68 protein-coding genes (1 of these 68 only partly in view) are annotated in these 115343 nt (G+C 34.3%); 25 read left to right on the top strand and 43 right to left on the bottom strand.

Going from position 1 to position 115343, the window contains the following annotated elements:
* Nucleotides 1-286 precede the first annotated feature (286 nt).
* Complete coding sequence (locus CHB81_RS02875) at nt 287-1789, top strand: MFS transporter (RefSeq protein WP_089350388.1); 1503 nt, start codon at nt 287-289, stop codon at nt 1787-1789.
* A 401-nt stretch (nt 1790-2190) separates the two neighbouring features.
* On the opposite strand, the gene CHB81_RS02870 is transcribed toward CHB81_RS02875, so the two are convergent.
* The 28 genes from CHB81_RS02870 to CHB81_RS02735 form a co-directional block, all read right to left on the bottom strand.
* Nucleotides 2191-3684 carry a RagB/SusD family nutrient uptake outer membrane protein gene (locus CHB81_RS02870; protein ID WP_089350387.1) on the bottom strand — a complete coding sequence of 498 codons (1494 nt, stop codon included), beginning with the start codon at nt 3682-3684 and terminating at the stop codon, nt 2191-2193.
* Nucleotides 3685-3697: 13 nt separating this feature from the next.
* The gene (locus CHB81_RS02865; RefSeq protein WP_089350386.1) at nt 3698-6706 is read right to left on the bottom strand and encodes a TonB-dependent receptor; all 3009 of its coding nucleotides are present in this window, start codon (nt 6704-6706) and stop codon (nt 3698-3700) included.
* A gap of 647 nt (nt 6707-7353) precedes the next feature.
* Nucleotides 7354-11484, bottom strand: a complete 4131-nt coding sequence (locus tag CHB81_RS02860; protein ID WP_089350385.1) for a two-component regulator propeller domain-containing protein — start codon at nt 11482-11484, stop codon at nt 7354-7356.
* Between the two features lie 161 nt (nt 11485-11645).
* Nucleotides 11646-13589 carry a glycoside hydrolase family 97 protein gene (locus CHB81_RS02855; RefSeq protein WP_089350384.1) on the bottom strand — a complete coding sequence of 648 codons (1944 nt, stop codon included), beginning with the start codon at nt 13587-13589 and terminating at the stop codon, nt 11646-11648.
* 295 nt (nt 13590-13884) lie between these two features.
* Nucleotides 13885-16479 (bottom strand): xylan 1,4-beta-xylosidase, encoded by a 2595-nt coding sequence (gene xyl3A / locus CHB81_RS02850; protein WP_089350383.1) that lies wholly within the window; start codon nt 16477-16479, stop codon nt 13885-13887.
* Between the two features lie 56 nt (nt 16480-16535).
* Nucleotides 16536-18107 carry a glycoside hydrolase 43 family protein gene (locus CHB81_RS02845; RefSeq protein WP_089350531.1) on the bottom strand — a complete coding sequence of 524 codons (1572 nt, stop codon included), beginning with the start codon at nt 18105-18107 and terminating at the stop codon, nt 16536-16538.
* Nucleotides 18108-18123: 16 nt separating this feature from the next.
* Nucleotides 18124-20421, bottom strand: coding sequence for a glycoside hydrolase family 127 protein (locus CHB81_RS02840; RefSeq protein ID WP_217899707.1), 2298 nt, complete (start codon nt 20419-20421; stop codon nt 18124-18126).
* Between the two features lie 4 nt (nt 20422-20425).
* A complete protein-coding gene (locus tag CHB81_RS02835) occupies nt 20426-22888 on the bottom strand; it encodes a glycoside hydrolase N-terminal domain-containing protein (protein ID WP_089350382.1) in 2463 nt (820 codons plus the stop codon).
* A 17-nt stretch (nt 22889-22905) separates the two neighbouring features.
* Nucleotides 22906-25434, bottom strand: coding sequence for a glycosyl hydrolase 115 family protein (locus CHB81_RS02830; protein WP_089350381.1), 2529 nt, complete (start codon nt 25432-25434; stop codon nt 22906-22908).
* Nucleotides 25435-25611: 177 nt separating this feature from the next.
* Nucleotides 25612-27300 carry a sialate O-acetylesterase gene (locus tag CHB81_RS02825; RefSeq protein ID WP_217899706.1) on the bottom strand — a complete coding sequence of 563 codons (1689 nt, stop codon included), beginning with the start codon at nt 27298-27300 and terminating at the stop codon, nt 25612-25614.
* 79 nt (nt 27301-27379) lie between these two features.
* Nucleotides 27380-28612: an SGNH/GDSL hydrolase family protein gene (locus tag CHB81_RS02820; protein ID WP_089350380.1), complete on the bottom strand. Its 1233-nt coding sequence runs from the start codon at nt 28610-28612 to the stop codon at nt 27380-27382.
* 55 nt (nt 28613-28667) lie between these two features.
* The gene (locus tag CHB81_RS02815) at nt 28668-30401 is read right to left on the bottom strand and encodes a glycoside hydrolase family 43 protein (RefSeq protein ID WP_089350379.1); all 1734 of its coding nucleotides are present in this window, start codon (nt 30399-30401) and stop codon (nt 28668-28670) included.
* A 283-nt stretch (nt 30402-30684) separates the two neighbouring features.
* Nucleotides 30685-32628, bottom strand: a complete 1944-nt coding sequence (locus tag CHB81_RS02810) for a RagB/SusD family nutrient uptake outer membrane protein (protein ID WP_089350378.1) — start codon at nt 32626-32628, stop codon at nt 30685-30687.
* Nucleotides 32629-32640: 12 nt separating this feature from the next.
* On the bottom strand, nt 32641-35730 hold the full coding sequence (locus tag CHB81_RS02805; RefSeq protein WP_089350377.1) for a TonB-dependent receptor: 3090 nt from the start codon (nt 35728-35730) through the stop codon (nt 32641-32643).
* Between the two features lie 539 nt (nt 35731-36269).
* Nucleotides 36270-36926 (bottom strand): fructose-6-phosphate aldolase, encoded by a 657-nt coding sequence (gene fsa / locus CHB81_RS02800; protein WP_089350376.1) that lies wholly within the window; start codon nt 36924-36926, stop codon nt 36270-36272.
* 136 nt (nt 36927-37062) lie between these two features.
* Nucleotides 37063-38388, bottom strand: a complete 1326-nt coding sequence (xylA, locus tag CHB81_RS02795) for a xylose isomerase (protein ID WP_089350375.1) — start codon at nt 38386-38388, stop codon at nt 37063-37065.
* A gap of 4 nt (nt 38389-38392) precedes the next feature.
* Nucleotides 38393-39880, bottom strand: coding sequence for a xylulokinase (locus tag CHB81_RS02790; protein ID WP_089350374.1), 1488 nt, complete (start codon nt 39878-39880; stop codon nt 38393-38395).
* 312 nt (nt 39881-40192) lie between these two features.
* A complete protein-coding gene (locus tag CHB81_RS02785; protein WP_089350373.1) occupies nt 40193-40900 on the bottom strand; it encodes an NUDIX domain-containing protein in 708 nt (235 codons plus the stop codon).
* Between the two features lie 45 nt (nt 40901-40945).
* Entirely contained in the window at nt 40946-41980 is a 1035-nt protein-coding gene (locus CHB81_RS02780; protein ID WP_089350372.1) for a glycoside hydrolase family 43 protein, read from the bottom strand.
* A 28-nt stretch (nt 41981-42008) separates the two neighbouring features.
* Nucleotides 42009-43442 carry an MFS transporter gene (locus CHB81_RS02775; RefSeq protein ID WP_089350371.1) on the bottom strand — a complete coding sequence of 478 codons (1434 nt, stop codon included), beginning with the start codon at nt 43440-43442 and terminating at the stop codon, nt 42009-42011.
* 224 nt (nt 43443-43666) lie between these two features.
* Nucleotides 43667-44779 (bottom strand): endo-1,4-beta-xylanase, encoded by a 1113-nt coding sequence (locus tag CHB81_RS02770; protein ID WP_089350370.1) that lies wholly within the window; start codon nt 44777-44779, stop codon nt 43667-43669.
* 339 nt (nt 44780-45118) lie between these two features.
* The gene (gene uxuA / locus CHB81_RS02765) at nt 45119-46288 is read right to left on the bottom strand and encodes a mannonate dehydratase (RefSeq protein ID WP_089350529.1); all 1170 of its coding nucleotides are present in this window, start codon (nt 46286-46288) and stop codon (nt 45119-45121) included.
* Between the two features lie 27 nt (nt 46289-46315).
* Nucleotides 46316-47053 carry an SDR family NAD(P)-dependent oxidoreductase gene (locus CHB81_RS02760; RefSeq protein ID WP_089350369.1) on the bottom strand — a complete coding sequence of 246 codons (738 nt, stop codon included), beginning with the start codon at nt 47051-47053 and terminating at the stop codon, nt 46316-46318.
* Nucleotides 47054-47072: 19 nt separating this feature from the next.
* A complete protein-coding gene (locus CHB81_RS02755; protein ID WP_089350368.1) occupies nt 47073-49235 on the bottom strand; it encodes an alpha-glucuronidase family glycosyl hydrolase in 2163 nt (720 codons plus the stop codon).
* Between the two features lie 306 nt (nt 49236-49541).
* Nucleotides 49542-50576: a LacI family DNA-binding transcriptional regulator gene (locus tag CHB81_RS02750; protein WP_089350367.1), complete on the bottom strand. Its 1035-nt coding sequence runs from the start codon at nt 50574-50576 to the stop codon at nt 49542-49544.
* Between the two features lie 453 nt (nt 50577-51029).
* On the bottom strand, nt 51030-54467 hold the full coding sequence (locus tag CHB81_RS02745) for a pyruvate carboxylase (RefSeq protein ID WP_089350366.1): 3438 nt from the start codon (nt 54465-54467) through the stop codon (nt 51030-51032).
* A gap of 491 nt (nt 54468-54958) precedes the next feature.
* Nucleotides 54959-55387, bottom strand: a complete 429-nt coding sequence (locus tag CHB81_RS02740) for an SRPBCC domain-containing protein (protein ID WP_089350365.1) — start codon at nt 55385-55387, stop codon at nt 54959-54961.
* 42 nt (nt 55388-55429) lie between these two features.
* Nucleotides 55430-55798, bottom strand: a complete 369-nt coding sequence (locus CHB81_RS02735; protein ID WP_254920942.1) for a DUF1772 domain-containing protein — start codon at nt 55796-55798, stop codon at nt 55430-55432.
* 457 nt (nt 55799-56255) lie between these two features.
* Between CHB81_RS02735 and CHB81_RS02730 the strand changes: the two genes are divergently transcribed.
* Complete coding sequence (locus CHB81_RS02730; protein WP_141130353.1) at nt 56256-60365, top strand: HYR domain-containing protein; 4110 nt, start codon at nt 56256-56258, stop codon at nt 60363-60365.
* A gap of 61 nt (nt 60366-60426) precedes the next feature.
* On the opposite strand, the gene CHB81_RS02725 is transcribed toward CHB81_RS02730, so the two are convergent.
* Nucleotides 60427-61125, bottom strand: a complete 699-nt coding sequence (locus CHB81_RS02725) for a DUF1826 domain-containing protein (RefSeq protein WP_089350363.1) — start codon at nt 61123-61125, stop codon at nt 60427-60429.
* Nucleotides 61126-61436: 311 nt separating this feature from the next.
* Between CHB81_RS02725 and CHB81_RS02720 the strand changes: the two genes are divergently transcribed.
* The 3 genes from CHB81_RS02720 (at nt 61437) to CHB81_RS02705 (ending at nt 64159) form a co-directional block, all read left to right on the top strand.
* Nucleotides 61437-62069, top strand: coding sequence for an outer membrane beta-barrel protein (locus CHB81_RS02720; RefSeq protein ID WP_089350362.1), 633 nt, complete (start codon nt 61437-61439; stop codon nt 62067-62069).
* Nucleotides 62070-62347: 278 nt separating this feature from the next.
* On the top strand, nt 62348-63388 hold the full coding sequence (locus CHB81_RS02710) for a sensor histidine kinase (RefSeq protein ID WP_089350360.1): 1041 nt from the start codon (nt 62348-62350) through the stop codon (nt 63386-63388).
* Between the two features lie 9 nt (nt 63389-63397).
* On the top strand, nt 63398-64159 hold the full coding sequence (locus CHB81_RS02705) for a LytTR family DNA-binding domain-containing protein (protein WP_089350359.1): 762 nt from the start codon (nt 63398-63400) through the stop codon (nt 64157-64159).
* 475 nt (nt 64160-64634) lie between these two features.
* Here CHB81_RS02705 and CHB81_RS02700 read toward each other — a convergent pair whose 3' ends face one another.
* From CHB81_RS02700 to CHB81_RS02690, 3 genes are all read right to left on the bottom strand, one after another.
* Nucleotides 64635-65663 carry a rod shape-determining protein gene (locus tag CHB81_RS02700; RefSeq protein WP_089350358.1) on the bottom strand — a complete coding sequence of 343 codons (1029 nt, stop codon included), beginning with the start codon at nt 65661-65663 and terminating at the stop codon, nt 64635-64637.
* Nucleotides 65664-65790: 127 nt separating this feature from the next.
* Nucleotides 65791-66219: a response regulator gene (locus CHB81_RS02695; RefSeq protein WP_089350357.1), complete on the bottom strand. Its 429-nt coding sequence runs from the start codon at nt 66217-66219 to the stop codon at nt 65791-65793.
* A 12-nt stretch (nt 66220-66231) separates the two neighbouring features.
* Nucleotides 66232-67518: a HAMP domain-containing sensor histidine kinase gene (locus CHB81_RS02690; RefSeq protein WP_089350356.1), complete on the bottom strand. Its 1287-nt coding sequence runs from the start codon at nt 67516-67518 to the stop codon at nt 66232-66234.
* 1106 nt (nt 67519-68624) lie between these two features.
* Here CHB81_RS02690 and CHB81_RS02685 point away from each other — a divergent pair.
* From CHB81_RS02685 to CHB81_RS02600, 18 genes are all read left to right on the top strand, one after another.
* Nucleotides 68625-69095 (top strand): hypothetical protein, encoded by a 471-nt coding sequence (locus CHB81_RS02685; protein ID WP_089350355.1) that lies wholly within the window; start codon nt 68625-68627, stop codon nt 69093-69095.
* 389 nt (nt 69096-69484) lie between these two features.
* On the top strand, nt 69485-71794 hold the full coding sequence (gene bglX, locus CHB81_RS02680; RefSeq protein ID WP_089350354.1) for a beta-glucosidase BglX: 2310 nt from the start codon (nt 69485-69487) through the stop codon (nt 71792-71794).
* A 319-nt stretch (nt 71795-72113) separates the two neighbouring features.
* Nucleotides 72114-76268, top strand: a complete 4155-nt coding sequence (locus tag CHB81_RS02675; RefSeq protein WP_089350353.1) for a two-component regulator propeller domain-containing protein — start codon at nt 72114-72116, stop codon at nt 76266-76268.
* 446 nt (nt 76269-76714) lie between these two features.
* Nucleotides 76715-79819 carry a TonB-dependent receptor gene (locus tag CHB81_RS02670; protein ID WP_089350352.1) on the top strand — a complete coding sequence of 1035 codons (3105 nt, stop codon included), beginning with the start codon at nt 76715-76717 and terminating at the stop codon, nt 79817-79819.
* Nucleotides 79820-79879: 60 nt separating this feature from the next.
* Nucleotides 79880-81403, top strand: a complete 1524-nt coding sequence (locus CHB81_RS02665; protein WP_089350351.1) for a RagB/SusD family nutrient uptake outer membrane protein — start codon at nt 79880-79882, stop codon at nt 81401-81403.
* Between the two features lie 8 nt (nt 81404-81411).
* The gene (locus CHB81_RS02660; RefSeq protein ID WP_089350350.1) at nt 81412-82530 is read left to right on the top strand and encodes a hypothetical protein; all 1119 of its coding nucleotides are present in this window, start codon (nt 81412-81414) and stop codon (nt 82528-82530) included.
* A gap of 130 nt (nt 82531-82660) precedes the next feature.
* Nucleotides 82661-84052 (top strand): endo-1,4-beta-xylanase, encoded by a 1392-nt coding sequence (locus tag CHB81_RS02655; protein WP_089350349.1) that lies wholly within the window; start codon nt 82661-82663, stop codon nt 84050-84052.
* Nucleotides 84053-84107: 55 nt separating this feature from the next.
* Entirely contained in the window at nt 84108-85034 is a 927-nt protein-coding gene (locus CHB81_RS02650) for a family 16 glycosylhydrolase (RefSeq protein WP_089350348.1), read from the top strand.
* 1118 nt (nt 85035-86152) lie between these two features.
* Complete coding sequence (locus CHB81_RS02645; protein ID WP_089350347.1) at nt 86153-86971, top strand: alpha/beta fold hydrolase; 819 nt, start codon at nt 86153-86155, stop codon at nt 86969-86971.
* 67 nt (nt 86972-87038) lie between these two features.
* Entirely contained in the window at nt 87039-87356 is a 318-nt protein-coding gene (locus tag CHB81_RS02640; protein ID WP_089350346.1) for a phosphoribosylpyrophosphate synthetase, read from the top strand.
* A gap of 10 nt (nt 87357-87366) precedes the next feature.
* The gene (locus tag CHB81_RS02635; protein WP_089350345.1) at nt 87367-89253 is read left to right on the top strand and encodes an amidohydrolase; all 1887 of its coding nucleotides are present in this window, start codon (nt 87367-87369) and stop codon (nt 89251-89253) included.
* 10 nt (nt 89254-89263) lie between these two features.
* The gene (locus CHB81_RS02630; protein WP_089350344.1) at nt 89264-89692 is read left to right on the top strand and encodes a DoxX family protein; all 429 of its coding nucleotides are present in this window, start codon (nt 89264-89266) and stop codon (nt 89690-89692) included.
* A gap of 32 nt (nt 89693-89724) precedes the next feature.
* Nucleotides 89725-90390, top strand: coding sequence for a YoaK family protein (locus tag CHB81_RS02625; protein WP_089350343.1), 666 nt, complete (start codon nt 89725-89727; stop codon nt 90388-90390).
* A gap of 102 nt (nt 90391-90492) precedes the next feature.
* Nucleotides 90493-90783, top strand: a complete 291-nt coding sequence (locus CHB81_RS02620) for a GNAT family N-acetyltransferase (RefSeq protein WP_089350342.1) — start codon at nt 90493-90495, stop codon at nt 90781-90783.
* A gap of 410 nt (nt 90784-91193) precedes the next feature.
* A complete protein-coding gene (locus CHB81_RS02615; protein ID WP_089350341.1) occupies nt 91194-91814 on the top strand; it encodes an alpha/beta hydrolase in 621 nt (206 codons plus the stop codon).
* Nucleotides 91814-92173 carry a hypothetical protein gene (locus tag CHB81_RS02610; protein ID WP_089350340.1) on the top strand — a complete coding sequence of 120 codons (360 nt, stop codon included), beginning with the start codon at nt 91814-91816 and terminating at the stop codon, nt 92171-92173. The genes CHB81_RS02615 and CHB81_RS02610 overlap by 1 nt, the downstream gene beginning before the upstream one ends.
* 193 nt (nt 92174-92366) lie before the next feature.
* Nucleotides 92367-93305, top strand: a complete 939-nt coding sequence (locus tag CHB81_RS02605; RefSeq protein WP_089350339.1) for a ring-cleaving dioxygenase — start codon at nt 92367-92369, stop codon at nt 93303-93305.
* A gap of 196 nt (nt 93306-93501) precedes the next feature.
* Entirely contained in the window at nt 93502-93831 is a 330-nt protein-coding gene (locus tag CHB81_RS02600) for a DUF1508 domain-containing protein (protein WP_089350338.1), read from the top strand.
* A gap of 207 nt (nt 93832-94038) precedes the next feature.
* Here the strand turns inward: CHB81_RS02600 and CHB81_RS02595 are convergent, their stop codons facing one another.
* A complete protein-coding gene (locus CHB81_RS02595; protein ID WP_089350337.1) occupies nt 94039-94869 on the bottom strand; it encodes a M57 family metalloprotease in 831 nt (276 codons plus the stop codon).
* Between the two features lie 573 nt (nt 94870-95442).
* Here CHB81_RS02595 and CHB81_RS02590 point away from each other — a divergent pair.
* Nucleotides 95443-98157: a S8 family serine peptidase gene (locus CHB81_RS02590; protein ID WP_089350336.1), complete on the top strand. Its 2715-nt coding sequence runs from the start codon at nt 95443-95445 to the stop codon at nt 98155-98157.
* A gap of 83 nt (nt 98158-98240) precedes the next feature.
* Here the strand turns inward: CHB81_RS02590 and CHB81_RS02585 are convergent, their stop codons facing one another.
* Together CHB81_RS02585 and CHB81_RS02580 are read right to left on the bottom strand one after the other, a co-directional pair.
* The gene (locus CHB81_RS02585; RefSeq protein ID WP_089350335.1) at nt 98241-99203 is read right to left on the bottom strand and encodes a CorA family divalent cation transporter; all 963 of its coding nucleotides are present in this window, start codon (nt 99201-99203) and stop codon (nt 98241-98243) included.
* A 638-nt stretch (nt 99204-99841) separates the two neighbouring features.
* On the bottom strand, nt 99842-101389 hold the full coding sequence (locus CHB81_RS02580; protein ID WP_089350334.1) for an alkaline phosphatase family protein: 1548 nt from the start codon (nt 101387-101389) through the stop codon (nt 99842-99844).
* 81 nt (nt 101390-101470) lie between these two features.
* Between CHB81_RS02580 and CHB81_RS26785 the strand changes: the two genes are divergently transcribed.
* Nucleotides 101471-101644 carry a hypothetical protein gene (locus CHB81_RS26785; protein ID WP_176427475.1) on the top strand — a complete coding sequence of 58 codons (174 nt, stop codon included), beginning with the start codon at nt 101471-101473 and terminating at the stop codon, nt 101642-101644.
* Between the two features lie 131 nt (nt 101645-101775).
* Here CHB81_RS26785 and CHB81_RS02575 read toward each other — a convergent pair whose 3' ends face one another.
* From CHB81_RS02575 to CHB81_RS02540, 8 genes are all read right to left on the bottom strand, one after another.
* Nucleotides 101776-102681, bottom strand: a complete 906-nt coding sequence (locus CHB81_RS02575) for a carbohydrate kinase family protein (protein WP_089350333.1) — start codon at nt 102679-102681, stop codon at nt 101776-101778.
* Nucleotides 102682-102704: 23 nt separating this feature from the next.
* Nucleotides 102705-104261 carry a glycoside hydrolase family 32 protein gene (locus CHB81_RS02570; RefSeq protein WP_089350332.1) on the bottom strand — a complete coding sequence of 519 codons (1557 nt, stop codon included), beginning with the start codon at nt 104259-104261 and terminating at the stop codon, nt 102705-102707.
* Nucleotides 104262-104282: 21 nt separating this feature from the next.
* A complete protein-coding gene (locus tag CHB81_RS02565; RefSeq protein WP_089350331.1) occupies nt 104283-105680 on the bottom strand; it encodes a DUF4960 domain-containing protein in 1398 nt (465 codons plus the stop codon).
* A gap of 20 nt (nt 105681-105700) precedes the next feature.
* Nucleotides 105701-107392, bottom strand: coding sequence for a RagB/SusD family nutrient uptake outer membrane protein (locus CHB81_RS02560; RefSeq protein ID WP_089350330.1), 1692 nt, complete (start codon nt 107390-107392; stop codon nt 105701-105703).
* A gap of 22 nt (nt 107393-107414) precedes the next feature.
* Complete coding sequence (locus tag CHB81_RS02555; protein WP_089350329.1) at nt 107415-110519, bottom strand: TonB-dependent receptor; 3105 nt, start codon at nt 110517-110519, stop codon at nt 107415-107417.
* Nucleotides 110520-110537: 18 nt separating this feature from the next.
* Nucleotides 110538-112145 (bottom strand): glycoside hydrolase family 32 protein, encoded by a 1608-nt coding sequence (locus tag CHB81_RS02550; RefSeq protein WP_089350328.1) that lies wholly within the window; start codon nt 112143-112145, stop codon nt 110538-110540.
* Complete coding sequence (locus tag CHB81_RS02545; RefSeq protein WP_089350327.1) at nt 112108-113466, bottom strand: sugar porter family MFS transporter; 1359 nt, start codon at nt 113464-113466, stop codon at nt 112108-112110. The genes CHB81_RS02550 and CHB81_RS02545 overlap by 38 nt, the downstream gene beginning before the upstream one ends.
* Nucleotides 113467-113696: 230 nt before the next feature.
* Nucleotides 113697-115343, bottom strand: partial view of a substrate-binding domain-containing protein gene (locus CHB81_RS02540; RefSeq protein WP_089350326.1) — the 3' portion only. It continues 1092 nt past the right edge of the window; 1647 of the gene's 2739 nt are visible here — the last part of the coding sequence; the start codon falls outside the window, past its right edge; it ends in the stop codon at nt 113697-113699.

Raw genomic sequence — 115343 nt, 5'->3', positions numbered from 1 at the left:
GAAAAAAGAGGGCTAAAAAAACAACTGGTTGCCTAAACATATCTTTTAAAACAAGCAGTAACCAATAAAAAAAAGAAAGTTCCTTTTTAAGACAAGAAAACTTCTTTTGGCAACTACTGAAACAAAAATGATGCTTCAAATATGTTATTAATAGCTTCAAAATTGACAATCTTTATTTCAACTTTCCAACTATTTTTACGTTTAGTATTTTTATTAAAATAGGAAGCCAAAAGAAGTATTCGCTTTTTGATAAAAGATCTCAATAAAATAATTCTCAATAGGCACGATGGTAAAAAGCAAAGAAAAAACAGCAGGTATATTTAGGAGTAATACATCGCAAAAGCTTTCTATAGTAGAAAAAATAGGTTATGGTTTAGGTGATTTTGCTGCGAACCTGATTTTTCAGACTTTGTTGACTTTTCTGGCTTTCTTTTACACTGATGTCTATAAAATTCCTGCCGGCACAGCAAGCGTTATTATCTTTACCGGTGGTTTTATTGGAGCTTTTTTTAATATTATTATGGGCGTAATTGCTGATCGAACCCAAACGCAATGGGGAAAATTCAGACCATGGATATTATGGACGGCCTTGCCTTTTGGAATAGCTGCTGTTCTTTCTTTTTTAACTCCAAATTTTAGCGAAAACGGCAAAATAATCTACACTTTGCTGACTTACTTTTTTTTGGTGCTGATTTATTCCGCAAACAATTTACCGTATGTTGCTTTAAGCGGTGTTTTAACGGGCGACATGAAAGAAAGAAACAGTCTTTCCTCCTATCGTTTTGTAGCGGTAATGATTGCTCAATTTATAATTCAATCGCTTCTATTGCCATTGGTTTTAATATTAGGGCATGGTGATAAAGCAGTTGGATTTCAAAATACAATGCTATTATTTGCCATTACTGGGGTTATTTGTTTACTAATCACTTTTTTTACTACCAAGGAAAGAATTATACCCGCAAAGAATCAGGAATCTTCAGTTAGGCAGGATTTTATTGATTTGTCTAAAAACGGACCCTGGCTGGTTATGTTACTGGTTACCGTTCTGGTATTTATAACCTTGTCTTTAAAAGGAGGAATGTATGTTTTCTATTTTAAATATTATTTAGATCCGGTTGCACAAAGTGTTTTTTTGAATGATATTGGTTTTACTGCATTTATTGATAATCTGAATAGTTCATTGACGGCAATGGGATTTGTCAATTTTCAATGGCCAAGAGATGCTCCCACATCGGCATTTAGTCTTTTTAATGCAGGAGGAATTATTTTTATGATTTTTGGAATTATGTTTTCAAAGCCTCTTGCAGATTCCTTTGGTAAAAGAAATATTTACATCACTTTTATTTTTTTATCGGCGCTTAGTCTTTTGTTATTTAATTTCTATAATAGAACAGCTATTGCAATGGTTTTTTTGACCCAATTAGTACATGGGTTTATTTACGGAATAACAATTCCTTTATTATGGACTATGATTGCTGATGTGGCTGATTACAGTGAATGGATAAACAACCGGAGAGCGACTGCGACTGTTTTTTCAGCAATGATTTTCGGGCTAAAAATAGGAATAAGTATTGGTGGTGCATTAGGTGCGGCTTTTTTATCTAAATATGGTTACGTAGCCGAAGAGGTCAATCAGATACCGGCAGCCGTAGAAGGAATTAAACTTTCGGTAAGTATTTACCCTGGCTTTATATTCATTATAAGTGCAGTCTTGTTGTGTTTTTACAGTATAGATAAAAAAATGGAAATTCAGATTGAAAATGATTTAAAGGAAAGAAGAGAATGTTGATTTTTGATTGTGGACTTTTGATTGTAGACTTTTGATTATAGAGTATAGAGTATAGATTATAGACTTTAGATTATAGCCTTTTGATTGTGGACTTTTGATTGTTGACTTTTGATTGTAGACTTTTGATTTTTCATTATAGACTTTAGATTATAGACTTTTGATTGTAGATTTTTGATTGTGGACTTTTGATTGTTGACTTTAGATTTCTGATTATAGACTTTTGATTATAGACTTTTGATTGTAGACTTTTGATTGTAGATTTTTGATTGTAGATTTTAGAATGTTAGATACTACTTGTGAAAAAGAAAGGATTCTGTATTTACTAAAACAACAAACAGCGCATTAAAAATGCGCTGTTTGCCAAATACTAACTTAACTCAAACTACCAAAATTTAATTTTTTTAGTAACCAGGATTATTATCACTTGGTTTTATATTAGGATTTGAAGATGTTTCTCTGTTTGGTATTGGCCATAACTCGCTTTTACCAGCTTGAAAACCTGTACCTGCCAATTCAGTACTAGCGTTACCCCATCTCATAATGTCATCAAAACGGCTTTGCTCACCAGCAAACTCTACTTTACGTTCATGAACAATTGCTTTAAAAACAGCATCTTTTGTAGCCGTAATGTTAGTTGCTAGATTGGCTCTGTCTCTAACCTCTTTAATATATGCAATTGCTGTAGTTTGTGATCCTCCTGCTCTTTGGTTTTCGCATTCGGCTTTCATAAGCAATACATCTGCGTAACGCATCACTTTGAAGTTAATACTTGAGCGTGTTGCTTCATCTTCTCTTATGTAATAGTTTTGATATTTTTTCCAGCCTGCTCTTCTAATACCTGCAGAAGTAGTAAAATTACTTGCCACCATTACTTTGGTTCCTTTCAAATAAGTTGAACCTGGTACATAAAAAGTATCTCCAAAACGGTCATCGCCTACTTCATACGAATCTAATAAATCGTCTGACGGATACACGTTATACCAGCTTAGGTTACCGTATTCCTGTCCTCTAAGCGTAGACTCCTCAAAACCAGTCCCCTGGCTATCACCAACTGCACCCCATTGATCACCTGTTCCGTTTTTCTCATCAAACTCAATCTCAAAAATCGATTCTTTACCATGTTCTGTTTCTGCCATAAAGTTGTTGTAAAAACTGCCTTTATCTTCAAGGCTGAATCCGGTAACGCTATTAAAAGCAACCAAGGCCTCATCATATTTTTTTTCGTATAACAATACTTTTCCCAAATAGGCAAAAGCTGCTTCTTTATTAGCTCTCCCTGCTGCTTCTGTTGCTCTAGGCAAAAGATTTTTAGATGCAAATACAAGATCCTCTTCAATCAAGGCATAAACTTCTGCCTTAGGGCTTCTTCCTTTGCCAATAATAGTCCCTGTTTTATAAATTGGTAAATCTCCAAATCGTTTCACTAAAAGAAAATAATAATAGGCTCTTAAAAAATGAGCTTCCCCTAAATATTTGTTCTTTTTCTCTTGCGATAAAACAGAATTTGCAAGAGCATTAATTTTCGGCTCATTATCCAGCACAAAATTAGCTCTGGATATCCCTATGTAACAAGCTTCCCAATAATATTGAATTATATCATTTCCTCCATTAAAAGAAAAATCCTGAAATGGCTTTTTGTTTCCTTCTAATTGTGGGTTTCCTAAAGCATCATGAGCCATAAGATCCATCGCAAAAGAAAAATTTCTTCCGTAAAGTCCTCTTGTCTGTAGACCTGCATAGGACGCATTTACAGATGACTGCACCTGTGCTTCGGTTTTAAAGAAGGTTTCAGGTGATAAAGTGTTGGGATTAGTTAATTCTAATTCGCCAGTGTCACATGAAGTTATAGTTAAAACTCCGGACAGCACTATAAGTATATATTTTATTTTTCTCATTATCTTTTATAAATTAAAATGTAACATCAAGTCCAAAAATCACAGATTTTGGTTGTGGATATCTTCCTAAATCAATACCTGCAGAATTTGCATTGGCGTCTGCACGTGCGATCTCAGGGTCTAAACCGTCATATTTTGTAACTGTAATTAAGTTTTGCCCGCTTACATAGAATCTTATTTTTGAAAAATAAGTCTTAAATGCATCTCCGGAAAATGTGTATCCTAAGGCTATATTTTTTAGTCTTGTATACGATCCGTCTTCAATATAACGCTGGTTTGCAGACGACCAGTTGATATCTGCACCTTGTGCTCTTGGTAAAGTGGCAGATGGATTTGTGACAACGCCATTTACAACAACTGCTCTGTCTAATACAGCAGTACTAGCATTAAACAAACGATTCATACCTACCAGGTCAAAAGTATTTGCGTTGTAAATATCGTTTCCTTGAACTCCTGATATAAAGCAGTTAAAATCGAAATTTTTGTAAGCTGCACTAAGATTTAAACCATAAGTGAAATCTGGATATGGATTCCCAATATTTGTTTTATCATTTGAATTAATTATCTTATTACCATCGCGATCAACAATTTTAATATCTCCAGGTTTGATAGTAGTTTGACCTGGTCCGAAAACAGCATCTACTTCTGCTTGGTTTTGATAAATTCCATTGGTTTGATATCCGTAAAAATAAAATAACGGCTGGCCTACTTCCAGTCTCGAAAAGCTTTCAAGACCTGCTCTGGCTGTTGGACCACCTAAAACACTTGTTACTCCCGGTGCTAAACTTGTTACTTCATTTTTACTTGTCCCTAAATTAGCAATGGCAGACCATGTAAAATCTCCTTTTCTATCATTGTAACCTAATGATATTTCGTAACCGGATACTTTTACATCAGCAATATTTTGAATTTGAGTTCCGCCACCGGCAGATCCTACAGAAGCTGCTAATGGAACGGCAAAAAGAATATCACTGCTTTTATTATTGAAATATTCAAAAGATCCTGTAAGTTTTTCGTCAAAAAAACCAAAATCTACACCTATATTTCTGTCTAGTTTTGACTCCCATTTCAAATCTGGGTTAGAAGCAACTCCTAAAGATACACCTGGTGCATTTGCTCCGCCAATTGGATAATTGTAATTTGCAATTAATGTTGCACTATATTGATAGTTATCTATCCTGTCATTTCCTGTTGTTCCTGTACTTGCTCTAAGTTTTAATGTACTGAAAATAGAATTTGCCATAAAATCTTCTTTGGCTATGTTCCAACCTACAGCAACTGAGTAGAAATTACCCCAACGGTTATTGGCTCCAAAACGAGACGACGCGTCTCTACGTCCTGAAACCGCAAGCAGATATTTATCATTATAATCATAATTGATACGGGCAATGTAACCAATATTTTTTTCTTCAAAATTGGCTGAACCTAAGCTACCTTCATTATATCGCAACTGATCTATTTCGTCTGAAATACTGTAACGGCTTCCTGCTGCAAGAGTTTGCGATTTTCCATCAATTTTAGTAATAACTCCTAATACTTCAAGATTATGTTTTCCTGCAATAGTAGTTTTATACGTTAAACTGTTATCAAAGACAATAGTCTGACCTTGTCCATTTGTTTCATTTGTTGTCGAAAATGCTTGTTTATGATAAGAACCATCCTGAAAACTAGGAACAAAAGTGTGATCCTTACTTGTATAATAATCTAAGGAAACTTGTGATCTGAATTTTAAACCTTTGCAAAGTTCCAATTCTGCAAAGATGTTTCCAATTATAGATAATCCATTAATTTTTTGATAACCCAAATTAGCTACACGTACAGGATTTTCGGCATCGTTACCATCAATAGCACTTGGACCTTGGTATCCGCCTAAATTATTTGAATTGTAAATAGGGAAATAAGGCGCCATTTTAATAGCATGCTCTAATAATGTTCTACCTCCTGAACTACGCTCCGGATTAGTAGTGCTAAAAGATACACCTATATTGCTTCCAACTCTTAGTTTTCCAATATCCTGCGTATTATTAGATCTAAAAGAATAACGTTCAAAACCAGTGTTAATAATAGCACCTTCTTGTTTCATATATTCAGCAGAATAACGGCTTGTAGAAGTCTCTGTACCATTTGAAAAACTTAAATTATAATCCTGCATTAGACCGGTTTGAAAAATCTGATCCTGCCAGTTGGTATTTATATTTCCAAATTCAGCAGCCCTTGCTGTTAAATCACTTCCTAAGTCTTTGGCATATTGCAGATATTGCTGTGTATTTAATACATCATATCTTTTTGTAACCGTTTGTCCACCTACATATGTACTAAAATTTAGCTGCCCCGGACCTTTTTTTCCTTTTTTAGTAGTAACCACAATTACCCCATTAAAAGCTTTTGAACCGTATAATGCCGTAGTAGAAGCGTCTTTTAAAACTGAAATACTCTCAATATCATTAGGACTTAAACCTGAAAGATTACCTGTTAAAACCCCATCAATTACGTATAATGGAGCACTGTTACCCATTGTAGATAAACCACGAATACTAACAGTAGGACTTGAACCTGGCGCACCATTTACAACAGTAACACCTGCCGCACGTCCTTGCAAAGCCGATTCTGCATTAGTAATAGGAACCGCAGCAATATCTTTTGAACTTACTGTTGAAATTGCTCCAGTAACCTTGGTTCTTTTTTGAGTACCATAAGCTACTACAACTTCATTTAAGCTTTGTGTAGACAGTGCCAATACAACATCAATTGTTTCTCTGGTACCAACAGTAATTGTTTGCGAAACCAAGCCTACATAAGAGAACGTTATTTTATCTGTAGCGTTAACTCCTTTTAAAGAGTATTTACCATCAAAATCTGTTGATGCGCTGTTTTTTGAACCTTCTACATTAACACTGGCACCAGGCAAAGGAAATCCCGAAGGATCGGTAATTACCCCCTGTACCGTCTTTGATTGTGCAATCAAATTCTGACTGCAGATTATTAGCAATGTGATTATTGCAATTCTAAATTTTAAAATCATTTTTAGTGGTTTTTTGATTAGTTTAAATAGTTGTTTGGTTGTAAAGTTTATTTATTGTTTTGATTATCAAATTAGCTTACAAGCTGTTTTCGATCCTTTCAAATTGAATTAAAAAAGGCTTACAATAAATAATTTTAGTTTTCATTTCATACTGTAATTTTTTAAAAAATGTTAATACTTAATTCTCAGATTATTTGATTTTCTTACAATCCAAAAATATAAGGTTAACATAAATTTCACATATTAAAAATGATGCAAAAACTATCAAATTTGTAGCACGAAACCTTCAATAAACACGTAATCATCTATTTTTCAAATATTTAACAATAAAAACCTAAATAAGGTATTCCTAATATTGCTATCGCTTTTTTGAGTATGAAATAAAAATAAATACGATTTATAGCTTTTTAATAATTATTTAAAAATGATTTTTACTGTTAATTCATTTTATTTTCAATAAACTGATCCAAATTGCATTCTTTTACAAATCTGAAATCGGTTATTTATTAAAGCAAAAAAAAAGAGGCTGTTTCACAAATAGTGAAAACAACCTCTTTTCTGTTTTTTATTCCGATTTCTGTCAAAACCGGAAGTCTAATATTCAATTCTCAAGAACTGAAATCTCTTCTTTTTTTGTTTTAATAGCACTATGCTTTTTTATTATGTGTGGGCAAGTATCCAAATTTTTCTTTATAACATTTTGTAAAATAAGAAGGAGAACTAAAACCAACTTTAATACTAATCTCGGTCATATTATCATTACCAAGCTCTATTAACTCTTTTGCTTTTTCTAAACGAACATTCCGTATAAATTCATTTACGGTTACGCCTGTTAGTGTTTTTATTTTTCGATACAACTGGCTTCTGCTTAAAAACACGTTCGAGGCCAGAACCTCAACACTCAACTCGTATTCACTAATGTTTTGATTAATATAATTCAGAACATTTTTTATAAATTCATTATCCAAAGTGGTTGTTTTTTCTTTTGCTTTTGGAGTAATTCCGTTATAGAATTTATTAAACATAATCTGTCTGCTTTTAATGAGCTGTATTAAGCTGGATCGTAGAATATCCATATCAAAAGGTTTGCTCAAATACATATCTGCACCAGAATCAATCCCTTCTAATCGGTCTTTAATCAATGCTTTTGCAGACAACATCATCAATGGGATATGACTGGTTTTAAGATCTGCTTTGATACTTGCACACAATTCCAGACCATTCATAACAGGCATAATAACATCGGTTAAAATCAAATCAGGCAATTTTTGCATAGCTAATTCTAAACCAACCTGACCATTTTCTGCTGTTATAACTTTGTACTCCTTTTTGAGTTCATTTTTTAAATAATTTCGCAACTCAGCATTATCTTCAACAATCAAAATGGTATAAATCCTATCTGGTTTCTCCTCATCATCTGATGGTTCAATGGCTGCTTTTTCGGTAATTGGTGTGAAACTTATTTTTTTCTCCTTTTTAAATTCCTCCAGCATCACTTCGTTTTCATTAAAAAATTCCTTGCCCAGTGGAAATAGCAGTTTAAAAGTAGTTCCAACTCCCAATTGACTCTCTACTTCGATCTTTCCTTTATGTAACTCTACAAATCCACGAACAACTTCAAGTCCTATTCCGGTACTTCCATAATATGCTTTATTCAAATTATTCACCTGATAGAAACGGTCAAAAATTTTCTTAATATCTTTTTTATCTAATCCCGCACCTGTGTCTTCAACAATAATCTCAAAAGAAGGAGTACTATTGGTTGAATTTATCAAAGGAAAATGAACTAATTCATCGTTGACCACTATTTTTATTGTTATTTTTCCATTATCGGGAGTAACCTTAAAGGCATTTGAAATAACGTTAAAAATAATTTTCTCGAACATTTTAGGGTCTACCCAATCCTTTAATGCTTTTTTGCTTGATTCATAATGCAATTGAATTCCACGGCTTAGCGCTTCTTCCTCAAAATAACTAACAATATCCTTTGTAAAACCTACTACTTCAATTAGTTGTACTTTTAAAGGCATTTTATTAAATTGCAATTGATTGAAATCCATCAACTCATTGATTAATCTTGAAAGTCTGTCCGAACTTTTTTGAATAGTCTGTAATTTACTCAATACCCTTTCCGGTAAATCCAAACTATTGTTCTTGATTATATCTCCTAACGGATTTAAAATTAAAGTAAGCGGTGTTCTAAATTCATGTGAGATATTCGTGAAAAATTGTAATTTTTTATTATTTAATTTTTCAATTTGAATTGCTTTTTTCTGCTCAAATTCTATCATTTGTTTTTGTTTAAAACGATTTTGATAGTATTGATTGGTAAAATAAATTCCCGCTAATAGTAATAGAGAATAAAATAGATAAGCAAAAGGTGTTTTCCACCAGGGCGGCAAAATTTCAATTTTTAATTCTAGGGGATTTTGATTCCAGACTCCGTTTTTTTCAGAGGCTTTCAACTTAAAGACATACTTACCCGGCGCTAAGTTAGTATAGGTCGCCGACCGTTTATTGCCAACATAATTCCATGAATCTTCAAATCCTTCTAAATAATAAGCAAATTCATTTCTGGCAGGAAAAGAATAATTTACAGCAATAAAATCAATTGTAAATACGGACTGATCATGCTTAAGAATTATTTTTTTTGTCTGCGATATTACTTTTATTAATGGCGAGTTTTTTTCAAGTGGACCTACTGACTTATTAAAAAGTTTGAGATCTGTTAAGTAAACCGGCAGCTGTTTGTTACTTTTAACTAAACTCGCAGGATTAAAATAATTTAAACCTTCATAACTCCCAAAATAAAGCAATCCTTTTTCGTCTTTCAGAACAGCATTATTATTAAAATCATTTCCCAACAAGCCGTCATAGATAGAGTAATTAACGGTAGTATTGTTTTTTAAATCAAGTCTTGTAATTCCTTTTTTTCCGCTTAACCAAATACACCCGTCATTCGATTCTACAATAGACGAAATTGACTTTTCGTTCAGCCCCTTGAAATTTATATACCATTTAATGGTTTTTGCTTTTTTATTATAGCTGAATAATCCGGCTCCATCAGTACCAATCCAAATTTCTTTGTTTTTGGCCTCATATAAAGTATTAATAGTATGTGTACTTTTATGATTTTTAAGCTTTTCAGACATTTTATCCCGAAAAGAAGTCACTGAAAAAGAAACAAAATCGCTTGTATTGACCTTGTACAATCCCGTTGTTGAACCAACCCAAACAGCATCATCAGAATCTACCATTATTTTTCTGATGTCTGAATTTATTATCCCACTTACATAAAATGGTTTGGAGTTACAATGATGAAATTGACCATCTGAAGGAGTGTAATAATGCAGTCCTTTTGAAAAAGTCCCTATCCAGATTACACCTCTGGAATCTTCAGCAATACTCATGATATTGTCTGATGCCAAACTAGGAGTGTTTTTTGTGTTGTAGTTAATAAACTTATTGCTTCCTTTTTTTAAAACAAAGATCCCTTCATTCCAGTTGGATAACCAAATATTTTGCTTTTTATCAATAAATACATTCGTTATATTATCATTGGTTAATCCGGAATAAAAACTTCGATCAGATTTGGTAATATGTTTAAAACTTTTAGTTGCCGTATTGTAAACATCGACTCCTCCGCCTTCCATAGAAATCCATAACTGATCTTGATGGTCTTTTGCAATACCGGTAACACAATTGGTTTGTAAAGACTGTACATTTCCGGGCAAACTTTCAATAAGACTTACTTTGCTGTTTATTTTATCAAAAGCGCCTAAACCCTTGTTGTAATACCCCAGCCAGATTCTATTCTCTTTATCGAGAAGTAAAGTCCATACAGAATTTGAAGCCAGACTGCGAATATTAAATTTGTTGCTTATGTATTTTTTTTGAACAATCCCCTGATCATTTACAACGATCAAACCATCATTTTCGGTTGCACAAAGAATGGTTTTGGAGTCTGTTGCCAGTATCGACATAATTCTTTTTCTGGTAATGGGATAGGAAACTCCCTCTTTAACTTTTGAATTTAAATCGACTTTTACCAGTCCTTTATATCCATTGCCAATCCAGAGATTTTGCGTGCTGTCTATAAACATCGAAATAATATTAAGCATATCATTGTTTTTACCAATGTTTACTTTTTTGATCTCATTTTTTACGGGATCAAATACTTTCAAACCAAAGCTCGTGCCTAAATAAATTGTTCCTTTTTTGTCTTTTGCCAGAGAATTGATAAAATAATTTGTAGCATTTGGAATATCCGGCTTAATGTGAATTATTTCTCTTGTCTTAGTATTTAGTTTTAGCAAACCATTATTAAAAGTCCCTAAAAAGAGGTTGCCATTATTGTCCTCGATAATACTCTTGACAGAAATTACGTTTTCTTTACTATTCTTTTTTTTAATATTAATATTTTCGAAAGTGTTTAAATTCCTATTATAAAGGCATAATCCTTCATCAGTGCCAATCCATAGCCGGTTGTGGGTATCGACGAAAGCAACATAAATAAGATTACTATTGATAGAATTACTAACTTTTGAGTTTTGCTCATAAGCTACATAATTGATACCATCATATTTATATAGGCCCGCACCATTTGTTCCAATCCACATAAACCCAAATTTATCTTGTGCAATGGTATAAATGCCGCTTTTTGAATTCTCTTTATCTACTAATCGAAATTGATAATTTTCAAATGTATTTTGAGAAAACAAATCCGTTACTATAAAAAATAAGATGACAATAATTCTAAAATATTTCTTTTTGAACATTATAAAAATGGTTAGTAAATTAAAATAAATATAGGCTCTTTTAAGCGAAACTTATTATTTGCTTTTCAATGAATAAGATATTAACAAACCTATTTGATCTTATTCTTTGTTTATTTCTATAGACGATCCACACAAATCTGGTAACCATAATCAATTTGTCATTAATTCAGTAAAACTATTCCTCCGTTGCACGGAATTTTAATTTCAATCTCCTGAGTCTTTTTAAGCTTTATTGTTTCTGTTTTTCCATTTAATTGTTCATCGTCAGAGTAACATTTTAATACTGTTCCTGAAGCAATCATTGGCAATTTCGTTTTAATTTTTAGTGTTTCTTTCTGAGCATTAACGCCTGCTATATACCACTTTGTTCCTTTTCGGCGGGCAATTACTGCGTATTTACCCGGATAACCTTCAAGAAAACGAACCTCATCCCAGGTAGTCGGAACTTCTTTCATAAAATCGATCGCCCATGCCGGAGCATCGGTTAAATTATTGGGTGCCAATGCAAAATGCTGTACACCGCTTTGAAAAAGTACTGCTGTCGCTAAAGCAAACACATCAGAAGTCATTCGTTTCGAACCTTTATTTGGAATATTATCACTGTTATAAAATTTATTTAAAGCGCTTCCGCCAAAATCCATACTTCCTACCGTATTTCGAATAAAAGTATGTGTTGCAGCATTAGTGGCTTCATTGTCACAGCTTCCTTGTCCAAAATGCAGATTTTCGCTAGCCAAAACAGCTTCGCTAGCGGCAAAATTTGGATACATACGCTCCCATCCTCTTGGTAATGTACAACCGTGAAAAATAACCATTAATCCAAAATCATTGGCATCTGTAAGGATATCTTCATACAACTTCATGGTGACTTGTTTGTCGCCGCCAAAAAAATCTACTTTTATGCCTTTTACGCCAATACTTTTCATCCATGCCATTTCCTGACGACGGATTGTTGAATTGTCCATCATTCCTCTTGGTCCCTGAGGCGCATCATTCCAATAGCCATTAGAATTGTACCACAAATACAAGCCAACGCCTTTTGAAGCGCCATATTCAGCCAGTTCTCCAATTTTATCTTTGCCTATTTGTGTATCCCAAAGGGCATCAACCAAAATGGTTTCATATCCCATTGCAGCACTAAAATCGATGTATTGTTTTTGCACCGGAAAAGTAGTGTTGCTGTCCATTTTTATAATCCAGCTCCACGAACCTTTGGTATATTTATATTCTTTTGAAGCTTTGTATTTTGGTTTAACCAAATCAAACGAAATAGTGGTTGCTACAACTGGAGCCAGCGTTTCGCCTACCGTAATAGTTCGCCATGGTGTTTCGCCGGGAAGTGGTACTCCGGGAGCGGTTGTTCCGTTTCCGTTATTTTCTCCCGCCATTGGAAAACCAATAGTATATAATCCTTTTTCATGACCAATTAGTTTGCTGCCACAGTAGTTACCATCTACACCAGTTTCTGAAATTAAAACCCAGCCATTATTATTTACTTTAAAAAGACACGGAAATGTGTAGCCTTCTCCCATACCGTTTTTGCCCATTTGAGCATCTAATGTATAGGATGTTTCATAGCTTGGGGCAGTTCTGGCAAAACCTGTCATTGGCTTGCTTTGCGGACAAAGAAATGTCGTTGTTCCCTCTGGCAAAACAAAACCGGATGCTTCTTCCTGTACCACACAGGAATGGGTTTCCTTTTGCGGATATATTTTATATTTAAAAGCTACGTTGTTATTGCTTACCCTAAATATCACCTCTATAGCAGGTTTATTTTCTTTAGTAAAAGAAAACACGGCTTCGTTAGCCTCATAATGCACATTGCGCTGTTTGATATTAGGAAGCTCATATTGTTCCTCAATTTTATTTTGAGCCACATCAGGTTTTAAATTTAATCCTGTTGTAAAATCCCCTGCATTGGTTTTTAAACCAAGCGGAGAATTTTCCAGAAACGATTTTTCATTGTATAAAATGCTGTAGAAAGGCATTCCGCCTGAGATCGAAACAGAAACTTTAAGTTTTCCATCGGGACTCTTTACAACTGATTGTGCATTAAGTTTAAAAAAACTAAACAGACATAAACATATTATATATTTAAAATTCATAACAGACTTAGGTTAATTGGTTTGTTTTTATTTGTAAAAGATGAAATAATTATCATGACTATCCGTGACTAATACCAAGCAAAAAACTAGTCAAAGATTTCTTAAATAATATCAATGAAAATCTATGATAAAAAGGTTTGCCACTAATTTCTCGAATTACCACGAATTATTTGATTGTACAGATTAAAAAATCTATGGAAATCTATGGAATAGTTTCAAAATAAAAATTCGCTAAAATTCGTGTAATTTGTACCCAAAAAACATACTTGGTACCCTTAGCGGACTGTCATAAAAATTATTGCACAAATACCTTCGTCATTTTTAAATCTTTTGCATCTGAACTGGTACCGTAATACACTTCATATTCACCCGAAGTTATATTTATTCCTCTTGTACTGGCATCGTAAAATTCAAATGAAGCGGACGGTAAATCAATAGTTACATCCTGCTTTTCGCCCGCTTTTAAATTGATTCGTTTAAAAGCTTTCAATGATTTTAAAGGACCATCTTTATCATTAACTTTTCGAACATATACCTGCACGATCTCTGTTCCTTCTCGTTTGCTGATGTTCTTTATTAGAAAATTTAGTTGTGTATTTTCATTCGATTTTATCTTCGTCTTACTCAGATTTGCTGTACCAATTTGGAATTTAGAATAGCTTAAACCAAAACCAAACGGAAACAAAACATTGGTTGTATATCTATACGTACGCCCTTTCATCGAATAATCTTCAAAATCACCCAAGATGTCTGAGTTTTTATAAAATGAAACCGGCAATTTTCCCCCAGGATTGTAATCTCCAAAAAGAACATCGGCGACAGCCTGACCTCCGGATTCCCCCGGATACCACGCTTGTAAAATGGCGTCACAGCTTGTTGTTTCTGGTGTAAAAGCAATTGCAGAACCGGAGCAGTTTACAAAAACGACTTTTTTGCCGGCAGCTTTAAGCTCCTGCAAACATTTTCTCTGAACAGCAGGAAGTTCAATATTAGTTCTGTCGCCGCCTTTAAAACCGGGAAAAGAAACCGGCATTTCTTCTCCTTCAAGAAGTGTAGAAAGTCCACCCACAAAAATTACAGTATCAATACCTTTTAATTTTTGAATTAAGGCTCCGAAATCTAAATCGTGTTCTTTTCCAAAATCGAATTCAAGATTTGCCTGCCAATTGTTGGATTGGGCATACAGAATTTCGATTTTATATTTTTTACCTGCTTCAACTGCAAAGGCAATTTTTCCCGGAACAGTGCGCCAGTTGTTATATTTTGTTATCGATTTTCCATTAACTAATAATTCAAAAGCTCCCGTAACTCCAGTTTTAAAAACAAGACTATCATTTTCTTTAGCCAGAAATTCTGTTTCATATTTTGCCGAAAATCCTTCCAGTTTCACTCCTGAAGCAAATTCATGCTGACCGGCAGTTGTCATTTTTATCGGATTTAAAATTTGCTGTGATACAACACTATTCCCTTCTCTGTTCGGATTATTCCAATACGTGGCTTTCATTCCTTTTTTACCTTCAAATGAAATCTGGTCAAAATAACTTTGATTTACTTTGTCTTCTACTAAATCGCAGGCTTTATCATAAACCATTTTATTTTGGGTAATTTTTGATTCTATACCGTTTTTAATAGTGATTGTTTTTACAGGAGTTCCATTATAATTTCCCCATAACATTGGTTCGTTGTCAGCATTTGGACCAATAACTGCTACTTTGTTTATGTTTTTATTTAAAGGAAGAATGTTATTTTTATTTTGCAAAAGTGTCATGGATTTTTGCGCCATTTCGAGTGCCAACTGCTGATGTTCTTTACTATTAAGCACAGATGCCGGAATTTGAGCCCACGGCACAATGGCGTCATCGTCCATTTCGCCTAAATCAAAACGACCCGTTAAAACGCGAAGCAGGCTTTTATTAATATCAGCTTCTTTTATTAAGTCTTTCTCAACGGCTTCAGGTAAATTTTTAAAAGGATATTTTTCCCAAACACACTCTACATCAGTTCCTGCAAGTACGGCTTTTGATGCCGCATGTGTTGCATCTGATGAAACTTTATGCGTTGTATAAAAATCTGTAACGGCTCCACAATCTGAAACCACCATATATTTATAACCCCACTCATCACGCAAAATACGCTGTAACAAACGTGTATTACTACAGCAAGGTTCATCATCCAATCGCTGATAAGCACACATTACCTGACGCACATCAGCATCCTGCACTAATGCTTTAAAGGCCGGCAGGTAGGTTTCGTATAATTCACGGGGATCTACATTATTCAAATTCAATTCGTGTCTGCTCCATTCCGGTCCTGAATGAACAGCAAAATGTTTGGCACAGGCCAAAAGTTTGCGGTATTTAGCATCAGCAGGACCTTGAAGTCCTCTAACAACCGATATTCCCATTCGTGAAGTAAGGTAAGGATCTTCTCCATAAGTTTCCTGTCCACGTCCCCAACGCGGATCTCTAAAAATATTGACGTTAGGCGTCCAGACCGAAAGACTCAAAAAACGCTTGTTTTCATTGCCATTTTTAATCCATTGATTGTATTTAGCGCGGGCTTCATCAGAAACAGCATTAAAAACAGTGTATAACAACTGATCGTCAAATGATGCTGCCATGCCTATGGGTTCCGGAAAAACAGTCACATTATCATTGTTGGCATAACCATGCAGAGCTTCACTCCACCAATTGAATTTTTTAATGCCAAGTCTGGGTATCGGGTCACTTTGGTCACACATTAATGCTGCTTTTTCTTCAAGCGTTAATCGTGAAATTAAATCTTCAGCACGTTCTTTTGAACTAAGAGATGCATCTTTAAAACGGTATTGTTGAGCGTTTACACTAAAAAAAGATAGTAAACTTATAATAAACAGATAACTAATTTTCATGATTATTCTATTTGAATTAATATATGATGCGTATTTTATTTTGGTTAAATCGTAAACTAATTATTTTTTGAAATTTGATTCTCAATATGGAAGTAATCAAAATCAGCAAATCCTCCCACATTTTTAGTTGCATAATTGAACAAGCCAAATCGATACCCCATAAAATGCGGAAGTGTATACGGCAGTTTTATTTCCTTCCCTATTTTATTCCATTTTTTACCATCTAAACTGTAAAAAAATCTTCCCCTGTCCGCCTTATCCTTAAAATTGCATTCTGCCTTGAAATACACTTTATCCTGTGTTAAAGGAATGCTTTCTGTTTCTATTGGAGCATCTTTAATAGCTTCAATCATTACTATTTTTTTTGAATCCTTTTCGGCTTTTACGCCTACAAGTCCATACTCTTTTTGCAATAACGAAAGTCCTGCAAAATCACCTTCTTTCATTTTAGAAACTTCCATCAGAATAATTCCCGTACTTTCAGGGCCAAAGGTTCTTTGTGTTAAAGTGTTTTTTGCCTGAAGAAAACTGCTGTCGATTCTTCCTGTTTTTAATCGCAAATAACCTTTTCTTTCTTTTACCGACCAAAGCGAATTATCAGGATTGTGATTCCATTGCCACACTAAAAGCAAATCTTTCTCGTTTTTTTTCCGATTAAAATCGTCTGAGTTTACAATTCCGGGAATTACACCTTTGCTTGCCGGTAAATCCAGATATTCCGGTACTTTACCATTTTTACCTAATATTGGCCAGCCCTCTTCCCATTCAACCGGAATTAAATAAGGAATGCGTCCTACACCTCCAGAATCCCTGAATAGATAGGAAAACCATTTTCCGTCTGGTGTATCGATAAGTCCGCCCTGCGCCACGCCCAGATCCTGTAAACCCACTTTTCCTTCCCACAGACCTGAAATTTTATCGGCTCTGTGTATAATTACGGTGCGCATGCCGTCTTTTGGCCAGACGATATTAAACAGATAATATTTGCCTTTGACTTTAAAAAGTTGTGAGCCCTCTGACTGAAGCATGATATTGTTTCCCGCAGGAGCGCTGGCATTTTCTATTAATACTTTTGTTGTTTCTTCTTTTATACCTGACAAATCTTCTTTTAACTCTACAATCTGTAGTTTGCCTGCTCCCCAAACCATGTAAACCTTTCCATCATCATCAAAAAAGATAGAATGATCATGATAAGAACTGTTTAAAACGGTTCGTTTCCAGGGACCTTTTTCGATATCTTTTGTAGAAAAAATATAGGTTTTGCCTGTTGTTCCAGAAAAAGTACTTACATAATAAATACCATTGTGATACCGCAGACTGCTTGCCCAAGAACCTCTTCCGTAATCATTTTTACCATTATCTAAATTCAATTTATCATTATCATCTTCTAATGTTTGATAGGCATAATTGATTATTTTCCAATTCACTAAGTCGTTAGATTTCATAATTGGCACACCCGGATTCATGTGCATTGTCGTGCTGCTCATGTAATACATATCATTTATCCGAATAATAGACATATCAGGAACATCAGCAAAAATGACCGGATTCTGTGCCTTGTTTTGTGCATAATTAATACACCAATTAACAAGCAGAACAAGACTAAAAAAAGCGTTTCTAATTTTCATTTTATTTTGCATCTTTTTAATCTTTTAAAATTCTGAATTGATGAAACCTTGGACTATTACTGCCATCATGAGATCTTATTTTGATGTTTACAATTTCAACTTTATCAATATTTAATCGGATAGTTTTGTTTTCTAAAGAAATGATCTCTGCCGGTTTTTCATTGATGAGAATTGTGATTTTATCTGTATTAAATTCATCAATACAACTTATATCCAAAAATTTTCCCGACTTATTTTTATTTAATAATTGATATGAAATATAAGAACGAGTGCTTCTCCATGATTTTGTATCGTCGTAACCGGAATCACTTTTTTCGCCTTTATAACCATGATCAACTTCTGACTGCTGTTCACCGCAATTAATTTTATCGATCGTTTTAGCTTCCAAAGCCATCGCCTCTATTTCCTGTTGTTTCAGTAAATCGTGTTTTTGTTTATACTGTTCTTTGGTATAATTTTGAAAATACATTTGATATCTTGAGTCGTGAATTTCAAAAAAAGGTTCTAATTCTAATGAATCTAAACGGAAATGCAGATCACCCAATTCCTTCAGTTTTGCGATATAATCTGCCTTTTCTCCTATCATGGCATACGCCTGATCCAGAGGATAATATTTACCTGATGCGACATGTCCCATTCGGCTATCATCAGCAAATAATCCGTCTAAATCTTTGTTTGATGTTTTGGCAGCCAATACAATAGGTCCGTTTACAAAAGCACTCCAATTTGAGCCGTCAGGTAAACTTTCTAAATGTGTCGAAGTTTTAAATTTAACAGATATCTGATCTCCTGATTTCCATTTTCTTTTGAGCATTACATAACTGGAAGGCTTCGTTTCTATTTTTTGAATTTTTCCATTTATAGAAATTTCAAAGTTTTCAGCCCATTTCGGGCAACGGATATTCACCGAAAATGTTTTGCTTTTTTTTAGTTTCAAAACAAGATTTGTATTGTTTTCAAACGGAAATTTTGTGCTTTGTTCTATGTAAATATCTTTTTCTTTCCAGTCTAATGTTGAAGGAATAAAAAGATTTACAAAAACATTATTATCAGAATGACTGTATATTAATTCTCCATATTTAGAATGGTTTTCAAGTCCTGAACCCACACAACACCACATGCTTGTTTCGGGCTGGGAATATACCCGATAATGATTGGGTCTGATAGGAGTAAAATAAACAAAACCGCCTTTTTGAGGATGCTGACTCGAAAGAATATGATTGTAAAGTGTGCGCTCGTAAAAATCAAGATAGGATACATCATTTTTATCCAGAAATAAAGCTTTGCCCAAACGCTCCATATTGTAAGAGTTACACGTTTCCGGCCCCTGATTTGATTTTAACATACCGCTAAAATCTTCGGTAGGATTAAAATGTTCAGCAAAACTGTTTCCTCCAAAAGCTACACTGCGTTTTTGGGTAACGTTTTCCCAGAAAAATTCAGCAGCATCTGACCATTTTTTATCTCCTGAAAGTACACCGATTTTCTCAAATCCAATCACTTTTGGTATTTGGGTATTGGCATGCAATCCTGTTAGCTTATCTTCTTTTTTCTCCAGTGGATTTAAAATGGCTAAGTGCGAAACTTTTTCGGCTGTTTCCAGATATTTTTTGTCCTTGGTGATGATATACAAATCTGCAAAAGATTCATTTATTCCGCCGTGTTCTGTTTTTAAAATATTTTGTATCTGCTCGTCAGAAAGCGGACGAATTAATTCGATAAACCAATCTCCAAGTTTTATTACAATACTCTTTGCTTTTTCATTGTCTGTATAACGATAAGCATCGATTAAACCCGCAAAAAGCTTATGAATATTGTACAGTGGAACCCAGGTATTGTTTAATCCAAAATTACTTCCGTCAATATCCCCGTTATGAATTCGATCCCAAAAAACTTTTCCCTGCGGAATTCCTCCCACATAACCATTGCCATTCTTTTCCTGACAAATGGCCAATTCTGAAATCATATAATCCAGTCGATTTTTAACTTCCTGGTTTCCGGCAGAAGCATACATCATCGCCAATGCAGAAAGATAATGTCCTGCAATATGCCCGTCAAGTCCTATGCTTTCCCAATTCCCATATCGTTCTGCTTTTACAGGCAAACCGGAAGCAATAAGGTACGGAGCTAAAAGTCTGTCGGGATTTAGTTCTAAAATGTATTTAAGATCAACATCCTGCGCATTTTTAAACGGGCCATCTTTTAACCTTATTTCTTTTAGATCAAACAATTGCATTTGAGCCGTTGCTGAAGAGGTTATCAATAAACCCAACAGGTAATACACGATTTTATATTTTCTCAAAAAAATTTTCATATCATTATTTAATTAAAAAACTATAGGTTTTGCCTTTTTCCGTTTTTATATCATATAAATACGTTGGACTAATATCCAAAGGTTCTATATTAGATGTCGCAGCTAAAACTGGCTTTTTAACCTCAGCTGTTTGATAAAAAGTATTTGAATTAATACCTGAAGCTTCTTTTAAATCCTTATTATCTTTTGTCTTCATTTGATTTGGAGTTCTTAATCGAAGGTTTCCTCCCAGATTTGACTGAATACTTACCGATATTAGTTTTCCGTCTTTCCATTTCAAGTCTTTAATTTCAAAACCTCCATGTGCTTTTAAACCTGAAATCTCACCATATTCTTTTAAGGCATCCGGCAAGGCGGGAAGCAAATGAATGGCATCATCTGAACTTTGCATTAACATTTCGGTTATTCCTGATGTGCATCCAAAATTTCCATCAATTTGAAATGGCGGATGTGCATCAAAAAGATTGTTATAAGTCCCGCCACCATCTTTGTTGACACCAAGCGGAGTCAGTTGATTTTGAATTAAACTGTAAGCATGATTTCCATCCTGCATTTTTGCCCACCAATTCACTTTCCAGCCCATGCTCCATCCCGTAGATATATCACCTCTTTGCAATAAAGTATTCTTTGCTGCTGCGAAAAGTTCCGGCGTTTTATATGCAGAAATCTGATTAGAAGGATATAATCCATACAAATGCGAAATATGACGGTGATTATCTTTAGGATCATCCACATCATCGAGCCATTCCTGAAGCTGATTGTATTTGCCAATTTGCATCGGTGGCAGCATATTTCGTAATGTTTTTAAGCTATCTGCATATTGTTTGTCTTTTCCTAATATTTCTGATGCTCTTATCACCGAGCTAAAAACATCAAATACAATCTGATTATCCATCGTTGAACCCGCTGTAACTGCTGAACCCTGATGTGCTGCAGGGGAATTTTCGGGCGAGTTTCCAGGTGCCACAACCAGCCAACCGTTTACGGGATCTTTTACTAAAAAATCAGCATAAAAATCAGCGGCTCCTTTAAGCGTTTCATATACAGATTCAAGATATTTTTTGTCACCTGTATAGAGATAATGCTCCCATAAATGCTGACTTAGCCATCCTCCGCCTGCGTTCCAGACTCCCCAGGTTGCTCCATCAACGGCTCCGTTAATTCTCCAAATATCCGTGTTGTGATGTGCCATCCAGCCACGAGCGCCATACATTACGCTTGCAGTTTCTTTTCCGGTTTGGGCTAATTCCTGAATCATTTTCAAAAGTGGCTCATGCATTTCTGATAAATTTGTTTTCTCAGCAGGCCAATAATTCATCTCTGTATTTATATTGATCGTGTACTTGCTATCCCACGGAGGTGTCATACTCTTATTCCAAATACCCTGAAGATTCGCGGGCTGACCTCCGGGTTGTGACGAAGAAATCAATAAATAACGACCGTATTGATAATATAAAGTAACAAAAGAAGGATCTGAAACATTTCTGAAATTGGCAAGTCTTTCATCTGTTGGTAATTTTGACGTTACTGTAGTTCCTAAATCCAGTTTAACTCTTGTGAAATATTTTTGATAATAGGCAATGTGAGCTTGCTTCATTTTATCATAATTCTTATCAGATGCTTTGTCCAAAAAAGACTTTGCTATTTCATTTTCATTACCACTAATATCATTATAATTAATAAAGTTTGAAGCAATAGAAACATAAATCAGGACCGAATCTGTGCCTTCAATTTTTATTGAATTCCCTACAGTTTTTATACTTCCGCCCTGAATTTTAAATTTTGCAAGTGCGTTAAATTTTACCTTTCCTTCTATTCCTTCATGATCACTTGTAGTGCCGGAAAGTGAAAGTTCATTATTCCCGTTAACGGTTATTTCCTGTTTTTTATGTTGTGAAGTAAAAGCTGCTGTAAATGACAATTTTCCTGCTTTACCGGCAGAAAGTTTTATAACTAAAACCCGATCAGGAAAAGACATAAAGGCCTCTCTTGTATAAGTAATTCCATCTACTTTATAACTGGTTTTTGTAACGGCTTTTTCGATATCAAGTTCTCGGTAATACTCTTTGAAATCCTGCTGATCTGAAAAACTCAATTCTAAATTTCCTACGGGCTGAAACATTTGTCCGTGTGATTTTTTAGTAATTATATTTTCATTGATTAATTTTTCGGCTTTTTTATATTCCTTCTCAAAAAGAAGTTTTCTTATTTCATTTAGGGCTTGTTTTGCATCAGGATTGTCATTTCTATTGGGACTTCCGCTCCAGACTGTTGCTTCGTTTAACTGAAAAATTTCTTTCTCGACATTTCCATAAACCATTGCACCCTGAAAGCCATTGCCTATTGGCAGGGCATTTTCCCAAACCGTACCGGCACCACTTTTATACCAAAGCTTTAAATCATCTTTCTGCTGTGCAGATAATGAAACTCCAAAAAATAGCAATATGTTAATTAAGTATATTTTCATTATAGTTGTTTAAAATTCTATTCTGCAATCATTTCACTTTCAGGCGCTCCCAGATAAGAAGGTTTTAATCCTCCGGTATTGATCAAAATCTTCTGAAGTACAATTCCGACATCTAAAATTCGATAACGAAGTATATGTTTTCCTGCTTTCGAAATTGTATGTTTAGTAGTCGAATGTATGAGGTGTTCTGCCTGCCATTTTCCTAGTTCACCACGGTATTGTCCGTTAAAATTTATTATTTGCGGTTTTTCTCCATCAAAAGAAATTTCATAACGAAGTCCTTTGTTGCTGTTAAAGTTAAGTGTAGGAGCCAAAAGCAGTTCTACATCAAATTCTCCTGTGGAAACAAAATCAATTTCATATTCAACAAAAATATTCTCGTTCTGACCGGGAGATTTATTTTGTGGAAAAGTGGTAATACCACTTTTGGTTTTCCCAAAATCAGGAATCACCTCCCAATGAATATTATTGGAGTTATTTAACTTAGAAAAATGTTCTGCTTCGATAGCAACATAACCTTCTTTTTCTGCGAATGCTTTTCTTATGATCTGCTCTTTTTCTGATACATAACTGATTTCCGGTAAAATGTTTTTAGGAGTATCATGCCAGCTTTTGTAGCCAATTCTCATCTGATCCATTATATGGGTCCATTTTCCGCCTGAAATTTCATTATTGTATTTATTTTGAAGAACAGAATCCCTTGCAAAATTGCTTTTCACCTGATCTGCAAAAGTATTGGCTAAAATGTTTTTTTCTGAAGCCAGTTTTCTGTTATTTGCCTGTGCAAAATACATTTCATAAAGATTGCTGCAGGCATCTATAGGATATAAAACCAATTGAAAATAGGCATCTTTATATTGCTCGGGAAGATCATTGTAAATTCGATAGGCATCAAGTGCCAGGTTCTTGTAATCATTGACTACAGTTTGAAATTCATTATAATTTTCAAGACTGTAGGTTTTGCTGTCCAGCATTTCGGGAGTAACTCTTCGGTTGAATTTTGGATATGTATTTAATAGTCTCGCAATCTCTTTGGCGTGTTTTGTTCCAAATTGATCCGTTGCCCATTTCTCAGTAAAATCAAATAGATTCTGCGAGTTGAATTTGTTGGGATTCCATGCCATTTCTAAAAAGAAACTAATAGGGAATTCCATTGGTTTTAGATCTCCCACATTGACAATCCAGATTTTATCGACACCATGTTCGTAGCTCAGATTCATCTGTTCCCAAACTCTTTGTATCGGACTTATATTTATCCATTTCGAATTTCTTGGACCTCCCACATAATCAAAGTGATAATACATTCCGTAACCGCCTTTGTGAAAAGGTTTTGAAAGGTCTGGAAGTTTACGGACATTTCCCCAATTGTCATCACAGAACAATAAAATAACATCATCAGGAACACGCATTCCCTGATCGTAATAATCCTGTACTTCTTTATACAAAGCCCAAACCTGAGGTGTTTTTTCGGCTTTTTTTTGTGTAACGTCAGCAATAATTTTACGTTGTTCTTTTACGATATTTTCCAACAAACTTATGTTGGTTCCTTCGCTCATTGCTTCATCACCGTCTCCACGCATTCCTACGGTTACGACTTTCTCCCAGTTTTTACTGCGTTCTATTCCGCCTTTCCAGAACTCATCCAAAACGGTTTTATTTTTAGAATAATCCCAAACATTAGGAAGACTATTTTTTTTAATATACCGATGCCAGTCTGTTTGCGCCAAAGCCATTGGTTCGTGATGTGAGGTACCGATAACAATTCCCATTTCATTCGCCAAAGGTCCGCTGGCCGAATCATCATCATAAAAAGCATTTCCCCACATCGCTGGCCAGATATAATTGGCTTTTAGCCGAAGCAGTAATTCAAAAACTTTTTCATAAAACTTACTGTTAAATCCTCCAAATGTTGCTTTTGCCCAGCCGCTTAATGCGGGAGCTTCGTCGTTGATAAAAATCCCTCTGTATTTGACCGCGGGTTCTCCATCACTATATATTCCTTTTACAAAATAAATACTCTCTTTTTTCGCTACAGGAACATCAGCCCAATAATACCAAGGCGAAACACCAATTTGTTTGGATAACTCGTAAATTCCATAAATAGTTCCGCGTTTGTCACTACCGGCAATAACAATGGCTTCTTCTACCCCTTTAAATGGATTCTTTATGTTTTGAATAATGAACTTTTCATTTTTGCCTTTAAGCAATTTTCCATCGATTTTATTTTCTTTAATTAAATCATCAATTACAGAATTGGTGCCGATTGTTCCAATGATAATCAACGGTGCCGATGCATTTGGTTTTTGATTAAAAATTGATGGCTTTTCTCCCGTTACTTTCTCAAAATCGGACTGTAAATTACCTATTGCCCGCAAAATACCTGCATCTGTACCATTACTAACAAAAAAGGAAAGGTGCGAAGATTTCTCTTTAAGTACCACAACATCTCCAACTTTTTGAGTCGTTATAAACGGTTGAGCTGCCTTTAAGTTATTAAAAATAAAAGTGATAAGAAATATTAGAATATATGTTGAAAATCTATTCATTGTACTTTATTTATTAATCAAAATCAATTAATTTAAGTTGCCCATTTAACAATTGAATAAATAAGCTAACTCTAAAAAGTTTAATCCCTACGGGATATTGCTACGGTGTGTCTTTCATTAATTCTACCAATATTTAACTCCTAACGGAGTAACAAAAAAATATCTCGGAGAGATTTATTACGGATTGGTTTGCTTAGGATTGTCCAAAATGGTATACGCTGAAAAAACCGACTGATCAACCGGTTTAAATAAAAACTGTGAAAACATATATAAACCGTTTTTCCATACTTTAAAATCGTGAATTCCGGGTTCGATGTAATAGATATGAGGCACATTGTTTTTAGACAAATAATCGTGAGTTCGCTTACTATTTTCGATAAGCCAGTCATTGTCTCCACAGGAAATCCATAGCAGTTTTAATTTCTTTTTTGCTGCTTCGGGATTGGGAAGCAGTTCTTCCGGCTTCTTAGTATTTGGAGCAGCAGAAAATGCGCCTACCCACGCAAATTTGTCTAAATTTCCTAATCCGAAATTTAAGGATTGTCCTCCGCCCATAGACAAACCTGCAATGGCGCGGTGTTCTCTATCTTTAAGAGTTGGATATTTTTTTTCGATAAAAGGGATCAGGTCATTTAATAAGTCTTTTTCGAAAACAGAAAATGCCTGTACTTTATCCGGTGCCATTATGTTTCCGGTTGCACTGTCATCTTTCATTGCTCTGCCGTTTGGCATCACTACAATCATGGGTTCAATTTTTCCTTCGGCATAAAGATTGTCTAATATAATCTGCGGACTTCCTCCGTTAAGCCATTCTTTTTCATCTCCGCCTATTCCGTGTAAAAGATATAATACTGGATACTTTTTCTTTTTATTGAATCCCGGAGGCGTATAAACGGTAACTTTTCTAGTTGTTCCCACTGTTTTAGATTCATAAGTGATACTTTCTATTTTTCCTGCTGGTATAGTAGTATTTATTTGATCAAAACCAAGTGGAGCCTGTACTATGAAAGGCGCTCTGCCTTCTGAGAATTTATATCCCAAAAGAGAAAGCATTTTTCCGGCATAACGTCTTCCTAATTCTCTGTAACCTGCAGCATTAAAATGTAAAAAGTCAGGTTCGGCGGTGCAGCCTTTGGATGAAATCACATATGAATTTTCTATTGTTTTTGGTAATGTGGCAATAATTTTATTCATGCTTCCACATTTACCGTTCTGGTCTTCGTTTACGGTTTCTCCGGAAAGTAAAGGGACTTTTTTAGGATCGAGATTCAGATCTTTCATCAAATTATCGTACACAATTTTTACCTTTTTTGTCCAAAGCGTATCACCTGTATTCGATTCTCCCTGATGCAATAGAATACCTTTAATAACTCCTTTCTTTTGTGCTATTTTTGCCAGCTCTACAAGTCGCTGATAAGGATTTCCGTCATATTCCTTAATCACCCCTTTCATCCAGTCTGGTGCTGTTGCAATATAATCTGCCGACTTATCTTTATCAAAAAGTTCAATTTTACAGCCTCCCACAGCTACATTTATAACGCCCACTTTTACATTTTTAGGAAGATTGGCAATCATGTTTCTTCCAAAATAATCCACTGGTGTTAGTCCGGTATTACAACGACACAAAGGCGGTATGGCGGTATACCAAGTTCCCTTTGTGCGTTTAAGTTCAGGACAATTGACTGCTTGTAAAACCTGAAATCTATCATCGACCCCCTCTTTATCCTGTGGTTCTATTTTAGCATATCCTTCCATATTCGATTGGCCAAGGCTCAAATAAACATGGAAATCAGCATCTTGAGAATACCCTTTTTGTACTATTAAAAAAAGAAAAGTAAATGCGAAAAACTTAATTATTGATTTCATTTTATCGTTATTTTTATTATCAAAAAAATCATTTAAAATCTGGATTGAAATAGGTAAGCAATTAAAAAAAGGCAAACTGTTATTTAAATAAATTAAGATCTACAGCCTCTCCCATTCTGAGGTAACCTGCTTCGTTTGGATGCAAAAAATCACCGTCATGCATGTTTCCCAAAATGGTTTTTGAACCTTCTTCTGAAACCATTGCTTTATCAAAATCAATTACAGCATCAAAGGCTTTACTGTTTCGAATCCATGCGTTTACAATATCACGGGCTTCTTGTTTATGAGGTGCATCATAAAATGATTTCTCAAAGGGTAAAATAGTACAACCGTACACTTTAATTCCTTTGGCATGTGCTTTATCGATCATGACTTTGTAAGCTTCAATAAGTTCCTGAGCTTTAGCAGGCGCATCTTCAGGATTTTTAATGCCTCCAATATCATTGATCCCTTCCAGAATTACGAGCCATTTTGTACCTTTTTGCGAAAGCGCATCTCTATCAAAACGATTCAATGCAGTAGGACCTAATCCTCCTTTAGTGACACAATTACCTCCAATTCCTAAATTCAAAACTCCTATGTGTTGCGTTTTTTTATTTGCCAATAATCTTGCGGATAAAATATCTGTCCATCGATTTTGTTTATTAGTACCTGATCCGCGGCCATCTGTAATGGAATTTCCTAAACAAACTATTGTCGCAGAAGTTTTATCAGCAATGACATCTAATCCCATAATCGAATACCAGTGATCTGTTTTTATGGCTCCATCAAAAGCTGCATTTTGAATATTATCTCCCTGAAGAATATATGAAGTGGTACGTGAGCCCGGATGTCCGGATGTTTTTACCGAAGCCGCTCCATAGTGAATGGTAATCGCCAGAAGCTGACCCGGTTGTAATTCAAAATCAAAAGCATCTGAAAATACTTCCTGTTCCGGATTTATTGTGATCTCAGAATTTCCATTAAAGCTAAGTGTCTTTTGAGTTTTTACATCAATAATTGGTGCGTTGACAACATTTGCAATGCTTACGGATTTCAAAACTGTTGGCTGATCACTGAATATATTAGAAAAGCGCAATTTCATGCGCTTTCCTCCTATAGAAACTCTAATAATTTGTCGCAGCGTATTTTCTGAAAGTCCGGGAGCAGGAGGCATATTGTTTGGTTCTACCTGCATCTGCGCACAAGCCCATGTACCAACCCAATTCTCATTGTTTGATTTGTTTTGTGCTATTAGGGGTGACTGATTAAATATACATCCCAAAAAGAAGAGGTATAAAAACAAGAGTCCTTTAAAATATTCCTTCTGCATGTTTAACTTTTTAATGATTATTGACTAGTTGGTACTTTTTTGCTACAGCTTATTTTTATTGTGGCTGAGCATCATTTGCAGCTGTTGCATACAATCCTACCAATGCTCCTGTAAAACCTCCTGCCATATTTGTTGAAAGGATATCTCCTGAAACACTTTCGCCTAAATTTATAAAATCAGCACCGTTTAGCGCATAACTAAATTCGTAGCTGTCTCCTGCTGCTTTTACCTGTAGACGCACTGGTTTTTTGATATCAATTTTAGCACTTGCAATGATTTTTGACTGTCCTTTTTCTGTTCTTTCCAACAGGATGTATGTATCTTTTCCTTTTTTTGTTATCCCAAAAACATAATTAAAACGCTCGTTTTGCAGGCATACAATTCCGGCCAGATCTTTTTCTGATTCGGGTTTGTAGTCTATTGTTGTGGCAAAAGAAAACGCGTTGTGCATTTGTCTGTAAAAAAGTGTCGAAGTGGGTTTAACTTCTTTAATATTTACTTCGAAAGGATTAATCTGAAGTCCTTTTTTAGTTACTGCAATAAAATTTTCTCTTGGTCCTCTAAGCCCTATCCATCTGTAATCTAATTTTTCAGACGTAAAATTTTCAGTAAACGTAAAATTACCATTTGGAAAAAATCCATCTTTACCCGTTTTGTTTTCACTAACTCCTTTTGGCATTTTTATTTTTGGTTCCAAAGGCACTAATCCGTTTTCAAATACCGGAAAAGTTCCTGACCAGTCTACAGGCAGCATAAAAGTTTCACGACCTGTATTTACTCTGTCTTTATCATTAGGACGGACACCCAGAAATACTCCGTAATATTTATTATCAGGTCCCTGAACTAAATCGGCATGCCCGGCCCAATCTACTTTATTGGTTCTGTTTTGAGGAAAATATCTTTGGGTAAGAATCGGATTATTTGATGCCGGTTTAAAAGGTCCTTTGGGATTGTCACTGATAAAAATAACTTCACTATGGTTTCCTCCCGTACCTCCTTCGGCACACATTAAATAATAATGACCGTCTTTTTTATATAAATGAGGCGCTTCTATCCAGATTGGTTTTTTAGAAAGATCGACGCCTCCATCTACTATAATTTTATCGGTACCCGGAATTACCTGGTCTTTTGCAAGATCATATTCCCAAATTTTAATGACACGATGTCCCTGATACAATTCTTTTCCTTTATCCGGAGCATCATTGTGAACTATATATCCTTTTCCGTTATCATCAAAAAATATACATGGATCTATTCCTTCAAAACCTAATTTTATTGGGCTTCCCCAGCCTTTCATCGGATCTTTTGTTTTTACTATAATATTACCCAAACCTCCTGAAAATGCTGTTACAATCATATAGAAAGTATCATTGTGAGGATTATAGGTTATACCTGGTGCGTAGACTCCGGCGCTAATTCCTGTATCATGCGGATTAAATTCGGAAACTTTATTTAACACCCCTCCAAGGTCTGTCCAATTCACTAAATCTTTAGAATGAAAAATAGGTACTCCCGGAAACATGGCAAATGAAGAACATACCATAAAATAATCGTCTCCTTTTCTGGTAATTGCAGGATCGGGATAACATCCCTGTAAAACCGGAGAATAAAACTCATCTGGTTTTAATGGATTATTTTTATAAATATTATCATCTCCCTGATAAACAACATTAGAAAAAACAGGTGCTTTTTGAGTTTGCCTTTTTATAAGGGTATCTTTAACCTGTGTTCCTTTAAACGAAAAAAGGATCAATAGTGGTAATAAAAAAAATAGTTGTCGATATTTCATTTGTACTAGCTCATTTATTATTAACATCTCTTTGAAAATGTTAGGTTATATTTTTAAATATTTAATTTGAAGTATATCTGATCTAATTTACAATACTCTTTTTTTATACATTATAAAAATAGTTATATCTCAGATACTTCCTTTTCAAAATTAAATTCCGAATTTAAAAGCCGAAGGAATTACCCCTCGGCTTCAAACTAAAGCAAATTTAAAAAAACCAACTTATAAGGCTACTCTGTAAAATCAACACTTATAATAGGATCAAATTTGCTTTGAAAAAAAATTAATAGCCCGGATTCTGGTAGGCTTTCTTATCTGCATCTGACATTTCCATACCATCTAATTGTCCTTGCGGAATAGGGCGCAGATAATGATGGGGTTCTATAGTTCTTGTAACCACCTGTGGTGTATGCTGTCCGTAATTTGATCCCCCAATTGTATATTTTCCGGCAAGCTCATTCCATTTTTGAGTTCTTACTAAATCATACCAGCGATAACCTTCTCCATAATATTCACGAGAACGTTCTGCCAGAATATAATTAATGTCAATTATAGCAGGAGTTGTACTTGTTAACAAAGCACTATTGTCTGCTGTTTTTGCCACTTTACCGTTATTATCCCAACGCCATTTTCCTGCTCTGGCTCTTATTACATTGATAAGATCTCTTGCTGATATAGCACCGGTTGCTCCTTTTACTGCAGCTTCTGCCGCAACAAAATAAAGTTCTGAAAATTTAGCCACCGGATATGGTCTTGTACTTCCTGCATTTGGCTGTCCTAATCCTCCGGCATTATCAGTACGGTATGGTCCTTGTTTCCATAAACCAGGATATACTATTCTGCTTATTCCCGATGGAGAAATTACATAATCAGATCTGCCTGGTAAAACTCCTGCACCAACACCATTATCCCCCGCTCCCGTAGGATATGTAATTGATGTTGCGGGTTCATCATTAAGAAAAGTTACAATAGCATCACCTGGTTTTATTGGTAATCCGTTGGCATTATACAATGTTGCTACGTCGGTTAATCCGGTTCCAAGTAAATTCCAATTTCCACGATATACAGTTGCAAATGTTCCGTCATATCTTGAATCGTTTGCTTTGTCTGCAAAAGTTTTCGTGAAGACTTCAATAGGCGGTACCATTCTTACCCACGGACGTCCTAAGAATTGATCAGCCGCACGCTGCACAGTAGAAACCGCAGCTCCAGAAGCATTTTTACTTCTTATAGCCGTATAATTCCATGTTCCCATCCAGCCTGCAAAGTTATCAGGTGATCCTCCGCTGCCGTATGTAAGACTTGCTCCATTATAATATTCGCTGGCTTCTGTATGATCTGCATAAAGCATTAATTCTTTATTACGATCATTAGATCCTAAGTTTACATCATAATAATAAGGCAATAATGCATACGATCCCGGATTATTAATTCCGTCTAAAGCTATATTATACGCCTGTTGAAAATACCATTGTGCATTGTGTCCGTCAGGATCTGTTCTTGGTGTATCAGGATATGTAGGGATATTGTTAGGATTTTCTAACCACCATGCATATGTCAGATAAGCTTTTGATAACATTAAACGGGCTAAAGTTTTAGTTGCCGTACCTGTTAATCTTGGAGTATTAGGCAATTCATTTACTGCTGCAACTAAATCCGGAAAAATAGCTTTTGTATATACTTCTGTTACCGTATTTCGTTTTGAAGATCTTGACGGTTTACTATTAAATTTTAGTTCTCCTGTTCCTAAATCTAAAGGAACACCTCCAAAATTCTGTACTAATAAAAAATAATCAAAAGCCCTGAAGAATTTAGATTCGGCAATTAAGCTACTTGCTACACCTACTGCTGCGCCATTTTCGATAATTCCGCTGGCGGTATTGATATCGTTATATGAATTGTTCCATACTACATCGGCTCTGCTCGAGGTGGCATTAATGACTCCAACTCCGGATAAATCATGATCTTTGAAATTTCCGTCGGCTTGTTGTCCATAAGTATTTTCATCTGTACCTGTCTGAACAGAATTGTAATAATAAGCCTGCCCGTATATCCAGCGTAAATGAGCATAATGCGAGGTTAACCCCTGTAAAACTCCCTGTTCTGTTTTAAAATATCCAGGTTCATAAAAATCATGTGGTTTTTCTTCTAAAATATCAGAGCAGCCTGCAAAGGAGAACAAAACTACTGATCCTATAATTAAATTTTTAAAAATATATCGTTTCATAGTTCTTCTTGATTAAAATGTTAAATTAAGTCCGAATAAAAAATTTCTGGTCGAAGGTGTATTTGTTCCAATAACCAAAAACCTGCGTTGATATGAATTTACTGCCTGATTTTCATCTCCAAAAGAATTTGTTTCAGGATCCATTCCAGACATTCTATGATAAGGAGAAAAGAATACAAAAGGATTTTGTGCCGTAAAATAAAGTCTTAGTTTTTCAATACCTAAACTTTTCATGAATTGCTGATCTAAAGTATATCCAAGTGTTAAGGCTCTGATTTTTACGTAAGATGCATCAAAATAGCCCATTGTTGACATGTATTTTGGGTTATCTCCGCTTCTGATACCTCGTGGATTAGGAAATTCAGCATCTCTGTTATCCGGTGTCCAATAATCTACATCGACATTACTTCTACGACCATTTAGAAGATTTAAGTAACTATTACCTCCATAAAGTGTACTGACTAATATCCCTCCGCTTTTGAATGCTCCAACAGCAGAAAAATCGAAACCTTTGTACGTTAAACTGGTATTAAAACCTCCTTGAAAGTCCGGATCAGTTTCTATTATTTGTCTGTCACTTGCATTAATGGCACGTGTTGGTGAACCATCCGGATTAAAACCTCCTGTATATTTAACCTTGATAGATCCTACTACTGTTCCTTGCTGGTTGATACCTGTTGGTCCAGGTTCATATGTAGACATGTATGGGTCACCTTCCTGCCAGATGCCTACTTTTTGATAATCATAAATAGAGTTGATATTGTAACCTACAAACCAAGAGTTGGCTTCATCTCTTTGAGATCCCGAGGCAAGTTTAACTAACTTATTTTGGTTAGCATATAAATTAACCCCAACTGTCCAGCTCAATCCTTTTGGATTATCGAGAATAACACCGTTCAAAGATATTTCGTAACCCTTATTTTCAGTCTCACCAACATTGGCAACATAACTGCTCACTCCTGATGTTGCCGGCAAGCCTACTCTTTGCAGTAAATCTTTTGTATTTGTTTTGTAATATTCAATTGTTCCTGATAAGCGATTATTTAGGAATGCAAAATCCAATCCGTAATTCCATGTTGTAGAATATTCCCATCCTAAATTAGGGTTAGGCAATGTTGTAACATATACACCTGTAGAATTTGTAGTTCCAAAATTATAAGGTCTTGTACTTAAAGCTCCCAAAGTTTGATACGGATCTACAGCCTGATTAGAAGTTTCTCCATATCCTGCACGTACTTTTAGTAAATTAACCCATGAAAGTTTTTTCATGAAAGATTCATTTGAAATTGTCCATCCCGCAGAAACAGCTGGATAGGTTACCCATTTATTTCCTTTGGCTAATCTTGATGAACCATCTGAACGAATTGTACCCGAAATAAAATATTTATTATCGTATGAATACATTGCTCTGGCCATATAAGAACTTAGACCCCATTGTGTATAATCTTGATTTGCAGGGTTTATAACTGCTTCTTCTTCACTCTGTCCTAAGTTATAAAATTGAAATGCATCCGAAGTAATTCCGTTTCTTGATATTTGCGAAGTATTTCCTGTAAACTGTTCATTTGAATATAATCCAACAAAATTTACAGTATGTTTTTCTGCAAAAGTTTTATCGTATGTTATCAGGTTTTCAATAAGCCATTGTGTTGATAATGTGTTACTAATAGATGCATTAGAGATCGTAGTAGGATTTACATCAAATACTCCTTGTCCTTCATAATAACCACTATTAGACAAACGCAAATTTAACCCGGTGTTCATGCGATATTTCAAACCTTGTACTCCTGGTATTTTCACCTCGGCAAAAATATTATTATACGAGCTAAAAGCTCTGGTTTGATTTACATAAGATTCTCCTAAATTATTAATGGATTCTCTAGTGTAAACCCAGTTCTCATCTGCTCCCATTCTAACGGTTCTTTTTAAAGATCCATCCGGATTATAAGGATTGGCTAATGGAGAGGTTCCCAGAATAGTCCCTGTACCTATGTTATCTCCATTGGTCACAGCGTAGTTACTATTTGTATTAAATCCTATACGAAAAGCGCCTCCCAACTGCTGATCTAAACCTGCTCTAATACTAAAGCGTTCGTATTTTTGCCCCGGCAGTACCGACTCTTCTTTGTAATAACCTAAACCCGCATTATAAGCTCCGTTCTCCGTTCCTCCGGAAACACTAACGTCATGACTAATCATTTCACCCGCTCCGTACAACGACTTCTGCCAGTCTGTATTTGTACCTCTTGATTCATCAATTCCATCTGTATATAAAGTGGTATAATCACGAAGTGCTGCAAACTTAGCACCATCCATCATATCGTATTTACCAAAAACTTGCTTGATACCACTGAATCCATTATAATTAAATGTAGCTTTTTGATTTTTACGTCCCTTATTACTTGTAATTAATATTACCCCATTTGCACCACGCGAACCATAAATAGCAGTTGCAGAAGCATCTTTTAAAACATCGACAGATTTGATATCAACAGGATTTATATCTCCTATAGAACCTGCAAACGGAACTCCATCCAAAACAATTAAAGGATCATTGCTTCCGGTTAAAGATCTGGTTCCGCGTATGCGTATCTGCATTGCTGCTCCCGGTTTTGTAGAAGTTTGTGTTAAATCTACACCGGCAAGTCTTCCTTGTAATGCCTGAGTTACGTTGGCAGCAGGTACTTCATTTAATTCCTTGCCTCCAATAGATGCTACAGATCCTGTTACGGCTTCTTTTCTTTGCGTTCCATACCCAATAACAACTACTTCTTTTAGAGTACCTGTATCTTCTTCGAGTTTTACATTAATTTGAGTTTGTCCGTTTATGGCTATTTCTTTGTTTTTTAAACCTATAAAGCTGAAAACAAGAACTCCATTAGAAGGCACATTCATAGAATAAGTACCGTCAAAACTTGTACTTACACCATTTTTTGTTCCTTTTAAATTTACGTTAGCTCCCGGAATTGGGCCATTGGCATCCGATACAGTTCCGGTAACTTTTGTCTGCGCACTAGAATGGAGTGATATCGCAAACATTAATATCAAAAAACAAAAGCATTTTAGATGCTTCGTTTTACTTGTAACAAAAAAGTTAGTCATAAAAATTAATGTTAGATAGTTAAAATTTAATTTTGGTTTAGTTAATAAGTGTATTTATAACAAATATAAAAAAAAGGAGTTAATACACAATCGGTTGTTTATTATTATTTTAAATATTTCACAAAAAAAAGTACTTTAAAAAATATTTTGCGTAATTAATAACTTAAAATAATAAACAATATCTATTAACTGAATTAGTTTTAATTGTAATTTTAATAATATTGAGGTATAATTTACATTTAATTAAAAAAAACATAAAAGTAAAACCGATTAGGCTGCCGTCCTAAAACAGTCTTTTTTTTAAAGTAAAAATATTGTTAAAAAAGAGATAAACAGGATAACAAAGCCTTATATATGCTATTAATAAGCATTTAACCTTGCTTTCTTTTGTAAAAAACAACCAAAAAAGCCATAAAAACAATCGGTTGTTATTAAAAACAGAAAAGCTTCTTTTAAATTGAATTTAAAAGAAGCTTTTGCAGTTATAAAAATGTTTTAAAAACCAGTAACCTTGATTTATTAAACTAATAATAAGAATATTATAGCTTCATTTTTTTGGCATCTTCAATAAATTGATTAAGCCCAATATCGGTTAATGGATGTTTTAGCAGCCCTTTAATTGCAGAAAGCGGTCCAGTCATAACATCTGAACCTACTTTTGCACAATTTACAATATGCATCGTATGTCTGATCGAAGCTGAGAGAATTTGGGTTTTGTATTCATAGTTATCATAAATTTCCCTAATCTCCTCAATTAGATGCATTCCGTCAGTTGAGATATCGTCTAGTCTTCCTAAAAAAGGAGAAACATAAGTTGCCCCTGCTTTGGCTGCCAGTAAGGCTTGCCCCGCCGAAAAAACCAATGTCACATTGGTTTTGATTCCTTTTGACGAAAAATATTTACAAGCCTTTACTCCATCTGCAATCATGGGTAACTTAACCACAATTTGCGGATGTAATGCAGCGAGTTCTTCCCCTTCTCTTACCATTCCTTCAAAATCTGTTGAAACAACTTCTGCCGAAACATCTCCGTCTACAATAGTACAAATATCCAGATAATGTTTCAAAATATTATCTTTTCCGGTAATACCTTCTTTTGCCATTAAGGATGGGTTTGTTGTTACACCATCTAAAACGCCTAATTCCTGTGCTTCTTTAATGTCTTGTAAATTGGCAGTATCTATAAAAAATTTCATGCTTTTGGGTTTTAATTTGGTTAATTATTGCGCACATCTTTGTCAAAGTTTAAAACTTTGACAAAGATTACACACAAAATGTTTATCAAATAGTTGTTTCAGAAATTAACTTTCTACAACTATCACATATCTATTATTAAATATACTGATTGATAATATTCTCAAACAATTCCTGTTTACCGCTTTGCAATGATAACTCCCCATTTTGGCTGGCAATATCATACAAATCTTTAAGGTTTAATTTCCCATCAGCAAAGTCTTTTCCTTTTCCTGCATCGAATGAACTGTATCTTTCTTTTCTTAATTTTTCATACGGAGAAGAAGTAATAATTTTATCTGCAGTCAATAATGCTCTTGCAAAAGTATCAGCACCACCAATGTGAGCCAGGAAAACATCTTCGATATCTGTAGAATTTCTTCTGATTTTAGCATCGAAGTTTACCCCTCCGCCTTGTAATCCGCCAGCTTTCAAGAAAACCAGCATCGCTTCTGTAGTTTCCTGAATGTTATTTGGGAATTGGTCTGTATCCCAACCGTTTTGATAATCTCCTCTGTTGGCATCAATACTTCCTAACATTCCGGCTTTTGCAGCCACTTCCAGTTCATGCTGAAAAGTATGTTGCGCCAATGTTGCGTGGTTTACTTCGATATTGATTTTGAAATCTTTATCCAAACCATATTCTTTTAAGAATCCAATTGCTGTTGCCGAATCAAAATCGTATTGATGTTTTGATGGTTCCATTGGTTTTGGCTCAATAAAAAAAGTTCCTTTAAAACCTTGCGATCTTGCATAATCTCTGGACATGGTTAAAAATTGTGCCATATGATCTAATTCTCTTCCCATATCTGTGTTCAATAAAGACATATAACCTTCACGCCCGCCCCAGAATACGTAATTTTCTCCATCTAAAGCGATCGTTGCGTCCAAAGCCAATTTTACCTGACCTCCGGCTCTTGCCACTACATTAAAATCAGGATTTGTAGCTGCACCGTTCATAAATCTTGGATTCGAAAAACAGTTTGATGTTCCCCAAAGCAATTTAATTCCAGAGGCTGCTTTTTTCTGTTTTAGATATTCCGTAATGGTTGCCAAACGTCTTTCCGATTCTGAAAACGTTGGTCCTTCGGCTACTAAATCATAATCGTGAAAACAGAAATAATCAAATCCCATTTTGCTGATAAACTCAAAAGCGGCATCGGCTTTATCTTTCGCTGCCTGAATTGGATCTGAAGATTGATCCCAGGCAAAATTTTGCGTTCCCGGACCAAACGGATCACTCCCTTGTCCGCAGAAAGTATGCCAGTATGCAATAGCAAATCTAAAATGCTCACGCATTGTTTTTCCGGCAACAACCTGATCCGGATTATAATATTTAAATGCTAATGGATTATCCGATTCTTTGCCTTCAAATTTAATTTGACCAATACCTTTGTAGTATTCTTTATTTCCTAAAACTATCATTTTTTTATTTTTTATGTGTTAATATAAATTCTAATTCTTGTTTCCATTTTTGATACGCCTTGTCATAAGGCTCTTTGTTTTTTAATGGTAAAAAAGTCATTACGTGATCGTTAGTTGTAATACTTGATCCAAATTTATTGTAATCACCATCTTTTAAACCAACTGCTCTTGCTGCGCCAACGGCTCCGGTTGTATTGTAAATTTCGATTTCATGACCAATTAATGTTGCCACTGTATTAGAGAAAATCTCAGAGCGGAATAAATTATCATTTCCGGCTCTAATTACATTTATTGTCGCATTGTCCTCTTTCAAACATTCCATTCCATACACAAACGAAAAAGCAATTCCTTCAAGAGAAGCCCTGAACAAATGCATACTATTGTGAATATTCAAGTTGAGATTTAAAAAGTGTGTTCCAATGTTTTTATTGTTAAACATACGCTCGGCACCATTTCCAAACGGAATCACCACCACTCCATCAGATCCAATGGCAATTTTAGATGCTTTTCGGTTCATTGATTCATAGGTTTCATCACCCATATTGTTTCGCAGCCAACGGTACTGAATTCCGGCTCCGTTAATATTTAATAATTTTCCAATTCTTGGTGTTTCCAATTCGTAATTAACGTGAACAAAATTGTTTACTCTATTTGTTTTATTACCCGTAGACATATCGCTTACCGCATAAAAAACTCCCGAAGTTCCGCCTGTAGCAGCAACTTCACCAGGATTCAATACATTTAATGACAAAGCATTATTAGGCTGATCTCCCGCTCTGTATACCACAGAAATACCTACAGGAAGTCCTGTTTCTTTTGCTGCTTTTTCGTTTAAAACGCCTTGATTGGTAAAATTCTCCACAATATCCGGCGTCAATGATTGATCGATTCCGTAATAATCCAACAGCCAGTCGGCCACTTTGTTTTCTTTATAATCCCAAAGCATTCCCTCGGACAAACCATTTTTTGTCGTTGTAATATCTCCCGTAAGTTTATATGCGATATAATCTCCCGGCAGCATATATTTATATACCTGATTATAAATTTCAGGTTCGTTTTCTTTTACCCATTTGAGTTTTGAAGCCGTAAAATTTCCCGGAGAGTTCAACAAGTGCTCTGAGCATTTTTCGGGTCCAATTTCGGCGAAAGCCGTATTGCCAATTTCAACGGCACGACTGTCGCACCAAATAATAGAATTTCTAAGTGCATTTCCGTCTTTATCCACAATAACCAATCCGTGCATTTGATAAGAAATACCAATTCCCTGAATTTTAGACGCTTCGATATTAGCTTCCCGAATCGCTCTTTTTGTTGCCACGCAAATGTGCTGCCACCAAATTTCAGGATCCTGTTCTGCCCAGTCCGGATGTAATGACACAATTTCCATTTCGTTTTGCGGTTCGTGCAAAACGATTATTTTTTTTCCTGTAGCAGCTTCAACCAAGGCAACCTTGACCGAAGAGCTCCCTATATCATATCCTATATAATACATAACTTATAATGATTTTCTTAAATTAAATTTGTGGGCAAATAACACCATATAATACAATTGAAACTGTAATAGATTTTAGATTGAAGATTAACGATTGCTGATTTTTGATTTAATGCGGGTACATACTAAAATTGCCGATTCCACACTGTTTCAGACATCTGAAATCAAAAATCGTTAATCAAATTTCATCAATCATTTTTTCAATTTTCTCTTAACTTAATGACATTACCTTCTATCCCCTCACGCAATCGTTACTATAAACCCAACAAAACACTATTTTTACAGAAGAATATCGCAATCATAAACAATACTTTAAAAATTAAAATTGAATTCATTGTACGATAATAATTCATGATTCTGCAAATTCAGACTGTAAAACCTTGCCGCTCTGTGCGAAACATCTTCTTCTTTTTCGTTTGAATCATGTACGATTCCTGTCTGCAAAAGCTTTCTTCTAAAATTTGATTTATTTATTTCGATTCCCAAAATCTCTTCATAAAGATTTATGACCTGTAGTAACGTAAATTTCTCCGGCAGTAAATTAAATCCTATGGCGCTTTTGCAAATACTTGCCCGCAATTCTTTTAAACTAAAATCTAATATTATTTTATGCTTGTCGTTTAAACCGATAATTTCATTAATACCAATCCACTTGACATCAGAATTATAGGAATCCTTGATCTGATTATCCTGTTTTACCAAGGCATAATAGGCAATCGAAATATCTTCTTGTAATGAAGGTGATGGCTTATAACTAAACGCTTTTAACTGCTCTAAGAAAAAATGATCACCGCCTGTATAATTCTTCAAAATATTATGAGCTGTACTCAATATTGTTTCCCCTTTTTTTATGTAATCACTGGTCAGTCCCCAAGTTACAACTCCTTCATTATCTTCCTGCTTTACTAATAAAACCTCAAGACTGTTATGATCAAAATTAAATATTACGCAATCAATTTCGATTTTTTTAGTACTATATTGTTTAGTGATTTTTTTAGCTCTTTCATCTCCCTTTTCCATAGAAAATAAATTTTAAACTATTATTGTTTTCAATTGACAAAGACCTTAGTCTATTGCTCTTCGTATTCCATAGGGATCTATGGTAACAATTTTTCCATCCTCGCAATAATCGATTTTGGTTACTTTCATACTCCTTAAATGAGTTATTCCTTTTGACAAACTCGAATCATGATAAAATAAATACCATTCATTATCCACTTTACAAATAGAATGATGCGAGGTCCAGCCTACAACAGGATTTAAGATTCTGCCCTGATAAGTAAACGGCCCATACGGACTATCTCCTGTTGCGTAACAGATAAAATGAGTGTCGCCCGTAGAATATGAAAAATAATATTTACCGTTATACTTATGTACCCACGAAGCCTCAAAAAAACGTTTGTCATTATTGCCAGCCAATAATACTTCACCATTTTCATCCAAAATTTTAATTTCTTTTGGTTCTTCGGCAAATTCCAACATATCCTGCGTTAATAACGCTACTATTGGGCCTAAAGCAGGCTCATTATCCGTTGGTTCTTCATAATTCTTATCATACTTATTGTTTCTGTATTTTTGAAGTTGTCCTCCCCAAATACCTCCAAAATAAATATAATGCTCTCCGTTATCGTCCTCAAAAACAGCAGGATCAATACTATAACTTCCTTTAATAGGCTCAGACTCCGGTAAAAAAGGGCCAATAGGTGAATCGCTGCTTGCGACACCAATCTGGAAAATTCCGTCAGCACGTTTCGCAGGAAAATACAAATAATATTTTCCGTTTTTACAAGCTGCGTCAGGTGCCCACATTTGTTTTTCTGCCCACGGCACATCGTTTACATGCAATGCCACACCATTGTCCAAAGTTTCTGAATTGATATTTTCCATTGAAAACACATGATAATCTTCCATACCAAAATGATCTCCATTATCATTAAAAGGAATACCGGCATCGATGTCGTGTGATGGGTAAATATAAATTTTACCATTAAATACATGTGCAGATGGATCTGCTGTATAAATATGGGATACTAAGGGTTGTGAAATGGCTTCTTTATTAATTTGCTCGAAATTAATTTCTTCAATACTATCTTCAGGCATAGTCTTTTTTTTGTTTTATATAAAATAATTAAGTTCTTCTTTCTTTTAAATCGGCCTCTATTTGTACTTCTGTTTTTTTATCAATTTTATAGAAAAATAACAGGGCAACACCAGTTAAAAAAGGTATTGCAGGAAAAACACTGACCAATAATTTGATTCCGTTTATAGCAAAATCTGTTTGGATTAGAGAATTTGGCACATAGTGAAAATATCCTAAAAACAAGGTTGTCAATGAACCGCCAATACTTAAACCCGCTTTTAAACCTACCATCATAGCCGAAAAAATAATGGCTGTAGCGCGACGATTATTCAGCCATTCTGAATAATCAGCAACATCTGCAATCATTGCCCACAGAAGCGGAATTGTGATTCCGTAGAAAAATCCGTGTAAAATCTGAGAGAAAAAGATAAAGCCAATGGCTCTTGGCGAAAAGAAATAAAAGGCGAGAATAAATAAGGTCGAAATGAATAAAAACAAACCGAATATATTTCTCTTGCCATATTTATCAGCCAGGTTTTTAGACAAAGTAATTCCGACAATCATAAAGATAATTCCGCCTGCATTAAACAATCCAAAACCTGCAGAAACGGGATCGTTTCCAAAATGATTTAATCCTATTTTCGACAGCACTTCTAAGATTGGCTGTATAAAAAGTGCCAACTGTTTTTTATCTACATAATTTTCAAAATAGTACACATAAGATCCTCCTTTCATTGCGAGAGTGATAAATACTAATGTTGTAAGACTTAGCATGATTACCCAAGGCTTGTTTTTCATTAAATCACTCAGGTCTTCACGAACACTGGATTTTTGCTCCGGTTTTGGAATAATACGTTCTTTTGTTGTTAAAAATGTGATGAGCAGCATAATTGTACCAATGATTGCTAAAACGGTCATTACTTTTTCGATACCAATTGCCTTGTCTCCGTTTCCGGCACTTTTGATAATTCCGAGCATGAAAACCTGAACAAAAAATTGGGCAAACATTACCGCTACAAAACGATAAGAAGACAAACTGTTTCTTTCTTTCATATCGCCCGTAATTACTCCGCTTAAAGCCGAATAGGGTAAATTGTTACTGGCATAAAAAAGCAGTAATAAAGTATAGGTTACAACGGCATAAATTACTTTTCCCTGATAAGAGAAATTTGGTGTTGTAAAAGCCAGTAATGCAATAACACCTAGTGGTATGGCTGTTATTAATATCCATGGTCTGAATTTTCCCCATTTTGTAATGGTCCGGTCTGCCAGTATACCAATAATAGGATTAAAAATGAAAGCTGCAATTAGTCCTACAACGAGCATAATAATAGAAGAATGCGTGGGAGACAATCCATAAATATCAGTATAGAAATAAGCCAGATAGGTCATCAAAGTCTGGAAAACTAAATTTGCAGCAAGGTCTCCTAAACTATAGCCAATTTTTTCTTTAATGGATAATTTTTGTGAAATGTAATTCATTATTTATGTGGTTATTTTGGCTTGAAATTAGATTTTGTTTTTCTAAATTCGGAATAGATAATTAGTATTAAAAAATCGAATATTTGCTTAAACAATCGGTTGTGTAAAATTATACAAAAAATCAGAATAAACAACTGCGTTATAAACTATTAAATGAATATAATCAATTAACACATTCGGTTGTGTATTTATTAATAAAAAACGTTTTTAAGCATCATTTTTTATTATTTTATATCATTCTGCTTTATTACGTCGTAGTACGCTTTCTTGGGTTTCAGGTCTTTATCGAACAATAACGGATAATTTGTTCGCCCTTTTATAGGCCAGTCGTTTAACCATGATTGTCCATCATGAACTCCCCAAAATGTTACACGGCTAATTTTGTCTTTGTGTTTTAAAAATAATTTAAAGATTGAAGCATAACGTTCCGCTAGTTTAACCTGCACAGAATCCGGAAGTGTTTTAGGATAAGGGTTCATTTTAGTATCCCCTTCAAAATTCTGATTAACATCAGCGCCATTTAAATCTTTTGGATTTGGCAATACCGAAATATCAAGTTCCGTGAATGCAACTTTAACACCAAGCGCAGAATAAGCCAAAATACTTTTCTCAATTTCATCTAATGATGGATAATTCAATTTCCAATGTGCCTGAATACCTACTCCGTCAATTTTTCCTCCGCCTGCTTTAATCTTTTTGATCAAATTAATATTTCCTTCTCTTTTTGCCGGCTCTTCATTATTATAATCATTGTAATATAAATCAACTTTTGGATCTGCGGCAGCGGCTAATTTGAAAGCATCAACAAGGTATTTTTCTCCAAGTGTATTTAAAAAAATCGATTTTCTTAAAGTTCCGTCTTCATTTAAAGCCTCATTAACCACATCCCAGGAATCAACTCTGCCTTTGTATTTAGATACAATTGTGGTGATATGATCTTTCATAAAAGCTTTCATTTCGGTACTATCTTTAATTTTTCCCATCCAAGGTGCCAATTGACTGTGCCAGATCAAGGTGTGACCGTGAATAAACATTTTATTCTTCTCGCCGTAGGCTACAAACTTATCCGATAATGTAAAATCGTATTTGTCTTTTGCAGGATGTATAAACATCGATTTCATAATGTTTTCTGCCGTTATCGCATTAAACTCCTTTTTAATCAAAGAATCTTCTTTGGCATTTTTTTCTTCAATCTGATCTTTACTCAAAGCCGTTCCTATATAGAAATCATTTTTATAGCTGTCTTTTAAGGAAATCGATTTTACTTCTTTTTTTGCATTACAGCTGCTTAAAATTATGACAGACAGGAGCAATAGATGGTGATTAATTAATTTCATTTTTAGTGGTTTAGATTAGTAGTTAATATATTTTGTGCAATTATTTTCTTAACACATAGATTCTGTGTTGATTTCCAAATAAATTTTATTTTTTTATAATTTTATTATTAAAAGCTCCAGAGGAACGCAATATTTATAGCCAATATAACACGTTTATAGACGCAAAATCGCAAAGATTTTGTCATTTCGACGGAGGAGAAATCTTCGTAAGAAGCTCGACAAAGATTGGGTTTTCATTACGGAGTTACTCGCGGAGATTTCTCCTCCGTCGAAATGACAATATTATGTTTAAACTTTGCGTCTTAGCGCCTTTGCGAGATTAATTTTATTTATAGAGATTTACCTCAATTCTTTCAGTTTATAAGCTATACCCATTTCGAGACCTCTTAATTCGGCTAATCCTTTTAATCTTCCTACCAGAGAATAACCGGGATAAGTTTCTTTTGTTTCATCAACAGCATGCAAAAAACCATGATCGGGACGCATGGGCAAACTCACTTTTATTTTGTTCATTAAAAGAAGCAGTTTTTCTACAATAACTTCCATTTTGGCATCACCTTTTAAATGTTCCGATTCCCTGAAAACAGTTTCGCTTTCGCGGAAAGTATTTCGAAGATGCAAAAAGTGAATTCGGTCTCCATGATTATCTATAATTTTTTCCAGATTATTTTCAGGATTTGCGCCTAAAGAACCGGTACAATAACACAATCCATTTGAGTGTAAAGGAACTGCTTCAAAAATTGCTTTAATATCATTTTCCGTAGAAACAATTCTTGGTAATCCCAAAACCGAAAATGGAGGATCGTCAGGATGAATAGCTAATTTCGAACCTAATTCCTGCGCAACTGGAGCAACTTGGGATAAAAAGTAAATCAGGTTTTCTCTTAGTTTTTCATTATTTATGTCAGCATAATTATCTAATAACAAAAGAATTTGTTCTGTCGTAAAATTGATTTTACTTCCCGGAAGTCCCAATAGTACATTTTTAAAAAGCAGTTCTTTTTCGTCTTCAGAAAGTTTATTACCAAATTTCAATGCATTTTCTTTTTCTGTTTCCGAATAATCGTTTTCAGCATTTGGTCTTTTTAAAAGATAAACATCAAAGTAAGTAAACGCTTCCTGATTGTATAATAAAGCTTTACTTCCATCTTCATTTACAAAATCATGATCTGTTCGAACCCAGTCTAAAATGGGCATAAAATTATAGGTGATTACTTTAATGCCACAATCCGAAAGATTCTTTATACTGATTTTATAATTTTCGATGTATTGCAAATAGTTTCCGCTTGCTCTTTTAATCTCTTCGTGAACCGGTAAACTCTCTACAACTGTCCATTCTAAACCTGCCTTTTTAATGATTCCCTGTCTTTCTTTAATATCGGCAATTGTCCAAATAGCTCCAACCGGAATTTGATGCAAAGCCGTTACAATTCCGGTTGCTCCGGCTTGTTTAATATCTATTAATGTTACAGAATCCTGAGGACCAAACCAACGCATGGTTTGTTGCATTTTTATCATGATATGTATTCTTTTTGATTAAAAGCCAATGCTATTTCCGCCATCGACCGGCAAAATAGTTCCGGTTGTAAATTTAGATTCGCTTGACGCAAAATAAAAAACTGCATCTGCAATATCCGAAGGTTCTCCTAAAATTCCCATTGGAGTTCTCGACAACACTTTATTTTTTCGTTCCGGATCACTGTCTAAAGCTTTTGCCGACATTTTGGTTTTGATAAACCCCGGAGCCACACAATTAACACGAATACCAAACGGAGCCAATTCGACCGCCATCGCTCTTGTCATAGATTCGATTGCGCCTTTGCTTGCCGAATAAGCAATTACCTTCGGGATTCCGTATTGCGATGCCATTGAACTAATGTTGACAATATTTCCTCCATTATTTTCTTTCATGTTTTTTACTACAGCTTTACTCACAGCAAAAACGCTTAATAAATTAGTGTGAATTATAGATAGAAAATCTTCATCGGTTACATCCAAAAACTCTTTCTTTAAATTAATTCCAGCATTATTCACCAAAATATCGATTGGATTATTTTTTGTTATGCTTGTAATCATCGCAGGAATTCCCGCAATATCATTCAAATCAAATAAAACCGGAATTGCATTTGGACCAATTTCCGCACAAGCTTCTTCTGTTTTTTCTTTTGATCTTCCAATGATATATGTTGTGATTCCGTTATCACATAATTTCTTCGCTGTTGCAAAACCCAAACCTGAATTTCCTCCGGTTACAATTGCGGTTTTTGTATTCATATTGCTTTCTTTTATATAATTAATTTCCAGGTGCAAACGGAAATTTTAATGATTTGAAATACTCTAAAGTTTGTGTTGGTTTTTCTACTCCAACCGGTAATTCTTTACCCGAATATTGCTGAAAATATAGCAAACAGGCATCTCGCCACCATTTTGCTTCTTTATATTGAATTTCCAGTAACATTTGCACTTCTTTAAAACGTTCGCTATCAACATATTTTTCTGTTTTATTCCAAGTGTTTTGCATTTCCTGAACCTGATTTACACCTTCTTGGTATTTTAAAGCCAAACCGTTCCAAAGTGTCTGACCATTTTTTAATTTGTAATCCCAGGGAACATGATGAAACCATAATAAATCCTGTTCAGGGCACGTTTCGAGATTATCAAAAACCTTCTCTACTTCTGATGCATATTGACTTGTGGCATTTGTTCCTGTTTTTGATCTGTCAAAACCAATTCCGTTTTTATCAGCTTTGTGATAATAAGTTGGATTCCATTCTGGTCTTGATAAATTAGAAACCCACGGTCCCGGACCATAATGATGCCCAGTATCCATAATATGATGCAAACCAAGCGGTGCCATGTAATTTACAACCGCTTCTCTTGACTTCATCATTATTTCCTTGACCGGTTTAATGAAGTTTTCATTGTTCGAAAAAGTACATCGCAACCATTCATCAGCAATTACTTTCGAATTTAAATAAGGGTCCCATGCTAATCTCCCAAAGCCATACCAATTTGCCTGTGCAAAAGGATGTCCGGTCCAGTTGAGATCATTGCCTATATTCGAAACTCCTGCAATTCCGGTAAGCTTCTGCGGGCTTAAAGATCCGTCAATTACTTTGGCAACCGTTGAACCTTTTCCTTTTTGATAGGTATCCGATTCTAAAACTTCCTGAAATAGTTTTGGCAGAAAAACCAAGTGTGTACTAAAACCTAAATATTCCTGCGTGATTTGAAATTCCATCATTATTGGCGTTTTTGGCATTGCGCCAAATAAAGGATGAAAAGGTTCTCTGGGCTGAAAATCTATTGCGCCATTTTTTACCTGAACAATCACATTGTCTTTAAATTTTCCGTCATATGGCTGAAATTCGGCGTAAGCCTGTTTTGCCCTGTCATTTACATCATGTTCAGAATATACAAATGCTCTCCACATAATCACGCCTCCAAAAGGCGCTACGGCATCGGCTAGCATATTAGCTCCGTCGACATGATCTCTACCGTAATTTTGAGGTCCGGGTTGTCCTTCAGAATTTGCTTTTACCAGAAATCCTCCAAAATCCGGAATTCTTTTATAAATCTCTTTTGCTTTCTGTTTCCACCAATTGGCTACTTGGGTGTCTTTTGGATCGGCTGTTTTTAAACCGCCAATTTCAATAGGTGCCGAAAAACGGGCAGTTAAATATACTTTTATTCCATAAGGACGAAATGCATGAGCTAAAGCTTCTACCTTCTCTAAATATTGAGGAGTTAAGATCAACGCATTTGCATTTACGTTGGTCAAAACTGTTCCGTTAATCCCGATTGAGGCATTTGCTCTGGCATAATCTATATATCGCTGATCGATAAAATCTGGTAATTTTTGCCAATTCCATAACGAAAAACCGGCATAACCACGCTCAACAGTTCTGTCTAAATTATCCCAATGATTCAATATCCTGATATTTGTCTTTGGTGAATCGATAATATTCAAATTTGTGATCGATTTATTGGTTTGCATTAATCTCAGAAAACTGTAAACGCCGTATAAAACCCCAACATCACTTTTTCCGGTAATGATAATTTGCTTCTTGTTTTTTAAGGAAACTGATTTAATAATGAAACCTTCTTTATTTATCGAATCAAAACTCCCGATTTCTTTTTGAATTTCAGGACCAAGCGACTCTTTAGAACCAATAATAATATTGTGATCTCTCTCAATTATTGATTTGTTTTCAAATTTCTTTCCTAACATCTCACCCAAACCTAATTGTAATTCTGCGCAGGCAATTTTTATAGTCTCTGAATTTTCAAAAGAAGCAATTCCTTGAATATTAAAAAGATACTCTCCTGCTAAGTCTGCGTCAGTAATTTTATTGTATTGCAACCATAATTTATAGTCCTTTTGAGCCGAACCAGACCAACAAACTGCAAAAAGGAGTAAAATGGATTTGAAAAAAGTCTTTTTTATTGGTGTCATTTTATTAGCTGCGATTTTTAAATTTTATTTTTCAAATGCAAATTGTAGATTAAGCTAAAAATATTACTATTTAGTAAAAAAAATGCTAAAAAATTATACTATTAAGAATATTTGATCAATTGCAATCGGTTGTGCTAAAATACAAAAATATGCCAATAAAAAAATAAAAAACGATTTATTTTCATATTTCGCTCTTTCAATTCCGTCATTGAATTATCAACAGAGAATTCGATGACGGGATTTTACAGCAAAAAAATAACCTGTTAATAATAGATTAACAGGTTATAAAATAGTTTTAAATGAATCCTAAATCCGTTTAGAAGACTCTCGTATAAGGACTTGCGTATTTAAAAATGTTATTTCTTTAGCATCCACTTCTTCTTTAGCAGATTTTAGATTTTTAATAATTAATTCAGCAGCTGCTTTACCCATTTTCTCTGCAGGGTGCGTGATAGTAGAAATATTAGGCTCAATGATTTCTGAGATTGGATCATTGTTAAATCCTATTACTGCAAAATCTTCAGGTATTTTAATTCCTCTTTTTTTAGCCGTTTGAACTGCGCTTACAGCAAGAATATCTCCTGGTGCAAAAAGACCATCAGGGCGGGATTTTAAGTCAAATAATTTATTGCAAGCCTTTACCCCATCTTCATAAGTCATTTCTTTCAGACTTATAATCAGATCTTCGTCTACTAAAAGTTCATGCTCTAATAAGGCATCAATATATCCTCTTTTCCGTTCATTGTAAAGAGTTCCAAATTCTGATCCGGCAGTTAAGTGTGCGATTCTCCTGCATCCTTGCTCTATCAGGTGTTTTGTTGCCTTATAACCCGCCAGATAATTATTAATTACAACACGAAAAGTATCATAATCTCTTGGGACCCTGTCAACAAATACAAGGGGAATATTATTATTGGAAAATTGCTGAAAATGAGAAGTATCCTTCGTTTCCATTGCCAGAGAGCAGATAACTCCACTTACCCTGTTGCTATATAAGGATTTAGCCAAATCTACCTCTGTCTCGTATGAATCATGCGACTGCATAATAAGTACCGAATATTCAGATTTTTGAGCCGCAATTTCAATACCACTGATCAAAGAAGACAAAAAGGGCTGGGTTATCGTTGGGATTAAAACACCAATAGTTCTTGATTTATTACCGCGTAAACCTGCCGCCAAAGTGTTTGGAACAAACCCCATTTCCTTGGCTGTTTGCTTTACTTTTTTAATTGTCTTATCACTAATAGTATGGTGATCTTTTAAAGCTCTAGAAATTGTCGATGTTGCAAGATTAAGTCTCTCTGCAATATCATATATCGTTACGTGTTTATGTTCTTCCATTACTTACTGTAGTATATTAAGTAAATGTAATTATTTTAATTATATTACAATTGATTCTCTACGCATTTAGTATATCATAAAGATTTAATCTCTTCGAATAAGCCGATTACTTCTTTTTTTTTTTAAAACATCTATTAGAGGGTAAATTTTTATTAAAGATATTTTCTTACACAATCGGTTGTTCGAATTAGCTCTTTTACCTCAAAAAAATACAGCCTTTCAGATCTCTATTTGACAATTGGAAAAGAAACTATTTCTACAAGTAACAGAGGATTCTGAAATAAAAACATCTGGTATATACAATAAATTGTTTCAATTGTTATTTTTGAAGCTACTCTGAAGAAAAAACAGTCAGTGATTTATAAAAAATGATCATCCTCATTTTCTGAAATTTCAGCAATAAAAAAGGCCGGCTTACGCCAGCCTTAATCATTTAAAAGCAGTCATTCTTATTTAGCTAATCATATACTCAATGAGCAGGTCTCCTTTCTCCACCAGACTGTTTTCTGTAAGATGGATTTTTTTAATAACTCCTGCTTTTCCTAATACTGTGTTTTCCATCTTCATGGCTTCAATGGTAAACAAAGGTTGATCATGTTTCAGTACATCTCCCTGCTTCACCCATATTTTACTCAATAATCCTGGCAAAGGAGCACCAACATCTGCATCAGTGAGTGCTTTTCTGTTTTTTACTCCTTCGGTTTTTATGGATTCATCTTTGATCTCAATAGCTTTAGTCTGACCGTTTAGTTTGAAATAAACGGTGCGAATTCCATAAAGATCCGGCTCAGATTTGTATAAAAACTTTACAATAATAGATTTACCCTGAGAAATATTAACAATTACTTCTTCATTGGGTTTTAATCCATAGAAAAATACAGTGGTTGGAATAACGCTTACATCCCCATATTTCTCGCAGGTCTTAAAGTACTGTTCAAAAACTTTGGGATAAAACTTATAGGATAAAAAATCAGCCAGAGTGCAAGAGGTAGAAAACTTCTGCTGAAAAATTTCAAACTCCTGATCAAAGTCAATAGGCGTTAGATGTGCATTAGGAAGATCTACAAAGGGTTTTTCTCCCTTGAGTACCATTTTTTGAAAATCTTCCGGCCATCCTCCATCCGGCTGTCCAAGTTCACCTTTAAGCATTCCTTTGACAGAATCAGGAAAAGACATAGAATCTCCTTTGTCCAGAACATCCTGTTTGCTTAAATTACCACTGACCATAAACATGGCCAGATCACCCACCACTTTTGAAGAAGGGGTAACTTTTATGATATCGCCTAAAAGGCTGTTGGAATCCTCGTATGCCTGTTTAATCTCGGTCATTCTGCTCTCCAATCCCAATGAATATGCCTGAGGTTTTAAGTTGGAATACTGTCCCCCGGGAATCTCATGTTTGTAAACTTCTGCTGTGCTGGATTTTAAATCCGACTCAAAAGGATAATAATACTCTCTGACATCTTCCCAGTAATTGCTGTACTGATTTAATTTTTCAACATCAAAACCTCCATCATGGCTAGTTCCTTTTACTGCCTCTGCAAAAACATTGAAATTAGGCTGTGAGGTAAGTCCCGACATAGAGGCCAGTGCCACATCAATAATATCAACTCCTGCCTCTACAGCTTTAAGATAAGTTGCCGACTGAATACCGGCAGTATCATGGGTATGCAGATGAATTGGAATAGCAATAGACTTTTTGAGCTCGGTTATTAATTTCTCCGCCGCATAAGGCTTTAATAATCCTGCCATATCTTTAATACATAAAATATGAGCTCCGGTATCTTCAATTCTTTTAGCTAAATCTAAATAATAATTGAGGTTAAACTTGGGGCGCTCAGCATTGAGTATATCTCCTGAATATCCCATACATACCTCAGCAATAGAGTCTGTATCTCTGAGCACTGCATTTATACTGGTTTTCATATTGGCGATGCTGTTCAGCGAATCGAAAATCCTGAAAACATCGATTCCTTTCTGGGCAGAAACTTCTATGAATTTTTCAACCAGATTGTCCGGATAAGCTGTATATCCCACTCCATTAGAACCTCTAAGGAGCATTTGAAGCAGTACATTGGGCATTGCTTTTCTCATTTGTTCCAATCGGTCCCAGGGACTTTCATTCAAAAATCGCATCGCAACATCAAAAGTTGCTCCTCCCCAGACTTCCATCGAAAACATCTGTGGAAAATCTTTTGTGAATGATTCCCCGTAAGGCAGCATATCTATGGTACGCACACGGGTAGCCAGTAAAGACTGATGCGCATCACGCATAGTACAGTCCGTATATAAAACTTGATTTTGATCGGTGATCCACTGCGCAAAAGCTTTAGGTTTAAGCTTATCAAGCAGTTGTTTGGTTCCATCTACATGAACTGGACTGGAAGGCACAGGTAATTTTGGCGTCAGGAATGTTTTTTGGGGTAGAACAAATTTAACATCGGGATTTCCGTTTACAATCGTATTACCTATGTAGGCTAAACTTTTAGTTACATAATCCGATTTTCTCTTGATCTGCATCAGTGATGGATTATCCCCTATAAAATTCACAGTAATTGCTCCCGCCTGAAAATCAGGATGAACAATTAAATTTTCCAAAAAGGGAATATTGGTCTTAACCCCTTCAATGGTAAATTCCTTAAGTGTTCGTAAAAGGCGCTGACTGGTACCTTCTAATGTTCTGCCTCGGGCAGTAATCTTTACAAGCATTGAGTCAAAGAAAGGCGAAATTTTAACTCCCGAATACGAGCTTCCTTCATCTATCCTAATACCATACCCTCCTGCATTTCTATAAGCTACAATGGTCCCGTAATCCGGTGTAAAATCATTTGCAGGGTCCTCAGTGGTGATTCTGCATTGAATGGCAAATCCGCTGCATTTTAAACTTTCCTGACCTTGAATATAGATTCCGGGGCTGGAGAGTTCATGTCCGCAGGCAATAAGAATCTGGCTTCTTACAATATCAATTCCTGTTACCTCCTCTGTAATAGTATGTTCTACCTGAATTCGTGGATTAACTTCAATAAAGTATATATTTTCGGCTTGATCTACCAGAAACTCTACAGTCCCCGCATTATTATAATTAACCTTATTTGCAATGCTCAGGGCATATTGGTATAATTTATCTTTGGTCTGCTGTTTTAAATTTGGTGCAGGAGCAATTTCTACCACTTTTTGAAATCTTCTCTGAACACTACAGTCTCTTTCAAAAAGGTGCACAATATTCCCATGCTTATCCCCTAATATTTGGACTTCAATATGTTTTGGATTTTCAATAAATTTTTCCAGAAATACGGTATCATCTCCAAAAGCAGTTTTAGCTTCCCTTTTTGCTTCATGAAACAATGCTTCCAGCTGATCAGAATGTCTCACTACTCTCATTCCTCTTCCGCCACCGCCTGCAGCAGCTTTAAGCATCAATGGATATCCAATTCTGCTGGCTTCTTGTTGGGCATCAGTAAATGTTTCAAGATTAACATTACTATCTTCTATGAGCGGTACATTGGCCAAGAAAGCAATTTTTTTAGCGGCTACTTTATCGCCTAATTGCGCCATAATTTCGGGATCTGGCCCGATCCATAAAATGTTATTCTCCTGACATTTTGCAGCAAAAGATACATTTTCGGATAAAAATCCATAACCGGGATGAATGGCATCAACTCCCTGAATTTTGGCAATTCTGATAATTTCATCTATATCAAGATAGGGCTTCAACGGATCTGTGTCTTTGCCAATCTGATAAGCTTCATCTGCCTTGTATCGATGCAGTGAATAACGGTCTTCGTAGGTATACACACCAACCGTTTTAATTTTTAGTTCCGCCGCAGCGCGAAAAATACGTAGTGCAATCTCTCCTCTATTTGCAACTAGTAATTTTGAAATTGTTTTCATTTAAAAAAATTAAGTTAGATAATCAAAAAACAAAAAGCTTTCGCTAAATAACTAAAGAATCTTCTGGCTGCTCATTTATCTAATATACAACTTACCTTTTTCGGACTCACTACCTATAAGACAAATCGTAAATAAACGAACATTTCAAATTCCTAATTATTCCGCACAAAGCCATTTTTCTATAATACTATTTATAATCTGCTCACGCAGTATCTTTTTTAATCCCAAAACTACGAACCTCCAATATAACACTGTTCTTAATTTAAATTCTATTCTATTATTATTCCTTTCTATTTTTACTGTTTTACTTTATCATACTTAGTCTATAAGATTAGATATCTTATTTTAGGGAACGAAGATATACATTTCTACTATATCGTTTTCGTTTCTTTTTCCACAATTAAAAAACAGGCAATAAATATCCCTGATTTTACAATCAAACGAAACTTAAATAATATTTTTATCTATTTGAATATCTCCGCTATTTCACCTTATTTTTCAATTATTTTTTTCATTAGGTCTAATGTTGCATCCCAATTTTTATCTGAATGCTCATACATGGTTTCTGTTGCAAAGTTGCTGTGTGTCAATGTTAGAATTGTTTTGTTCTCATTTGCTGTTAACTCAAATAAGATAACAGAATAATTCTCCGGACTGTCCGGCAATCCTGAAAAGCCACTCCAATAATTATATTCAAAAACCTTTTCAGCTTCAAACTTCAAAATCACTCCTTTGTCTTCGTAGTCAGTTCCTTGCCAGCTTCCTGTAAATAGAATTGGCTCTCCAACTCTCCAGTTAGAGATAACTATTGTACCAAATAACCATTCTTTGATTTCGTCAGGGTTTGTCAAAACATTCCAGACTTCCGAAATCGGTGCATTAATACTGATTGTTTTGTTTAAAATTTTGTCCGTTGCCATATCATTTTGTCTGTTTATTTATTAAATAAATCATTGTCATAACTATGATTCTGAAGATCCATTTATACTTGCAATTATGCAAAGTAGTAAAGAGATTATTGTGGCAATAGTTCTAATATTATGCAGCACATTCCAGGGATTTTCAAACTTTTGTCTTACCATGCTTATCTCATCAGCAGCTGCAGTTTTTAAATCTACATTTGCCAGCATATCGTTTAATGGTACATTCCCAAATATTGTTACTCCAAAAGAGCCAATAGCATAAATAACGGAAGCCGCTAATAATAACAAAAATCTAGGCGATTGCATTGATGTGAAATTTAAATAGGTCGAAATTGGCAGTAAAAATAATGTTCCCATAAAGGATGCAAAAAACCATGGATTTTGGATCGCAACATTTATTGATTGCATTGCCGAAATATATTCTTTGTTTGAAAGTTTGTTTAAACCAATCGTAACAGATCAGGAATATCCATAGTATAATCCCGCTATTAATGCTGTTGCCAGAATTGTGATCCCTAAAATAATGTTTGATAAAGACATAGCTGTTTTCATTTAAAAGATTTATTTACGTAAAGTTTTTATATATAAAATAACAGATTTTATTTCTTCGATAGTTAGTTTTTTCTTCCGGGAAGGCATTGATCAGCTTACTCTAAACCTGAAAATCTCTTTAGTCTGAAAAAGAGAATAAATTTATCAGTTTTTTACAATAAAAAAGCTAATTTTAATCTGAATAGTCTTTAAGTTAATGCAATAAATTTATAAATTTTATAATAATAATAGCTTAACTTTAAAGGCTCTAAATTTGATTTCTAACAACCTTATTTCTTAACAAATGAAACAATTCTACCAAATTCGCCATCTCATGGCTTTTTTAAGTCTTTTTTGTTGCTTCTCAATGTCCTTGTTTGCTCAGGGAACATCTCCGACACCTCAAAATTTGCCTTATGTACAAGATTTTTCTTTATTAGAATCGACCTCAACCACATATCCTTCAGGGTTACAGGGTTGGACAGCAAGTACAGCTCCCGGGAGTTCATACAATACAAACGCCGTTTTAATAGGTGACAGAGCTCTAACTGCCAGCAGCACTGCTTCTACTACGAGTGGTAATATTCATAATTATAATGGAAAAATTGGCTTTTTAAACTCCGGTTCTTTAGACTTAACAATTGGCTTAGCAATTAACACATTGGCAAAGTCAGGCATTATAGTACAATATGATGCTATGGTAGTTCGCAATCCTTATGACGGAACTGCCAACACTCGTATCAATGAAATGGTTTTGCAATATCGAATAGGTGACTCTTCTATTTTTAATACTTTGCCTACAACCTCGTATTTAAGCAATACCATTAAACAAACGACTTCTGGAGTTACCTCTCCTTTAAATCCCATTACTATTACTGTAATTTTACCAGCTGAATGCGACAATAAGGAGGTTGTACAATTAAGATGGATTTCCAGACAAAATTCAGGAGCAGGCTCACGTCCTTCTTTTGCTATTGATAATATTAATATTCAAAATGACATTACGCCGCCTGCATACGCTGATGGATACCCTAAAATAGAAAATATCCTATCTAATGGTTTTGATTTTTCAATTCAATTGAACGAAACTGGAAAAACGTATTTTGTATTATTAGCCTCAGGAAGTTCAAAACCAAGTGCTTCTCAAATAAAATCAGGTTTGGATGCCAATGGAAATACCGCTTTACAATCCGGTATATTTGATGTTACAGACAAAACTTTAACTTATACTAAAAGTATTTCCAATTTAACTATTGATACTGATTATGTTGTTTACTCTATTTCGGAAGATTCTTATGGTAATATTCAAAACGACAGTAATCAGCTGAATGTTAAAACCTCTAATGTTTTAGTACCTTCAATATCAACAACAAAGACTGCATTGGATTTTGGCTTTTCAGAACAAAATTTTGCATCAAAAACAAGCAGTTATCAAATTCAGGCACAGCATCTTAATGATGTAGTCACTGTTACTGCTTCAAATAATTTTACAATTTCAAAAAATCCAAATGATAATTTCCAATCTTCTTTGGTCTTTAACGTGCAAGATTTTGATACTAATAACACTCCTACGGTTTATGTACGATTTACGCCTGATGCAACAGGTAATTTTTCAGGACAAATAGACCACCAAACTTCAGGAGCAAGTACTAAAACGATACTATTATCCGGTACGGGAATCAATCCTTATTCTCAAAATTTTAATGATGTAAATGTACTTACAAACAGTGGCTGGACTACTTATAGTGTAGCAGGTGATAAAATTAAATGGGCTAGTACAAGCAGCCGTTTTAATAGTTCACCAGCGGCAGTATCAATAAATGGCTACTCCGAAAACGGAGCAAGTAAAGATTGGTTAATTTCACCTAAATTACATTTAGACAGTTTCGATAAATTTCCATTATTATCATTTTATGCCCGTAAATTCTATTCGGGTCCAAACTTAAAATTAATGGTTTCTGTTAATTACGACGGAACAAGCAGCCCTGAAACTGCGACCTGGACAGAGCTTGAAGGTGATTTCCCTTCAACTACGGGAGTATTTAAGTCGTCTAAGTTTATCAATTTAAGCGCTTATAAATCCGACAATACTTATATCGCCTGGGTATATGAAACTACCGCTTCTGGTGGAGAAAATGCAGCCGAATGGACAATAGATGATGTAAGTATTACCAATGAGGCAACATTTTTAGCTTCTAATCCTAATTTAAATTTTAGCGAAACAAACCCAAATGCAACTTCAGATAGTCAATCCTTTATTTTCATGGCTGGAGGTTATGGTGATTTTACAATCTCAGCACCTTCCAATTTTCAAATAGCTCTTGATAATACTAATTTTCAATCAAGTCTTGTTGTTTCTGCAAACGATGCATTAGCAGGTAAAATTATTTATGCTCGTTTTGCCCCTTCAGTAAAAGCATTGAGTTTAGAAGGCTCATTAACGGTAACATCTACTGGATTAAACCAGCAAATAGGTCATTTTAGTGGTTCTTCTTTTCCAAAATCTGAAACCTTTGATATTGTAAGTTACAACTTAGAGTTTTTTGGAAGTAATGTAGTTGGAACAAGCGGAGAATTTGGTCCAATTGACGATGCTTTGCAAGTTGAGAATGTAGCCAAAGTAATGAATAAATTAAATGCCGATGTTTATGTAGTTCAGGAAGTATCTGATGAGGCTGCTTTGGAAACTTTGATTCAAAAAATAAGCATCAATGGTAAAACATTTGACAAAAGTATTTCTCCGGCATGGTCTTATTCATTTTCGCCACCAGATCCTCTTTTCCCTCCTCAAAAATTAGTGGTTATTTACAATACACAAACAACCAAAGTGAACAAAACCCGTGTTATGTTTAACGAGTTGTATGATAATATTCGTGCAGGGAATACCAGTTTGCCTAATTATCCGGGGGGTAACAGTTCTAGTTTCTTTGCCTCTGGACGTTTGCCTTATTTAGTGAATATTGAAACTAACATTAACGGGGTTAAAAAAGAAATGAACATTATTGATCTTCATGGTCGTGCCAATAGTGGAACTGATATTTCAAAATACAATATGCGTAAATACGATGCCGAAGTTTTAAAGGACAGTTTAGATGCAGAATATCCAAATGCAAATTTTATGATTCTGGGAGATTATAATGACGATGTTGATGTATCTGTTATTACTCCTAATCCTTCGTCGTATCAAAAAATAGTGGAAGACACTGATCGTTACAACGCTTTAACTTTAGAAATAAGTAAAGCAGGCGCCTATAGCTATTTAGCGTCTGGAGGTTTTTTAGATCACATTATTATTTCTAATGAACTGACAAACGAGTACATTCCTAATTCTGTTGCGGTTTATGATCCTCGTTTGGATATTGCAAATTATGTAAATACAACATCTGATCACGGACCTGTTATTGCACGTTTTGATCTTAAAAAAGCAGCACAAAGCATCAACTTCCCAACTATTACTATTACAGATGCTACATCTTATGATCTAAATGCTACTGCCACATCTGGTTTAGCGATTACTTATGTAAGTTCTAATGAAGCTATTGCAAAAATTATTAACGGGAAAATCCAAATATTTAGCGCAGGAACGGTAACAATTACAGCTTCTCAATCAGGAAACGAATATTATTTAGCTGCTGCTGATGTAAATCAGTCTCTAACCATAACTGACACAAAATTACCTGTTATTATCGCACCGGCAACAATAACGCAAAGTAATGATACAGGAATATGTGGAGCAAAAATTAACTATGTAGCCCCAGTAGGAACTGACAATTTTCCGGGAGCAGCTACTGTTCAGACGGCAGGATTAGCTTCAGGTACTGTATTCCCAGTTGGAACAACAACCAATACATTTAAAGTAACCGATGCGTCTGGCAATACAGCAACATGTTCATTTAATGTAATTGTAACTGACACTGAACTACCAATGCTAATTTGCCCCGAAAACATTATCCAGAAAAAAGAGGGTAGATTACATGGAGCGATAGTAACATATTCTACTCCTATAGGAACTGATAACTGCTCAGCTGTTACTGTTACACAAACATCAGGACTGGCATCAGGAAGTGTTTTCCCAATGGGTATTACTACCAATACTTTCAAAGTAGTTGATGCAGCAGGAAATACAACGAGTTGTTCTTTTACCGTAAACATTGTAAAAGCTTTACCGCCAGATCATGGAAACGGAGGATGTTCAATAAAAGCATATCCTAATCCTGCAACTGACTTTGTCAATTTTACCATAAAAATGGATAACCCAAAAAATATGACGTTAAAATTGTATGATCTCTTTGGCTTTTTAGTTACTGCACCTGTAGAAATAACAGGAAGCTCAACTGAAAACACCGTACAAGTAGATGTAAGTCGTCTTAGAAGAGGCATTTATGTTTACACCTTAAGTACTGGTAACAAAATCCTATTTATTAATAAAATAATCAAAAAATAAAACAACTTTTCTTATATCAAAAATGCCAGATTCCTTTACAAGAATCTGGCATTTTTTTTATTTAACAAATCAACAACAACCTATATTCTCCTTCATTTTCTATTGGTGCTCTATGAATACAAGGCAGTACTTGTTGTTTTGGATGATCCACGGCCAGTCGCCAAAGATGCCCTAATCCTAAACTAACAGGTTCTACATCAGCATATACCTGATAATGCAAATCAAAATAATTTTCCTTCAAAAAGTTTTCGAATTCTTCTGCTGGTCCATTATGCAGCTCTTTTAGCTTTGCCCGGATTTCTGGAATTAGAATTTTTTGTTCTGCTTGCGAATTAGAAATAATATCACTCGCAGCTCCATGATAGGTACACAAAAAAGTATCTGTTGCAATAGGTGAACGATCAACATGAAACGAATACACATCAGTGGATATGAAATCAAATTCATCATCACGCTCGTAACACTTCAATAAATTAAGAGAGGGCGAAGCTCCAAAATCAGTTAATAATTGTAAATCATTTAAGATTATTTCTCTTGCTATATTTCCCTTTTCGGATAGTTGAAGTGCGATTAAATCTTCAGGGTAAACTTCTGTTATATTTTCTTTTAAACCTAGTTGGGTTACAATCTCGTTAAAATTGCCATCCAAATTTCTGTACCAGCATAGTGCATTCATTTCACCCTTGAAATCATTATGCATGAGCTCAGAGAAAGTAGATACTATACCAATTTGATTATTGCCAGAAAATTTATTACTCATAGTACGATATTAAGAAACTAGTTACTTCGTGTATTACAAAAATATGCAATAGTAGTCAGATCCGCATTTTTATCATTTTAAACTTTAAAAACATTCAAGAATGCATACATATACAGCTTTTAAAAAAATATGATACGCATCAAATCAATACTGTTCTTTCTATTTGCCGGGCAGGGAAATATTTACTCTTAAAAAAGTTGAGTCTACCTGTTTTTAAGTTCAGTGGCTTAATTGAGGAGTTGGGTTAAATACATAAAAGATTAGCATTGAACTCCGGCTATCTTGCAGGCTTAATCCTAAAATTGATATTAATGAAAAAATTAAATACCGTAATTTTATTATTTTTCACAACGCTTTTAATGGCACAAAATGAAGCCAATTTATCAAAAAACTTCTCAATGGATTTTGGAGGTTCTTTTGGAGTCTTCTCTCCTTTTAAGAGTTCTAGCAAAGGTTTTCCTGACGACAAAAACCAACTTGGATCAAATGGGGTAACTTTTCTGCAGCTGAACTACAAAGAGCATTATTTTGCAAAACTACAGTTTGGCCAGACTACTGTCTCTTATAAATCAATTCAAAAATCCAATGGTTTTAATTCTATAATAGATTCTAAGGCAAACAGCACCACAATTGGGATAAATCTGGGGTACCAATACAAGATAAAAAACTGGCAGCCCTTTATAATGATAGGGTCAGGTACTTCCTTTATAGACTCTCCCAAAACAGTCTTAATAAACGAAAATACAATAAGTTACACTACTAAAACCGGTAATTACCTGTATCTCTCTGGAAGTCTGGGAGTAAATTATATTTTTAACCGGTATTTTATTGTTTCATTAGAAGGACAAGCCTCTACACTGCCAACAGTACCTTCAGGATCTGACACTCATCTGAGCGGTATGAGTCTTCAGATTGGATTAAAATCATATCTTTTTAGTTTCTAAATAGTTTCCCGAGCATGATAGTTTCAGTCTACAAAACAAATGTTAATACAAAAACTAAGTTAAGAAAAGTAAAACCTGTTCTTAATAGAATACTTTTGAACTCTAAATGGAATTTTGATTTAGAAGACAGTGATAAAATTCTAAGGGTAGAGAGTGCAAAATGCCCTTCGGGTCTTTTAATATCCGAGCTTTATAAAATTGGAATACACTGTGAGGAATTATTTTAAATTTGAGCAAATAGAGAATATTATGTTATTCTTTTTTATTATTAGTTTTATATGATGTACACAAGGCACTATAAATATTTACGCTTGTATGGATACCCGGTTTTTGCTGTTTTTCTCAATCTTATTCTAATTCTTTTAAATTCTGATGAGAGCAACACTAAAGACTGGAAATTTTATAATAATATAGATTTTGTAATTGAAGGATTGTTCTGCCTACTCTATACAGTTGCATTATTTGAAACAGGGCTATGGTTATCTAAAATGATAAATTCTACTTCTATGCTGAAAAAAAATGGAAGCCTGCGATTCTTTTTTAAGCTGCTCTTGCATATACTCATCATAAGTGTTCTTGTTATTTTATTCTATAGCATTGATTTTCCTCAAAAGTACGGATACAATGACCTTATTGCCCGGCGGACATTAATCATTGGTCTCATATTCTCCATATTAATAACTACAGGTTTCACTACTGAGGAACTTCTTATAAAATGGAACGAAAGCCAACTTGAAGTCATTGAAAACAAAAAACAGGCCTTACAGTCTGAACTCAATGCCCTGAAGCTTCAATTAGATCCGCACTTCCTTTTTAATAATCTTAGCACCCTTACTTCTTTAATTGAAGAAAACCAAGACACTGCTGTTCAGTACGTCACCAATCTTTCTGCGGTTTATCGTTATGTTTTGTCCAATAGAAACAAAAATATGATCGCTTTAAAAACCGAACTCGATTTTATCAAAGAATATTTATTTTTATACCAAATAAGATATGGCTCGTCTATTGTGATCAACATTACAGGTGAGAGTAAAAATCTAAATAAATTTATAGCGCCTCTGACCCTGCAGCTTTTAGTTGAAAATGCGATCAAGCATAATTCCTTCTCTGTTACCACGCCACTTATTATTAATATAAATTACCAGTATAACTGGATAATTGTTGACAATAACAAATCGGCTAAATTCACCAAAGAACCAGGAGAAGGAATTGGTCTTGCGCACATTTACCATAGTTACCAGCTCTTAGGGGATATAACTCCTGTTGTCCAGGATTTGGAAACTACTTTTGAAGTCAGGATTCCGTTATTAAACAATTAAAAATATTTTATGATAACCGTTTTAATCATTGAAGATGAAGCTACAAATGCTGCAAGGTTACAAAAAATGCTCCTGCAGTCACAAGAAGAAATTGTAATTACAGGAGTTCTACAAACAGTAAGAGACAGTATTTCATGGCTTGAGAAAGAGAACAGTCCCGATATTATATTTATGGATATACGGCTCACCGATGGACTGAGTTTTGAAATCTTTAATCAGGTAAACATTAAGTCCTATGTTATTTTTACAACGGCATACGATGAATATGCATTGCAGGCATTTGAAGTAAATGGTATCGACTATCTTCTAAAACCCATCGAACAAAAAAAACTGGATTCCAGCATAAAGAGAATCAAAAGTTTTATCACTCCCGTACTTGATACCGATGTTTTGGATATATTAAAAAAAATGCGTTTACAGAAAAACATATACAAAACACGATTCTTAATCCATTATAAAGATTTATTTATTACAATACCCAGTACTGATATTGCCTATTTTAGCTCTGAAAATAAAATAGTGCATCTCACCACGCATTCCAACCAAAGATATGTTATCAAACAGACACTCGATGAATTGATGCAGGAATTAAACCCTGATGATTTTTTTAAAGTGACCCGAAACTATATCATTTGCTTAAAAGCAATCCATAAACTATCCCAATCTTTCGATTACAAGCTTAAACTTGAACTGACTCCTGCTGTAAATGAAATTATACTAGTGAGCCGCGAACGGGGTATCTCTTTGAAAAATTGGCTTGACAGTAACTGAAAATTATTTCAGAGTGAATTTGACATTCCGTGCTTATGCTAATTGTATTGAGATTCTAATTGAAAATTTTCTTTTACTCAAACAATTGATACTTAGAATTTCGATTACCTTTCGACAAAAACACCCATTCACCGTCTGATGTTTGATCTCTGGTATGTAAAGAATAATTAGCAAATTTTGAAGAGGACAAAAAGAGTAAATAGTGCATGAAAAATTAACCGCAGATTACAATACATCTAGCGAAAAATATTTTCTAATACCAAAAAACAAAAGCAAATATTACTATTTGCTTTTGTTGGCAAAAAATGGAAGTTGGTAAAAATAAGTAAATATAAAGGAGCAGATATTTCTATTTGCTCTTTAAAAAAAATATCTTTTAAAATTAAAATCCTCAAAAGTAAGAGCTATAAATTTTTCTATTTCAGAACAGGAAATTTAAGCTTCAATATTTTTATCTATACTTTTTCTGAGATATTTATTTTATAAGTACACTTTTATATTTGGATATATTTTTTAGAACAATCCCTGTACCTCTAACCACCGCTCTTAAAGGATCTTCTGCAATGAATACCGGTAATTCTGTTTTCTGTGATATCCTTTTATCAAGACCACGCAAGAGCGCTCCTCCTCCTGCGAGATACAATCCCGCATTATAAATGTCGGCAGCAAGTTCTGGCGGCGTCAATGAAAGTGTAACCATAATAGCATCTTCAATCCTCTGTATTGATTTATCCAAAGCTTTTGCAATTTCACGATAGCTAACACATACCTCCTTAGGTTTTCCGGTAAGAAGATCCCTCCCACGAACCGTTATATCATCAGGAGCAGTTTCAAGTTCTTCCATAGCAGCTCCAACATCAATTTTTATTGCCTCCGCAGAGGCATCTCCAATATACAAATTATGGTGAGTTCTCATATAATACAAGATATCATTTGTAAAAACATCTCCAGCGATTTTTATAGATCTGTCACAAATTATACCCCCAAGAGCAATAACGGCAATTTCAGTAGTTCCTCCTCCAATATCTACTACGATGTTTCCTTGAGGAAGCATAACATCTAAACCCATTCCAATAGCAGCTGCCATGGGCTCATGAATTAAAAACACCTCTTTCCCATTTACTCGTTCGCAAGACTCCTTTACGGCTCTCATTTCCACTTCTGTTATACCACTAGGAATACACACAACCATTCGCAATGCAGGAGTAAAAAAGCTTTTCTTCAATTCTGGTATGTTTTTTATAAACCAGCTGATCATTTTCTCTGAGGCATCAAAATCTGCAATCACTCCATCTTTTAGTGGTCGGATTGTTTTAATATTTTCATGCGTTTTACCTTGCATTAAACTGGCTTCTTTACCTACAGCAATAATTTTTCCATTCCTAATATCTCTTGCCACAATTGATGGACTGTCTATTACGATTTTTCCGTCATAAATTATTAAAGTATTAGCAGTTCCTAAATCCATAGCTATTTCCACTATCATAAAATCAAATAAGCCCATAATTATAGTTTTGTTTAAGAACGCTATTATTACAGCTTTATTCTCTAAAAAGAAGAAAATTTCAATACGTTTTTTGCTCCCAGCCTGCTATTTTGATGAAAAAAGTAACCTCTACCAACCAGATATATTATTTTGTAAATGAAAATTCTTGCTCAATAAGTCTGAATTTTTCTTTATCAAGCGGTTTATTCAGAAAACGAAATACAGAAGGATTATTTTGTGCTCGTTTGAGATCATCAGGATGTATGGAGGTTGTAATCATCAGAATAATACAATTTGCTCTGATTACTTCAGCAAGCTTTGTGTATTCATCAAGGAATTCATACCCGTTCATTCCCGGCATATTAATATCTAAAAAGATAATTTGTGGAAGTAAATGAGGAACATTCTCTAATGATCGAATATATTCGAGAGCCTCAAGTGCCGATTCCTGTAAAATTATTTCTTCTGCAAAAAGATATTTTTCAGCCATTCGTTTTGCAATATAACGGTCTGTTGGATTGTCATCAATTACTAGAATTTTTTTAAAAGTCGGTTTTGCTATTTCTTGGTCCATGGTAATTTTGGTTTATTGATTAGGGATTTTAATTAAAAAAGTAGTTCCTATACCTATTTCAGATTGAACTTTTATATCGCCATTGAGTTTACTGACTGCCTCTTTTACAATGTACAACCCTAGTCCTGAACCTACTGATTCCTGTGACACACGATAGAACATGTCAAATATTTTTGCCTGTGATTCTTTATCGATACCTATACCATTGTCCTTAACTAAAATTATGGTTTCAGTGGGAAATGTCTCAATTTTAACACTTACAAAAGGGTTTGCAATTTTGGAATTTTGATAACGAATAGCATTTGATATCAGATTATTCAGGATGGTGAGGAGGCGATTTTTATCAGAATAAATAGAAGTTTCCTCGGGGATGTCTATTTTAATTTCAACCGTTCTTATATTACCTCCTATGAATTTTAAATTTTCCGTTACATCGCTAAGGAGTTCTTTGAAATTAATATGTTCATTATCAATTTTCATACGAGAGTTGCGTGAATAATCAAGAATGTCACATATAAAACCATCCAGTTTTTCTGCACTTCCTTTTAGCATTTTTAAATAATCAAGCATTTGTTCTTCAGTAGTATCGTCTTTTGCAATTTCAATCAAACCCATCATTGAGTTCAGTGGCGCGCGCAAATCATGAGATGTACTGTAAACAAACCGGTCAAGTTCATAATTGGCGGTTTTTAACTCTTGGTTTTCAATTTCCCGTTTATTAAAGATTAGTTTTATATGTGCTTCACTATATTTTTTAAACTGATACGCCCAAAGTCCGCAAACTGAAAAAATAGCACCCGCAAGGATCATATGAATAATAAATGTCTGCAGGGACATATAATCTAATTGAGAAAAATAAATTTTATCAAAACCCATATACTGAAAATAACCAAACAGTGCATGATGGATTGTCACAACTAGCATAAGCGGTATTTGCAGTTTCCAGTTCTGATAAGTAATAAGTATTGCACTGGAAATAAATGCAACAAAATGCATTTCGAACAAGCCGTGCATCTGGTAAATAAACTGGGCCATAAAAATCCCCAATACAACGCTAAGAACATATTGATATAAGTTTGATTTAGGCAAGGCTATTTTTGCAGAGTAATAAGCCAGAAGAAGTAAACTGCCAACTCCAATTCCAATCATCCAGGTATCATAATAAAAAGCAAGGAGCAAGCCGATAAAAAAAAAGCTTATAAGAAAATAATTCGTCAGGTGATCCGATTTTCGTTTTATTATAAAAAGAAAATCTTGAATATGCTTCGATTGTTCCGTATCATCAGTTTCCTGTTTCATATTACTATTTTTTTACAATTTGGGATTCTTACTTTGTTTCTCTTTTATCTGCAGGTTAAAAAAAATGGAGTATCACACTAGTATTTGGTAATATGTAAAAGCTTTTAATTTTAAGTTTGTTGAAAATTAGGTTCCCAAGAAAATCATTAAAAAAGCCTTACCAAATTATACAAAAAAAATGTAACGTCAAACTTTAATTAAGATAATTCGTATAAACAATTATAATTTGTATACTATTAAATTTTTAATTGCCTTGCCCCTTTCAAAATTTATACATTTTGCTGTCACAAAATGGTTTAAGTTGATTTGCATCATTAAAAAACAGGTAGAAAAACAACTAAAATTCCAATTCCTTAAAAGCAACTAAATCCTGCCTTATACAGTGCTATTTCAGCAGGCAGAAATCCAGAAATATTTTTTTTTTCAGCCTTTACAAATCAAACTCTTTAGAAAAATACCTGAATTATTTTTCATACAAATTAATAAGTCATTTTAATTAATCATCACCAAATAAATATAAAAACATCAGTAAATAAGTACCAATTTATACAATTTTAAGCTTTTGAAACCTTTTCCAATTTTTCTTAAACGAATTTTGGATTCAAATAATTCAAATTACTTTTATGAAAAAAAATTTATTACTAGCTGTTGTTACAGTTTTAGGATTTACAAATGTTAATGCCTAAAAAATTAAATTTGGTGCTAAAGGAAAGGTGGTTTAAACTTTGCATCTATCAGCGGAGATAACACTAAAGGTATTGATGTCTTAACATCGTTTAATTTTGGTGTTTTATCATAAATTCCCATTTCAGATAAACCTGAAGCTTTTTTACTTTAATTATTATTTAGATTCTAATTTCTTTTAAAATCTACTTTTGAAAAGATCAGGAGGATTGTTACTCCGTTAAATCGAGTTTTTGGTCACAAGTTTTGGAACAGTCCGGAGATCTGCCATAGTTATTATACCAGAACTACTAATATAACTTCAACTATTTATAGCATTAACACTAAATACAAACATATTATATTCAATTATTTACAACTAATATGCATTTTAGGCACGTTTCTTGTTTTATCTTAACATATTAATTATTAAAAGTAGAATTATGAAAACTATAAAATATTTTTTGATTGGAATATTATTCCTGTCTTTTAGTTATACACAGGCTCAGGTATCAGTAAATGTAAATATAGGAACTCCTCCTGCCTGGGGCCCTGTTGGTTATACAGATGTTCGTTATTATTATCTACCTGATCTTCAGACATACTACGATGTAAGTACATCAAATTATGTTTACCTAAATAATGGAAGATGGGTAAGAACCAGATCACTGCCATCTGTTTATAGAAATTATGACCTTTATAACGAATATAAAGTAGTTTTGACAGATTATAGAGGTGACAGACCTTATGACAATTTTAAAACTCATAAAGTAAAATATGGAAAAGGTTATAAAGGAAAACCTCAAAAAACAATTGGTCAAAGACCAGATAAAGATAATGGTCATCACGATAATGGAAACCATAATGGAAATGGGAATGGCAAAGGAAATGGCAAAGGGAAAGGAAAACATTAATACAATAAGAGGCTTTGAGGAGCCTCTTTTTTTTTATCTTATTTTCAAATATCGAGCAGCAATTGATATCATTAGTTGCAATAAATCTGTTCCTGTCTTTTAAAAGATAATTATACTTTTTTTTTCTTAGCAGGATTGAAGCAGAAATTCCCAATAGAAACCTCTTTATTTTATTGACATTGAAAATGTTTTATGCATCATTTGTTTTAGATAATGCTTCAAATATACTACTATCGTTACTACTGTAAAACTACATTTACAATCCTAAAATTGTACAGATTTAATACACCAAAACTTGCTGATCCTATTTGCAAAAAAAATCAGCAAAAAGGATACTGTTTTACATACCTGACTTTAATAACCTCTATAATAAAACTAAAACCACAATGATGAAAAAACAAATTAAGAAATATGCATTTTTTATGCTAATCGTTTTTGTAAACGGATATGCTCAAACAAAAAAACATCTCGATGCCAGTAAACCAATTGAAGATCGGATTTCACTTTTAATGAAAGAAATGACATTAGAAGAAAAAGTGGGACAAATGAATCAATACAATGGCTTTTGGGATGTGACGGGACCGGCTCCAAAAGGCGGAAGCGCTGAATTAAAATACGAGCATTTACGAAAAGGGCTGGTTGGATCAATGCTTACCGTAAGAGGTGTCAAAGAAGTTCGTGCCGTACAGAAAATCGCAGTAGAAGAAACTCGTTTGGGAATTCCGTTGATTATAGGTTTTGATGTTATTCACGGTTATAAAACGTTGAGTCCGATTCCGTTGGCAGAAGCGGCAAGTTGGGATCTGGAAGCTATTAAAAAATCGGCGGCAATTGCAGCAGATGAAGCTTCGGCATCCGGAATTAACTGGACTTTTGCACCCAATGTCGATGTTACAAATGATGCACGCTGGGGACGCGTAATGGAAGGTGCCGGTGAAGATCCTTATTTAGGAAGTAAAATAGGCTATGCAAGAGTAAAAGGTTTTCAGGGAGAAACAATTGCTGATTTGGCTAAAGTAAATACGATTGCAGCTTGTGCAAAACACTTTGCAGCATACGGTTTTGTTGAGGCTGGACTGGAATATAATAGTGTAGATATTAGTACTTCTAAATTATACAATTCGGTTTTACCATCTTTTGAAGCCACGGTACAAGCTGGAATTCGTACGTTTATGAATTCATTTAATACACTAAACGGCGTTCCTGCAACTGGAAATGCATTTTTACAAAGAGATATCTTAAAAGGAAAATGGAAATTTGATGGTTTTGTAGTTTCAGATTATGCTTCTATTCGCGAAATGATTGCGCACGGTTATGCGAAAGATGAAGCCGATGCAACAGCAAAAGCGGTGATTGCAGGTTCTGACATGGATATGGAATCGTATTTGTATGTGGCAAAATTAGTTGCACTTGTAAAAGAAGGAAAAGTAAAAGAATCATTAATTGATGATGCTGTTCGTAGAATTTTGCGTGTAAAATTTGAGTTAGGTTTATTTGATGATCCTTACAGATATTGCGACGAAAAGCGTGAAAAAGAAGTTGTGGGAAGCAAAGCCAATAATGACGGTGTTCTGGACATGGCAAAAAAATCAATTGTATTATTGAAAAATGCTTCTCCGCCGGGGCGCAATGAGAATTTGCTTCCGCTAAAGAAATCCGGACAAAAAATTGCTTTGATCGGCGCTTTAGCAAATGATAAAAATAGTCCGCTTGGAAGCTGGAGAATTGCAGCCGATGATAATACTGCAGTTTCAGTTCTTGAAGGAATGCAACAATACAAAGACAATCAGCTGACTTTTGAAAAAGGTGCAGATTTACTTTCGCAGAAAGCTACTTTCCTTACAGAAACTGTTTTCAATACAACAGATAAAACCGGTTTTGAAGCGGCAAAAACAGCTGCAAAAAATGCTGATGTTGTTGTGATGGTTTTAGGCGAATATGGTTTTCAAAGTGGAGAAGCCAGAAGCAGAACTGATCTAAATTTACCTGGAGTTCAACAAGAATTATTAGAGGAGATCTACAAAGTAAACCCTAATGTAGTTTTGGTTTTAAATAATGGCCGTCCGTTAAGTATTCCGTGGGCTGCCCAAAATATTCCGGCAATTGTAGAAGCATGGCAATTGGGAACTCAAACTGGAAATGCGGTTGCGCAGGTTTTATACGGAGATTACAATCCAAGTGGTAAATTGACAATTTCTTTTCCGAGAAACGTTGGACAAGTACCTATTTATTACAACAAATACAGCACAGGAAGACCAATTGATAGTGATAAAAATGTTTTTTGGTCACATTATATGGATGTAGAAAAAACACCTCAATTTCCTTTTGGTTTTGGATTGAGTTATACCAAGTTTGATTATAAAAATCTTAAAATAAATAAAACTGCCTTTTCTAAAGGAGAAAAAATTCAAGTAAGTGTCGAAGTTACCAATACAGGCAATTTTGACGGAAAAGAAGTAGTTCAATTGTACATAAATGATCCTGTTGCCAGTATAGTAAGACCTATTAAAGAACTAAAAGGTTTTGAACTTGTTGCTTTAAAAAAGGGAGAAACTAAAACAATTCAATTTATATTGACAGACAAAGAACTCGGTTTTTATGACAACGAAGGCAAATTTTTAGTAGAACCAGGTTTATTTAATATCATGGTTGGCTGGAATTCTAATGAAGGTCTTACAAGCAAATTTGAATTAAAATAAAAACTAAAAGATTTTAAAACAAAAACTATCCGGAATAGTATTTTTTTTTTTACAACTTTACAGCCTGAGTATGATTATCCCTTAAGGGTCAATAATCTTACTCAGGTTTTTTTGCAATAGGAGAAATTTAGATAAAAAAATAAGTGTCTTATTTACTTTTATTAATATTGCTTTATATATTATGCAGATCAAGAGTTGAAAGTTTACAATTTGTACCTAACGGCACATTTCAACTCTTAATTGGCATATATTCTTAAAAAAGAATCAATTGCCATTTTATTTTCAATCAAAGTTGATAAATAATAACATTAAAATGTAAATGAAAAATATTAAATATATTCTTGTATGCTACTTTATAGCTCTAAATTGCCTGTTTTCTCAAGATAAATTTGACAACTACCAATTTAGAAGTATACAGGAAACTACTTCAAAAAGAGCCATTTCTTCGATTATCCAGGATAAAAATGGTTTTATTTGGATAGGTACAAACGGCACGGGTTTGTATCGATATGATGGGGTAAATTACTTTGGATACGAATACAATAAAAAGCCAGGCTCACTAAACAGTAACTTTATTTACGCAACCTTTATTGATTCTAATAATAACTTATGGGTTGGTACTGATGACGGTTTATGCTTGTATAACAGAGATTTAAACAATTTTACCAAAATCAATATTGAAGATGTAATTACAAAAGGTTATGATGAACCCATTACTGTAAAAACAATTATTCAGGATAACAACGGCAATTTAATCTTAGGTACGTATGGCTTTGGATTATTCAAACTCAATATAAAAACTTTAAAAGCCTCTCTGATTTCGTCAAAGGTGCTGGACAAATTTAATTTTCTAATAAAATCTTCGGTAAAAAATAAGCACGGAATTATTTATTTAGGAACCAGTTATGGTCTTTTGGAGCTTGATTTAAACGGAAAACTCAAACAGGTTTATAAAGACAAGTTTAAAAGAGAACCTTTATTAGATGATATCGAAAATCTTGTTATAGATAAATTTGGATACATATGGCTGGGAACGACTGAAAGTGGCCTGATAAAAATTAAACCCGAAACTGATAATTACCAATTTGAAAATTATTCTATTACCAAAAACAAAATCTTATCGATTATAGAAAGCAGTCACGATCATATAATTTGCGGTACTGAAAATGACGGATTATTGGTTTTAAATTATAAAGGTCAAGTCCTCCAAAAATATTTACACAGTAAATACAATGACTCTAGCTTAAAATCCAATTCTGTTTGGTCACTATTCGAAGATAAAGAAAAGCGTCTTTGGCTGGGATATTTTAATAAAGGACTTGGTGTATTTGACAAACCCAATAACAAATTCAATTCACTTGAATCACAAGTAAACAACGATAATTCTTTACAAACCAGTTATGTAACTTCGGTTATAAAAGACAAAAAAGGAAACCTGTTAATCAGTAATGAAGGCGGAGGACTCGATATTTATAATCTTAATAATAAAAGTTACATTCACGTAAACAAAAACAATCAAAGCTATTATTCCGGTTTGGATGCTGCCGATATTCAGACCATTTTTATAGACAGTAAACAAAATATCTGGATAGGAAGCTGGGATCGCGGAATCTACTTTTTAAAAAATGGCACTACCCGATTCATAAACTACAATACAGCAAATACAGCAGGATTAAAATCGAATCGAATTTTTAGTTTTTCAGAAGATTCAAAAGGCCGAATCTGGATTGGAACTTTCATAAAGGGATTGCATTATTTTGATAATAAGAACAATACATTTATTCATTGTGACTCGAAATCATTTACAGAAAACGCTTTAGACAATGCTTTTATTCGTAAAGTTTTTGTAGACTCAGATAATGTTTTGTGGGTAGGAACAATTTTAGGATTGTATCAGGTAAGTTTAAAAGATGACTCTGATTTTAAAGTGACCAAAATGCGCGATGCCATGTTCAAGGACAAAACGAAGTACAATAGTATTCAGACTATTTTATCAATCTATGAGTCCAACGATAAAACAATATGGATAGGAACAGATGGCGAAGGATTATTCAACTATAATAAAAAAAACAAAACCTTTTCAAACTATAATAACTTTCCGGGTTTTAAAGAAAAATCGGTACGTGCTATAATTTCTGATAACAATGGTTCTTTATGGATTAGTGGCGGATCAGGATTAACAAAACTTGATTTTAAGAATAAAAAAAGCACCAATTTTACTAAAGATGATGGTCTTGTTGATAATGATTTCAACAACAATGCGGTCTTTAAGGATGGAAATGGAGAGTTGTATTTTGGCAGTTATGAAGGGGTGAATTATTTTAAACCTAACGAGATCAAAAAAACAGAGAAAGCACCAAAATTGTATTTCAGCGATTTCAAATTGTTTAATAAATCCGTAAAACCCAATGAAGATGCTTCGCCGTTAACCAAAGTAATTGCTCAGACTGAAGAAATTATTCTCAACTATACGCAATCTGTTTTTACGATTGAATATGTGGGAATTAACTATAATTATTCGAAGAAAAACCAATACGCGTATTATCTGCAAGGTTTTGAAAAAGATTGGAATTATGTGGGAAATAACAGAACCGCAACTTATACCAATCTTGCGCCGGGTGATTATGTTTTTAAAGTAAAATCGGCAAATGCAGATGGTTCCTGGAGCAATACTCCATTAGAATTAAAAATAAAAATCCTGCCGCCTTGGTGGAAAACCTTTTGGGCTTATTTATTGTACACTTCAATTCTAGTTTTCCTGATTATATATCTGAATAAAATTTATCAAAATCGTTTTAAAGCAAAACAAGCGATACTTTTAGAAAAAGAAAAAAACATTCAATCAGAGAAATTAAACAATAAGAAACTACAATTCTTTACGAATATTTCGCACGAATTCAGGACACCATTAACATTGATTATAAATCCTTTGGAAGACATTTTAAGAAGTAAAAATGTATCTCCCGAAATACATAATAAATTAAAAATTGTACATAAAAGTTCGGATAGGCTTTCGAGACTAATCAATGAGCTTATGGATTTTAATAAATTAGAGTTTAACCAAATTTCTATTCAAGCCAAAAAAATTGAAGTTGTAGCGTTTACGCAAGGCATTATAGGTTATTTTGATGAGGAAGCGGCAGCCCGAAATATTACTATTAATTTTGAGCCATCACTTGACGAACTTGAAGACTGGCTAGATCCTAAAATGCTGGAGAAAATATTGTTTAATATTATTTCAAACGCATTTAAATTTACACCGGACAATGGTTCTATTACCGTTTCTATAGCCAAATCAGATATTGATAATTCACTGCTAATCGATGGCAATAAAGTTCCTTCTTTTTCAATAACAATTACAGATACAGGTTCCGGAATTCACAAGAAAGATTTAAAAAGAATATTTGACCGCTTTTATCAGGTCAATAATGTAAATAAAGATTACTACGGAAGTACCGGAATTGGATTAGAGGTGGTAAAAGAATTTGTTGAGCTTCATAAAGGAAGAATTGATGTTGAAAGTCAGGTAGGACAAGGCACAAAATTTACGGTAACATTCCCCTTAGGGAAATCTTTGTATAAAAAAAATGAAGTAGTCAACGAGATTTTTAAAGTAGACAAAAATAAAAACCAATTTCTAAATCAATCTGCTAATCATTCCTCTGATGACGATGATGACACGGATCAAACAGTCGAAAATGCTGTTGCAGAAACTGCAAAACCATACACTGTTTTAATTGTTGAAGATAATCCTGAATTAAGAAATTATCTCAAACATGAACTAAGCAAATTATATAAGGTTATTGCAGCCGAAAATGGTCAGAAAGGCTACGAACTTGCCGTTCAGAAATTACCGGATTTAATAATTACAGACGTTATAATGCCTGTAATGGATGGGTTACAATTGTGTAAAAACGTAAAAGGCGATTTAAAAACAAGCCATATTCCGTTATTAATGCTCTCGGCAAAAGCAATGGTAAAAGACCGACTAGAAGGTATAGACTCCGGTGCTGACATGTATTTGAGTAAACCATTTGAGTTGGATATCTTAAAATCGAGTTTGGCACAGCTTATTACAAGCAGGCAAATCATGTTTAAAAAGTTTTATAGCGGAATAACCAAAGATGGTAAAGAAAAAACGACGTCGCTTGATAATGATTTCATTCAAAAGATTCTGCACTTTATCAACGAAAATATTAGTGAACCTGAGTTAACCGTAGAACTTTTGTCTTCTAAAATTTTCCTGAGCAGAAGTCAGTTGTATCGAAAAATAAAAACATTAACAGGCGTTTCCGTTAATGAGTTTATCAGAAACGTACGATTAGAAAAAGCAAAACAACTGATCGAAAAAGGAAATAACAATATCAACGAAATTAGCTATAAAGTGGGATTCACTTCTCCCTCCTATTTCACCAAATGTTATAAAATTAAATATGGACATTTGCCTACACAAGAAAAAAAGACAAAAGAATAAGTGTTAAAAATATCCCTTTAAATACAAAATGCAATCAAAAAAGGAGCTTCGATATAAAAATTGGAGCTCTTTTTTTTGTAAGTCATTTTTTTCAAAAAGCATCCTGATTAATTCGAAACAAAAATTAAGATATATAAAATATTGTTTTGTTTTTTTATACAAACAATACTTTTTAAGCAATTTTTATAGCAATATCTCAGTATCTCTTTTAATGCCTCAATTGTCTCTTTTTAGTAATAATAGCGCATTAAGTCCTTTTTTTGCATCATTTGTTGCACAATATGCTTCATCTGTTCTATAATAGCACCCCACTAGATTTTACTTTCGTTAAGAAATATTTAAGAAAAAGTTTTCTTCTTGTGACTCTAATTTACGAGCATGCAAAAAGAACCTTCAATTAGGTATTTTACAATAAAAAACTAAACTAACTTAATCGACCAATTTTTATGCAGAAAAGAACATTAAAAAAACTATTGTGTTTAATAGTATGTATGTGGGGAAACTTTTTCTTTGCTCAAACTGTTAAAGGAAAAGTAACATCAGGAGGACTCGGCTTGCCTGGTGTTGGTGTAATAGTACAAGGAACAAAAAATGCAACTACCACAGATTTTGACGGAGGTTTTATCTTAAACAATGTAGATCCAAAAAGTACATTGATCTTTAGTTATATCGGTTACAAAAATGTGTCTATGCCTGCTGACACAAAATCAGTGATGAAAGTCAATATGGTTAATGACCTTGAAAAATTAAATGAAGTAGTCGTGATTGGTTACGGAACTTCAAAAAGAAAAGATGTAAATGGTGCCATTTCTTCCATCAAAGCTTCCGAGATTCAGGACAAACCTTTTACTTCTATCGATCAGGCTCTTGTGGGTAAAGCTGCGGGTGTAAATGTTACTCAAAATTCCGGTACACCGGGAGGAGGAATTTCGGTTCAAATTCGAGGAATTACTTCTATTAACGGAAATGAACCTTTGTATGTTATTGACGGAACTCCGGTTTTTGCGGATAAAAACAACGATTCATTTTCATTTAGTGCTTTAGGCGGAGGAAACGGACAAACCAAAAACTCGGCTTTATCGGGATTAAATATTTCGGATATAGAAACTATTGATATTCTAAAAGATGCATCATCAACAGCGATATATGGTGCAAATGGTGCGAATGGTGTTGTTTTGATTACAACTAAAAAAGGAAAAAAAGGAAAATCGACTTTTACATATGAAACGTATATAGGGACTCAGCAAGTAACAAACTCAGTTGATGTTTTGAACTTGCCTCAATATGCAGCTTATCAGGCTAAAATTTTCAAACTAAATGGCGAGCCAGTTCCCTATCAATATCAAAGACCTGATTTATTAGGAAATGGAACAAACTGGCAGAACGAACTTTTTAGAACTGCTACGATGTACAACCATCAAATATCATTTTCGGGTGAAAAAGAAGGAACAAGATATTATACTTCTTTGAATTATTTTGATCAGGAAGGAATTGTTCTAAATTCAGATTTCAACAGAATGTCTATGCGATTAAACATAGATTCAACCGTAAAATCATGGTTGAAGATTGGTAACAATATGTCGATCAGTAAATCATCTCAACAAGTAGTTCGAAACGACGACAGAGGTGGTTTAGTAATGAATACGTTAAGACAATCTCCGGAATTACCGGTTAGATATGCTGATGGTTCTTTTGCAGGCCCAACAAGTGGTTTAGGTTCTTCGGCAAATGAGGCAACCAATCCAATTGCTTTATCAGAATACAATAACGCAAAAACAGACCGCTATAAAGTCAATGGAAATGTATTTGCCGATTTCACTCTTACCAAAGGTTTGGTTTTTAGAACGGAATTAGGATATGATTTAAATTTTGCAAAAAGCAGCTCTTTTGCGCCTGCCTATACTTTAGGAAATGTGTCTGAACTTTTGAACAAATCATTCAAACAGCAGGATCAAAGCTTTTATTGGAGTTTAAAAAACTATTTAACTTATAATAAAACCTTTAACGAAAAACACAATTTCACCTTTTTGTTAGGTCAGGAAGCACAAGAAAGTCAATACGAATATTTAAGCGGTTACAGATCGGGTGATTTCTTAAGTAGAGATTTTACCAACTTAAATATAGGCGACATCGATACTGCCGTTAACGGAAATGGTTCTGGAAGATGGTCTATGACTTCTTATATTTCGAGATTAAACTATAGCTTTTCTGATCGTTATTCATTTTCGGCTTCTTTAAGAGCAGATGCTTCTTCGAACTTTGGTCCAAATAATAAATGGGGTTATTTCCCATCATTTGCTGCAGGCTGGACTGTTAGTAACGAAAGTTTTTTTGAGCCATTATCTTCAACAGTGAATTATTTAAAATTTAGAGCGGGTTACGGTTCTGTTGGAAATCAAAATATTCCGGCAAACAGATACCAAACGATTCTTTCATTGACTGCATCTCCATTTGGAGGCGTATCTCCAACTATTGATAACTTAGGTAACCCAAATGTTAGATGGGAATCACTTAAATCTTTTGATGTTGGTTTTGAATTAGGAATGCTTAACAACAGAGTAAAATTAGACTTTGATTATTATGTTAAACATTCTTCTAATTTCCTAACCAAACAAATCAATGATGAGTCAAATCAAAGTGCGCTTAATTATTATTTAAATACGGGTGAAATTGAAACTAAAGGAGTTGAACTTACCTTGAATACCAGAAATATTATTACCGAAAATTTTACATGGGACAGTACAATTATCTTTTCAAAATACAATAATGAATTAACTAGTTTTCAAGGTGCTGGTAAATCTTTATTAGGAAAGGTACAATTCGATTTATACAACGTTACAAAAACTACAGAAGGACAGCCAGTTGGGCAGTTCTATGGATATGTTACGGACGGATTATTTAAAAATGCTGCAGAATTAGCCGCAGGACCAACTCAGGAAACAGGGACAGGAATTGGTGATATTCGTTTTAAGGACCTTAATGGTGACGGAAAAATTGATGCTAAAGACCAAAAAGCTATAGGAAGCGCAATTCCTGATTTTACCTATTCATTTACCAATAATTTTAAGTATAAAAACTTTAGTTTATCTGTTGTTTTAACTGGAAGTCAAGGGAATGAAATCTACAATTTTACACGTCATTATACTGATGGTATTTATCCTGGATTTGGAGATCGATTTGCAAACGTAAGTACAAGAGCTTTAAATGCTTTTGAACCGGGAGTAAACGAAAACACAAATGAACCAAGAATTACCCTTAATGATCCAAATGCGAATGGCAGAATCTCTAACAGATTTGTTGAAGATGGTTCTTATTTAAGAATTCAGAATGTTTCTTTAGGCTATGATTTACCAAGTCAAATATTCAAAAATTCTATTATATCGAAAGTTAGATTGTATGTCAATGTCCAAAACTTATATACATGGACAAAATACTCCGGTTTTGATCCTGCTTTAGGAAATTTAGATCAAAATATAACACTTAGCGGTATTGATCTGGGACGATATCCAGTGCCAAGAACTACTTCTATGGGTTTAAATTTAGAATTCTAAAATTGATAAAAACAAAATTAACTTAATGATTCATAGTCGTTAAAATAAAAAATAATAGTTATGAAAAAACTTTTTAAACTTTTTATGATGGGAATGCTAATACCATTGCTGTCTTTGTTTTCCTGTTCTGATGATTTTTTGGATGCACCATCTGAAAATCAATTAACGCCAGCTGATTTACCGGAAGGAGTTACCGCTTTTGACGGAATCGCTGAGAGTTTATATTTTAAACCCTGGTTTACTTTTAATGATAAATTCCTGATTGCAGTTGGAGATATGTATGCCGGCAACGCTTTTACATATGATGGTGCTTATGCACAATTTAAAGATGCTCAGGTAACCTCACAAAATCCAATCCTGACAGAAGGATACGTTTCGTTATTTTCGGTTATCGATCAATCTAATAATTTAATGCGTTTAGTCGAAGACAGAAAGAGCGAATTGCCTGAAGCATCTTATAAAAATGCCATTGCAATTTCAAGATTTATGAGAGCCAATGCCTATTTTTATTTGGTAAGAAGCTTTGGAGCCGTGCCTATTATTAACAAAGCAGGAACGGCAGCTCAGCCAAAAAGAAATCTTGTTGCAGATGTTTATAAATTCATAAAACAAGATTTGGAATATGCTATCGAAAACTTGCCTGCAACTTCAGTAAAAAAAGGATATGTTACCAAATTTGCAGCAATGGGAATTCTTGCAAAAGTGCATTTAACATTAAACGAATATTCTGAATGTGCTGCATTAACCCAGAAAATTATCGGAAATCAATATACTTTGATTTCCGATTACGGAAACTTATTCAGCAGCCCCGAGAATAACAATAGCGCCGAAAGTATGTTTGCCCTGCAATGGAAAGCAATTGCTACAGAATGGGGAACACAAAATACAAATCAGGCTTATATAGTTCCTGGAAGTACCGGAATTACTGGTGGTGGAGACGGCTGGGGAGTTTACCTGCCTTCTATTTCATTGCAAAATGGCTTTGAGCCAAATGATATCAGAAAAAAGAGCACAATCATGACAGATGGCGACTTTTATCCTGAGTTATTAAAAAATCAGGGAGGTTTCAGATATAAAAAAATCTACTCATCGACTGCAGCCAATTTCAGAAAGTATATTGTAGGTTCTGCTGCTGAAAGAAATGATGTGTTTTTTATGAAAACTTCACAAAACACGATTATACTTAGATATTCTGATGTTTTACTAATGAATTCTGAGGCACTTTTGGCAGGAGCCGCTTCAACAACTTCTGCAGCTGCTTTAAGCTCATTCAATGAAGTAAGAGCCAGAGCCGGATTACCAGCCAAAACAGTACTTACAAGAGATGATTTATTTAATGAAAGAAGAATTGAATTTGCACTTGAAGGACAATATTTCTTTGATTTAAAACGTCGAGGTCTGGCAGAAGCAACAGCAATTATTTCGCAGCAAGAAGTTGGTTTTTATTCTGACGATGCCAGAACAGACTTGATTTCCAGAAAGATCACTCCGGGAAGCAATTATTTTGAATTGCCATTACCGCAATCTGCTATTGATACTAATCCATCATTATTAGAGCCTCCGGTTCCTTTTAACTTTAACTAACTTTTATTATGATTAAGAAAATAACATATAGAATTATAATTCTTTTGGCATTAGCTTCTTTTACAGCTTGTCAAAATGATGATGCAACTACTGCAAGTATAGATGCAATGGTTGCTGAACCTGGAGATCTATTGAATCAGGCTTTTCCATTGAATAAAGTCAGAGTTGAAGGTGAAGGTTTAAAAGGATTAAAAAAAATTACGCTGGATAACAAAATTGATATCAGTTTCAATCCAAACTATAATTCTGATAAAGCATTCATTTTTACCATTCCTTTTGATGATAAACTAGGAAGCAGATTTGGGGTACAGCCTATTACATTTATAACAGGAACTGGATCAGTAACTAAAAATATTGAGATTTTACAGCCTGTTCCAACTATTACAAAGACAATTCCGGCGGTAGCAACTCCGGGATTTCCACTGGAAATTGAAGGTACTTGGTTTTATAATATTTCATCGATAACCTTAGCAGGTAAGGAACTGAGTTATACTCGAAAATCATCCTCTTCAATTATTATTGGTGTACCGGCAGATGCAGTCTTTGGCTCGGAGTTAGTAATTATTACGCCGGGAGGTATAGCAAAAAAAGTAATACAGATTCCACCTCCTGTTACTCCGGAAATTATTGTTATAGTGTCTGATTTTGACGGAAACGGTACAAGAACGAGTTGGAATGCTTATGGTGATGTCGATAGTTTTAACGCAAATACTACAGGTGGCCCAACAGGCAATTATGCAACACTTGCATGGACTGGCTCAACAACAAATGGTTACAATGGCAGCAGTGCAGGCGGTGGAGCTAGTTTCCTAAGCGCCTCTAATAATGATGCTTCAAAAACATTTATTGATATTGATGTAAGTGCGAATGTCGTGGGCGCTCAATTTGCCATTCAATTGAATACTATTGATAATAAAAACTATGGTTATAATTTTAAAATAACGGATGTTAACTGGACTACTAAGACAATAACTTTGGCTGATTTTAAAGATAATTATGGCTTTGGACAACCTGCCACTACCCTGGACGCTTCTAAAGTTAATGAAATCAAAGTAGGAATAGTTCAATCAGAGACACCTAATCCAAGCATAATAAAATACGATAATATTAAAGTTCGTTACAAATAATTAGTGCTATTTAAGCTCTAAAGAAAAAGAGGCTGTGATCAAAAAACAGCCTCTTTTACAACTAATAAAACAGAAATTATAAATAAGAGTATTCAAAATCACAAAAGGATATTCTATAATAAAATACAGTATGAAAATTAAATTTTTATTAATGCTGACTTGTATCTTCTTCTCTTTGAATTCTTGTTCAAAAGATGACAATATAGCGGATACTACTTTAGAAGCGCCGGTTGCAAACGCACCAAAAGACGCAAACGACACTGGTTTTAGAGCAAAATGGAATTATGTTTCCCATGCAAAAAGCTATCTTCTGGATGTTTCGACAAGCGAGAATTTCTCCGCTTTTGTTCCAAATTACAATGCAAAAGAAGTTACTGATTTAAACGAAGTTGTAGTAGGTTTAAGCGCAGGTACACAATATTATTACCGAGTTAGAGCAAAAAATGCAACAGAGACTTCGGGTTACTCCAATGTTATTAGTGTTGTAACGACAGGTTCAAGCAACATTCCTGAAGATCCTACATTCTTAAAAGTAAAAGCAAATAAATTAGCACATCCGTTTTTTATAGGTATGGCGATAAAAGCTTCGCAATTAACTACTGGAAGTCCATATGATATTATTTTGAAAAATGAATTCAGCAGTATTTCTGCCGAATATGAAATGAAAATGGATCAAATTTCTACTGCAAGTGGTGTTTACAACTGGACTGTAGCCGACAAAATTGTTGCTTATGGAAATTCAAATGGAATTAATGTTCACGGTCATGCTTTGGTTTGGCATAATTCAGTGCCACAATGGTTAAAAGATTTCTCCGGTACTGATGCCGAATTTAAAGCAGAAGTAAAAAAATACATTACCGATGTTGTAACACATTATGCAGGAAAAGTAAAATCCTGGGATGTTGTTAATGAATCAGTAGATGACAATGGCGGTGCAATGAGAAATACTATTTTTCTTCAACGAATGGGTGCTAACTACGTAAAAGATTGTTTTCAATGGGCAAGAGATGCAGCAAAAGCAGCCGGAGACAACTCTTTATTATTGTTTTATAATGATTATGCAACCTCAACTAATATTCCAAAGCAAAACAAAGTTTATAGCATTATTGATGATTTAAAAGCGAGTAATCTTATTGATGGTATTGGTTTTCAAATGCATAACACGTATTTAACCCCAACAAAAGCTCAAATAGAAACTGATCTTAACAAAGCGGTAGCAAAAGGTCTGAAAATTCATGTTTCGGAATTAGACATACAAGTAAATCAGTCTAATGACATCTCAACTTTTACAAATGAAAGAAGGTTGGCTCAAAAAGAAAAATACAAAGAGATCGTGAAACTCTATAATGGGCTTCCGGCAGCAAATAAATACGCCTTAACAATTTGGGGAATGAAGGATAATGAATCCTGGATTCCGTTTAGTACAGAACTTAACCACCCAGGAAATGACTGGCCTTTATTGTACGATTCAAATTTTGCAATAAAAAGCTCTCACACTGGATTTCTGGAAGGCTTAGATTAATTTTTTTAAAACATAATACTTTACTTCAACTATTAATTAACCAAAAAATTAAATTATGAAAAAATTAAATTTGTTAGCATTAACAGTGACATGTGTATTAAGTTTAGGATTTGCATCCTGCGGAGATGACGTAAGTTCAACAGCAAAAGACCAATCAGTAAGTGCAAGTACAAAAACCAGTACAGGCAAAGTAGCCGGCGCGCCATGGGTCAAACAATTTGAAGATACATTTGATGTAGGTTCAAATCTGTCACAATGGACAAAAGAACAGCGCGCGGATTATAACTCGTGGTATTGTGACTATGCCAGTTCAGTACCAACCACGCAATGGAGAGACGGAAAACAATGTTTGGAAATCAAGACTACAAAATTGAGCACGTACAAATATCAATCCGGGTTCATTTCTTCTAATTATCAATACAAACCAGAAAACAATACAGAGTATATGCTTTCTGCAAATATTAAACTACTAGCTATGGATGGCACTACTTACAAGTCTTTTACAGAAACTTACGGTGCCTGGCCTGCTTTCTGGTCTGTGCAGCAAAATGGCTGGCCAACCAAAGGAGAAATTGATATTATGGAAGGTTACTCTTTTGCTCCTAATGCAAGTCGTTTTACTTCAAATCTTTTTTATGGAACTTCTACAGGAACCAACTTATTAGGAAACTCTGGAGAAAGAAACTATCCTGGTAATTTTAATGTAAACGGAAATAATGGATGGCATTTATACGAATCCTTTTGGAAAATGAAAGACAATGTTGTAACAGTAACTATAAAGGTTGATAATGTAACGGTCTCAACGTATACCAATAGTAGTGCAGCTAATCTTAATTTAAATAATTTCGGACCACATTCAATTATACTAAATCTAAATGTTGGATCGAAAGATTCCAATTTTATAGACCCTAATAAAATCAACCTATTTTCGACTGTAATGATGTGGGTAGATGATGTAACGGTTTACAAAAGACCAATCTAACTTATAATATTAAAACTAAGTTTAAAAGTTTTAAACTTAGTTTTAATCAGATTACATTTATAGATATTTCCGTTATCGGCAAAAACAAAATATTTTTTAGATAAAATTTTGTTATATACTTGCTGATAACGGAATTTTATATAATATAAAATATCAAAGCACAATTTGCAATTATTGTGCTTCAGGGAAATTAAAAAGAGCATTCCTTAAGCGGAAAACCTAGGATATTCCAGAAGATGCTCTAGCGTTTTTAGACGTTTTCCTACTTAGAAAACACACTTACCACACTCTATTTGCTATTAATTTATAATTTTGAAATAAAATAAAACAGGACATTTACCACTACAATTTAATCGAAATTGGGTTTGTAATAGTCATTACGTCATCATTATAAATAAGTTAGACAAAATTCTTTCCAGTTTGGGAAAGAAAAATTCCAGCAACCTTGGTAAAGATGAATATGATTGGAAAAAGAGAAAAGAGCACTAATAAAATTTTCTCCTTTCAAAGTTTAAATGAGAATCTGTTGTAATAACAGATAATAATAGTTGCCTGGGAAACTTTAATGATTAAGCCAGTTCTATAAAAATTAGTATTCAATAAACTTTCTTTTTATTTTGGATCATGCCAGCAAGAAAAGCCTAAGCTATATTCTTGTTGGCATGTTCTTTTTTTTCTAACTACAGTTCTAATCTTTGGTAAACAAAATTATCTCTTAATTGATCTTTCACTTATACACATTATACGCAAAATCCAACTATTATTTCTTTTGACAACTACGGTTCTCATGCCGTTGATTTCAGTTATATTGAAATCCATTAGTTATGTATTTATCATTAATAAAATCTCTGAAAATGAATAATACATTCATAAAATCACGAAATATCGTAAGCTAAAACTACATCTTTAAAACATAAAACACTGATTTTACAACACTTACAACTCAAGGCATCTTATTTGCTTAATTAGTTTGGCATCCATTAAATAAATAAAATACACGATTAAGCTTTTTCTTAATCTAGATTAATCGACAAACTTTTGCATCCTCTGTAAGTTTGTAAAAGAAATTTAACAACAAATAATATTAATAAAATTTATTAATCTAAAACCAAAAAAAGATGAGCACATTTACAGTAAAAGACGGAACAGAGATTTATTACAAAGATTGGGGAAATGGTCAGCCAATTGTTTTTCACCACGGATGGCCCTTATCAAGCGATGATTGGGATGCACAAATGATGTTTTTCCTAAAACAAGGATACAGAGTTATTGCACATGATCGTCGCGGACACGGACGTTCAGGTCAGAGTTCTGAAGGAAACAACATGGAAACTTACGCATCAGACATTGCTGAATTAACAGCTGCACTTGATTTAAAAAACGCTATTCACGTAGGTCACTCAACTGGTGGTGGTGAAGTAATTCGCTATGCTGCAAAATACGGAAAATTACGTGTTGCAAAAGCAATAATAATTAGTGCGGTAACACCAATAATGATTCAAAACGAAGCAAATCCTGAAGGTGTGCCATTATCTGTTTTTGATGAAATAAGACAAGGTACAGGATTTAACAGAGCACAGTATTTTTATGATTTCCCTATTCCTTTTTACGGATGGAACCGTGAAGGACAAACCGTTCAGGAAGGCATTAAACACAACTGGTGGCGTCAGGGAATGATGGGTTCTGTATTGGCACATTATGAAGGAATAAAAGCTTTCTCTGAATCAGATTTTACAGAAGATCTTAAAAGTTTAGATATTCCTGTTCTTGTATTGCATGGAGAAGATGATCAGATTGTACCTTACAATCAGGCACCTAAAGCTGCAGCTCTTTTGAAAAACGGAAAACTAATTTCTTATCCTGGCTTTCCTCACGGCATGCCAACGACAGAAGCAGATACAATCAATAAAGATATTTTAGATTTTATTAAATCATAAGTAGACGTTATTTAAATTAATCAAAACTGCCTGTAATTGATTATGGGCAGTTAAATATCTCCAAATTATGAATCCATTTCAACAACCCGCTTTTGATACGGTTACCGAAGCTTTACAATGGCTCAATCTACAAGGTTTTACAGAAAATTTTAATCTTGACGAAAACTGTATTCGTTACAATAACAACACTCAAACCATGTCACCGGAAGAATTCAAAATAGAATATCTATTTCGTTTTGAAGGAGATACAGATCCAGGCGATGAAGATATTGTTTACGGAATTATATCTGAGATTTATAATATAAAAGGTGTTTTAACCAGCGCTTTTGGTATCTATGCTGATTCAGTTTCTGCCGAAATGATCAAAAAACTTTCCACCCACTAAAATTAATTTTATGAAAGCAGATCTAATTTTATTCAATGGCAAAATTCATAGTTTCAATGCCGAAACTCCAAATATAACTGCAGTAGCAATCAAAGACGGAAAGTTTATTACTGTTGGAAATGATAGCAATGTAATGGAATTTGCATCTGAAGAAACTAAAATAATCGACCTTCAGAACAGAAGAGTTGTTCCCGGAATTAACGATTCACACATTCATCTTATTCGTGGCGGTTTAAACTATAATTTAGAGTTGCGCTGGGATGGAGTTCCTTCTTTAGCAGATGCCCTTAGAATGCTAAAAGAACAAGTCGATCGCACACCAAATCCGCAATGGGTTCGCGTTGTGGGCGGTTGGTCTGAGTTTCAATTTGCAGAACGCAGAATGCCAACTCTGGAAGAAATCAATGCAATTGCACCCGAAACTCCTGTTTTTATTCTGCATTTGTACGACAGAGCGATTATGAACAGAGCCGCGCTAAAAGCCGTTGGTTATACCAAGAACACGCCGGCACCTCCCGGAGGACAAATTGAAAGAGATTCTAAAGGAGAACCAACCGGACTTATTATTGCGACGCCAAACGCCATGATTTTGTACTCGACTTTAGCAAAAGGACCAACACTTTCTTATGAACATCAGGTCAATTCGACACGTCATTTTATGAAAGAACTGAACCGTTTTGGAATTACAAGTGTTATAGATGCCGGAGGAGGTTTTCAGAATTTCCCGGACGATTATAAAGTCGTAAATGAACTAAATGAGAAAAAACAATTAACGGTAAGAATTGCGTACAATCTTTTTACTCAAAAACCAAAACACGAATTTGAAGATTTTGAAGATTGGATAGATACCGTAAAATTATATCAGGGAGACGATATGTACCGTCATAATGGTGCGGGTGAAATGTTAGTTTTTTCTGCTGCCGATTTTGAAGATTTCCTTCAGCCAAGACCTGATCTTCCTGAAACGATGGAAGCAGAACTGGAAAAAGTAGTGCGCCTTTTGGTCGAAAACCGCTGGCCGTTTAGACTTCATGCAACATATAACGAAAGCATTACAAGGTTCTTAAATGTATTTGAAAAGATCAATCAGGAAATTCCGTTTAATGGATTACCGTGGATATTTGATCATGCCGAAACCATTGACGAACGTAATATCGAACGTGTCAAAAATTTAGGAGGCGGAATCGCAGTACAAAGCAGAATGGCCTATCAGGGTGAATATTTCACAGACCGATACGGAGCAAAAGCAGCCGAAAATACTCCGCCAATTAAAAAAATGCTCGAAATGGAAGTTCCCGTTGGCGGAGGTTCTGATGCAACCAGAGTAAGCAGTTACAATCCGTGGGTTTCAATGTATTGGATGACAGCTGGAAAAACTGTTGGTGGTTTACAATTGTATAATGAAAGCAGATTGAGCCGTGAAACTGCATTAGAATTATACACGAGAGGAAGCGCCTGGTTTTCGCAGGAACAAGCTAAAAAAGGAGATATTAGAACTGGAATGTTTGCCGATTTAGTGGTTTTGGATAGTGATTATTTTACTATTGATGACGAAGACATTAAAAAAATTGAAGCTGATTTGACTATTGTCGATGGAAAAATTGTGTATGCAAATGGTGATTTTTCATCCTTCTCACCACCACATATTCCAATTTTACCAGACTGGTCACCAACCAATATTTACAACGGATATCCAAGTAAAAGTAACTTGCAGAGCGCTATCGAAAAGAATGTAAAAGCAGATGCTAAACCAAGTTTGACTTCGCAAATACACAGTTGTAGCGGAAGCTGCGATGTTCATGCTCACAGCCACGATATTGCCAGAATGAGCAATGTACCGGTAAATAATTATAACGCATTCTGGGGAGCACTTGGCTGTTCTTGCTTTGCCTTTTAAATTTAAAGAAATGACTGAAATTATAAAACAAATCCTTTATTCCGATTTAGGAACATCCTTCAATAATGCTGCATTTTTAGTTTTTAGAATATTACTTGCAGTAGAACTTTTCAGAGTGCATGGAATGAAGAAATTCAGAGTTGAAAACGGACAAAAAGAACATGTCCCAAATCCATTGCATTTACCAGAAAAATTAAATGGCTTAGTAGCCACTTTTTCTGATACCGTAGTTCCGTTTTTAATTATTCTGGGCATCGGAACCCGACTTGCCGTTTTGCCTACAATTGGTGTGACAGCCGTAGGGTATTTTGTAGTGCATAGAAAAGATTCACTCGAAGTACGCGACGTTCCTTATATGTATACCTTATCCTTACTATTAATTCTGGCACTTGGAGCAGGAAAATATTCACTGGATTATTACTTACTAAACCAAATTTAAAAATGCTTCATATTCACCTCAACTAAAAAACTATGGAAATTCAAAAAAACATTTGGTACGTTACTTTGCTTCTCACAATGATTGCCGGGTATTGTGATACCGTAACTTTTGTCGCTGCCGATTCGATATTTTCGGCACACGTTACAGGTAACTTTATTGTCTTTGCTTATCAAATCATCAAAGGTTCAGATTTGCATGCCTGGGTAAAACTACTCACCTTCCCTGTTTTTATTCTAGCCGTAATTGTTGGAGGAAGAATTGCATTAAAAGCAACAAATCGGTATTCTATTTTATTTTGGGAAGGCATTATACTGGTTTTAAGCGGTATTGCTTGTTATGTTTTTGGCTATTTAGGAATTGTTTCACAATGGACGATTTACACTATTGCAATGACAACCGTATTTGCAATGGGACTCCAGAATGCTTTCGGGAAATTATATGCTAAAGAAACCCATGGTCCAACAACCATGATGACAGGAAATGTTACACAGGCTTCTCTTGATTTAGGAAATCTATTAAAAAACGGTTTAAAAGACGTTGATGTACTTTTAAGTTTCAAGAAACAATTAGTGACTATAATCGGGTTTCTTGTGGGCTGTTTTTTAGGAGCCGTTGCCGGGAAGTATTTCGGATTAGGAACTTTAATTTTCCCCGGAGCGGCAATGATAATTTGTTATCTCTACCATTGCGAAAACTAGCCAAACACAAATTTAAAATTGCAGATTTCTGAGAATATAGTATCTTTAAGATAGTAATATTGGTTCTCTTTTATCTGCTAAAAAAACAATAATATAAAATATATGGAAACTATAAAACTGGAATTAAACGAGAAAAAACATGGCGCTTTTAATCTTTATGTTGATGATAAAAAATTAGGCGAAATGACCGCAAGTATCAAAGACGATTTATTAACCGTTTATCATACAGGAGTTGAACCGGAAGCCGAAGGAAAGGGTTATGCAAAAAAACTTTTGGACGAAATGGTTTCTTATGTACGTGCCAACAATTTGATGGTTTTACCACTTTGTCCCTATGTACACGCACAATTCAAAAGACATCCCGATGAATATCAGGATATCTGGAAAAAATAATTAATTCTTTATTACCAAAGTCTGTCATTTCAATTTCTATATTTTTAGGAGCTAATCCCGCACCCGAGCCTGAAAGTGCGAACTGGCGAAGCAATCCGTTTCAATCTTTTATGGCTCCCGAAGCCTCGGGACTATCGGGGCTAGGGCAATCATTTTCATAAGAATATTTTTGTCTACTTTGTCATTTTGAGAAACGAGAAATCCTCGCAAGTAGCTCTACAAAGATTGGCGATTTTGATTGTGGAGTTTCTTGCGAGGATTTCTCCTCCGTCGAAATTGACATGATTGTTTAATCACTTTTGCCTCTCCCGACAACTATCGGGATAAAAGATTAAAAAAAATCTGCCAGATCTGCTAAATCTGCGTGAAAAATCAACATTACCAAAAACATTAATAAAAAAATAAAATTCATGAATACAGAAATTATAACCGACGGTGTACCTTTAGATAAAGCGAAAAAAGCATTAATTATGATTCACGGGCGTGGCGCAAGTGCTCATGATATTCTTTCGGTTGCAAGACATCTTAAGGTCGATGATTTTGCATTGGTGGCACCTCAGGCAGAAAACAGAACCTGGTATCCGTATTCGTTTTTAGTACCAATTGAGGAAAATGAACCTTCGTTTTCAAAATCATTAGATGCTATTCATCAGGTTGTTGTCGCCGTGCAGCAAAACGGAGTCGAAAAAGAGAATATCTATTTTCTCGGGTTTTCGCAAGGGGCTTGTCTTGCTTTGGAATTTACGGCCAGAAATGCTGCCAAATATGGCGGCGTTGTCGCTTTTACAGGCGGACTTATTGGCGATAAAGTTTATGAAAATCATTATGCCGGAAACTTCGAAAATACACCTATTTTCATTGGAACAAGTGACCCTGATTTTCACGTTCCTGTTGAAAGAGTGAATGAAACTGAAGCACTTCTTAAAAAACTAGGCGCATCGGTTACTAAAAAAATCTACCAAAATATGGGACATACCATAAGTCAGGACGAAATAGATTTGGCTAACCAACTTGTTTTTACAAAAAAATAATGATCCTAATTACCCGAATATACAGCGATACCAATGGCGAAAGTCATTTTGAAGACTTTGACGTTCCGTTGAAAAACAATGGCGATATCGGATTTTTATCGGATGATGAACCTGTAAAGTCGATTGTTTTTAGAGAAGTTCTCCCTACTTATGATTATGATTTTCATAATGCACCAGACCGTCAATATATTGTTTTACTGGAAGGCGGCGTAGAAATCGAAACCTCCTTAGGAGAAAAAAGAATATTTAATACAGGATCAATTCTATTAGTGGAAGACACCACAGGAAAAGGACACAAAACAAAAAATATTGAACCAAAACTTCGAAAATCAATATTTATAAAAACCGGTTTGGTTTAAATACTGTTGCGTAATAATTAGAAAAAACATTCTGTAAAGTCTAAATCTAACAACTCAACTCACTGGCTATTATTTAGTTATTAATTGAAAATTGAACGGTTTTTTATTTCTTAATCTAGGTTAATCGATGCAGAAGTATAACGGACGTAAATTTGTATAAGAAAATCAATAACAACTTAATACATAAAAAACCATGGAAAATAAAATTTTAGGCTTACACCATATTACTGCAATTGCTGGTGATGCTAAACGTAATTTCAACTTTTACTCTAACATATTAGGATTAAGATTCATTAAAAAAACAGTGAATTTTGATGATCCCGGAACCTACCATTTTTACTTTGGTGACGAAGTAGGAAGTGCCGGAACAATCTTAACATTTTTCCCTTGGGGAGAAGGAATACAACAAGGAAGAAAAGGTTCTGGAATGGCAACTGAAATTGGATATTCAGTTCCGAAAGGAAGTCTTGATTTCTGGCAAAAACGTTTTGAGCAATACAATGTTATTTACAACAAACCGGCTGAAAAATTCGGCGAAAAATATCTTACTTTCTTAGATCCCGATGGTTTAAAATTAGAATTAATCGAATCTAAAACAGACGATAACAGAAAGCCTTGGGAAACAGATGAAGTAAAAGCAGATGTGGCAACAAGAGGTTTCCATAACATCACGCTAACTTTGAACAGCATAAAAGCAACTGCTGCAATCTTAACCGAAATATTTGGTTATAAATTGATCGCCCAAGATGTAAATCGTTACCGTTATGCAACAGATGCTGTAGAAAATGCTGCAATTGTTGACTTAGTAGAATTGGCTGATGAAAAACGTGGTCATGTAGCAAACGGATCTGTTCATCACGTAGCTTTCCGTGTAGAAAATGACGAGATTTTAATGCACTTCCGTGAAAAAATCGAAGATTACGGATTATCAATTACGCCACAAATTGACAGACAATATTTCCATTCTCTGTATTTTAGAGAACCAGGTGGGGTTTTGTTTGAAATTGCTACAGAAAACCCTGGTTTTACTATTGATGAAAGTCTGGAAGAATTAGGTAAAAACCTTAAACTTCCTGCACAATACGAATCAGACAGAGCCAGAATCGAAGAGCATTTGGTTAAGATTAATTAATTTCGAAACACATATTAATGGGATTGAAATAAATCACGTAAAAGTGAAACATCAAAAACCTGCGAATCATTAAATTCACAGGTTTTTTTTATAATATTATCTTATAATACCTTTTTATCCATCGCTAGAATAATTAGTTTTTTTTGTATATTTATCCTCCCCAAATTGACAATAGAATCCTCAAATCCAAATCGAAATGGGAAAATTTGTAACTACCAAAAAACCTTGCGGGAAATATCAGGTTATTCTAAAATCTAAAGCTGGCAATATCCTTTTATTAAGTTCCGAGTATACAGCAAAAATTAGCTGTAAGAAGACCATTGAACTTTTAAGAATCTATTCACAGGATGCAGATAAATACCAAAAAAAAACAACTGTTGACTGGGAATTTTATTTTTATCTTAAATCTAAGAACGGACAGACTATCGGTACAAGTCCAAAGTACCTTAGCACTTTTTCCAGAGAACAAGTAATTGAAAGAATAAAAAAAACAGCACCACTCGCAGACGTAGAAGATCTGTCTTAAAAACACTGATAATTACACAATTATCAGTGTTTATTTTATAAGCATGTTTTTCATTTTAAAGTTAATTTTGAATTAAAGCTTTTTTTGCAACAATTCTTATTCTGTCAATTTACTCTAAAGAGGCTGCCATTTAATAAAATAGAGGCTGCTTCACAAATTATGTGAAACAGCCTCTTATATTTTGTAAAGAGAGCCCTAATTCAATTTTTAATATAAATAATTAAGAGCTGTAATATCGTTAGAATTGAACGCTCCAGTCTCATTTGAACCGAAACATGCTCTCATATACGAAGTTGCATCATATCCAGAAGGTGTTCCCGGGATAAGGATTGCTCCAACACCCGCTGTTCCTTCGTTTGAATTTTGTCCACAGCTTTGACGGCTGAACCAGTCTGTATGACGTAAACCAATACAGTGACCAATTTCGTGTGCAGATACGTGTGCATTTACACCTGTCGAATAAGAATCTAATCCGGAATATAATGTAACTGAATTATAAGGCGCTCCTCCTGAAGGGAAACCTGCTACTCCACCGGCAGATCCATTTTGTCTCCGGACAACAATGTCTGCTCCTGATGTACTTGAACTAAAGGTCAGTGTAAAATTAACAGACAATCCTAGATTATTATATCTATTTACTGCCGCTTGTAATCCAGCACGCATGTTTGTACTTAGAGCTGATACACCGCTCCCTGATAATCCAACAACTTTAATAGTTCTTGGAGCAGATACTAAATTAGTAGTGCGGTATTGTTCTGTAGTAATACCTCCGTGAAGATCCATTTTATTTAATTGATCCTGAGTAACGACAATATCCCCTTCTACCAGGAATGCATCCTCAGTAGTACCATCTAATTTAGTGTTTTTAATCACTTGAACATCTGTAGAATTTAGAGAAAGTGCTCTAAGTTTACTTAACACTTCTGGTGTTACTTTAAGAGATTCTTGGTTTGATTGATCTGCCTGATCTTCTTTATTACAGGACAAAATCGTTAGCGCTATAAATGACAGGGCTAAAATTGATTTAAATTTTTTCATAAATAATAAATAGGTTATTTGGGTTTTTAAAATAAGTTGGTAAGCAGGGGTCTTTACAAAATATTGTAATATTTGTTATCAAATTTATATATTTTTTAATCTTAAAATACCTATAAAACAACTATTTAACAATTTTAACATTTTTTGTTATATTATTTTATAGTTATTTTTAATAATAATTATCTGATTATTCCTGCGAGCCCAGTAAAATCAATAACTAAATACAAATCAACTTGTTAAGTAAGTTTTTGACTATTCACTATTTTATTTTGTGCAGCATGTGTTAAAAAATGATTTTACGATTTTATAAACCATTTAAAATAGAAATTGGGTTCTAAAAAGAGAATATTACAGGTATCGATTTGAAGATTGTGCCGGAAATAAAAACTAATCTTTTTTTTACAAATATTTTAATAACTTTGACTTACCTACAACGGATAAATATTTCAAATAGAAATCCTTAAGTACCAATTTAAGCTTTGCTTTATCACCATTAAAAAATGATAAACAGCAACAATAGTCCATTTTGTACATTGATAAGAATATTTGTAATTGCCCTAACCTCTACAGTAAATGAAGAAACAAATTACTTTTCTCCTTTTTATGATAACAACAATCAGTCTCTCCCAAAATTCTGAAAAATGGAACCAATACATAAAAAAAGAAAAATCAGGAAAATTTGAGAAATATTATCTAACATCTTTACAAAATGCGCATCACAACAAATATAAGGTTGTAAAAAAACTGGACAGTACTGATTGTATTGTTGAAAATGAAAATTTAAGATCTAATAGACTTTTAAAAAATACCATCCCCATTAATAGTTTATGGAAATTACCATCAAATTTTTCAAATCATACTGAAGAGAAATCCTATGTAATAGCAACTGATAGTATCAAAGCATTACTTACTGATTTGAAATCAAGAAATATTTCTGACATCAAAATACTGGACAATAATCTTGTACTGGTAAAAAGTGATTCAAAAAAAATCATCAATGAGATTATAGCCATAAGTAGTATAACTTCTATTTCGCAGGAATCATTACAGCCCAAAGTTGAATCTAAAATAACCGATCAAAATTTTAGTATTAATTATATAAATAAAGCCAATATTAATTTTCCTCTTGCAACTGGTGAAAATCAAATTGTAGGGATCAAAGATGATTTTTTTGATATAAATGATATTGATTTATTAAACAAGCACATTTCTTCCACAACACAATCGGCTATTGTATCGAGTCATGCAACCGCTATGGCAACTATAGTTTCCGGATTAGGAAATAGTTCAGCATTAGGAAAAGGAGTTGCTCAAAAGGCAAAGATACAATCGTCTGACTTTTTGAATATTTATCCTGATGAAGTAGCAACTTTACAAGGAGCCGCCACTCAAAATCATTCCTACGGTACAGAGATTGAGAATTTTTATGGTTCGCTTGCAAATGCTTATGATTCTCAATTGTTCTCAAATCCTGATTTGACTCATTGTTTTTCTTCCGGTAATAAGGGACTTGAAGGTTACAAATCTATTACGGGTAATTTCAAGCAATCCAAAAATAGTATTGCATTGGGCTGTATTGATCAAAACGAAGTAATTATGTCGTTTTCGTCAAAAGGTCCAGCTTATGATGGTCGGATAAAACCTGAGTTAGTAGCCTTTAGTACACAAGGAACTTCAAATTCTACAGCATTAGCCACAGGAATTATTACGCTTATGAAACAATATTATAAAACTATAAACAATACCACTTTGACTAATGCCCTTACAAAAGCAATTTTAATTAATAGTGCCAAAGATTTAGGCAACACAGGTCCGGATTTTACCTATGGTTATGGAAATATCAATGCCGATAAATGTTTAAAAACCATTAATGAAAACAGAATTATATCTGGTAGTTTGGCATCTGGTCAGACCAATTCACATATCATTATGCTTCCGGCAAATGCAAAAAACTTAAAAATCACATTAGTCTGGAATGATTTACCTGCTGAAATAAACAGTAATATCAGTTTGGTAAACGATTTGGACATAGAAGTTATTTCGCCTGACGCTACCACTTATTTACCCTGGATTCTAAATCCCGATGCTCCTGAGCAACAAGCTGTAAGAGGAAAAGATAAAATTAATAACACAGAGCAGGTCACTGTAGAAAATCCCACATCAGGATCTTATACAATCAATATCATGGGTTCATATGTATCGAATACGTCTCAGAAATACAGCATTGTTTACGAATATGAATTGGAAAATCAATTTGAATGGAATTACCCTGTCAATAATGATAATTTCCCTTATGACGGAAAAACTATTTCGCCTTTCAAATGGAATTCTTCTTTTTCTGGCCTTACCGGACAATTGTCTATCAGTTACAATAATGGGCAAACTTGGGAAATTATCGCAAATGCTATAAATCTCAATAATGAGCAATTTACTTATACCCCTCCGGAAAAAAAATTTTCGAAAGCTAAGTTAAAAATGACCATTGATAATACCGATTATATCTCTGATAGCTTTACTGTTTCTTATGATTTAAATATCAGTACAAGCTTAGTTTGTGATGGCACAACAGAAATTAATTGGGACAAACCTGCCGATGTTGCCTCATTCAATATTTATAAACTAACAGGTGATCATTTAGAATTTAAAGAACAAACCACAAATGCCACTTATGCTTATAAAGATGGAGAAATCTACACGGTTATTCCCGTATTTGACAATAGCGAAGGAATAAAAAGTGAGTCAACATTAAAGTATGTTCAAAACTCAAATTGTTATTTTGAGTTGGCTTTCGCCGAAGTTTTTGAAGAGAACAAAGTAAAAATTAATGCCAGTCTTTTCAGCTTGTACAATATCAAAAAAATTGACTTAGTAAAAATAATTAATAATGCAGAAAGTGTCGTTAGCACAATGAATGATATCAATTCAAAAACATTCTCTTTTTTGGATACTGTTCCTGTAAAAGGCACTAATAAATATAAAATAAACATAATCTTAGAAAACAATAATGTAGTAAGTTCCCTAATTGTCGATGCCAATTATTTAGGCAATGATTTGTTTTTTGTCCATCCTACGCTATTAAGCAAAAATGAAGAACTAAACATTGAAGCTAAAAAAGAGGGAAGCGCTACGTTCTATTTGTATGATATTAGCGGGCAAAATACAATTACTTCCCCATTACTTTCTAAAACCAATACCGTCAATCTAAAAAATACCGCATCAGGAATTTATATCTATAAAATAATCACAAGCTTGGGCGAAATAAAAACAGGGAAAATTGCAGTTTTTTAAACTATTGCCGGCTATTCTCAGAATTAGATTCAGATCTCTTCCAAACAAAAAAAGTGTTCAATAACGGAACACTTTTTTGTTTTTTAATTCAACCACTTTTTGCGTTTAAACCATATCAACGGTCCAATAAAGCAGGCAACTATTAAGGTGATAGCAAAAGCATATCCATATTTCCAATTCAGTTCAGGCATATTGTCAAAATTCATCCCATAAATTCCTGCAACAAGCATTGGTAACGAAATACACATTGTTATAATAGTCAGCGTTTTAAATATCTTATTTTGCTGTAAATCTATTCTTGTTGATACATAATCTTTCAGATCTTCTAAACGCTCAAAGTTGTTTTGAACGTATTCATTTATTACCGTTAAATCTGTTAGTTCCAGCAAAATTGCCTCTTTAACCTCTGGCTTTAGCTTATCACTTTTTCTTAGTAAATGTAAAATTCGTCTAAATTCATTCAGAGATTCTTTTACAATAAAATTATTAAACTTTAAAGCTGTTATTTCATTCAATCCCTGCTCTGAAAAATCATTCTCCTTTTGCAATTTCAAATAGATCGTTTTAATATTCTTTGAGATAATTTCCGTCAAGTCTGCAAAATAATCGGGTACAATTCCAATCATCATCTGAAGAAATGAATCTATCGTAAAAGGAAGGTTTTTTGTTTTATCAAAATGTTCTTGTTTTTTATTTTCGGGAATAAACTTTTCAAAATTAATATCCATAAAAGAAAGCATGATTTTCTCCTTAAGAATAAAAGAAACAATCACTTCTTCAATTTTATTGTGAGAAGAAAAATAAGGAAACGAAAAATTAAATGCCAGCTGATTTTCTTTTTCCAGATAATGAGAACTTATTTCTATATCCTCACTGTTATTGAGTATAGCAGTATCAATATCAAAAAGTTTTTCAAAAGCCGGAATATCTTTCTTGGCATAATTTATAATCTGCACACTATTTATACCCTTTAGATCTTTAGGTATTTCATCAATGCTTTTTACTTTAGTAATATTTCTGTCTGTATCTAAAAGTTCGATGGTCATGATGAAAGTTTTTCTCCAGTTTATTTTGACAAAACTTTGCCTCTGTGTTTCGAACTAAGTTAACTCCAATATTCGGATCTGCCAAAAAACAAATAAATTATGTTCCTATAAAAATATAAAACTAAACTCTAAAGATCTGATTGCAGAACTTAACTAATTAACTCAAGTTGCTAGTTAATACAGTGTAGTCCCTACTGGCAATGTCATTAAGTTAAGGGTAAATCTATAAAATCACTTTACAGTTTAATCCAGAAAGTAATTAGAAAAACCGTTTTTATCAGCGTTTTCGCTTTAGCGAATCAGTAAAATCAGCGTCTAATTTTGACGCGGATAAAACAGATTTACTTCGTAAAAACGCGGATAAAAACGGATTTGATTTGTAATATTTTTATTTTCCAAAAGCTTAACTTAATGACATTGCCCTACGGGACAAAAATTGACATGATTAAATTAATTTCTACCAAATATATAATCTCTCTGAGATATTTTTTGTTACTCCATTAGGAGTTAAATATTAATATTGGTAATAAAATCTACCAGAAAAAATATCCCGTAGGGATTAAACTTTTTTAAAGCCAATTTATTTATTGAATTGTTAAACCAGCAATCTGAATTAATTAAATATCCTGCCGAATGTATCATTGAAATCTTTTGATAAATTCCATCATGTCGCCAATTGTTTGTATGTCTCCTTTTTGGGTATTACCAAGGGCTTTTGTCTTTTCAATGTGCAACAAACTGGTTAACATGGCTTTTTGTAAGCCATTTAATGGATCGCCGCTTGTGTCGGGCTCAGGAAGTAGTTCCCTCAGGCTCATTTCTGACGGAATATCAGGCCAATCTGCTCTTTTTTGATTAGAAAAAACTTCTGTAAATGGTAAAATTGCAGGATCTTCATCCCTCTCAGTTAGCGGATTCAAGCCCCATTTCTGGCAAACTGTTTTTATGAATGATGTATGCTCAAACTGTCCGTTGATTATCGTCTTGGGCTGAATATAGGAAGATATCATTATCATAGGAACACGAACACCAAGACGGTCAAACGTGAAATCACATTCTCCTATCATACCAGCAACAGGCGGTACCGTTTTTGGCGGAGCAACATGATCATAACAGCCACCATGTTCATCATGAGTGATAATAAAAAGTATTTTATCTCTTTTTGGACTGTTCTTAATAGCGTTATACACTTCTCGAATTAGTTCATCTCCTAATTTTACTGTACCAGTAGCCAATTTGTGATTCACTGCTGACGGATGCTGATCGTTGTGCTTATGAAGAAATTGAGGTTCTACAAACGAATATTTGGGCAGTGTTCCAAATTCTAAATCGAAGAAAAAATCAAGATGCCCATGCGTATTGTCTGTTCCTTCTCCTGTGCCGTTAACAATATAAGTCAGACTCAGAGGCGCAATAGGTGAATAGACTTTCCACGAAACATTATTATCGTTCATGCGATCAAAAATAGTTGGCAGTGACCAAACCTCTTTTATCCACAAATCCATACCACTCAAATCACCATCAATGCCGGGAAGACCGGTTCCATCTTCACCAAGCGGATTAATCACTTTACCTCCTGAACTTGCCGCATGCCAAAACGCCCGATTACAATAAGTCTGACTTGGCACTGAACAATACCAGTGATCAAAAACCGCAAATTCTTTTGCTAAAGTCGCCATTGCAGGAATCTGGTCTGGCTGAAAACATTGCATGATTACCTCATACTGCTCGTGTGTGGGTTGATCGATATTGTAGGTTGACCTGAGATTATTTTCATAATCGTTGACAAAACCATTCATACCAGGTATAGATGCTGAAGAGGGCAAATTGTAAGGAGCTTTCATCCTATGATCAAGCTTACCAACATTGGTGTCAGGGATAATTTTGTTAAAAAGTTGTGTATTAACATGTGGATATTCCTCACCCGGATCTGGATATGGCACCGAGTAATCAACCGCACGCGAAGGAGAAATACTCGTTTTACCCGGATCTTTAGCAGCTCTTTTGGGAATAGGATTTGCATAATCAACTTCCGGATTGTAAAGTCCATCAAAAGACTTATTTTGCGGTACTTCATCGTTCTCGTAGAGATAACCTAACAGATTGTCGAAAGAACGGTTTTCAAGCATAAGAACTACGATATGATCGAAAGTTTCCAGACCGTCAAATTGGTTTTGGTTTTCCATTTTTAACTGTTTTTACATTACAATATATAAGTAAATTACGACAATTAAAACCAAAATTATACACGTAATTCTACGTGTTTTATGAAAAACATATCAAAAATTAAATTAGGAACCAATCAGCAAATTGCATTTAGTGAAATACAAAACCTTGCTTTTCTAATCACTTATCCTCTACTTTTTGTTTTTAAACCAGAAGTTTCTTTTCATTGGTGGCAACCAAAAAAGTATACAACAACTCTAAGAACAGCTGCTTAAAATCATTTCTATTAAATCGTTATTTTTCATAAAAAAAAGCCCAACATCACAGAGATATTGGGCTTAACTTCAAAAAACATAATTATTCAAACCAATCGAATAATATGAATCGTTTATTTCAGGAACAAAGACTAAACTTTAATTCCCAATATTAAATTTTCAATTTTAGAATGTGAAATTTCCGGGTTTGCTCCCGGAGCTTCGGCTACTAATGCTCCAACTGCGCAAGCAAAATCAATTGCTTTTTGCGGTTCTTTTCCCGTAAGTAATGAACTTATTAAAGCTGCTAAAAATGAATCTCCTGCGCCTACTGTATCGGCAACTTCAACAGGATACCCTGCATTTTCGAAGATTTGACCATTCCACATTAGTAAAGCTCCATGTTTGCCTCTGGTAACGCACATTGCAGTTACTTTGGTTCTTTCTGCAATAAAATGCATATTGTCTTCTAAACTGGCAAACGGTGACTTCATCTCTGCAGTAATCTCTAATAATTCTTCATCATTGAACTTAATAAAATCCGAAGAGTGCATTAATTGCTCCAGCATTTCATAAGAATAATGCGGTTTTCTTAAATTAACATCAAAGACCTTATAGGCTTTTGTTTGCAGCAATTCTTCCAAAGATTTCCTTGAAACCTCATCTCTGCAAACCAGACTTCCATAAATTAAAACATCGGCATCCAATGCGGTTTTCTTTGCAAAATCATTTAATACAATCTTATCCCAAGCCGATGGATAACTGATTTCATAACTTGCCGAACCACGTTCGTTTACGGTTACATTTACCAAACCAGTTGGAAATTCTTCTGATTTAATAATGGCAGCTGTTTCAAGACCTAAACTTTTTACCTGATTTATAATTGCCTTTCCATTTTCATCATTTCCTACACAGCTAATCATGGCTACTTCGCAGCCTAATGTTTTCATACGCAGTGCTACATTGAGCGGTGCGCCACCAATCTTTTTTTCATTGGCAAAAACATCCCAAAGCACTTCTCCGTAGGCCACTGCCTTAAGGTTTTTTCCGTTATTCATTCTAAAATTATTTTATATTAATGTTATTCTGGTCTCGTGATCTGAAGATTAGAAAAAGTACTGTTTTGTCCTTCAGCAATTAATCCCCATTTGTTTTGATCTCTTCCGTAAATACGATTTGTTAAAGCTATTTTTCCGTTAATGTAAAGTACTAAAACGCTTCCTTCAGTAATTATTTCAATATTATATTTGGTACCTGTCTGAAATTGAAAGGGCATTCTCGTTACTTCCTGTGAGGCTGAATTATAGCCTAGAACTTTACCTTTTACTATATCAAAAACAATCTTATAATAACTTCCGGCATCATTGGTATGAAAAATAAATCCTGTAGTTCCTGCATCATTAGAGAATGTAACTTCTGCTTTTATTTTGGCTTTTTTACCTAAAGCCTTAAAAGTTGTCATTGCTTTTTCTGTTGTACCTGCTAAAGTATAACTTCCATTATTTATCGTCACATTTGCTGTCATTGCATCAACTTCAACATTACCGCTTTTTTTAGAAAATAAATCTTTAACAGATTGTGGTGCCTGAGTTCCTAATGTTCCATCGGTATTTTGAATTAATTCATGAATAACCATATTCCCTGCCCAATCTTTATTTCCTAAATCATTTTCAGGTGTTTTTCTGGCATTCCATCCAAAAACATATCTTTTATTTCCATCAGAAGCTGTTTTACCGGCATAAAAATATTCTCCGTCAATCATGTCATTTTCAGGTTTAATCCATGGTCCGTTAATAGAAGTTGCCATTCTGTAATGCGTTCCTTTATTAGTACTCCAGTCTTCAGAAAAAATCAGATACCAATAATTCCCCATTTTAAAGATATCGGCACATTCCATCATCAAATAATTATCTTGCGGTGTTGTCGTATAAATTGGCGTTTGAACATCCCATTTTCCTGAGGCAGGGTCAGCAGTCGTAAAATGCAGTAAAACCGCTTTTCTGCCTGGCTCTGTCTGTGTACTAACCAACATCGAGTACTTTTTTAGCTCATCATTATAAAAAACATGCGGATCTCTGAAATCATAATTATAATATCCTGCCGGCGCTGTAATTTTAAAAGCTGGCATTTTAGTCCAATTTTTCAAATCAGAACTTGTAGCACACAAAATACTTTCTCTGGCATTAGATTGTACAAAAGCCGGAGTTTCATTATGTCCCGTATAATAAAAGTAATACAAAGAACCCACTTTTACAACTGATCCTGTGCCAATGGCAAAATCAGGATCATTCGTTTTTCCGTATGGAATCATTTGCCCTTCGTAGGTAAAATGGGCCAAATCTGTACTTAAATATTCATGAATATCATGAAAACCTTTTCCTGCCGATTTATTCTGCGCATCATGAAGAAAATAGATATGGAATTTTCCATTGTCGAAAAAAGGCATGATATCTCCTGTATAACCCTGACTGTAATATGGATCATTTGCGCCCATCCATTGTGAAGGCGGAACAGGGAAAACACTTGATATCTCAGAATTTCCTCCTGAAATAGAACCTCCAATATACTTATCGTCCTGACTGCAGGAAACAAGCGAAAAGAAAGCGGAAGCTATTGTTATTATATTTCTATATTTCATTTTTATTGATCTCAAGATAGATTAATTTTTAGCCAAATATTTGATACTGTTTTGTGTCAGAAGCTTGATATTACCAATAAACTCATTTGCCTGACTTGGATCACCGCTGCTATTGGTTTCGTTATACCAATCATAGGCTCCCATTGAAATCACGATTACATTTTTATTAGTTCCAGTACTTGGGAATTCCGCAATGGTAACTCTTCCATCAAGACTATTATCCCATGCTTCACTCGCTAAGTTGGTTCCGCCAGTTTGGTTTCTCCAGCCTTCTCCGTTAACATATCCGCCCCAATCCGGTACAAACCACCATGCGGTATGATTTAGTCTGAAAGTTCCGCTTTGTAATAAATTTGCTTTTCCAGTTTCATACGTTGTCAGTCCTTCAAAAATTGGATGATTCTCGTGACCTACAAAAGACATTCCCCAAGAGTTTCCATCAACAAATCCATTAGGAGGAAAATCTCCAAAAACATTATTCGGTCCTTTTCCTGAAGGAACAATTCCTAAAGCATCTACATATTGTGAAGCAAAAGATGTTAAAAGTAAATTCCCTCCGTTAGCTCTAAAACTCTTTAAAGCGGTAGTAACGGCAGGTTTATAGGCAATTGCCGGTAAATTTGCTGCGGAATCAAAATGCCACCAAATTACATCAACGTCACTTAAATCAGCACCATTTTGAATACTCTCAAACGAAATGTATTTCGCTCTGGTAAAAGTGGAAAAGAACCAATCAGCGGCAGTAATTTCATCCAGATTTGTAATTTCGGCTCTCGTTGCGGCAGTTCCTAAAAAAGCAACAGCTAAACCTGTTACCGGAACTCCAACGTTAGCAGTATAATTCACGCTTTTTCCATTAGATGTTATTACAAATGTCACTGCGTTTGTAAAATCAATTGTCGCACCGGAAGCAGGCGAAATAGTAACACCTTCTGTTGCTTCTATAACTGGTTTTAAAGCGGTTAAATTAGTGCCTTCCTGCAAGGTTATAGTAATGGTTTTATTAGCATCGTTTACGGTTGCTGCAACTCCATTAATGGTAAAACTCTTAATTGGACTTAAAACTACTGTCGTAACGGTGTAGTCTTTGTACAAATTGCCATTTGTAACTCTAAACTTTACAAGATTTGTAAAATTAGCAGGTACTGTTACATCCAGATTTGATGTTGCGCCTTGTGCGAGTATCATCTCAGGCTTTACTGCTGTGATGTCAGATCCATAAGGCATCGTGATATTAATCTTTCCTGTTTTTTGGTCAATTTGACCAGCTACTCCGTTTATTTTAAAAGAAGTAACATTAGACGGTGAATTCACATCAAAACCGCCATTTTCGAAGCTGTTCTCGCAGGCAGTAATCATAAAAAATACTGCCAGTATCAAAGACACTTTGGTCCAATTTTTATATATAAATTTTCTCATGTTGATGTTCTTAAATTAGATTAATAACCAGGATTTTGTTTGTATAATCCCTGACTGAAATTAATTTGTTTCAACGGAATTGGACAATATTCTTCTTTATGCGCATCAAAAAAGGCATCCTGATAATAAGTTCGTTTTGATTTTTCCCCTGCATAAAAATCATTCATGACCTGATCTGTAACACCCCAACGAACTAAATCAAAGAAACGGTTTCCTTCCATCGCCAACTCTAAACGACGCTCCCAACGCAAAGCTTTACGGGCAAAATCCTGTGTCCAATTGCAATTAACTCCATCAACATAAGTATTGATTTTAAAATTATTTACATACGGAAGTCTTCCTGTACTTTGTGCTGCTCTTTCTCTAATTTGATTGATTAATGGCAAAGCTTCTGCTTGTCTTCCTAATTCAATCAAGGCTTCGGCACGCATCAAAATCACATCAGCATAACGAATCTGGATTCTGTTTTTTGAATTTCCGTAAAACGGATCAATATTTACTACGCAACTGCAGTTTGGCGCCACATTCTCTTTTAATGAAGCAAAATAACCGTAAGTTCCCGGAGATCGTACCCATGCTTCAACGTACAAAAATTCAGGATCATATTTATAAGGCAATCCCGGCATTGCAACGGTGTGATACAATCTTGGATCAACTGTATTGGCGTCTATATTTTTATAATCGAAATCCTCATCGTTATAAGTATCAAATTCCGGTAAACCATTTGTACCTGTTTTAAAAGCATTTACTAAATTTTGACTTGGCTTATGAAAATCACAGCATCCTAAACCTTGTGGAGTTGACAATACATCAGAAAAATTTAATCTTCCGTATAAAGTTCCATCGTTGTCAGAGAATTGAATCGAGAAAATAGATTCGGCTCCGTTTTCATAAGTTCCCGGTAAAAAGTTATTTGCAAAATCAGGCTCCAAACTTGCTTTTCCAATTACTTTGTCTGTCGCTGCAATTACTTCCTGCAAATGCTGCTGATTGATTCCTGTAACTTTATAAGTTTCATCTTGCGTATAAGCCTGATATAAACGAGTTTTTGCCAGATAAGCATACGCCGCTTTTTTTGTCGCGCGGCCAACTTGTCCCTGAGCTTCCGGCAAACCATCGGCTGCAGCCTGAAAATCTTCTGCAATTTTGTTCCAAAGATCTTCGTTTGAAAGCACTTTATTGGAGATGGTTTTATAATTTTCTACGAGAATATCTTCTGTGATGTAAGGAACATTTCTGAACATAATTTTCAGCATAAAATAAAAATGTCCTCTTAAAAAACGCATTTCAGCCATACGTGTTTTCTTTAATGGATAATCTGCTTCTGAGATTTGTTCTAATGCTTTCAAAGCTTTATTGGCTCTCGAAACGCCCACATAACTGATGTACCAAAAAGAATCTAATTCGCCAAAATCCGATCTGATATTATTCGAAACTTCAAAAAAGTGAAAATCCTGAATATCGTTAGTTCCGCTTCCGCCTTTGTAAGCATCATCAGAACGCACATTACCAAATGGCCACAAGCTATACGGCGAATCATAATGGTCGTTCCCTAATTGTGCGTAAGCCGCATTCATAAATCCTTCTACTGTTTGCGGTGTAACAATATCTTCTTCTGAAAGTACTCCACGAGGATCATTTTCCAGAAAATCTGAGCAGGAACCCAAGATTCCAAGTGCTAAAAAACCGGTTATATATAGTAATTTTTTCATGTTTTTTTGATTTAATCTTTTATTATAAAGTAAAATTAAGACCTGCCGTAAAAGTCGTTGGCTGCGGATATCCAAACCCTGCATTCTCAGGATCTACACCTGTGAAACTTTTAGCATCAATGATCAATAAATTTTGTCCGCTTATGTAGAATCTAAAGCTGTCAAAATTCATTTTTTTCAATAAATCTTTTGGTAAACTGTATCCAAATTGCAAAACACGCAGTTTAAGATAATCTCCTTTTTCTACATAATAAGTTGAAAATCTTGATTCGGCATTTCTATCAACCGTTGTTAAAGCCGGAATAGTAGAATTTGGATTATCCAATGACCATGCATTAAGCAAACGTGTTCCTTTATTAGACCCTACATCGTCAACACTCCAGAAATCAGTTTGATATTTGGTCTTATTGATTACATCAACATCACTTGCTCCTTCCCAGAAAGTGGTAAAATCCCAATTTTTATATCCTAAACTTAGATTAATTCCATAGGTTAATCCCGGATTTGGATTTCCTATCCACGTACGATCTTTGTCTGTTATGGTTCCATCTCCGTTTAAATCTTTGTAACGAATTCTACCAAGGCCTTTTCCTTCCTGAATAGCCGAGTTATTTACTTCGTCCTGACTTTTGAACAATCCGTCCGTAACATAACCGTACATAGAGTTAAATGGACGTCCCAGAATATTATCATTTAATCCGTCTCCTCCATAATTATTTTTTACCTCATCCGGTAATTGTGTAATCTTATTTTTGTTTGCCGAAATATTTCCTGAGATATCATATTTCAGTCCAAATGATGTTTCATCGTGGTATCCTAAAGAAAATTCCCATCCTTTATTTTCCATTGAAGCTCCATTTACCCAGCGATCTCCACCCTCTCCAATTACTGCTAAATAAGCCGGTAAAACCAGAATATCTTCTGCTTTCTTAATGTAATAATCAATAGATCCGCTTAATTTTTGTTTAAATAAACCAAAATCTAAGCCTATGTTGGTTTGAGTTGTAGTTTCCCATTTTAAATCATCATTTCTGGATTGCGTTTTTATAAAACCAGAAGGAAGCAAACCGTTTCCGTTTCCTGCAATATCATAAGCGGTACCGTAAGACGTTGCCCAAGTTGGACTTCCTCCAGCATAACTTGCTAAGTACAAACTGTAAACAGCTGTATTGCTAATTTCCTGATTTCCGGTTTGTCCCCATCCTGCACGAAGTTTTAAATCAGAAAAAACAGGTGCATTGTTTTTGATGAAATTTTCATTAGAAATTCTCCATCCTGCAGAAACTGCCGGAAAGGTTCCGAATTGATTGTTTTTACCAAAACGAGAAGAACCATCACGGCGAATTGTAGCCGAGAATAAGTAACGGTTATCAAACTCATAATCTACTTTTCCAAAATAAGAAAGCAATGAATATAGTGTTGAAGTTCCGCTTGTAAACGATTCTCCTGTTCCTGCATCAGGATACATATAATCTGGAGTTTCGATCAAGAAATCATTTTTACGCAAGGTGTTTGTATCAAAAACATCTTTATACATCTCGGTTCCTGCCATTAAATTCAAATTGCTTTTCCCTAAATTCAAACTATATATTGCCGTATTGGTCCACGTCCACTTATCACTTACAGATTGGTCAATAGTAACAGATGTCTGATCGTTTTTCAGATATCCGGACTTGTAACTTCTTTGCAGCGTACGTTTTTTATAAAATCCGTAATCGATACCAAAACTACTCTTAATATGAAGGTTTTTGATAATCTCTAAATCCGCATACATATTTCCAAAAAGACGTAAATAATCATATTTATTGTCTTTGTTATATTCTAAAAGACGAACCGGATTTTGTCTGTCATTCATTCCGCCAACTGGTCCTCCCCATCCTTTTCCATCAACTGTATGTACCGGAATAATTGGCAAAGCACGAAGCGCAGGATCCAGAACTCCAGGATCTGTAACTTCATTGGTACGGGTCATTGAGAAGTTTTCTCCAATAACCAATTTCCCGTCAAAATATTTATAAGAACCGTTCATTCTTGCAGAAATTCTCTCGAAATCAGTTGTTTTTACAACTCCTTCATTTCCATAATATCCCAAAGAAAAAAGGTAGCTTCCTTTGTCTGATGCATTAGAAACCGATAAATCATAAGATTTTGCTATTCCTGTTTGCGAAATTGCATCGTACCAATCTGTATTAGATGATTTCAAAGTTTGAGCTGCATCTAAATATTCCGGAACTAAGACTTTGTTTAACTGTGGTTTGTTATTCTTTACAGTCCAGTCAAATTGATAGCTCACGTTATTATTATTCGGGTTTAACCCATCGTTAATATTTGCCTGCCATAAAGCCTGACCAAATTGATCCGCATTTAGCACTTTCTGTTTTCTGGAATAATCAGAAATCGAAGTATAAGTACTGAAATTGATTCTCATTTTACCTTCTTTTCCTTTTTTGGTAGTAATGATAATTACTCCGTTTGAAGCGCGAGAACCATAAATACTTGCCGAAGATGCATCTTTTAAAACCTGAATGGTTTCAATATCATTCGGATTTAGTTCGTGCATTCCTGATTTAGTAGGCATTCCGTCAATTACATAAAGAGGATCTGTATTGTTTAAAGTTCCTATTCCACGAATTACCACTTTAGTATTAGCTCCACTTGGAGATCCATCAGAAGAAACTTTCACCCCTGCTACCCTTCCTTGCAGCGCTTTAATTGGATTTGGTTCCGTTTGTTTCATGACTTCCTTCATGTTTACAACAGCAACTGCTCCGGTAATATCTGTTTTCTTTTGTTTTGAATATCCTGTTACTACAACTTCATTAAGTTGATTGTTATCAACTTTTAAAGTTACATTTAATGTTTTTTGCCCTTTTACCGAAATAGATTGTGGTGCATATCCGATAAAAGAAACAACAATTACAGCATCTGATTTTATATTCCCGAAAGAAAAATTACCATCAAAATCTGTTACTGTACTGGTATTTGTACCCGAAATAAGTACGGTTGCTCCCGGAAGCGGCATTCCGTCGTCTGACGAAATTACTGTTCCTTTAATCCCGCTTTCCTGAGCTGTCATCACCAGCATTGGAAAGAAGAAAAATAGAAAATAAATAATTTTACTTTTCATGAGGTTAGTGGTTTTTAGTTAGTTTATATTTAATTGGTTAATTACGAGGTTGCTCAGTTCAACTCCTTCGTTTGAAGAAACTGATAGAGAAGTAAATGGCTGGTTTGTGAAAAAGATTTCTGTTATTACTTTTTCGCCATTATTGTAAAATATTTCAATAGATGTTTTGTCTAAAATGATTTTAAAAACACCTTCTTTTTGATTTCCGTCTAAAATTGCTTTGGTAGTTGTTGAAGCAAATTTTTCAGAGAAATCATTTTTTCCTGCTTTCGAGCGATCTGTAAATAAATAGTGCTCTGAATTATTGATCCCAAAAGTCAAAGATTCTCCAATTGCGTTTGAAAGTGTAAAAGTGTACGTATCCTGTTTTAAGTTTTTTAAATTAAAATTGACAATTGCCTGAGTCAAATCGATTTTTCCTGCTCCAAGAATTGAAAGTTTTCCTTTTCCTTTCAGACTCTTTTCTTTGATTGTTTTAGAAACATATTTGTTGATTTCTTTTACAGGATTACTGATTAGACTATAATCATTTCCTTTTTTTATCAACTGAATTTCGCGGGCAATTGTCGTGCTGCTTCTCCATGCAAATGTTGGAACATCTTGCGCATACTCCCAGTTAGACATCCACCCGATAAATAATCGACGTCCGTCGGTACTTGGAACATTATTCCAGGTTACTCCTGCATAATTATCTTTTCCGTAATCGATCCAAACCGCTTTTTCCTGTTCTACTCTTTTGGCAAAATTTGAATCTAATGTAAAAGTTGTTCCATCAAAATCTCCAATAAAATATTGCGTTCCGGAACCTCCGTTAGCTCCACCCGGATTTAAACTCTGAATCAAAACCCATTTGGTTTCATTGGTTCCTTTAACTTTTATCTGAAAGAAATCCGGACATTCCCAAACACCTCCGTGAGCTCCGATATTTTTTCCGAAATCAGATAAATATTCCCAGTTTTTAAGATCTTTTGATTTGTAAAACTGAGATCGGTCCTGAGCTGCCAAAACCAAGATCCATTGTTTATGCGTTTCATCCCAAGTCGCTTTTGGATCACGAAAATCACGAATTCCAGGGTTTTTCACGACAGGATTTCCTTCCTTAAATTTCTGCCATGTAAAACCATTGTCGTTCGAATATGCAATATCCTGCTGCTCAACATCGATTTTGTTTTCTTTTTCTTTTGTCATATCATGCAGCGTATAAATCGCCACAATCGGAGCTGTTTTTCCTGTACCTAAACCCGATGTATTGTGAGTATCAACAACAGCACTTCCCGAAAAAATATATTTGTCGTTGTCCGGATAAATCGCAATAGGCTGTTCTTCCCATTTAACTAAGTCTTTACTAATTGCATGTCCCCAGTGCATTGGTCCCCATTTATTTCCGTCAGGATAATACTGAAAGAACAAATGATAATATCCGTTCGCATAAAACATTCCATTTGGATCATTCATCCAGCCTTTTTTTGGCGTAAAATGAAAGTTAGGACGGTACATTTTTTCTTCAGTTGATGTTGAAACTGTAACTTCTGTTTTTTGAGCCACAGCCAGATATGGTTTACAACCTGCTATTAAAAGTACGAGTGCACTATAAAATGTCAGCGATAGATGTTTCTTTGATTTCATGTTTTTTGATATTTTTTTTGGTTAGATTTTCACTTAATACTTCTAAGGATATTCCCTTAGTTTCCGGCATTATAAAAATTACAAACAGTAATTGTAACACCATCATAAGCGTAAAAATTAAGAAAACAACATCAGGCCCAATTTCTGAGAATAACATTGGAATTAAAGATGGAATAATTGCTGCCAAAACCCAATGTACTGAACTTCCAAAAGCTTGTCCCGATGCACGAATGTGATTTGGAAAAATTTCTGAAATAAAAACCCAGATTACAGCTCCCTGACCAATGGCGTGAGAAGCAATAAATAAGAAAAGGAAAATAGGTACAGATAATCCTCCCCAATTGAAATAAAACGAAGCCGAAACTAATCCTAAAGAAATAATATATCCGATAGAACCAATGTACATTAACAACTTTCTTCCTAATTTGTCAATTAATGCAACTCCGATTAAAGTAAATATAAGATTGGTTATCCCGATTCCGATACTACTCAATAAAGCTGTGTTTTGTCCTAAACCTGCCTCTTCAAAAATTCTTGGCGCATAATACAAGAAGGCATTGATTCCTGAAAACTGATTAAAAAATGCTATTAAAAAAGCCAGCATTAAAGGGAAACGGTATTTTTTCATGAAGATATTTTCATGTTTGGTGATTCCGTTTTCTCTTGAATCATCCATAATATCCTTAAGATCTGCACTTGGATCGATTTTAAACAATACTTCACGCGCCTCTTCGTCTCTATTTTTAGACAATAACCATCTTGGACTTTCTGGGATTGTAAGTATAAAAAGAATATAAATAAAAGATGGAATTGCCTGAACTCCAATCATCCAACGCCAGGCATTTTCGCCAATATCTTTCAAGAAGTAATTGGATATAAAGGCAATTAAAATTCCCAATACAATATTAAATTGATACAAAGCTACTAAGCGTCCGCGTTTGTCAGCCGGAGCAATTTCAGAAACATAAGCCGGAGCAGCAATAGTTGAAGCGCCTACACCTAAACCTCCAATAAATCTAAAGACAGCAAAAACATAAGGATCGTTTGCAAAAGATGCACCTATAGCTGAAATAAAATATAAAATCCCGATCCAGAATAGTGTTTTTTTACGACCTATTTTATTGGTTGGAATTCCTCCAAAAATAGCACCTACAACTGTTCCCCAAAGTGCCATTGCCATAACAACGGATCCATGAAAAGCATCAGATGAATGCCAAAGAAGCTGCAATTGTTTATCAGCTCCAGAAATAACTACGGTATCAAAACCGAATAGAAAACCTGCCAGTGCAGCAGTAACAGACCAAATCAATATCTTGTTCATTGTAGATGTATTAAAAACTTATCGCTAAGATATCCGCAAAAAAAACAACTTATTTTTAATGATGTTACAATTTAATTCTATAAATACTGATAGTTTGATATTTAAACAACAAAAGCTTTATTTACAAGGCTTTAGACAATTTAAAATTTATTTACGAAAACCGTGTAGTTTCGATTTTGTTACATTAGGTTTAAAATTGATACCTCATTTGTATCAATTTTAAACTAATATTAATTAGACGATTTGTATTCCTTTGGTGAAATTCCAAATTTATTCTTAAAAGCTGTAGAAAAATAGTTTGGAGAAGAGAATCCTAGTGAGTATGCAATTTCTGAAATATTCATATTATTGGACTTCAAAAGCTCTGCTGCTTTCTCCAATTTTACATTATTAATATGATCACTGATATTAATTCCGATAATAGCTTTTACCTTTCGATACAACTGAACTCTTGAAACTCCAAGTTTATCTGCTAAATCCTCGACAGAGAATTTAGGATTTTCAACATTCATCTTAATAATATCATTCATTTTAGTAATAAACGACTGTTCCTGATTGCCAAATTTAGATTCCGGTTCAATACGATAAATGTTGTTGGTATAATAATAACGCAGCTTTTCTCTGTTGAAAAGCAAGCTGGAAATAGATTGTTTTAAAATAGAAAGACTAAAGGGTTTTGTCAGATATTGATCAACACCGCTCTGTAACCCTTTTAAAACCGATTCTTTGTTACTTTGAGCCGTTAAAATAATAATAGGGATATGTGACGAACGCAAATCCTTTTTCAATTCTTTGCTAATTTCATATCCGTCTTTGTCAACCAGATTAATGTCGCAAATGATGATATCCGGAATAATTTCCATTACTTTTTCAATAGCATCACTCCCGTCAGAAGTATAAACTACGTATTCACTGGATAATTTGGCTTTTAAAAATATGACTAAATCTATATTGTCTTCTATTACTAAAAGTGTATGTTTTTCTGATTCAGAGATTACATTGCCTTGATTTAAATCCGACTCTATATCTAAATTATCCAATATTAGATTTGGAGTACTATTTAGATTTTCGGCTTTATTTACAATTTCAGAAGGTTGTAAATGACTGTTTCCTTTTAATAAGGTAATTACAAATTCACTTCCTTGTTTTGATTTTAATTCGATTGTTCCCTGATGCAAAAGCACAAATTCTTTGGAGAGATGAAGTCCTATTCCTGAGCTGTTTTTATTATTATTTGATGCTCTGAAAAAAGGATTAAATACATTCGACAATTCATTTTCAGGTATTCCAATTCCGGAATCTTTAAAACTAATTCGAACTGTATTGTCCTGATTTTCTACAATCGAAATACTAATTTTACCGTTATCCGGCGTAAATTTAAAAGCATTTGAAAGCAAATTGAAATATACTTTATCCATTAATCCCCTATCAATAAATAATTCCAGATTTTTGTTTTTGCAAATAAGCTGAAAATCAATATTTCTGCGGGCAGCTTCACCTTTAAAGTTGGTCATTACTTCGTTTGTAAAATCATAAATTTTAGTATTTGAAGCTCTTAAGGTAAATTTCTGCTCTTCAATTTTTCTAAAATCCAGCAATTGATTTATTAATCTGAGTAATCGATTTGAATTTTTATGAATTAGTTTTACTTCATCAATAAGCGCCGTTCCTTTAATTTTTTCATTTTCAATCAACGATTCCACATAACTCATAATAAGCGTTATGGGTGTTTTAAATTCATGTGATAGTCCGGTAAAGAAATTCAATTTTGCTTCGTTGCTTCTTTGGGCAATTTGAGCCATTTCCTGAATTTCATTATTCTGATCAATTACCGTTTGATTGATTCTTTCGAGTTGTTTTTTCTTTCTTGAAATAGA

It is taken from the genome of Flavobacterium sp. ov086 (assembly GCF_900187965.1).
Lineage (GTDB): Bacteria > Bacteroidota > Bacteroidia > Flavobacteriales > Flavobacteriaceae > Flavobacterium.
This window is presented reverse-complemented; position numbering and strand designations above follow the sequence as displayed.

Excerpts from the sequence above, each read along its gene's own strand:
- CHB81_RS02625 (WP_089350343.1), top strand. The coding sequence starts at position 89,725 with ATGGAAATTCAAAAAAACATTTGGTACGTTACTTTGCTTCTCACAATG.
- CHB81_RS02775 (WP_089350371.1), bottom strand. The coding sequence starts at position 43,442 with ATGAATTACATTTCACAAAAATTATCCATTAAAGAAAAAATTGGCTAT.
- CHB81_RS02740 (WP_089350365.1), bottom strand. The coding sequence starts at position 55,387 with ATGGCAACGGACAAAATTTTAAACAAAACAATCAGTATTAATGCACCG.
- CHB81_RS02790 (WP_089350374.1), bottom strand. The coding sequence starts at position 39,880 with ATGTATTATATAGGATATGATATAGGGAGCTCTTCGGTCAAGGTTGCC.
- CHB81_RS02570 (WP_089350332.1), bottom strand. The coding sequence starts at position 104,261 with ATGAAATATAGAAATATAATAACAATAGCTTCCGCTTTCTTTTCGCTT.
- CHB81_RS02620 (WP_089350342.1), top strand. The coding sequence starts at position 90,493 with ATGGAAACTATAAAACTGGAATTAAACGAGAAAAAACATGGCGCTTTT.
- CHB81_RS02640 (WP_089350346.1), top strand. The coding sequence starts at position 87,039 with ATGAATCCATTTCAACAACCCGCTTTTGATACGGTTACCGAAGCTTTA.
- CHB81_RS02590 (WP_089350336.1), top strand. The coding sequence starts at position 95,443 with ATGAAGAAACAAATTACTTTTCTCCTTTTTATGATAACAACAATCAGT.
- CHB81_RS02575 (WP_089350333.1), bottom strand. The coding sequence starts at position 102,681 with ATGAATAACGGAAAAAACCTTAAGGCAGTGGCCTACGGAGAAGTGCTT.
- CHB81_RS02695 (WP_089350357.1), bottom strand. The coding sequence starts at position 66,219 with ATGGACCAAGAAATAGCAAAACCGACTTTTAAAAAAATTCTAGTAATT.
- CHB81_RS02730 (WP_141130353.1), top strand. The coding sequence starts at position 56,256 with ATGGCTTTTTTAAGTCTTTTTTGTTGCTTCTCAATGTCCTTGTTTGCT.
- CHB81_RS02830 (WP_089350381.1), bottom strand. The coding sequence starts at position 25,434 with ATGAATAGATTTTCAACATATATTCTAATATTTCTTATCACTTTTATT.
- CHB81_RS02600 (WP_089350338.1), top strand. The coding sequence starts at position 93,502 with ATGGGAAAATTTGTAACTACCAAAAAACCTTGCGGGAAATATCAGGTT.
- CHB81_RS02585 (WP_089350335.1), bottom strand. The coding sequence starts at position 99,203 with ATGACCATCGAACTTTTAGATACAGACAGAAATATTACTAAAGTAAAA.
- CHB81_RS02840 (WP_217899707.1), bottom strand. The coding sequence starts at position 20,421 with ATGAAAATTTTTTTGAGAAAATATAAAATCGTGTATTACCTGTTGGGT.
- CHB81_RS02865 (WP_089350386.1), bottom strand. The coding sequence starts at position 6,706 with ATGATTTTAAAATTTAGAATTGCAATAATCACATTGCTAATAATCTGC.
- CHB81_RS02860 (WP_089350385.1), bottom strand. The coding sequence starts at position 11,484 with ATGTTCAAAAAGAAATATTTTAGAATTATTGTCATCTTATTTTTTATA.
- CHB81_RS02770 (WP_089350370.1), bottom strand. The coding sequence starts at position 44,779 with ATGAAATTAATTAATCACCATCTATTGCTCCTGTCTGTCATAATTTTA.
- CHB81_RS02665 (WP_089350351.1), top strand. The coding sequence starts at position 79,880 with ATGAAAAAACTTTTTAAACTTTTTATGATGGGAATGCTAATACCATTG.
- CHB81_RS02725 (WP_089350363.1), bottom strand. The coding sequence starts at position 61,125 with ATGAGTAATAAATTTTCTGGCAATAATCAAATTGGTATAGTATCTACT.
- fsa (WP_089350376.1), bottom strand. The coding sequence starts at position 36,926 with ATGAAATTTTTTATAGATACTGCCAATTTACAAGACATTAAAGAAGCA.
- CHB81_RS02660 (WP_089350350.1), top strand. The coding sequence starts at position 81,412 with ATGATTAAGAAAATAACATATAGAATTATAATTCTTTTGGCATTAGCT.
- CHB81_RS02675 (WP_089350353.1), top strand. The coding sequence starts at position 72,114 with ATGAAAAATATTAAATATATTCTTGTATGCTACTTTATAGCTCTAAAT.
- uxuA (WP_089350529.1), bottom strand. The coding sequence starts at position 46,288 with ATGCAACAAACCATGCGTTGGTTTGGTCCTCAGGATTCTGTAACATTA.
- CHB81_RS02650 (WP_089350348.1), top strand. The coding sequence starts at position 84,108 with ATGAAAAAATTAAATTTGTTAGCATTAACAGTGACATGTGTATTAAGT.
- CHB81_RS02595 (WP_089350337.1), bottom strand. The coding sequence starts at position 94,869 with ATGAAAAAATTTAAATCAATTTTAGCCCTGTCATTTATAGCGCTAACG.
- CHB81_RS02555 (WP_089350329.1), bottom strand. The coding sequence starts at position 110,519 with ATGAAAAGTAAAATTATTTATTTTCTATTTTTCTTCTTTCCAATGCTG.
- CHB81_RS02685 (WP_089350355.1), top strand. The coding sequence starts at position 68,625 with ATGAAAACTATAAAATATTTTTTGATTGGAATATTATTCCTGTCTTTT.
- CHB81_RS02855 (WP_089350384.1), bottom strand. The coding sequence starts at position 13,589 with ATGAATTTTAAATATATAATATGTTTATGTCTGTTTAGTTTTTTTAAA.
- CHB81_RS02635 (WP_089350345.1), top strand. The coding sequence starts at position 87,367 with ATGAAAGCAGATCTAATTTTATTCAATGGCAAAATTCATAGTTTCAAT.
- CHB81_RS02820 (WP_089350380.1), bottom strand. The coding sequence starts at position 28,612 with ATGCAGAAGGAATATTTTAAAGGACTCTTGTTTTTATACCTCTTCTTT.
- CHB81_RS02610 (WP_089350340.1), top strand. The coding sequence starts at position 91,814 with ATGATCCTAATTACCCGAATATACAGCGATACCAATGGCGAAAGTCAT.
- CHB81_RS02815 (WP_089350379.1), bottom strand. The coding sequence starts at position 30,401 with ATGAAATATCGACAACTATTTTTTTTATTACCACTATTGATCCTTTTT.
- CHB81_RS02565 (WP_089350331.1), bottom strand. The coding sequence starts at position 105,680 with ATGAGAAAATTTATATATAAAAATTGGACCAAAGTGTCTTTGATACTG.
- CHB81_RS02670 (WP_089350352.1), top strand. The coding sequence starts at position 76,715 with ATGCAGAAAAGAACATTAAAAAAACTATTGTGTTTAATAGTATGTATG.
- CHB81_RS02700 (WP_089350358.1), bottom strand. The coding sequence starts at position 65,663 with ATGGGCTTATTTGATTTTATGATAGTGGAAATAGCTATGGATTTAGGA.
- xylA (WP_089350375.1), bottom strand. The coding sequence starts at position 38,388 with ATGATAGTTTTAGGAAATAAAGAATACTACAAAGGTATTGGTCAAATT.
- CHB81_RS02705 (WP_089350359.1), top strand. The coding sequence starts at position 63,398 with ATGATAACCGTTTTAATCATTGAAGATGAAGCTACAAATGCTGCAAGG.
- CHB81_RS02630 (WP_089350344.1), top strand. The coding sequence starts at position 89,264 with ATGACTGAAATTATAAAACAAATCCTTTATTCCGATTTAGGAACATCC.
- CHB81_RS02735 (WP_254920942.1), bottom strand. The coding sequence starts at position 55,798 with ATGCAATCAATAAATGTTGCGATCCAAAATCCATGGTTTTTTGCATCC.
- CHB81_RS02810 (WP_089350378.1), bottom strand. The coding sequence starts at position 32,628 with ATGAAACGATATATTTTTAAAAATTTAATTATAGGATCAGTAGTTTTG.
- CHB81_RS02690 (WP_089350356.1), bottom strand. The coding sequence starts at position 67,518 with ATGAAACAGGAAACTGATGATACGGAACAATCGAAGCATATTCAAGAT.
- CHB81_RS02710 (WP_089350360.1), top strand. The coding sequence starts at position 62,348 with ATGATGTACACAAGGCACTATAAATATTTACGCTTGTATGGATACCCG.
- CHB81_RS02580 (WP_089350334.1), bottom strand. The coding sequence starts at position 101,389 with ATGGAAAACCAAAACCAATTTGACGGTCTGGAAACTTTCGATCATATC.
- CHB81_RS02720 (WP_089350362.1), top strand. The coding sequence starts at position 61,437 with ATGAAAAAATTAAATACCGTAATTTTATTATTTTTCACAACGCTTTTA.
- xyl3A (WP_089350383.1), bottom strand. The coding sequence starts at position 16,479 with ATGAAAATTAGTTATCTGTTTATTATAAGTTTACTATCTTTTTTTAGT.
- CHB81_RS02605 (WP_089350339.1), top strand. The coding sequence starts at position 92,367 with ATGGAAAATAAAATTTTAGGCTTACACCATATTACTGCAATTGCTGGT.
- CHB81_RS02615 (WP_089350341.1), top strand. The coding sequence starts at position 91,194 with ATGAATACAGAAATTATAACCGACGGTGTACCTTTAGATAAAGCGAAA.
- CHB81_RS02805 (WP_089350377.1), bottom strand. The coding sequence starts at position 35,730 with ATGACTAACTTTTTTGTTACAAGTAAAACGAAGCATCTAAAATGCTTT.
- CHB81_RS02870 (WP_089350387.1), bottom strand. The coding sequence starts at position 3,684 with ATGAGAAAAATAAAATATATACTTATAGTGCTGTCCGGAGTTTTAACT.
- CHB81_RS02760 (WP_089350369.1), bottom strand. The coding sequence starts at position 47,053 with ATGAATACAAAAACCGCAATTGTAACCGGAGGAAATTCAGGTTTGGGT.
- CHB81_RS02845 (WP_089350531.1), bottom strand. The coding sequence starts at position 18,107 with ATGAAAATTAGAAACGCTTTTTTTAGTCTTGTTCTGCTTGTTAATTGG.
- bglX (WP_089350354.1), top strand. The coding sequence starts at position 69,485 with ATGAAAAAACAAATTAAGAAATATGCATTTTTTATGCTAATCGTTTTT.
- CHB81_RS02745 (WP_089350366.1), bottom strand. The coding sequence starts at position 54,467 with ATGAAAACAATTTCAAAATTACTAGTTGCAAATAGAGGAGAGATTGCA.
- CHB81_RS02560 (WP_089350330.1), bottom strand. The coding sequence starts at position 107,392 with ATGAAAAAATTACTATATATAACCGGTTTTTTAGCACTTGGAATCTTG.
- CHB81_RS02780 (WP_089350372.1), bottom strand. The coding sequence starts at position 41,980 with ATGCCTGAAGATAGTATTGAAGAAATTAATTTCGAGCAAATTAATAAA.
- CHB81_RS02835 (WP_089350382.1), bottom strand. The coding sequence starts at position 22,888 with ATGAAAATATACTTAATTAACATATTGCTATTTTTTGGAGTTTCATTA.
- CHB81_RS02785 (WP_089350373.1), bottom strand. The coding sequence starts at position 40,900 with ATGGAAAAGGGAGATGAAAGAGCTAAAAAAATCACTAAACAATATAGT.
- CHB81_RS02750 (WP_089350367.1), bottom strand. The coding sequence starts at position 50,576 with ATGGAAGAACATAAACACGTAACGATATATGATATTGCAGAGAGACTT.
- CHB81_RS02825 (WP_217899706.1), bottom strand. The coding sequence starts at position 27,300 with ATGAAATCAATAATTAAGTTTTTCGCATTTACTTTTCTTTTTTTAATA.
- CHB81_RS02545 (WP_089350327.1), bottom strand. The coding sequence starts at position 113,466 with ATGAACAAGATATTGATTTGGTCTGTTACTGCTGCACTGGCAGGTTTT.
- CHB81_RS02755 (WP_089350368.1), bottom strand. The coding sequence starts at position 49,235 with ATGACACCAATAAAAAAGACTTTTTTCAAATCCATTTTACTCCTTTTT.
- CHB81_RS02550 (WP_089350328.1), bottom strand. The coding sequence starts at position 112,145 with ATGAAATCAAAGAAACATCTATCGCTGACATTTTATAGTGCACTCGTA.
- CHB81_RS02645 (WP_089350347.1), top strand. The coding sequence starts at position 86,153 with ATGAGCACATTTACAGTAAAAGACGGAACAGAGATTTATTACAAAGAT.
- CHB81_RS02655 (WP_089350349.1), top strand. The coding sequence starts at position 82,661 with ATGAAAATTAAATTTTTATTAATGCTGACTTGTATCTTCTTCTCTTTG.
- CHB81_RS26785 (WP_176427475.1), top strand. The coding sequence starts at position 101,471 with ATGAAAAACATATCAAAAATTAAATTAGGAACCAATCAGCAAATTGCA.
- CHB81_RS02875 (WP_089350388.1), top strand. The coding sequence starts at position 287 with ATGGTAAAAAGCAAAGAAAAAACAGCAGGTATATTTAGGAGTAATACA.